Source organism: Marinimicrobium agarilyticum DSM 16975 (assembly GCF_000423345.1).
In the GTDB taxonomy this organism is placed as follows: domain Bacteria; phylum Pseudomonadota; class Gammaproteobacteria; order Pseudomonadales; family Cellvibrionaceae; genus Marinimicrobium; species Marinimicrobium agarilyticum.
Genome location: NZ_AUHU01000005.1, coordinates 345,382 through 458,963 on the forward strand (window position 1 = coordinate 345,382; position 113,582 = coordinate 458,963).

At 59.1% G+C, this 113,582-nt stretch carries 86 protein-coding genes (1 of these 86 running past the window's edge); 62 read left to right on the plus strand and 24 right to left on the minus strand.

The window, feature by feature from the left end; translation table 11 throughout:
- A protein-coding gene (locus G547_RS20455) for a DEAD/DEAH box helicase (RefSeq protein ID WP_036187431.1) crosses the window boundary here: on the minus strand, window positions 1-848 show its 5' portion. Its footprint begins 442 nt before the window's first position; the window shows 848 of its 1,290 coding nt (coding positions 1-848); the start codon lies at window positions 846-848; its stop codon lies off the left edge, out of view.
- Between the two features lie 375 nt (window positions 849-1,223).
- Between G547_RS20455 and G547_RS0106750 the strand changes: the two genes are divergently transcribed.
- Together G547_RS0106750 and G547_RS0106755 are read left to right on the plus strand one after the other, a co-directional pair.
- Window positions 1,224-2,462 carry a sensor histidine kinase gene (locus G547_RS0106750; RefSeq protein ID WP_084645737.1) on the plus strand — a complete coding sequence of 413 codons (1,239 nt, stop codon included), beginning with the start codon at window positions 1,224-1,226 and terminating at the stop codon, window positions 2,460-2,462.
- 25 nt (window positions 2,463-2,487) lie between these two features.
- Window positions 2,488-3,948 (plus strand): sigma-54-dependent transcriptional regulator, encoded by a 1,461-nt coding sequence (locus G547_RS0106755; protein ID WP_084645739.1) that lies wholly within the window; start codon window positions 2,488-2,490, stop codon window positions 3,946-3,948.
- 6 nt (window positions 3,949-3,954) lie between these two features.
- Here G547_RS0106755 and G547_RS22995 read toward each other — a convergent pair whose 3' ends face one another.
- The gene (locus G547_RS22995; RefSeq protein WP_169449429.1) at window positions 3,955-4,956 is read right to left on the minus strand and encodes a PAS domain-containing protein; all 1,002 of its coding nucleotides are present in this window, start codon (window positions 4,954-4,956) and stop codon (window positions 3,955-3,957) included.
- Between the two features lie 199 nt (window positions 4,957-5,155).
- On the opposite strand from G547_RS22995, the gene G547_RS22555 reads away from it, so the two are divergent.
- The 34 genes from G547_RS22555 (at window position 5,156) to G547_RS0106930 (ending at window position 42,111) form a co-directional block, all read left to right on the plus strand.
- The gene (locus G547_RS22555; protein WP_169449430.1) at window positions 5,156-8,590 is read left to right on the plus strand and encodes a PAS domain-containing protein; all 3,435 of its coding nucleotides are present in this window, start codon (window positions 5,156-5,158) and stop codon (window positions 8,588-8,590) included.
- Window positions 8,591-8,599: 9 nt separating this feature from the next.
- A complete protein-coding gene (locus tag G547_RS20465) occupies window positions 8,600-10,234 on the plus strand; it encodes an EAL domain-containing protein (RefSeq protein ID WP_036187435.1) in 1,635 nt (544 codons plus the stop codon).
- Between the two features lie 197 nt (window positions 10,235-10,431).
- A complete protein-coding gene (fliE, locus tag G547_RS0106775; RefSeq protein WP_027329195.1) occupies window positions 10,432-10,800 on the plus strand; it encodes a flagellar hook-basal body complex protein FliE in 369 nt (122 codons plus the stop codon).
- A gap of 69 nt (window positions 10,801-10,869) precedes the next feature.
- Complete coding sequence (gene fliF, locus G547_RS0106780) at window positions 10,870-12,588, plus strand: flagellar basal-body MS-ring/collar protein FliF (protein WP_027329196.1); 1,719 nt, start codon at window positions 10,870-10,872, stop codon at window positions 12,586-12,588.
- A 68-nt stretch (window positions 12,589-12,656) separates the two neighbouring features.
- The gene (fliG, locus tag G547_RS0106785; protein WP_425411490.1) at window positions 12,657-13,643 is read left to right on the plus strand and encodes a flagellar motor switch protein FliG; all 987 of its coding nucleotides are present in this window, start codon (window positions 12,657-12,659) and stop codon (window positions 13,641-13,643) included.
- Between the two features lie 94 nt (window positions 13,644-13,737).
- Entirely contained in the window at window positions 13,738-14,652 is a 915-nt protein-coding gene (locus G547_RS20470) for a flagellar assembly protein FliH (protein ID WP_084645741.1), read from the plus strand.
- Entirely contained in the window at window positions 14,649-16,121 is a 1,473-nt protein-coding gene (fliI, locus tag G547_RS20475; RefSeq protein WP_084645743.1) for a flagellar protein export ATPase FliI, read from the plus strand. The genes G547_RS20470 and fliI overlap by 4 nt, the downstream gene beginning before the upstream one ends.
- A gap of 3 nt (window positions 16,122-16,124) precedes the next feature.
- A complete protein-coding gene (gene fliJ, locus G547_RS0106800) occupies window positions 16,125-16,583 on the plus strand; it encodes a flagellar export protein FliJ (RefSeq protein WP_027329198.1) in 459 nt (152 codons plus the stop codon).
- A 96-nt stretch (window positions 16,584-16,679) separates the two neighbouring features.
- Window positions 16,680-16,985: an STAS domain-containing protein gene (locus tag G547_RS0106805; protein ID WP_027329199.1), complete on the plus strand. Its 306-nt coding sequence runs from the start codon at window positions 16,680-16,682 to the stop codon at window positions 16,983-16,985.
- Between the two features lie 58 nt (window positions 16,986-17,043).
- The gene (locus tag G547_RS0106810) at window positions 17,044-18,756 is read left to right on the plus strand and encodes an ATP-binding SpoIIE family protein phosphatase (RefSeq protein WP_027329200.1); all 1,713 of its coding nucleotides are present in this window, start codon (window positions 17,044-17,046) and stop codon (window positions 18,754-18,756) included.
- 46 nt (window positions 18,757-18,802) lie between these two features.
- Window positions 18,803-19,147 carry an Hpt domain-containing protein gene (locus G547_RS0106815; protein ID WP_027329201.1) on the plus strand — a complete coding sequence of 115 codons (345 nt, stop codon included), beginning with the start codon at window positions 18,803-18,805 and terminating at the stop codon, window positions 19,145-19,147.
- 187 nt (window positions 19,148-19,334) lie between these two features.
- Window positions 19,335-20,762 (plus strand): flagellar hook-length control protein FliK, encoded by a 1,428-nt coding sequence (locus G547_RS22560; protein WP_027329202.1) that lies wholly within the window; start codon window positions 19,335-19,337, stop codon window positions 20,760-20,762.
- A 215-nt stretch (window positions 20,763-20,977) separates the two neighbouring features.
- Window positions 20,978-21,520, plus strand: coding sequence for a flagellar basal body-associated FliL family protein (locus G547_RS0106825; protein WP_027329203.1), 543 nt, complete (start codon window positions 20,978-20,980; stop codon window positions 21,518-21,520).
- An 18-nt stretch (window positions 21,521-21,538) separates the two neighbouring features.
- A complete protein-coding gene (fliM, locus tag G547_RS0106830) occupies window positions 21,539-22,552 on the plus strand; it encodes a flagellar motor switch protein FliM (RefSeq protein WP_027329204.1) in 1,014 nt (337 codons plus the stop codon).
- Window positions 22,536-22,994, plus strand: coding sequence for a flagellar motor switch protein FliN (gene fliN / locus G547_RS0106835; protein ID WP_027329205.1), 459 nt, complete (start codon window positions 22,536-22,538; stop codon window positions 22,992-22,994). The genes fliM and fliN overlap by 17 nt, the downstream gene beginning before the upstream one ends.
- Window positions 22,995-23,028: 34 nt before the next feature.
- A complete protein-coding gene (gene fliO, locus G547_RS20485; RefSeq protein ID WP_051234962.1) occupies window positions 23,029-23,418 on the plus strand; it encodes a flagellar biosynthetic protein FliO in 390 nt (129 codons plus the stop codon).
- Window positions 23,419-23,465: 47 nt separating this feature from the next.
- Window positions 23,466-24,260, plus strand: a complete 795-nt coding sequence (gene fliP, locus G547_RS0106845) for a flagellar type III secretion system pore protein FliP (RefSeq protein WP_245573402.1) — start codon at window positions 23,466-23,468, stop codon at window positions 24,258-24,260.
- A 9-nt stretch (window positions 24,261-24,269) separates the two neighbouring features.
- A complete protein-coding gene (fliQ, locus tag G547_RS0106850) occupies window positions 24,270-24,539 on the plus strand; it encodes a flagellar biosynthesis protein FliQ (protein ID WP_027329207.1) in 270 nt (89 codons plus the stop codon).
- A gap of 222 nt (window positions 24,540-24,761) precedes the next feature.
- The gene (gene fliR, locus G547_RS0106855) at window positions 24,762-25,547 is read left to right on the plus strand and encodes a flagellar biosynthetic protein FliR (RefSeq protein WP_027329208.1); all 786 of its coding nucleotides are present in this window, start codon (window positions 24,762-24,764) and stop codon (window positions 25,545-25,547) included.
- A complete protein-coding gene (flhB, locus tag G547_RS0106860; protein WP_027329209.1) occupies window positions 25,547-26,683 on the plus strand; it encodes a flagellar biosynthesis protein FlhB in 1,137 nt (378 codons plus the stop codon). The genes fliR and flhB overlap by 1 nt, the downstream gene beginning before the upstream one ends.
- A 437-nt stretch (window positions 26,684-27,120) precedes the next feature.
- Window positions 27,121-29,352, plus strand: coding sequence for a flagellar biosynthesis protein FlhA (gene flhA / locus G547_RS0106865; protein WP_027329210.1), 2,232 nt, complete (start codon window positions 27,121-27,123; stop codon window positions 29,350-29,352).
- Window positions 29,353-29,374: 22 nt separating this feature from the next.
- The gene (flhF, locus tag G547_RS20490) at window positions 29,375-30,841 is read left to right on the plus strand and encodes a flagellar biosynthesis GTPase FlhF (protein WP_051234965.1); all 1,467 of its coding nucleotides are present in this window, start codon (window positions 29,375-29,377) and stop codon (window positions 30,839-30,841) included.
- Window positions 30,842-30,908: 67 nt separating this feature from the next.
- Window positions 30,909-31,733 (plus strand): MinD/ParA family protein, encoded by an 825-nt coding sequence (locus G547_RS0106875; RefSeq protein ID WP_027329211.1) that lies wholly within the window; start codon window positions 30,909-30,911, stop codon window positions 31,731-31,733.
- Between the two features lie 63 nt (window positions 31,734-31,796).
- Window positions 31,797-32,519, plus strand: coding sequence for an RNA polymerase sigma factor FliA (locus G547_RS0106880; RefSeq protein ID WP_281167756.1), 723 nt, complete (start codon window positions 31,797-31,799; stop codon window positions 32,517-32,519).
- A 121-nt stretch (window positions 32,520-32,640) separates the two neighbouring features.
- Window positions 32,641-33,024 carry a chemotaxis response regulator CheY gene (gene cheY / locus G547_RS0106885; RefSeq protein ID WP_027329213.1) on the plus strand — a complete coding sequence of 128 codons (384 nt, stop codon included), beginning with the start codon at window positions 32,641-32,643 and terminating at the stop codon, window positions 33,022-33,024.
- Between the two features lie 56 nt (window positions 33,025-33,080).
- Window positions 33,081-33,881: a protein phosphatase CheZ gene (locus tag G547_RS0106890; protein WP_027329214.1), complete on the plus strand. Its 801-nt coding sequence runs from the start codon at window positions 33,081-33,083 to the stop codon at window positions 33,879-33,881.
- A gap of 152 nt (window positions 33,882-34,033) precedes the next feature.
- On the plus strand, window positions 34,034-36,379 hold the full coding sequence (locus G547_RS0106895) for a chemotaxis protein CheA (RefSeq protein WP_027329215.1): 2,346 nt from the start codon (window positions 34,034-34,036) through the stop codon (window positions 36,377-36,379).
- Window positions 36,380-36,452: 73 nt separating this feature from the next.
- Window positions 36,453-37,523 (plus strand): protein-glutamate methylesterase/protein-glutamine glutaminase, encoded by a 1,071-nt coding sequence (locus G547_RS0106900; protein ID WP_027329216.1) that lies wholly within the window; start codon window positions 36,453-36,455, stop codon window positions 37,521-37,523.
- Window position 37,524: 1 nt separating this feature from the next.
- The gene (locus G547_RS0106905; protein ID WP_027329217.1) at window positions 37,525-38,268 is read left to right on the plus strand and encodes a flagellar motor protein; all 744 of its coding nucleotides are present in this window, start codon (window positions 37,525-37,527) and stop codon (window positions 38,266-38,268) included.
- Window positions 38,269-38,283: 15 nt separating this feature from the next.
- Window positions 38,284-39,273, plus strand: a complete 990-nt coding sequence (motD, locus tag G547_RS0106910) for a flagellar motor protein MotD (RefSeq protein ID WP_027329218.1) — start codon at window positions 38,284-38,286, stop codon at window positions 39,271-39,273.
- A 110-nt stretch (window positions 39,274-39,383) separates the two neighbouring features.
- Window positions 39,384-40,178: a ParA family protein gene (locus G547_RS0106915; RefSeq protein WP_027329219.1), complete on the plus strand. Its 795-nt coding sequence runs from the start codon at window positions 39,384-39,386 to the stop codon at window positions 40,176-40,178.
- Window positions 40,175-41,050, plus strand: coding sequence for a chemotaxis protein CheW (locus G547_RS23000; RefSeq protein ID WP_027329220.1), 876 nt, complete (start codon window positions 40,175-40,177; stop codon window positions 41,048-41,050). The genes G547_RS0106915 and G547_RS23000 overlap by 4 nt, the downstream gene beginning before the upstream one ends.
- 113 nt (window positions 41,051-41,163) lie before the next feature.
- Window positions 41,164-41,667, plus strand: coding sequence for a chemotaxis protein CheW (locus tag G547_RS0106925; protein ID WP_027329221.1), 504 nt, complete (start codon window positions 41,164-41,166; stop codon window positions 41,665-41,667).
- A gap of 63 nt (window positions 41,668-41,730) precedes the next feature.
- Window positions 41,731-42,111, plus strand: coding sequence for a DUF2802 domain-containing protein (locus tag G547_RS0106930; RefSeq protein ID WP_027329222.1), 381 nt, complete (start codon window positions 41,731-41,733; stop codon window positions 42,109-42,111).
- A 33-nt stretch (window positions 42,112-42,144) separates the two neighbouring features.
- Here G547_RS0106930 and G547_RS0106935 read toward each other — a convergent pair whose 3' ends face one another.
- From G547_RS0106935 to G547_RS0106950, 4 genes are all read right to left on the minus strand, one after another.
- Window positions 42,145-42,894 carry a YciK family oxidoreductase gene (locus tag G547_RS0106935; protein WP_027329223.1) on the minus strand — a complete coding sequence of 250 codons (750 nt, stop codon included), beginning with the start codon at window positions 42,892-42,894 and terminating at the stop codon, window positions 42,145-42,147.
- 348 nt (window positions 42,895-43,242) lie between these two features.
- Complete coding sequence (locus tag G547_RS0106940) at window positions 43,243-43,941, minus strand: HAD-IA family hydrolase (RefSeq protein WP_027329224.1); 699 nt, start codon at window positions 43,939-43,941, stop codon at window positions 43,243-43,245.
- Between the two features lie 26 nt (window positions 43,942-43,967).
- Window positions 43,968-44,669, minus strand: a complete 702-nt coding sequence (ubiG, locus tag G547_RS0106945) for a bifunctional 2-polyprenyl-6-hydroxyphenol methylase/3-demethylubiquinol 3-O-methyltransferase UbiG (RefSeq protein ID WP_027329225.1) — start codon at window positions 44,667-44,669, stop codon at window positions 43,968-43,970.
- 25 nt (window positions 44,670-44,694) lie between these two features.
- Complete coding sequence (locus G547_RS0106950) at window positions 44,695-46,014, minus strand: TRZ/ATZ family hydrolase (protein WP_027329226.1); 1,320 nt, start codon at window positions 46,012-46,014, stop codon at window positions 44,695-44,697.
- A 304-nt stretch (window positions 46,015-46,318) separates the two neighbouring features.
- Between G547_RS0106950 and gyrA the strand changes: the two genes are divergently transcribed.
- The 15 genes from gyrA to G547_RS0107025 all read left to right on the plus strand — a co-directional run bounded on the left by gyrA (window position 46,319) and on the right by G547_RS0107025 (window position 67,141).
- On the plus strand, window positions 46,319-48,892 hold the full coding sequence (gene gyrA, locus G547_RS0106955) for a DNA gyrase subunit A (protein ID WP_027329227.1): 2,574 nt from the start codon (window positions 46,319-46,321) through the stop codon (window positions 48,890-48,892).
- 5 nt (window positions 48,893-48,897) lie between these two features.
- Complete coding sequence (pheA, locus tag G547_RS0106960) at window positions 48,898-50,013, plus strand: prephenate dehydratase (protein WP_027329228.1); 1,116 nt, start codon at window positions 48,898-48,900, stop codon at window positions 50,011-50,013.
- Window positions 50,014-50,035: 22 nt separating this feature from the next.
- Window positions 50,036-52,285, plus strand: a complete 2,250-nt coding sequence (locus tag G547_RS0106965; RefSeq protein ID WP_027329229.1) for a bifunctional prephenate dehydrogenase/3-phosphoshikimate 1-carboxyvinyltransferase — start codon at window positions 50,036-50,038, stop codon at window positions 52,283-52,285.
- A 108-nt stretch (window positions 52,286-52,393) separates the two neighbouring features.
- Window positions 52,394-53,305, plus strand: a complete 912-nt coding sequence (gene cysD / locus G547_RS0106970; RefSeq protein WP_027329230.1) for a sulfate adenylyltransferase subunit CysD — start codon at window positions 52,394-52,396, stop codon at window positions 53,303-53,305.
- Between the two features lie 2 nt (window positions 53,306-53,307).
- A complete protein-coding gene (gene cysN / locus G547_RS0106975; protein ID WP_027329231.1) occupies window positions 53,308-54,720 on the plus strand; it encodes a sulfate adenylyltransferase subunit CysN in 1,413 nt (470 codons plus the stop codon).
- A gap of 231 nt (window positions 54,721-54,951) precedes the next feature.
- Window positions 54,952-55,218, plus strand: coding sequence for a ComEA family DNA-binding protein (locus tag G547_RS0106980; protein ID WP_027329232.1), 267 nt, complete (start codon window positions 54,952-54,954; stop codon window positions 55,216-55,218).
- 191 nt (window positions 55,219-55,409) lie between these two features.
- Window positions 55,410-56,120: an orotidine-5'-phosphate decarboxylase gene (gene pyrF, locus G547_RS0106985; protein WP_027329233.1), complete on the plus strand. Its 711-nt coding sequence runs from the start codon at window positions 55,410-55,412 to the stop codon at window positions 56,118-56,120.
- 36 nt (window positions 56,121-56,156) lie between these two features.
- A complete protein-coding gene (gene cmk / locus G547_RS0106990) occupies window positions 56,157-56,834 on the plus strand; it encodes a (d)CMP kinase (RefSeq protein WP_027329234.1) in 678 nt (225 codons plus the stop codon).
- Window positions 56,835-56,923: 89 nt separating this feature from the next.
- The gene (locus G547_RS0106995; protein ID WP_027329235.1) at window positions 56,924-58,279 is read left to right on the plus strand and encodes a phosphohexomutase domain-containing protein; all 1,356 of its coding nucleotides are present in this window, start codon (window positions 56,924-56,926) and stop codon (window positions 58,277-58,279) included.
- A 133-nt stretch (window positions 58,280-58,412) separates the two neighbouring features.
- Complete coding sequence (galU, locus tag G547_RS0107000) at window positions 58,413-59,297, plus strand: UTP--glucose-1-phosphate uridylyltransferase GalU (RefSeq protein ID WP_027329236.1); 885 nt, start codon at window positions 58,413-58,415, stop codon at window positions 59,295-59,297.
- A gap of 7 nt (window positions 59,298-59,304) precedes the next feature.
- Window positions 59,305-60,717 (plus strand): mannose-1-phosphate guanylyltransferase/mannose-6-phosphate isomerase, encoded by a 1,413-nt coding sequence (locus G547_RS0107005; protein WP_027329237.1) that lies wholly within the window; start codon window positions 59,305-59,307, stop codon window positions 60,715-60,717.
- 712 nt (window positions 60,718-61,429) lie between these two features.
- On the plus strand, window positions 61,430-63,109 hold the full coding sequence (rpsA, locus tag G547_RS0107010; RefSeq protein WP_027329238.1) for a 30S ribosomal protein S1: 1,680 nt from the start codon (window positions 61,430-61,432) through the stop codon (window positions 63,107-63,109).
- A 259-nt stretch (window positions 63,110-63,368) separates the two neighbouring features.
- Complete coding sequence (locus G547_RS0107015) at window positions 63,369-64,610, plus strand: ATP-grasp domain-containing protein (RefSeq protein ID WP_027329239.1); 1,242 nt, start codon at window positions 63,369-63,371, stop codon at window positions 64,608-64,610.
- A 77-nt stretch (window positions 64,611-64,687) separates the two neighbouring features.
- Window positions 64,688-66,679: a hypothetical protein gene (locus G547_RS0107020; RefSeq protein ID WP_027329240.1), complete on the plus strand. Its 1,992-nt coding sequence runs from the start codon at window positions 64,688-64,690 to the stop codon at window positions 66,677-66,679.
- Between the two features lie 78 nt (window positions 66,680-66,757).
- Window positions 66,758-67,141 carry an ElaB/YgaM/YqjD family protein gene (locus G547_RS0107025; protein ID WP_027329241.1) on the plus strand — a complete coding sequence of 128 codons (384 nt, stop codon included), beginning with the start codon at window positions 66,758-66,760 and terminating at the stop codon, window positions 67,139-67,141.
- 83 nt (window positions 67,142-67,224) lie between these two features.
- Here the strand turns inward: G547_RS0107025 and G547_RS0107030 are convergent, their stop codons facing one another.
- Window positions 67,225-67,701 (minus strand): SRPBCC family protein, encoded by a 477-nt coding sequence (locus G547_RS0107030; protein ID WP_027329242.1) that lies wholly within the window; start codon window positions 67,699-67,701, stop codon window positions 67,225-67,227.
- A 97-nt stretch (window positions 67,702-67,798) separates the two neighbouring features.
- Here G547_RS0107030 and G547_RS0107035 point away from each other — a divergent pair, with 97 nt between their 5' ends.
- Entirely contained in the window at window positions 67,799-68,641 is an 843-nt protein-coding gene (locus G547_RS0107035) for a lipase family protein (protein ID WP_027329243.1), read from the plus strand.
- 438 nt (window positions 68,642-69,079) lie between these two features.
- On the opposite strand, the gene metH is transcribed toward G547_RS0107035, so the two are convergent.
- On the minus strand, window positions 69,080-72,796 hold the full coding sequence (gene metH, locus G547_RS0107040) for a methionine synthase (protein ID WP_051234967.1): 3,717 nt from the start codon (window positions 72,794-72,796) through the stop codon (window positions 69,080-69,082).
- Between the two features lie 637 nt (window positions 72,797-73,433).
- On the opposite strand from metH, the gene nfuA reads away from it, so the two are divergent.
- From nfuA to G547_RS0107060, 4 genes are all read left to right on the plus strand, one after another.
- The gene (gene nfuA, locus G547_RS0107045; RefSeq protein WP_027329245.1) at window positions 73,434-74,021 is read left to right on the plus strand and encodes a Fe-S biogenesis protein NfuA; all 588 of its coding nucleotides are present in this window, start codon (window positions 73,434-73,436) and stop codon (window positions 74,019-74,021) included.
- Between the two features lie 153 nt (window positions 74,022-74,174).
- The gene (locus G547_RS0107050; RefSeq protein WP_027329246.1) at window positions 74,175-75,359 is read left to right on the plus strand and encodes an efflux RND transporter periplasmic adaptor subunit; all 1,185 of its coding nucleotides are present in this window, start codon (window positions 74,175-74,177) and stop codon (window positions 75,357-75,359) included.
- Window positions 75,359-77,311, plus strand: coding sequence for a MacB family efflux pump subunit (locus tag G547_RS0107055; protein WP_027329247.1), 1,953 nt, complete (start codon window positions 75,359-75,361; stop codon window positions 77,309-77,311). The genes G547_RS0107050 and G547_RS0107055 overlap by 1 nt, the downstream gene beginning before the upstream one ends.
- A gap of 5 nt (window positions 77,312-77,316) precedes the next feature.
- Window positions 77,317-78,705, plus strand: a complete 1,389-nt coding sequence (locus G547_RS0107060; RefSeq protein ID WP_084645747.1) for an efflux transporter outer membrane subunit — start codon at window positions 77,317-77,319, stop codon at window positions 78,703-78,705.
- Window positions 78,706-78,881: 176 nt separating this feature from the next.
- Here G547_RS0107060 and nuoN read toward each other — a convergent pair whose 3' ends face one another.
- The 16 genes from nuoN to G547_RS20495 form a co-directional block, all read right to left on the minus strand.
- Entirely contained in the window at window positions 78,882-80,297 is a 1,416-nt protein-coding gene (nuoN, locus tag G547_RS0107065; RefSeq protein WP_027329249.1) for an NADH-quinone oxidoreductase subunit NuoN, read from the minus strand.
- Window positions 80,297-81,826, minus strand: a complete 1,530-nt coding sequence (gene nuoM, locus G547_RS0107070) for an NADH-quinone oxidoreductase subunit M (RefSeq protein WP_027329250.1) — start codon at window positions 81,824-81,826, stop codon at window positions 80,297-80,299. The genes nuoN and nuoM overlap by 1 nt, the downstream gene beginning before the upstream one ends.
- A 74-nt stretch (window positions 81,827-81,900) precedes the next feature.
- Window positions 81,901-83,760 carry an NADH-quinone oxidoreductase subunit L gene (gene nuoL, locus G547_RS0107075; RefSeq protein WP_245573405.1) on the minus strand — a complete coding sequence of 620 codons (1,860 nt, stop codon included), beginning with the start codon at window positions 83,758-83,760 and terminating at the stop codon, window positions 81,901-81,903.
- Between the two features lie 5 nt (window positions 83,761-83,765).
- The gene (gene nuoK / locus G547_RS0107080; RefSeq protein ID WP_027329252.1) at window positions 83,766-84,074 is read right to left on the minus strand and encodes an NADH-quinone oxidoreductase subunit NuoK; all 309 of its coding nucleotides are present in this window, start codon (window positions 84,072-84,074) and stop codon (window positions 83,766-83,768) included.
- The gene (nuoJ, locus tag G547_RS0107085; RefSeq protein ID WP_027329253.1) at window positions 84,071-84,592 is read right to left on the minus strand and encodes an NADH-quinone oxidoreductase subunit J; all 522 of its coding nucleotides are present in this window, start codon (window positions 84,590-84,592) and stop codon (window positions 84,071-84,073) included. The genes nuoK and nuoJ overlap by 4 nt, the downstream gene beginning before the upstream one ends.
- Window positions 84,593-84,613: 21 nt before the next feature.
- Window positions 84,614-85,150 carry an NADH-quinone oxidoreductase subunit NuoI gene (gene nuoI / locus G547_RS0107090; RefSeq protein WP_211224518.1) on the minus strand — a complete coding sequence of 179 codons (537 nt, stop codon included), beginning with the start codon at window positions 85,148-85,150 and terminating at the stop codon, window positions 84,614-84,616.
- 13 nt (window positions 85,151-85,163) lie between these two features.
- Window positions 85,164-86,141: an NADH-quinone oxidoreductase subunit NuoH gene (gene nuoH, locus G547_RS0107095; RefSeq protein WP_027329255.1), complete on the minus strand. Its 978-nt coding sequence runs from the start codon at window positions 86,139-86,141 to the stop codon at window positions 85,164-85,166.
- Window positions 86,138-88,876, minus strand: coding sequence for an NADH-quinone oxidoreductase subunit NuoG (nuoG, locus tag G547_RS0107100; protein WP_027329256.1), 2,739 nt, complete (start codon window positions 88,874-88,876; stop codon window positions 86,138-86,140). The genes nuoH and nuoG overlap by 4 nt, the downstream gene beginning before the upstream one ends.
- Window positions 88,877-88,879: 3 nt before the next feature.
- Complete coding sequence (gene nuoF, locus G547_RS0107105; protein WP_027329257.1) at window positions 88,880-90,229, minus strand: NADH-quinone oxidoreductase subunit NuoF; 1,350 nt, start codon at window positions 90,227-90,229, stop codon at window positions 88,880-88,882.
- Window positions 90,226-90,735 (minus strand): NADH-quinone oxidoreductase subunit NuoE, encoded by a 510-nt coding sequence (gene nuoE / locus G547_RS0107110; protein WP_027329258.1) that lies wholly within the window; start codon window positions 90,733-90,735, stop codon window positions 90,226-90,228. The genes nuoF and nuoE overlap by 4 nt, the downstream gene beginning before the upstream one ends.
- Complete coding sequence (gene nuoC / locus G547_RS0107115) at window positions 90,735-92,507, minus strand: NADH-quinone oxidoreductase subunit C/D (protein ID WP_027329259.1); 1,773 nt, start codon at window positions 92,505-92,507, stop codon at window positions 90,735-90,737. Before nuoC ends, nuoE begins: the two co-directional genes overlap by 1 nt.
- Window positions 92,508-92,542: 35 nt before the next feature.
- Entirely contained in the window at window positions 92,543-93,223 is a 681-nt protein-coding gene (locus tag G547_RS0107120; protein ID WP_027329260.1) for a NuoB/complex I 20 kDa subunit family protein, read from the minus strand.
- Between the two features lie 78 nt (window positions 93,224-93,301).
- Window positions 93,302-93,715 carry an NADH-quinone oxidoreductase subunit A gene (gene ndhC, locus G547_RS0107125; protein WP_051234970.1) on the minus strand — a complete coding sequence of 138 codons (414 nt, stop codon included), beginning with the start codon at window positions 93,713-93,715 and terminating at the stop codon, window positions 93,302-93,304.
- Window positions 93,716-93,939: 224 nt separating this feature from the next.
- Entirely contained in the window at window positions 93,940-95,013 is a 1,074-nt protein-coding gene (locus tag G547_RS0107130; protein ID WP_027329262.1) for a 3-deoxy-7-phosphoheptulonate synthase, read from the minus strand.
- A gap of 103 nt (window positions 95,014-95,116) precedes the next feature.
- Window positions 95,117-98,638: a UvrD-helicase domain-containing protein gene (locus G547_RS0107135; RefSeq protein WP_051234972.1), complete on the minus strand. Its 3,522-nt coding sequence runs from the start codon at window positions 98,636-98,638 to the stop codon at window positions 95,117-95,119.
- Window positions 98,635-101,379 carry a PD-(D/E)XK nuclease family protein gene (locus G547_RS20495; protein ID WP_051234974.1) on the minus strand — a complete coding sequence of 915 codons (2,745 nt, stop codon included), beginning with the start codon at window positions 101,377-101,379 and terminating at the stop codon, window positions 98,635-98,637. Before G547_RS20495 ends, G547_RS0107135 begins: the two co-directional genes overlap by 4 nt.
- 187 nt (window positions 101,380-101,566) lie before the next feature.
- Between G547_RS20495 and G547_RS22570 the strand changes: the two genes are divergently transcribed.
- From G547_RS22570 to G547_RS0107170, 6 genes are all read left to right on the plus strand, one after another.
- Complete coding sequence (locus G547_RS22570; protein ID WP_051234976.1) at window positions 101,567-104,164, plus strand: bifunctional diguanylate cyclase/phosphodiesterase; 2,598 nt, start codon at window positions 101,567-101,569, stop codon at window positions 104,162-104,164.
- 275 nt (window positions 104,165-104,439) lie between these two features.
- Entirely contained in the window at window positions 104,440-106,095 is a 1,656-nt protein-coding gene (locus G547_RS22575) for a hypothetical protein (RefSeq protein ID WP_051234978.1), read from the plus strand.
- Between the two features lie 5 nt (window positions 106,096-106,100).
- Window positions 106,101-106,637, plus strand: a complete 537-nt coding sequence (locus tag G547_RS0107155; protein ID WP_027329264.1) for a hypothetical protein — start codon at window positions 106,101-106,103, stop codon at window positions 106,635-106,637.
- Window positions 106,638-106,665: 28 nt separating this feature from the next.
- A complete protein-coding gene (locus G547_RS0107160) occupies window positions 106,666-106,899 on the plus strand; it encodes a hypothetical protein (protein WP_027329265.1) in 234 nt (77 codons plus the stop codon).
- A 157-nt stretch (window positions 106,900-107,056) separates the two neighbouring features.
- A complete protein-coding gene (locus G547_RS0107165) occupies window positions 107,057-109,039 on the plus strand; it encodes a hypothetical protein (protein ID WP_027329266.1) in 1,983 nt (660 codons plus the stop codon).
- An 86-nt stretch (window positions 109,040-109,125) separates the two neighbouring features.
- Window positions 109,126-113,582 (plus strand): two-partner secretion domain-containing protein (locus G547_RS0107170; protein WP_027329267.1); only part of this gene is annotated, 4,457 nt, incomplete at its 3' end.

A 113,582-nucleotide genomic window follows, 5' to 3' on the forward strand; every position in this document is an offset into this window, starting at 1 on the left:
GCGCCCTGGCTCTTGTTGCCGTGAATGGCGGCTGAGCTAATGCCGTCTTTCTGCAACTGCTCGGTCAAACGGTTGGCGCCGTGTTTGGTGCGGGTGAACACCAGTACCTGACGCCAGTCGCCATCACCGATGAGGTAGGACAACAGCTCCCGTTTGCGATCCCGATCCACCGGGTGAACGCGCTGGGTAATACGCTCGGCGGTGGTATTGCGCGGGGCGACTTCAATCAGCTCCGGGTTGTTCAGAAGCTTGTCCGCCAGTTGTTTGATCTCGTCCGAGAAAGTCGCGGAAAACAGCAGCGTCTGCTTCTGTTTGGGGACAAGCCTGAGGACTTTCTTGATGTCGTGAATAAAGCCCATGTCCAACATGCGATCGGCTTCATCCAGGATCAGTGTCTCGACGCGGTCGAGCTGCAGTGCGTTCTGTTGCACCAGGTCGAGCAGACGCCCCGGCGTAGCCACCAGAATATCGACGCCCTTGCGCAGCGTCATCATCTGGGGATTGATGCTCACACCGCCAAAGACCACAGTCGAGCGTAGGGGAAGGTGCTTGCCATAGGTGCGAACACTTTCGTGCACCTGTGCCGCCAACTCCCGGGTCGGGGTCAGGATCAGGGCCCGCACGGGGCGGAATTTCTGTCCGGCTACCGCTTTGCGGCTCATGGTTTCCAGCAGGGGCAGGGTAAAGCCGGCGGTTTTACCCGTACCGGTCTGAGCCGCTGCCATCAAGTCCTTGCCTTGCATTACGGTAGGGATGGCTTTGGCTTGGATAGGGGTAGGCTCGGAGTAGCCCGCGTCATTAAGCGCGCGCAAAAGTTCGGCTCGAAGGCCGAGTTCAGCAAATGTCATGAAGGTTTCCTGCGGCTCATACCACTCCCCGTCAAAGGGGGTACGGTCTGGGAGAGCCTGCGTAAGAGATCAAAAGAGGCATGCGACGCCGACCGAGGGACGCCGAGGTCGGGAAGTGTAACAGCTCCGGTCGGTGGGCACCACCTTTTACCGTTACGAGCGTCTCGGGAATGACCGGAAAACGCGAGGACAAAATCCGACGGGTTTCCCTTACCGCATCGTCGAAGCGACGGGATATTGACTGTGTTGGTGCTGTTTGAATTCCTAACGCTTTGAAAAATATAGGTTTTTCATGTTGGCACCCTCCTTGCAAAACCCTCGTTATGCTCGGCCATCGCGCCGGAAAACCGAACCCAGACTGGAGGAGTGCTCCCTATGTCAGAGGGCGCATCAACACTCTCACAACAGAATAAACGCGACCTGGCCGACGTCATCAGCCTGCGCCCGGACCTTGATTCCGACTCGGTCGAGGGCCTCAAGCAGGCGTTTGATGTGTTTGGGGACTTGTCCCAACAGTTGGTCAACTCCTACGAGCTGTTGGAAAACCGCGTGGCGGACCTGAACCGCGAACTCTCCACTGTCAGCCAACAGCGGGGAGAGGAACTGGCGGAAAAAGAACAGATCGCCAATCGCCTTGAAAATCTGATCAATTTCCTTCCCGGTGGAGTGGTGGTGATTGACTCTACCGGTCGCGTTTCGGAGTGCAACCCGGTGGCGCTGGATCTGCTGGGAGAGCCGCTGGAGGGAATGCCCTGGCGGGATGTCATCACCCGCTCGTTCAAACCGCGCAGTGACGATGGCCACGAGGTTTCATTGAAGGATGGCCGACGCATTCGCATCGCCACGCGCAACCTGGGCGTGGATGGGCAAATTATTCTATTGACGGACCTGACCGAAACCCGGCGTCTGCAGAGCGAGCTGAGTCGTCACGAGCGCCTGTCGGCACTGGGCAAAATGATGTCAGCGCTGGCTCACCAGATTCGCACGCCCCTGTCGACGGCCATGCTTTACGCCGGACATCTGCGCGACAGTGATCTTGAAGAGGACCGCCGTCGGGAGTTCGCCGGCAAGCTGTCCAACCGGTTGAATCATATCGAGCGCCAGGTGCAGGACATGTTGTTGTTCGTCAAAGGCGACCTGCCATTGAACGATTACATTAGCGCCGGTGAGTTGGAGCAAGGGTTAACAGAAGCGCTTGAAGTACCGCTCAGTACCTCGAGTAGTGACTGTCAAACGCTCAATCATTGCGCCACGATTCGTCTGCGTTGTAACCGCGAAGCGTTGATCGGCGCGCTGTTGAATCTGGCAAACAACAGTATTCAGGCCTCGGGCAAGCAGGCTGAACTGACCGTGGCGTTCAATCACGAAGTGTTGAAAGGGCAGCATTGGTTGGCCATTCAACTGACCGATAAAGGGCCGGGCATCGAAACGGATTTACTGCCCAAAGTGCGCGATCTGTTTGTGACTACCAAAGCCCAGGGAACCGGTTTGGGCCTGGCCGTGGTACAGGCGGTGGTTCGTGCCCACGGCGGTGCGTTCGATCTTCAGTCGCAGCCGGGCAAGGGCACTCAGGCAACGCTTCTGTTGCCCCTGACTCAACCGTTTACCGAATAAATTCTATTTCCGTTGGAGACACCTTATGGCTCAGGCAGCACGGCAAATGGCACCAGTGCCAAACCGACCGCGAATTCTGGTTGTTGAAGACGATGCAGCCCTTCGCGAAGCGCTGTGCGACACGCTGCAATTGGCGGATTACGATGTCTGGGAGGCGGACAGCGGAGAGCAGGCCCTGGCCCGCCTGAGCGATGACAGTGACTGCCATATGATCGTCTCGGATGTGAACATGCCGGGCATCAGTGGCCAGCAGCTATTGCAGACTGTTCGCCAACAGTACCCGCAGATACCCGTGATGTTGATCACCGCCTACGCCAGCATCAGCCAGTCGGTGGATGCCATCAAACAGGGCGCGGTGGACTATCTGGTCAAGCCGTTTGAACCGAAACTGTTGGTAGAAACCCTGGCCCGCCATCTCGATGGCAGCGGCCAGTCGGGTGATGAGCCGGTGGCTTCGGCGGCCTCAAGCCAGCGTCTGCTGCAATTGGCCCAGCGCGTGGCCCAGTCCGAATCCACCGTGTTGATTTTGGGTGAGTCCGGTACCGGTAAAGAAGTGCTGGCGCGCTATATACATGCCCACTCGCCCCGTCGGCGCGAGCCGTTTATTGCCATCAACTGTGCCGCCATTCCAGAGAATATGCTGGAAGCCATGTTGTTCGGCCACGAAAAAGGGGCCTACACCGGCGCTCACAGCAGCGCGCCGGGCAAGTTCGAACAGGCCAACGGGGGCACGCTGTTGTTGGATGAAATTTCCGAAATGGATGTGGGCCTGCAGGCGAAGTTGCTGCGGGTGTTGCAGGAAAGGGAAGTGGAACGGCTCGGGGGGCGGAAAACCATTTCTCTGGATGTTCGCGTGATTGCCACCTCCAACCGGGATATGCGCGAGCAAGTCGCCCGGGGGCGGTTTCGCGAAGACCTCTATTATCGACTGAGCGTGCTGCCTCTGCAGTGGTTGCCACTGCGTGAACGGACCGAAGACATTGTGCCGATGGCAGAGCAGTTGTTGGCCAGGCATGCGCAGAAACAACGTCGGGGCTGGGTCAAGCTGGCGGAGTCGGCGCGCACGGCATTGACGCAATACCGGTGGCCGGGCAACGTTCGGGAGTTGGACAACGTCATGCAGCGCGCATTGATTCTGCAGCCGGGGGAGTTGATCCAAGCCGAAGATCTCGCGCTTGAAGCCGACTTCGCTTACGCCGAAACACCAAAGGAACCGGAAGCGCTGGCGACGGAGCCCTTGAGTGCGGCCTCATCGCTGGACGCCATTGCGCCCGACACAAACTCAACGGCACTGGACTCCAGAAAACCCCCAGCGTTGGGCAACGACCTGAAACAACGTGAGTTTGAAATTATCGTCGATACGCTGAACAGCGAAAGGGGCAGCAAAAAACGCACGGCCGAACGGCTCGGTATCAGCCCGCGGACCCTGCGTTATAAAATGGCCCGCTTGCGTGATGCGGGCTTTCCCGTAGACGGTCTTGCCTGAAAGCCGTCAGGTCTTGACGGTGGCTTCGGGAATTTCCACCGCGCTGCCGTACCACTTGGTAATTTTGCCCGACAGGTCCCGGATCGGTGTGGCTTGCACCTGGTGCCAACGGTATTGACCATCGTAACGCCGAATCCGGAATTGGGTTTGATAGGGAAGGCCACTCTCGACACAGCGTATCCAATGACGGGTGCAGCGCTCCTGATCATCCGGGTGCAGAAGCGTCAGCCATTCGCCCGGGGCGGACAAGGTTTCCCGGGGCTCGCCAGAATAATCGCTCAACGCCTGGTTGAAGTAATCGATGGAACCATCCGGCTGTGCCCGCCAGACCGTGACTGGCAGGGCGTCCAGTTGTTGCTGCAGCGCCTGAGCGTTTTCCACAAACTGTTCCCTGGACAGGGTTGTCCCCGTAATGTCTCTCAGTGTTCCCACTACACCGATTTGCTCACCCCGTTCGTTATACCAGGGACGCCCCGAGGTTTTGACCAGGCGCTGTTGACCACTGGTGGAGGTCATTGGCAATTGCTCCGAATAGGACTTTCCGGTCTGCACACATTGCTCGAACGCCTCACGCAACTGCCAATAGCCCGGCTCGGGGAAAAACTCCATGCCACCTCCGGGCGGCACCGGCTGTCCGGCGGGCTGCCCAACAATACGGCTGACAATGTCCGACCAGTAAAAAACTCGGCTCTGGGTTTCGAAGTGCCAGTAGCCGGTGTCGGTCTGGATGCTCAACATGTCCAGGGTGGTTTGTAGTCGTTTGAGCTGCCTTTGTGCTCGCCTTAGGTCGTCGCGATTTTGATGCAAATGGGCGCGGGACGAAAGCCACTGCAGGCTCAACGTCAAGGCAATGCCGATGGCCATCAGACTGAGCAATCGGTTGAGTACCACGACGGCCAGTGAAAACCCGTCGGGCAGATCCCCCAGAGACATACCGATGCTGCATAGCAACATTGACCAGAGCCCCACTTGCAGTACCGAGTTTCGGTCTCGTGTCAGATCAGCCAATACGATAGCCAGCAAATACAAAATGCCGTGAGCGATTCCAAGTGGCGTCAAAATGTCGGCCAAAAATATCGCGACCAAAAAAATAAAGGAAAGTCGCCGAAAAATTGGCGCCGAACGCCGAGTGTTGTTGTCTCCACTTTGGTTTACACTGATGCCCATAATCAACCGCCTGGAACGAGAGCGCGTGAGTGCTGACCGCATGAAAGCACAGTCAAAAAAAATAGTCGAGCAATTGGTTCGCCGCCAGGCTTATGCCTCCGCTTTGCGTTGGGTCATTCTGTCCCTGGGCATTCTGGTGCTTTCCCTTCACTTTCATGAGCTTTCATCGACCGCCGGGCTGACTGCCTGGCGCACGGAAATATGGTGGCGTTATATAGGCGAAGCGTTGTTGCTTCTATTGATTCTGGCAGCGGTTTTTTTGGGCGCCAGGAACGATCGTGACCGGTCGCGCTTGGAGCGGGCGCTTGAGAACGATTCGGTTCTGTTTCGCCAGTTGGCCGACCATGTGGGCGAGGTGTTTTGGTTAGAGGATGCGCTCTCGGGCGAACTGCTGTACGTCTCTCCTGCCTATGAAAGGGTGTGGGGAATCGCTCGGGGGTCTCTGGACCGCATGCCCCGTCGATGGCTCGACGCCGTCGTCCCCAAGCATCAAGAGCGCGTGAAGCTCGAGTGGTCGAAGCGGGCGGCCGGAGGCTACGATGTGGAGTATGAACTCGAACGGCCCGACGGTTTGCGTCGCTGGGTCCGTGACCGGGCCTTTCCGGTTGAAAATCACGACGGAGAGGTGGTCCGGATTGTCGGGTTTGCCTCTGATATCACCGATCGCCGACAAATGTCGGAGCAACTGATACAAGGGCAGCGGTTGCTGAATCTCGCCACGCAAATGGCGCGGCTCGGCGGCTGGTCGGCGGACATGGTGTCGGACCAGGTGACGCTCAACGAAGAAGCTTGCGCAATATTCGATGTTCCCTTCGGGAAGCCATTGACGCTTGAGCAGGCCTTCAGCTTTTGCACGTCGTCGTTTCAGCCTCAGGTGTCTGAGGCGTTTGAGCGGGCGATTGCGGACCGGGCCCCGGTGGATGTCGAGGCTCAGGTGGTGACCGCGTTTGGTCGGTATGTCTGGGTTCGCGTTCAGGCCCACCCGATCATCGACGACCGGGGCATCCTCCAGCGCCTGGAAGGCGCGGTCCAGGATGTGACTGAGCGTAAGCACGCCGCGTCGTTATTGTCCCAGGGGGTACGTCGTTTTCGGGAGTTTTCCGACGCCATGCCACACCTGGTCTGGACGGCTGACTTAAAGGGGCAGCTGGATTACGGCAACCGGATGTTGGCCGAGTATCTCGGTTGCGAGCGTGAAGATCCGCAGTTGGATGACCTCTGGCGCTCGGCGATTGCGCAGAGCGATCGGAGCCACTACCTATCAAGCTGGGGAATAGCCCTGAAGACAGGTGATCGGTTGGAGGTGGAGCTTCGTTTGCGCCGCTTTGATGGCCAATGGCGCTGGCACTCGTTGCAGGCGATCCCCTTAAAAGACAATAAAAATCGCATCATCAAATGGTACGGCAGCGCGATCGACATCCATGAACGGCGGCGGGCCGAGAAAGAGCAGGCGCGCATCCGTGAGCTGGAAGCTTCCCGCGAACTGGCCGAGCTGGCCAGTGCTACCAAATCCGAGTTTCTGGCCTCCATGAGCCATGAGGTTCGCACCCCGATCAACGGTATTGTCGGGATGGTGGATGTTCTGCACGAAACCAGTCTGCGTGGTGAGCAGGTGGAGATGGTGGATATTATCCGCGAGTCGGCCCAATCGCTTCTGGGGATTGTGAACGACATTCTGGATTTTTCCAAAATCGAGGCCGGTAAGCTTGAGTTGGCCCCGGTCCCCTTCTCACCGGCGGCGGTGGTGCGCAGTGTCTGTCTGTTGCTGGATCGAATGGCGCTGAATCAGGGTGTGGAGTTGACCCTGTATACCGATCCTGCGGTGCCCACCCACGTGATGGGGGATGAGCTGCGCCTTCGCCAAGTGCTGCTGAACCTGGTTAACAATGCCATCAAGTTTTCTTCCCGGCTGGATCGCCCAGGGCGCGTTGCGGTGCGTCTCTATATGACGGGCCGCTCTGAAACCTCGGTCGACTTGTCGTTCCATGTCATTGACAACGGTATTGGCATGACGCCGGAAACTCAATCGCGTTTGTTTAATCCGTTTACCCAGGCAGACCCATCCACTACGCGCCATTATGGTGGGACCGGTTTGGGGTTGAGTATCAGCTCGAGCCTGGTGGAGCTGATGGGGGGCGATATCAAGGTTTCGAGTGAGGCACAGCAGGGCGCGGAGTTTCGGATGACTCTGCGATTGCCGCTGGTACCTGACGGGAGCGCGGACGAGCAACGGCCGGATTTGAGCGGCGTTTCCTGTCTCGTCTGGCCGGATTATCAAGGCGCTGATTGGGCGGCTTATCTTCGGGCCGCCGGCGCCAGGGTGTACGCGCCTCTCGAAGTCCCCGAGGCGGCCGAAAGCGATGATTCTTTGTGGTTGATGGTGCGTGATACCGGGCTGGATAGTCGCTTCTCTATTCAAACCACGGAAAAACTCACGTTGCCCGTCTGGCCCGCCCGATATCATTGGTTATTGGTAGGTCGGGGCCACCGGCGTCGGGTCCGTGAGGATGGCGCCGGTGTCTACGGGATAGACAGCAACAGTCTTTCCTTGCCGGCTTTTTTGCAGGCGGCCGCCACCGCTCTGGAGCGGGAAAGCCTGGAAAGTCATGCACCCCTGGTAGAGGCGAGTCGGCCTGACAGAGTGGTTCTGCAGAGAGAAGAGGCTCTGCTGGCGGGTCGGCTGGTTCTGGTGGCGGAAGATAATGAAACCAATCAGCGGGTTATTGAGCAGCAACTCGGCTTATTGGGCTATGTCGCCGATATGTGCCGAGATGGGAGAGCGGCACTGCGTTTCTGGCAGCAAGAAGCAAGAGGTTATGCCATGGTGCTGACCGATCTGCATATGCCGGATATTGATGGCTATGCCCTGGTTGCCGAAATTCGACGTGCCGAGGCTGAGCGAGGTGTCAGCCAGCCACTCCCGGTTGTGGCCCTCACTGCCAATGCGGTGGCCGGGGAGGCGCAGCGGTGTAAGCAGTTGGGCTTCGATGATTATTTGCTCAAGCCTGTTTCCCTGGACGCGTTGCGGGAAGCGCTCGTCCGTTGGATCGAACCGCGAGGCGGCCCGCCCGAGGCCGTCGATGGAGCGGAATGGGCCCGGGGGGAAACCCCGGTTTCTGAAACGCTGAATCTGAAAGTGTTGCAGGATTTGATCGGTGGCGATGAGGAACTTTTGGCGGAATTCGTCGAAAGCTTCCGCCGGAGCTCGGAGGAGCTGGTGGGACGCTTGCGAGAGGCCGCGCGGGAGAGGCAGTGGCAAGTGGTCGCAGACGCTGCTCATTCACTGAAATCTTCCGCTCGCTCGGTCGGCGCAAACGGACTTGCCGACCGGTCCTTGGCGTTGGAGCGTTGGGGCCGGACAAGGGCCACAGGCAGCTCACTTATTGGAGAGCTATTGAACAATTTTGAAAGCGAGTGGCAGAAAGTGCAGCGCGCCCTGGCTCAAGTACAAGCGCATTTGTCCGATCGGAGGTAAGTCATCGGAATGAGTAAACGTAGTGTCAAAATCATGACTGTGGATGACGACGAATTTACGCGTCGCCTGATCAGTCAGCTATTAACCAATCATGGTTACGTCATGATCAAGGAGGTCGTCGGGGGCGTTGCTGCGCTCGAACTGTTGAAAAAACTGAAAACGAAGCCGGACGTTATCATTCTTGATCTAAAGATGCCGGAGATGGATGGCATTGAACTGGTCCGCCATTTGGCGGAGCTGAAGTTTCCCGGTCAGGTGATACTGCTGAGCGGAGAGGATGAACGTCTGTTGCGTGCTGCGCAAAATCTGGTTCGAGCCCACAATATTCCCGTTCTGGGTTACCTCACCAAGCCGGTTGACGAGCAGAAGCTCGCTCAGTTGATGGAGAAGCTGTTACAACAAAGCCCGGTAGCGTTGGAGCGCGAGGGTGAGCCATTCACCGTCGACGAGTTGGCCCAGGCCATTGCCGAAAATCAGTTGGTCAACGAATACCAGCCGGTAGTGACCCTCAGTGACGGCGAACTGGCAAGCGTTGAAGTGTTGGTGCGCTGGCAGCATCCCACCAAAGGTCGAATTATGCCGGATCAGTTCATCGCGCTGGCGGAGGAAGAGGGGTTGATCGACGCTCTTACTCGTTGGGTGATCAGCGAAGCGTTGGCACAATCAAAACGTTGGCTTGAAGAGGAGGTTCACTGCGCGTTATCGATCAACTTGTCCATGGAGAACCTGGACCAACTGGATTTCACCGACTGGCTGGCCCAGTTGGTGGAGGAGGCGAACCTTCAGCCCTGGGACCTCATTCTGGAGGTGACCGAAAGCCGAGCGATGCGACGTCCGAAGATTGTGCTCGACAACTTGACCCGATTGCGTTTGAAGGGCTTCAAACTCGCCGTGGATGATTTTGGCACCGGCCATGCGTCGCTGGCACAGGTTCGGGATATTCCGTTTGATCAGTTCAAGCTTGATCGAACTTTTGTCCATGGCGCCAGCCACGATCGGGGCATTCGGGTGATGTTTGAGTCCGCCCTGGGTCTGGCCAAAGAACTGGGATTGGAAATTACCGCGGAGGGCGTCGAGGATGAGGAAGATTGGCAGTTTCTCTTGCGGCAGGATTGCCATAAAGCCCAAGGTTATTTTATAGCACGCCCAATGGCCGCGGACAAAGTGAGCGGCTGGTTGACCCAGTGGCGGAACGAAACCCGCAAAAGCCTGTTTCCCGATTTGATCATCAGTGGCCCCGCGGAGGGTGTGGAGACGGAACCGAGCCCAATGTCCCGTGGGGTAGCTTTGGTGGTGGAAGACAACGACTTCCAGCGCAAAGTTCAGGCACGAATCCTGCGGGACGAGGGCTTTGAACCTCACATGGCCGCCAACGGTCGGGAAGCGCTGGCGCTTCTCAGAGAGCTCAGCCCGTCGCTGCTCCTGATCGACATTGAAATGCCGGGAATGAGTGGTCTGGAGCTGTTGCGGCGGCTGCGCGGGAAACCGGCGTTTGTCCGAACTCCGGTGCTGGTCATTTCCGGCGTCAATACCAAGACGGTTGTGCGGGACAGCATGGAGGCCGGCGCCTCGAGCTTTATGGTGAAGCCCTACAGCCGTGAGACGTTGATAGAGCGCATAAGGCGCGCGATGCAGCCGGGTTGAGCGCCTCTGGCCCGCGCCTGCTCTTTTGTTCAGGGCATCATTCACACGTTCAGTGGATGACGCCCGCCTGCCCGGGACCGGCCCCGCAGCGGTAAGACTTTGCCGCTTTCTCCGTATGTTGGCCCATTTTGTGCAGAGAATGTTCCGGATGCCGGAAAAACGGCAATTCGCCAAATTCTTGTCGCAGGGGACACCGCATGACCGATCGCGTTGACATCAACCGCCTACTGGTGGAAATGCGCTCACTCAAGGCCCAGACGCAGGCTTTCCAGAAACCTCAAGGCATTGCGCCGTCCGACGTCAATCGCAGCGATGCGCTGCGACCGGAGGCGAATCGCGATGTGCCCGAGTTCGGTGAAGTCATGGCGCAGGCGCTCAACAAGGTCAATGACACCCAGAAAGCTTCCGGTGCGCTGCAGCAGGCCTATGAGCGGGGTGATCCCGGCGTGGACATCACGGATGTGATGGTGGCCTCGCAAAAGTCGAGCGTCGCCTTTCAGGCGACCCTTCAGGTGCGCAACAAGCTCGTGGAAGCCTACCGAGACATTATGAATATGCCGATCTGATCGGCGCCGATTGAAAACTGATTAACGTACTGACAATAACACCCGAACCACGACACGAGAGTCACCGTCATGGCAGCACCGGATTCCGCCGCAACCGGCGACAACTTTTCCGACAACGAGCGCGGGGGCCGCAAGCGCTCCGGCAGCGACCTGATCGAGGGGTTCAGTAACCTGAACCTGCTGCGCCAGGGGGGGCTGATGGTGGGCCTGGCCGCGAGTGTCGCGATCGGGTTTGCCGTGGTGCTGTGGACTCAGGGCGAAGAGTACCGCCCGCTGTTGCCGGATCTGGATCCGCGCGAATCCCCTGATGTGGTCACCATTCTCGAACAGAACCAGATTCCGTTTCGTATCGATCCGAGTACCGGCGGGCTGTTGGTGGCCAGCGACAATATGCAGATGGCCCGAATCAAGTTGGCCCAAGCCGGCATTCCCCGCGACAACACCACCGGTTTTGAAATCATGGACCAGGAGCAGCCGCTCGGGACCAGCCAGTTTGTGGAGAGCACGCGGTACCATCGGGCCATTGAGGGCGAGCTCGCCCGCACCATTTCCAGCATGAACAGCGTGCGCAGTGCCCGTGTGCACTTGGCCATCCCCAAGCGCTCGGTGTTCGTGCGGGATGTGCGCGAGCCGCGCGCCTCGGTGTTCGTGGATGTTCAGCCGGGGCGCACAATGGATGCCGCTCAGGTCAAGGCCATTACCAATCTGGTCTCGTCCAGTATTGCCGAACTCAGTGAGGACAAGGTCACGATCGTCAACCAGCGCGGCGAGCTGCTCTCGGCGAAAGAGGAAAATACTGAATTATTGCTGGCCGACCGGCAACGGGATTACACCCGCCGGGTGGAAGAGGGGATTGAGCAGCGGGTCAACCGCATCCTTGAACCGGTTATTGGCAACGGCAACTTTCAGGCGGAAGTCAGCGCCGATGTGGATTTCACGGCGACTGAACAGGCGGCGGAAACCTTCAACCCGGATGTGCCTGCCATTCGCAGCGAACAGATCATGAACGAGTCGCGCACCGGCACCGACACTGGCGGTATTCCCGGCGCCTTGACCAATCAGCCGCCGGGCGTGAACGCCGAAGCGCCGGAGCAGATTGATCCTGAAACCGGAGAGCCCGTGGGGGAGAGCGAACCGGTAGAAACCGTCGAGCGTGCCACCCGCAATTATGAATTGGATCGGACCGTCAGCTATACCCGTTTTCAGCAGGGGCGGGTTGAGCGGCTCTCGGTGGCGGTAGTGGTGGATGACAAACTCCAGGCCGACGGCGCCGGCAATGAGACCCGAGTGCCCTGGACTGACGCGGAGCTCCAGCGTTTGGAAGTCCTGGTCCGGGATGCGGTGGGTTACTCTGCGGCCCGGGGCGATAGCGTCAATGTATTGAACTCTCCCTTCCGGGGCCGGGAATCGCAGGATTTCACCATTCCGGAAGTGCCCTGGTGGCAGCAGGACTGGTTGCTGTCCTATATTAAACAGGGGGCCGGTGTCCTGGTCATACTGCTGCTGATTTTCGGTCTGCTGCGCCCGGTGCTCAAAAGCCTGGCCCGCACGGGTGGCAAGGCCTCCGATGAAGAGGAAGCGCGGGAGCTGGCAGCGCTGGAAGAGTCCGGTCTCGGTGGGTATGATGGTCTTTCCGACGAGGCGGTGACGCTCACCGGTGGTGCCCTGGGGCTTCCCGGGCCGGAGGAGGGCTACGAGCAACAACTCAATGCGGTGAAAGGACTGGTCGCGGATGACCCGGGCCGTGTGGCCCAGGTGGTCAAAAGCTGGATTAATCGAGACGACTGAGGCAGACATTCGTGGCAGAAAAAGCCCCCGCAGCGGAGAACAAAACACCCGCCAAGCCCACCTCCAGACTGAACCATGTGGATCAGGCCGCCGTGCTGTTGATGTCGCTCGGTGAGGCAGACGCGGCGCAGGTATTGCGCCATATGGGCCCGAAAGAAGTCCAGCGCATCGGCGCCGCCATGGCGCAGATGAAAAACGTCCAGCAGAGCGATGTACAGGCGGTACTCTCCAGTTTTCTGGATGAGGTGCGGACCCTCACCGGGCTCGGCACCGACTCCGATGCCTACATTCGCAACATGCTGGTCACCGCCCTGGGCGAAGACAAGGCCAGTGGCCTGATTGATCGTATCCTGCTGGGCGGCAATACCACCGGCCTGGACACCCTCAAGTGGATGGAGCCCCGCTCCGTGGCGGATGTGATCCGCAACGAGCATCCCCAGATACAGGCTATCGTTGTGTCCTACCTGGACCCGGACCAGGCGGCCGAGGTGCTCAGCTATCTCAGCGAGAAAATGCGCATCGACATCATGATGCGCGTCGCGTCGCTCGACACCGTTCAGCCCAGCGCCCTGCAGGAGTTGAACGACATTCTGGAGAAGCAGTTCACCGGCAACGCCTCTTCCCAGACCAAAGCTGTGGGCGGTTACAAAACCGCAGCGGAAATCATGAACCACCTGGAAGGCACCGTCGAAGCGGACCTGATGGACGCAATCAAGGAGCTGGACGAGGATATGGGCAACCAGATTCAGGATCTGATGTTCGTATTCGACAACCTCAAGGATGTGGACGATCGCGGTATCCAGATGCTGCTGCGCGAGGTCTCCTCCGATGTGCTGATTGTCGCCCTCAAGGGTGCCGACAATGAATTGCAGGAAAAGATTTTCAGCAATATGTCCAAGCGTGCGGCGGAACTCTTGCGGGACGACCTCGAAGTCAAAGGTCCGGTGCGCCTGTCCGAGGTGGAAACCGCGCAGAAGGAAATTCTTACCATTGCCCGGCGCATGGCGGATGCCGGGGAAATCGTGTTGGGAAGCAGCGGCGAGAAAATGCTGTAAGCCCGTGCCGAAGAGTCGGCGGCCTTGACCCATTGAAAGTCCAGGTCGCCGTTGTTTCACTGCGAACGCCTCTCCTAATGGAACCATTGGTCTCATGACAACCAAGAAACTCGTCAACCGCATTCCCGCCGAGGAACTGGGGGATTACCAGTCCTGGGTGCTGCCGCCGATTCACGGTGAGCGCGAGCGCGTGTTGCCGAGCGCAGAGCGGGAGGCGCGCCAGCGCGAAGAAGAAGCCGCCAGGCGCGAAGGCGAAAAAATAGAAGACGTCGACTACGAAGGGGGCAACAGCGGCCTGAGCGCGGAAGAGATGCAGCGCATTGTCGACGAGGCGGAGAAAGAGGGCCGGGAACAGGGGTACAAGGCCGGTTACGACCAGGGGCTGGCGGAAGGTTACGACGTTGGCGAAAAGAAGGGACTGGAAGAAATGCAGCAAAAGTTGGTGGCGGAACGCCAGCGCTTCCAGCACATGATCCAGGCGCTGCGCGAACCGCTGGCCGAGCAGGAAGACGCCCTGGAGCAGTGGCTGCTCGATACCGTGTGCGTGCTCACCCGCAGCCTGGTCCAGCGGGAGCTGCTGACCGATTCAAGCCATATCCTCGAGCAGGTGAAAGCCGCGGTCGCGGCGCTGCCGGCGGGCGCGGAACACCTGCGCCTCTATCTGAACCCCGATGACCTGGCGCTGGTGGAAGCCTACGCCGAGGAGCATCGACTGGACTGGCAGTTTCACGCCGACGATCAACTGCTGCCGGGGGGTTGTCGGGTGGAAACCCGGGAGAGTCAGGTGGATTTCTCGGTAGAGCACCGACTGGCCCAACAGTTGGAAGCGTTTATCAACCGTCAGCTGGGGTCGGATGCCTCGGCTGAGGAATCGGACAGTGACTCGTTTGAAACGACGACCGGCGCCGATGAGCGCGTACCGGAGCGCCATGACCACAACGCCGAGGGGAGTGATGCCGGGAGTATTGATGCCGGGAGGATAGATAAGAGTGATGAGAGATCGCAATGAGTCGCTCTGAATCTGGCAATCCGCCGCGCCGCCCCGCGTTGTTGGAGCGGCTGCGCGCCTATGGCCCCACCGAGGGAACCTCGGCGCCGCGCCCGGAAGCCGAAGGGCGCCTGACCCGCTCGGTGGGCATGACCCTTGAGGCCGTAGGGCTGAACGTCTCGGTCGGTCGGCAATGTCAGGTCATCAACCGCGATGGCCGCTGCATTGAGGCGGAAGTGGTGGGTTTTGACGATGAAATCGTCTATCTCATGCCAATCAAGCGGGTGGAGGGCCTGGAGCCCGGTGCCCGGGTTATCCCTGTCTCCAGCCATCAGGGCATGCGTATTGGCCCCCGCCTGCTCGGGCGGGTGGTCAATGGCCTGGGCCAGCCGCTGGATGATGGCGGACCCTTGCGCGGTGAGGACTTTCTGGATTTTGCACCCCATGACATCAATCCGCTCAAGCGTCATCCCATCAGTGAACCGCTGGATGTCGGTATTCGCGCTATCAATGGATTGATCACTGTGGGCCGAGGGCAGCGTTTGGGGCTCTTTGCCGGCAGCGGCGTGGGCAAAAGTGTGCTGATGGGGATGATGACCAAATACACCACCGCGGATATCGTCGTGGTCGGTCTGGTGGGCGAACGTGGCCGCGAGGTCAAGGAATTTATCGACCACATCCTCGGCCCCGAGGGCATGGCCCGCTCGGTGGTAGTGGCTTCACCGGCTGACGATGCCCCCCTGATGCGGCTTCGCGCGGCCCAGCTCTGTAGTCGCATCGCCGAATACTACCGGGACCAGGGGCGCAACGTGCTCCTGTTAATGGACTCCTTGACCCGGTTCGCCCAGGCCCAACGGGAAATTTCCCTGGCGATCGGAGAGCCGCCGGCCACCAAAGGGTATCCCCCCTCGGTGTTTGCCAAAATTCCCCAACTGGTGGAGCGCGCGGGCAACGCCGCCAAGGGCGAGGGCTCGATTACCGCGTTTTATACGGTGCTCTCTGAAGGGGACGACCTGCAGGACCCGATCGCCGATGCGGCCCGGGCCATTCTGGATGGCCATATTGTCTTGTCCCGTCGCTTGGCGGAGGAGGGGGTCTACCCGGCCATCGACGTGGAGGCCTCCATCAGCCGGGCCATGCCGAATATTGTGGACGAGAGCCACCTCAAATCCATGCAGCGTTTCAAACAGCTGTTGTCCCGCTACCAGCAAAATCGGGATCTGATCAATATCGGGGCCTACACGCCAGGGGCGGACCCGGAGACCGACCTGGCGATTGAGCGCTTCCCGCATTTGCGAGCCTTCATTCAACAGGGCCTCAATCAGCCGGTGCAATTCGCCGAGAGCGTGAACTTTCTGCAGAAAACCCTGCAACCGGCGGGCGCGCAGGGCGCCGGTCAGAGTGGACCGGGCCAAAGAGGACCGCAAGCGGCGGGAAACAACCGCCGCGGTCCCCTGGCGGCCCAACACGGTGGGCAGGGAAGGCGCTAATTCATGGCGGAACGTCGTTCCCAACGTATGAAAGTGGTGCTCCAACTCGCGGAGCGTGAAGAACAGGCCGCCGCAGCCCGGCTGGGTGAACAGCAGCAGCTGCTCGAGCGCGAGCAGGCTCAGTTGAGCCAGCTTCAGGACTATCGCCAGCAGTATCTGGACGACTATGCCCGGCCTCGAAGTGGGGTAACGGCCGAGGCGTTGATGAGCTACAGCGGTTTCCTCCAGCGCCTGGGGGAGGCGGTGACCGGCCAGCAGCAAAAGCTGGCCATGGTCAATCAGGCCCGTGAGCAATCCCGGCGGGAGTGGGAGGAGCGCTATCACCGCCGCCGGTCGCTGGAAGATATGATTGCCCGCCTGCAACGCGAGGAAGAGGCCGCCTTTGAACAGCGTCAGCAACGCGAGCAGGATGATCTGGCGGCCCAACGATTGACCCGCCCGGGTCGCTCTCGAAAACCATGACGACAGCCGGGTTTATAGGCTATCCTTAACCCCATGTAGAAGTACCAGAAAAAGTCCAGGCTCAGAACCACTGCGAAAAAAGGACGTAATACTGCTATGGCAATCACCTCCACTTTGTCATCTGATGGGTCGCTTCTGACCATCTACATTCAAGGGCGCTTCGACTTCAGCTCTCATCAGGATTTCCGGGCCTCCTACGAGCGCCTGGACAAAAAGCCTGAGCGCTATTGTGTCGACATGCAGGAGACGTCCTATCTCGACAGTTCCGCGTTGGGCATGTTGCTGCTGCTGAGAGATCATGCTGGCGGTGACAAGGCCACCATCGAAATCCGCAACTGCAGCCCGGATGTGAAGAAAATCCTGACAATCTCCAATTTTGAGCAACTGTTTGATATCCGGTAGCCCATGCCCCACGTTCAGAGTCTCTGAATTCCGAGCAGCGACAGCATAGAGGCTGCGTATGAGCCACGACACACCGTTGACGATTCTGGTGGCCGATGATTCGGAGACGGACCGGCATATCCTTGAGACAATTGTGGCGCGGGATGGGCACCGGGTTCTCAGCGCCCGGGACGGCCGCGAGGCGGTAGAGGTCTTTGAGCAGGAGCGGCCGGATCTGGTGCTGCTTGATGCGCTCATGCCCAATCTGGATGGTTTCGGCGCCGCCCGTCGCATTAAGGCACTCGCGGGCGAGTCCCTGGTGCCGATCATCTTCCTGACCTCCCTGACCGACACTGAATCCCTGGTCCAATGTCTGGATGCCGGGGGTGACGACTTCCTGTCCAAACCCTATAACCGGGTTATCCTCCAGGCCAAGATCAAATCCTTCAACCGCATGCGGGCCATGCACTCCACGATTCTGGATCAACGCGACCAGATCAGCCGTCACCACGAACATCTGCTTCAGGAGCAGACGGTGGCCAAGCAGGTGTTTGACAACATTGCGCACAGCGGCTGTCTGGACTCCAACAACGTCAAGTATTACCTGTCCTCCCTGGCGGTGTTTAACGGCGACATTCTGGTGGCGGGGATGCGCCCCTCCGGCAGCATGATGGTGTTGCTCGGAGACTTTACCGGGCACGGTCTGCCGGCGGCCGTCGGTGCGATTCCTCTGGCCTCCACCTTCTACGGGATGGTGCACAAAGGGTTCGCGATGAGCGACATCCTGAGGGAGATCAATCACAAACTGAAAACCATCCTCCCCGTGGGCATTTTCTGTTGCGCGACCATGGTAGACATCAATTTTCGTCGCCAACAGATCCGGGTCTGGAACGGCGGGCTGCCGCCGGGCTACATCCGTCGCGCCTCGGGCGGGGAGCCCGAGCCGATTACCTCAACGCACCTGCCCCTGGGCGTACTGAGTAAACAGGTGTTCAAAGACGACATGCAGGTATACGACCTTGCCTGGGGGGATCGGCTGTACCTGTGGTCGGACGGCATTCACGAGGCGCGCAACGCCGAGGGAGAAATGTTCGGGGAAGACCGCCTCAGAGCGGTGTTCGAAGAGAGCGAGGAGAACGCGACACTGTTCGACCGGATTCTGGGTCGGGTTCAGGCGTTCGCGGGTGAAGGTCGTAGGGACGATGACCTTTCCCTGGTGGAGCTTCAGATGGACCGGCCGGAGCACATCAACGCTGTGGCGGCGGAGGCGGAGCGACACAATCGCTCCACGCTTTCCGAGTGGACCATGAATTTCGACGTGCTGCCCAGCAGTTTTCGTCACTTCGATCCCATGCCCTTGCTGCTCAATGTTCTGGTCGAGGTCCCCGGCCTGCGCCAGCATAGCGGGGACCTCTACACCCTGCTGTCCGAACTTTATTCCAATGCCCTCGAGCACGGGATCCTGCAATTGGACTCCGACCTGAAATCCAGTGCCGAGGGTTTCACCCGCTATTACGAGCTCAGACAAGAACGTCTGGCACACATCAACGAGGGGTTGATCCGCATTCACCTGAATCACAGCACCACGGACGAGGGCGGCATTCTGCGTCTGCGGGTCGAAGACAGCGGGCCCGGCTTTGCCGAGGGGGCCCGCGTCCCGGCCGTGAGTGAGGATGGCCAGGCCTATTGCGGTCGTGGACTCGCGCTGGTGGAAAAACTGTGCGATGCTGTTCGCTACCTGGGAGATGGCAACGAAGTGGAAGCCGTTTTCTCCTGGCGTAGTGACGCCTGACAATGGCTGGTAAAAGGCGGAACCCGCTTATAAGAGGCGCGCGATTATGAGTCCGGATAACCACTTGAACCGCGAAGTGCTCGGCACCCTCCAGGAAGTGATGGAGGATCAGTTCCCCGTGCTGATCAACACCTTTCTTACCGACTCCGAAGAGCGTGTTCGTCACCTCCAAAAAGCGTTGGCAGCGCGCGATAGCGATACCGTCCGTCGCCAGGCCCACAGTTTCAAAGGCAGTTGCAACAACATAGGGGCAGAGCGACTGGCATCGTTGTGCCAGGGCATGGAAGACGCCGGGCGCGCCGGCGAACTCGATGGCGTAGAGCAGCAACTTGTCGAGATACAGCAGGAATTCTCCAAGCTCAAGATCACGCTGAAAAGCTTTGCCGGTTAACCTCTCCCGGGACTGTCTCACCTGGCACACCCCCTGATTTCCGAATGCGACGTACCGCGGGTGTTTTACCCGCGTTGGCATCCTCCTTGCAAAAGCTCTGTTAAATCCTTGGTTCATGTGGGGTTTCCCACAGTGTTTACCGGTCAGCGGCAACAACTTGCCGCTGACCTTGCCGGAGTGCTTGCCGATGCCCGCTCAATCGTCCATTTCCAACCTGTTGTCGCTGAGCCCGAGTGCTCAGCCCGCCAAGGCTCGCCCCAGCCGGGATGATGACAGCTTCCGCCGGCTGTTGGAGCAGCCCGGGCCATCGGCTCGCGCGGAACGCCCGCCCGAGACCACGCGCGAGCGTGAACCCGCCCGGGTCAAAGATGCCCACGCCGGTGCTTCCGACGACCGACGTTCAGACCGGCGGGAGCTTTCCAGCGAGGGGCGGCGCACGGACTCCTCGCGGCAGGAGGAGGTTACTCCAACGCCGGCTGAACAAAGGGCTTCTCGCAAGGAGCAGACGTCCGCTGCCGATGCCACCAATGAATCAGCCGAAGTGGAGTCAGCGGAGGGGGTGGCGGAGAATGCCTCTATCGAGGAGGCCAAAGCGCTGCTCGAAAACCTGTCGGAGGAAGACTGGGCAAAGCTTTCTGACGATGTCAAAGCGGTGCTGGCGGAGCTCAAGGCACAGGTCGATGCCGGCACTCTGGACCCGGCGCTTGAAGAGACTCTGCAGCAATTGTTGGCGAACCTGGAAAATGGGGCCTCTCTGGATGCCATCGCCCAGCAGCTTGAGGCGATACCGCTCGACGCTCTACCGGGGCTGGCGGCCCGCTTTCCGGAAGCGCAGACCCTTCGCGATGCATTGGGCAAGCGTGGCGCGGCCCATCTGTCACAACTGAGTGCGCTCGCACAGGCCGACCCTAACGGGCAGCGCCAGGGCGGCGTGAACGCTCAGTTCAATCCGGGCGGCGTGAGCGAACCGGAGGGGTTGGACCTGAGCGCATTGCTCGAAGCGGGCAAAACCGGTGCCCGAAGCAGTCGTGAAGAGTTTGGGCTGCTATTGCAGAACCTGGCCCGCGGGCAGGGGGAGCAAGCCAAGCCGGTGGATCTGGGCGCTTCGGGCACCTCGGTCAGTGCCTTGGCCCAGTTGGACAACGGTGCTCGTGCGCAACCGGTAACCCCCGCTGAACGGCAGTTTACCGTACAGTCGGACGTGCGGGTGCCGGTCGGGCAAGGGCAGTGGGGTCAGGCCGTGGGACAAAAAGTTCTGTGGATGGCCTCCCAGAAAATTTCCAGCGCAGAGCTCCGTCTTGATCCCCCCGATCTGGGGCCGATGCAGGTGCGGGTCAGCACTCATCAGGATCAGATCAGTGTGACCTTTACCAGTCCCCAGTCGGCGGTTCGTGAAGCGCTGGACCAGAACGCCAACCGCCTGCGGGAAATGTTTGCCGAGCAGGGGCTGGACCTGGTCGATGTGAATGTATCAGACCAGTCCGGTCGTGAGTCCATGGCCGGTGAGGGCGACGGGCGACGGGGGGGCGGTCGCTCTGGTGGAGGAGACGAAGAGGCCGAGGGCCAACCGGCGCAGTGGATTGTCAGCGAGCGACTGGTGGACCACTACGCCTGAGCGAATCCAAACCCACCACGGGGAGAGCCAGGGCCCGGGCTCTCCCTCCTTCCCTCTCCGAGTGTCAGTTTCACCAAAGCCTACCGGTTCCGCTTTCGCTTCGCCTCTCTTGCTCCGCTTCTCGCCCTGTGCCAAAGTAGCGCCGGAGGGCCTTGCCTGACTTGGCACGGCCCTTGCTCAAACCCTATTAGCCACGAAAGCGACGGAATTTTGGCATGGCCGAAGACGAAGAACGCGAACTGACCGAAGAAGAACAGGCGGAAGCTGACCGCAAAGCAAAACGCAAACAACGAATCATGTTGATCGCTCTGGCACTCGTGCTGGTGCTTTTGTCAGTGGGGGTCACCTTGGGCCTGCTGCATTTTCTGTCTGAGGATGAGGCCGAGTCCACCGAAGGTGAACCGGTGGTTGAAGAAGCGCCGCCCGAACCCGCGAGCCAGGAGGCCATTTACTATCCGCTCAATGAGAAGCTGGTGGTCAACTACAATGTTCGTGGGCGGCAACGGTTTTTGCAGGTTGAAGTCAGCCTCATGTTTCGGGATAACGCCGTTGCGGCCGCTCTCGAGAAGCACATGCCGCGTATTCGCAATGATCTGATCATGCTGATGAGCGGCCAGGAATTTGAAGATTTGCAGACGCCGGAAGGGCGAGAGTTGTTGCGTCAGGACGCGCTCCGCTCCATTCAGGCGATTTTGCAGGAAGAGATTGGTCAGCCGGGCATTGAACAAGTGCTGTTTACCAGTTTCGTGATGCAGTAATACCACAAGGGTCCGCTCGTGCAAGACTTACTCTCACAAGACGAGATCGATGCGCTTCTCCACGGGGTGGACGAAGGTGATATCGATACCGATGATGAACTCGATGTCGATTCGGTCAAATCCTATGATCTGACCACTCAGGATCGCATTGTCCGCGGGCGCATGCCCACGCTGGAAATGATCAACGAGCGCTTCGCCCGTTACACCCGCATCAGCATGTTCAACATGCTGCGCCGCACTGCCGATGTGTCGGTTGGGGGCATTCAGATTCAGAAGTTCGGCGAATACGTGCATACGCTTTACGTGCCGACCAGCCTGAACATGGTCAAATTCCGGCCGCTGCGGGGGAACGCCCTGATCATTCTGGACGCCCGGCTGGTGTTCAAGCTCGTGGACAACTTTTTCGGCGGCGATGGGCGACATGCCAAGATCGAAGGGCGGGAATTTACGCCCACCGAATTGCGGGTGGTACAGATGGTGCTCGACCAGGTTTTTGTGGACCTTGCCGAGGCCTGGAAAGCCGTCATGCCCATCACCTTTGAGTACATGAACTCGGAGGTCAACCCGTCGTTGGCGAACATCGTCAGCCCGAGCGAAGTGGTGGTGGTCAGTACCTTCCATGTGGAACTCGACGGCGGCGGCGGTGATATGCACATCACGGTGCCTTACTCGATGATCGAGCCCATCCGCGAAGTGCTCGACTCGGGCCTGCAGAGCGATAGCGATGAGCGGGACGAGCGCTGGATCAAGGCGCTCCGAGAAGATGTGCTGGCCGCCCAGGTCGACCTGGAGTGCGACATCGTCCGGCGTGAGATTACACTGCGCGACATCATCAATTTAAAAGAAGGGGATGTGATTCCGGTGGATTTGCCGGAATACCACGTCGTGACCGCCAATGGCGTTCCGATGTTCCGCACCCGCCTGGGGCAGATCCGAGGCAATCTGGCCTTGAAAATCAATGGTCTGATTGACCACAGTTCCGCCTATAACATCACGGCAAATGAAGGGGGCTCCCGTGGCAAACGAAAATGATACCCATGACGACGAGAAAGAACAGGACGCCATGGCGGCCGAGTGGGAAGCGGCCATGATGGAGCAGGGCGAGGAACCTGATGACGAACCCGAAGAGAAACCCAAGGCGTCTTCCCAACAAAAACAGGGCGTGGATACGGTCTCATTGGACGAACTCACCGAAGACGAAGAGCCCAATACCAATCCGGACCTGGATGTTATCCTGGATATCCCGGTTTCCATTGCGATGGAAGTGGGGCGCACCTCCATCACCATTCGTAATCTGCTGCAATTGAACCAGGGGTCCGTGATTGAGCTGGACCGCCTGGCGGGTGAGCCGCTTGACGTACTGGTCAACGGCACACTGATTGCCCATGGCGAAGTGGTGGTGGTGAACGAAAAGTTCGGCATTCGGATGACCGACGTCATCAGTCCGTCCGAGCGTATCAAAAAGCTGCGTTGATGGACGCCTTTTCTGAAGAAATGGGAGCGGTGTAATGGGCGAGACGGGCACCACCAATGCGGCCAGCCAGCTACTCAATGTGGCGTTCAGTCTGTTGCTGATTATCGGGCTGATTCTCGCGTTGGCCTGGCTGCTGCGCCGCTTCGGCCAGGGCAACTTCCTGAACCAGCAGTCGATGAAAATCATGGCGAGCATGCCACTCGGCACCCGCGAGCGGTTGCTGGTGGTAGAAGTGGGTGGACAACAGATTTTGCTGGGCGTGACTTCTCATCAGATCAATACCCTGCACGTTTTTGACGAGCCCGTGGTAGATGCCAGCGGCGGTACCTCTACCGATTTTAAAAAACGGCTGATGGCCCTGATGAACAGAGCGCCCGCTTCAGACACACCAGCGCCCGAAACCCAAAAGCAAAAGCCCCAATGATTCCAATACAGCGCACATTAAACCGTGGCTTCGCCCGGCTATTTCTGATGCTTATTCTGGCACTGAGTGCAACGGGCGCCATGGCACAGGAAGGCCCGCAGGCACCGGATGAACCCCAACAGCAAAACCAGGAAGACGTGATCGGTGGCTCCCTGCCTGCCATCCCCGGCCTGCCGGCCCTGACCGTCACCACCCAGCCCGACGGCACCGAGGAATATACGGTGACGCTGCAGATCCTCGCGATCATGACCGCGCTCACCTTCCTGCCGGCCATCCTGCTGATGATGACCTCCTTCACCCGCATCATCATCGTCTTCGCCATCCTGCGCCAGGCGCTCGGGCTGCAACAGTCGCCATCCAACCAGATCCTCATCGGCCTGTCCCTGTTCCTGACGCTGTTCATCATGCAACCGGTCCTCGAACGCGTTAACGCCGAGGCGCTGCAACCGTACATCAACGAAGACATCAACGCCCAGACCGCGCTGTCCCGCACCGCCGAACCGTTTCACTCATTCATGCTGACCCAGACGCGCGAGTCCGACATCGAACTGTTCGTCGGCATCGCCGGCAACCCCGAAATCCAGACCCCGGCAGACACCCCGTTCAGCATCCTGGTCCCGGCCTTCATCACCAGCGAACTGAAAACCGCGTTCCAGATCGGATTCATCATCTTCGTGCCATTCCTGGTCATCGACATCGTCGTCGCCAGCGTGCTCATGGCCATGGGCATGATGATGCTATCACCGCTGATCATCTCCCTGCCGTTCAAAATCATGCTCTTCGTCCTCGTCGACGGCTGGGCCATGCTCATCGGCACACTCGCGGCCAGCTTCGGCGTATAGGAGGCAACAATGACCCCAGAAGTCGTCATGGACATCTTCGCCGACGCCCTCTACCTGACCGTACTCATGCTCATCGTCATCGTCGGCCCCGGCCTCATCGTCGGCCTCGTCGTCAGCATGTTCCAGGCCGCCACCCAGATCAACGAACAAACCCTGAGTTTTCTACCCAGGCTACTCGTGACGCTCATCTCCGTCATGATTGCCGGCCCCTGGCTGCTGACGGAATTTATGGATTTGTTTACCCGTTTATATACCAACGTCCCAAACTTAATTGGTTAGAAAATTCCGTTGAACGCGAAGCAACAAATGAGGATTCGGTATCGGGTGCATGGTTCCCGGACCGTGGAGCGAGGGACTCGCGATTCGAGCCTACAGGGAAGTATTTACGGCGTGTCCGGGAACCATGCACCCGATACCGAAGCCGGGCTTTCTAAGAGGCCCGACTTTCTAGAAACCGAACCCTCTACAACGCAAAATCTCTAAGAGACGAACCGAAAGAAAGTGAACGAACTGGTACTGAGCGAACAACAACTGATGCAATTTATCGGACAGTACATCTGGCCGATGCTCCGCATTGGTGGCCTGTTCCTCGCCATGCCCGTGATCGGCGCCCAAACCATCACCGCCCGAGTCCGCGTCGTACTCACCTTCTTCACCACCATCCTCGTCGCCCCCATGCTGCCGCCACCCCCCGCCATCGACCTCGTCTCAATGGCAGCCATGGTCATCGTCGCCAAAGAACTCCTCATCGGCATCGCCATGGGCTTCATGCTCCAAGTATTTCTGCAAATATTTATCCTCTCCGGCGAACTCATGGCCATGAAAATGGGCCTAGGCTTCGCCGCCATGAACGACCCATCCACCGGCGTCTCCACCAGCGTACTGTCCCAGTTCTACCTGCTACTGGCGACCCTCCTGTTCCTGATCGTCGACGGCCACCTGATACTGATCGGAATGCTGATAGACAGCTTCAACACCCTCCCCATCGGAGGGAACGGACTCGGCCCCGGCGCCTTCGCCAGCATTGCCGGCATGGGCAGCTGGTTATTCAGCTCCGCCCTGGTCATCACACTGCCCGTATTCACCGCCATCATGGTCATCAACATGGCCTTCGGCGCCATGAACCGATCCGCGCCCCAAATGAACGTCTTCACCGTCGGCTTCCCCATGACACTGATCTTCGGGCTGCTGGTCATGTGGCTCGTGCTGCCGGCCTTCCTGCCCGCGTTTGAACTGTTTACTCAGGAAGCCTTTCTCATCGTTCGCCAAGTGATAGGTCTGCCCTGATGGCCGAAGACAACGACAGCAGTCAGGAAAAAACAGAAGAACCCACGGCGCGAAAACAGGAAAAAGCGCGCGAAGAAGGGCAGATCCCACGCTCGCGGGAACTGACCACCACCTTCATCCTGCTCGCCGGGACCGTGGGACTGTTCATATTCGCCCCCTACATGTCGGGCAAACTCGCGGGCATACTCCAATACAACTTCTCACTGGACCGGGAAGTGATCTTTGACACCGACAGCATGGTCGAACACTTTGCCGCCTCCCTTTACCACGGCACCCTGAGCATGATGCCGGTGTTTATTTTGCTCTTTATCGCCTCCATCGCGGGCCCCATCGGCCTGGGCGGCTGGCTCTTCAGCGGCAAATCCATGGCGCCCAAGGCCAGCCGCATGAACCCCGGCGCCGGCCTTAAACGCATGTTCTCCCTCAAGGCCCTGATGGAACTGGCCAAGGCCCTGGGCAAAGTCATACTGATCATGGCCGTAGCCATTGCGCTACTGGCCATTCAGCAACAAGACATGATGCGCCTGTCCGACCAGGAAACGATCACCGCCATCAAAAACGCCATGTGGCTCACCGGCGTCGGCGCGATTGCCCTGGCGGCCGTCACCATCGCCATCGCCGCCATCGACGTTCCGTTCCAAATCTGGGACAACGCCCAGAAACTGAAAATGTCCCGTCAGGAAGTCCAAGACGAGATGAAGGACACGGAGGGCAAGCCCGAGGTGAAAAGCCGCATCCGCCAGTTGCAGCGGGAAATGGCCCAGCGGCGGATGATGTCGGAGGTGCCGAAGGCGGATGTGGTGATCACGAACCCCACCCACTATTCGGTGGCGCTGCGTTATGACCCGGAGGCGATGGCGACGCCGGTGTTGTTGGCAAAGGGGGGTGACCAGACGGCGCTGAAGATCCGGGAGATCGCCCGGGCGCACAATATCGATATCATGGAGTCGCCGGTGCTTACGCGGGCGATTTATTATACGACGGAGTTGGATCAGGAAATTCCGGCGGATTTGTATATGGCGGTGGCGCAGGTGTTGGCGTATGTGTTCCAGTTGCGCAATTATCGCAAAGGCAGGGGGGACCGCCCACAGTACCCAAGAAATATTCCGGTCCCAAGAAACATGCAGTACGACTAACGCTTTGGACTAAACTCCGACGCTAACGGAGTCCAGAGGGAAAGTGACGCTCTTAGGCGGATGCGGTGTATACCGGTTGGAGACTCTCTGAGGCATGGATGCCGATGAGAAGCCCCCATGGATGGGTTCACGGCGGGTCTCCAACCGGTATACACCGTAGCCGCCGAACCTCAAATAGAACTCCTAAACCAGCAGCGAGTCCGGCCCGAAGTGGGGTACACCCTTCCAAAACACGCCGTAAACCCATCCCTGGGGGCTCGAATCGCGGGTCCCCCGCTCCACGGTCTTGGAAGGGTGTACCCCACTCCGGTCCTCAGTGCCATATTTCGGATAGTGTGGTCAGAATAAAATGGGGAGAAAGAGGAGTAGTGAGCCAACTGGTACACTTCTTGCGGTAGGTCGCTTAACTACGACAAACCGTCAAAAAAGCGACCTTCATGGCACTACCCAGCTTCAGTCAACTCAACAACATCGACCGCCGGGCCGCATTCCGCCATATACGTGGACTCGGGCAGGGCAACATCGGTATCCCCGTCCTCCTGCTGATGCTCCTAGGCATGATGATCCTGCCCGTACCGCCGATACTGCTGGACGCTTTCTTCTCATTCAATATTGCCCTATCCATCGTCGTTCTACTGGTGGGCATCTACGCCATGCGGCCGCTCGACTTCGCGGTATTTCCCACCATCCTCCTGATCGCCACGCTTCTTAGGCTCGCGCTGAATGTCGCCTCCACCCGCGTCGTGCTGCTCAACGGCCACGAGGGCGGCGATGCTGCCGGGAAAGTGATCCAGGCGTTTGGTGAAGTGGTGATTGGCGGGAACTACGCCGTAGGCCTCATCGTGTTTCTGATCCTGATGATCATCAACTTTGTGGTGGTGACCAAAGGTGCCGGACGTATTTCCGAGGTGAGTGCCCGGTTTACGCTGGATGCCATGCCGGGCAAACAAATGGCGATTGACGCCGACATGAATGCCGGGCTGATCGACCAGGAAGAAGCCCGTACCCGTCGTCAAGAAGTGGCCAGCGAGGCCGATTTCTACGGGGCGATGGACGGGGCCAGCAAGTTTGTTCGAGGGGATGCGATTGCCGGTATTCTGATTCTGGTTATCAACATTATTGGGGGTCTCGGTATCGGGATGATCCAGCATGACCTGTCGTTCGAGGTGGCGCTGCAGAACTACATTCTTCTGACCATTGGGGATGGGCTGGTTGCGCAGATTCCCTCGCTGTTGCTGTCCACCTCGGCAGCGATTCTGGTCACTCGCGTAAACAGCTCCGAGGACATGCGCGAACAGGTTATGGGGCAGATGTTTGACTCGCCCAAGGCGCTGGCGATCGCCGCCGGCGTGCTGTTGCTGATGGGGTCCATTCCCGGCATGCCGCATGTGGCGTTTCTCGGGCTGGGGTTTCTCTGTGGTGCGCTGGCGTACTATATATATTGGCGCAGCCAACAACCCCAACCCGTGGAGGAGGATCGGGACTTCCCTTCATCGCGCGGGGGCGCCGGGGGAAGCTCTGTTGACAGGGGGCCGGCGGTCACGCCCTCCACGCCCGGGAGCGGCCAGGCGTCGTTGCCGCCATCCAGGGAGTCCGCGGAGCTGGATTGGGATGACGTCCAGCCGGTGGATATCATCGGCCTGGAAGTGGGCTACCGGTTGATTCCTCTGGTGGACCGGGGGCAGGGCGGAGAGTTGTTGGGACGCATTAAAGGCGTTCGCCGCAAGCTGTCCCAGGAAATGGGTTTTCTGATTCCCTCGGTGCACATTCGCGACAATCTGGATCTGCTGCCCAATGGCTACCGCATCAGCCTCATGGGCGTGGCCCTGGCCGAGGCGGAGGTGTATCCGGATCGGGAAATGGCCATCAACCCGGGTCAGGTGTTCGGCGATCTGGATGGGACCAAAACCAAAGATCCGGCGTTCGGGCTGGACGCGGTCTGGATAGATGCCGGGCAAAAAGAGAAGGCCCAGACACTGGGCTATACCGTCGTGGACGCCAGCACGGTTGTGGCGACGCACCTCAACCAGATTCTGCAGAAGCACACCTGGGAGTTGCTCGGCCACGAGGACGTGCAGAAGCTGCTGGATATGCTGTCGAAGAGCTCCCCCAAACTGGTGGAGGAGCTGGTCCCCAATACCGTCAGCCTCAATGTTCTGTTGAAGGTTCTGCAGAACCTGTTGCGCGAGCGGGTGCCGATTCGCGATATGCGTTCAATCGCCGAAGCCTTGGCGGCCAGTGGCGGCAAGAGTCAAGATCCCGCCACTCTGACAGCCGCCGCTCGTGTGGCCCTGTCGCGTCAGATCGTCCAGAACATCGTGGGGCCGGACCCGGAGCTTCCGGTCATCACCCTCGAGCCCGAGTTGGAACAGTTATTGCTGAATACCCTTCAGCAGGCACAAAAATCTGGCGCTGACGATAGCGCCTTTATTGAACCGAGCCTGGCGGAACGGCTGCAGCGGTCTCTGATTGAGGCCGCCCAGAAGCAGGAAGTGGCGGGTAAGCCGCTGGTGCTTCTGGTGGCGGCGCCGCTGCGCAACATGCTGGCCCGGTTCGCTCGCAACAGCGTGCCCGATATGAACGTCCTGGCGTATACCGAAATCCCGGACAACAAACAGATTTCCATTGATGCCACCGTGGGCGCAGGCAAGCCCAACAACCGGCAATAGCGGCTGAATGAGGAGCACGAAGATGCAGGTGAAACGATTTCTCGCGGCGGATATGCGACGCGCCCTGGAAATGGTCCGCCAGGAGCTTGGGCCGGATGCCGTCATTCTGTCCAGCAACCGCACCAAAGACGGTGTCGAGCTGCTGACAACCCGCGCGGCGCCGAATGTGCCCGAGACGCCCCCGGAGACCCGAGCGGGCGATACGGGGGCTGGGCCAAGTGCCGCCCCGGGCGAACCGGCGGCGGAAACCGGGCAGCAGCGTGCTGAGGCCATCGAGCGGGCCCTTCAGCGCCAGGCGGCCCAGAAAAATATCGAACGTGATCTGGAGGCCTCGGCGCGCGAATACCTGCAGCCCAACCAGCGGGTCAACGCCGGCATCCGCATCAAACGCTCCTTGCTGGAGGGCGCTGAAGAGCAGGCCTCGGGCACACGGCCCATGAGTGCGGCGGAGCGTTATCCTCTGCGCGATGATCAATGGCAGGCGCAAGCCTCGGCCAAACCCCGGTCGACACCGATGGCCGAGGCCGCCCCGGCGGCCAATACGGCCGAACAGGACAATCGACTCGACACCCTGCAGAGCGAACTGGCAGAAATGCGTTTTCTACTGGAGGAGCAGCTGTCGAAAATGTTGGGCAGCGACAAAGGGCAACCCTCTCGTACGCCGGCGCAGGCCAGCGTCGGGCGGCGCCTGGAGCGGATGGGTTTACCCGCGGAGGTGGTCGGACCGCTGCTCGAACGCAGCCGCCCGAGCAAAGACCTCGCCCAGGCGTGGAACGGCACTCTGGCCAGCCTGGCTCGCGAACTGCCCGCCGACGCCGGCGACCCGGTGGCAAAGGGGGGCGTGTTTGCCCTGGTGGGCCCGACGGGCGCTGGCAAAACCACGACAATCGGTAAGCTGGCGGCCCGTTACGTGATGCAGCACGGGCCGAGGGAAGTGGCCCTGGTCACCCTGGATACGCACCGCATTGGCGGCCATGACCAGTTGCGCTCGCTCGCCCGTATATTGGGCGTCACGCTTCGCGTCGTAGACGATCAACAATCGCTGGATGCCGTCTTGTACGGTCTGCGACGGCACTCGCTGGTGCTGATCGATACCGCCGGCTTCCGCCAGGGCGACGCGCGCTTGACCGAGCAGATGGCGAGCCTCTCCCGTCAGCCGCAAGTGAAGTCACTGTTGGTGCTGCCCAGTAACAGCCAGCCGGCGTTGCTCAAAGCCTCCATTCACGCTTATGGTGGCGCGGGGCTGGCGGGCTGTGTGCTGAGCAAGCTCGACGAGAGCGCCAGTCTGGGCGAAGCGTTGGGCGTGGTTATGCAGGGCGGGGTGCCAATCGTCTATACTACCCACGGTCAGGATATTCCGAGAGATATCGAAGTGGCGCGAGCTCACCAGTTGGTGACCCGGGCCGCCAGCCTGATTGGTCGGCGGGATGAATCCAGGGCACGTGGTTCCGCTTCCTCCGCCAGCGGAGTCACCGCCCGGGCGGTGTAACCACCGACCTCGAAATAACAACCCCGAAGAGGGGGTCGATAGCGGATTTTTAGGAGTTTATGGGCAAATGAGTCAAATGCGTCCGGTTCAGGTCATCGCCGTTTCCGGCGGTAAAGGTGGCGTGGGCAAAAGCAATATTTCCGTCAACCTGAGTATTGCCCTGGCGGAGCTGCGCCGTCGCGTTGTCCTTCTGGATGCCGACCTGGGGCTGGCGAACGTGGACGTGTTGCTCGGGCTCAAGGCCAAGCACACACTGTCCGATGTCCTCGATGGAGGCATGAGCCTCCGGGAGGTTCTGGTCAATGGCCCCGCCGGACTCAAGATTGTTCCCGCCGCTTCCGGTGTGCAGCGCATGACCATGCTTGGACCGCGGGAACATGCCGGCCTGATCAATGCGTTCAGCGAATTGAGCGACCAGGTCGACATTCTGGTGGTGGATACCGCCGCCGGCATTTCCGATACCGTCATCAGCTTCGTGCGGGCCGCCAACGAGGTGCTGGTGGTGGTCTGCGACGAACCCTCCTCCATCACCGATGCCTACGCTCTGATCAAAGTTCTGAACCGCGATCACGGCCTTCAGCGATTCCGGGTGGTGGCCAACATGACCCGCACGTCGCGCGAGGGCCAGTCGATGTACAACAAGCTGAACAGCGTGTGCGAGCGGTTTCTGGATGTCACTCTGCAGTATGTCGGGTCTATTCCTTTTGATGAGAATGTTCGCCGGGCCGTCCAGAAGCAGAAGTCGCTGCTGGAGTTTGCCCCACACGCCAAGGCCTCCCAGGCCATTCGGGATTTGGCGCGGGAGGTGGACCAGTGGCCGCTTCCCAGTGCACCGACGGGGCGTCTGGAGTTTTTTGTAGAGCGTCTGCTGCAGGTGGCTAACAGCCGTTGAAGATTGACGGTGGACGTGGGTGTGACGAGGTAGCTGACAATGGCCACAGCCAATGGATTAGCCATGTACGATAAAACCCGACAACTTGGCAACCAGATCCGAGTCGAGGATTACGCTGTGCTGGTGAAGCGCATCGCACACCATATGATGTTGCGTATGCCTGCCAGTGTTCAGGTGGATGACCTCATTCAGGCCGGCATGATTGGGCTGCTTGAGGCCTCACAGAAGTATGATTCGTCTCGCGGCGCCAGCTTCGAAACCTATGCCGGAATCCGCATTCGCGGGGCCATCGTTGATGAAATGCGGCGCGGTGACTGGGCTCCGCGCTCGGTGCATCGCAATACCCGCCGTATCAGCGAGGCCATTGGTAGCGTTGAAGCGCGTACCGGCCGGGACGCGCAGGACGCGGAGGTCGCCGAGGAGATGGGCATTGAGCTGAATGAATATTTCGATATGCTGCGCGATGCCAGCGCCAGCCGTCTGTTCAGTTATGAAGAGACTTTCGGGGACGACGAGTCCAGCCTGAGTATGGCGGGGCCGGGCAGTGAGCACGCCAGCCCTCTGGAAGGAATTCAGCGTTCGGACCTAAAGCAATCGCTGGCGCAGGCGATAACCCAACTACCGGAACGTGAAAAGCTCGTGCTGGCCCTTTACTACGACGAAGAGCTGAATCTCAAGGAGATCGGCCAGATACTGGGGGTCAGTGAGTCCCGCGTGAGCCAGATTCACAGTCAGGCCGCCTTGCGCTTGCGCACTCGCTTGGCGGATTGGCAGGGTGGCGATTGACCTGCCGGGCGTTTCTGGGTAATTTGCCTGCCCTCAGAGCGCGCCGGGCTGCTAGAATGAACACCAGACGGGGCAGCTGCCCATCTTGAATTGACTCCCGCCAGAGTAGACGGAGGTTGCATTGGATAAAAACATGAAAATCCTGATTGTCGACGATTTCTCGACAATGCGACGGATTATTAAAAACCTGCTCAGAGACCTGGGGTTCAGCAACACCCATGAGGCTGATGACGGGGTGACGGCACTGCCGATGTTGCGCAGCGGCGATTTCGATTTCCTGGTGACCGACTGGAACATGCCGGGAATGACGGGCATCGACCTCTTGCGTGCGGTGCGGGAAGACGAGAAGTTGAAAACTCTGCCGGTGCTGATGGTGACGGCTGAGGCCAAGCGTGACCAGATCATTGAAGCGGCTCAGGCCGGGGTCAATGGCTACGTGGTCAAGCCGTTCACCGCCGCGGCTCTCAAGGAAAAAATTGAGAAGATTTTTGAGCGCCTAGGGTAATCCCTGCGCCGCCGGTGGCGGACGGCCCCGGCCCATAGCGAGAATAAGGCTTATTCATGGCTTCAACATCCCAGTTGCATGAAAACGAAGCGTTCATCTCCGAACTGAAGGAGTGCGCCAAGTTACTGATTGACCGCCTTCAGGACAGTCAGTACGAAGACGCTTCGCAATTGATTCATGCCATCACCGAAGTGCGGGACCGACATATTTTCCAGTCGGTGGGTCGGCTCACCCGCGGTTTGCACGACGCCATCGTGAATTTCAATGTCGATGGCGACCTGAGCTCCGAGCCACCGAACATCCAAAATTCGGAAATTCGGGACGCCTCCAATCGTCTGAACTACGTGATCGAGCTCACGCAGAAGGCGGCCGAGCGCACCATGGATATGGTGGACGAGTCCGCGCCCATCGCGACCAACCTGGGGCAGGAAGCCGGTTCGCTTCGAGAGGAGTGGGCGCGTCTCAAGCGCCGTGAAATGAGCCCCGACGAGTTCCGCGAGCTCTACCACCGGATGGACAATTTTCTGGGCCAGATGGAAACCGGCACCGAGCAGATTGGCAAGAATATGCAGGAAATCGTGCTGGAGCAGGGCTTTCAGGATCTGACCGGTCAGGTGCTCAAACGGGTGATTGGCCTGATCAACGACGTTGAGCAGGATCTGGTCAGCCTGGTCAAAATCGCGTCTCAGGTGGAAGATATTACAGGTTTGCCGCTGGATGCCGATACCGAAGAGAAGACGGCCAAAAAGAGTCGGACAAGCTCGGGGGAAGGCCCGCAGATGAATGCCACAGAGCGAGCCGATGTGGTATCCAGTCAGGATGAAGTGGATGATCTGCTCTCAAGCCTGGGCTTTTGACGGGCACTTTTGAGCTCGAAGGCGCCGGGTGCGAATCCGGCTCAAAGAACGCCGGAACGCCGCTCAGTCACTGCGTCAATTCGCCAGTGTGCAAGAAAGTGCATCCGCCACGATGACAACAACGATTGATATAGGTCTGATAGGAGCGCTGAATGGGGTTCGGTGACGACGAAGAAATTCTCCAGGACTTCCTGGTCGAAGCGGGAGAGATACTGGAGAAGCTCTCGGAACAGCTGGTTGAACTGGAGCAGCGTCCCGATGACACCGATCTGCTCAACGCCATTTTCCGCGGCTTTCATACAGTCAAAGGCGGGGCCGGCTTTCTGCAACTCGACGCCATGGTGGAGTGCTGCCACGTTACCGAGAACCTCTTTGATGTTCTGCGCAACCGGCAACGTCAGGTTACCTCGGAGTTGATGGATGTGGTGCTCCAGTCTCTGGACACCATCAATCAGCAGTTCTCCGAAATATCCCAGGGCGAGGCCATGTCCCCGGCCGACCCCCAACTGATTGACACGCTGCAGCGACTGGTCGACGGCCAACCCATTGATGGTGGCAGCGCCGATGATGAGACTCGCTCCGACGCTGAGAGCAGCGTCGAAGAAGCGCAACCCACAAATTCCGATGCGCCGGCTCCCACCGGCGATATTACCGACGACGAATTCGAACAACTGCTCGACGCCATTTCCGAAGAGCCTTCAGCGCAAGCCAAAGAGCCTTCAGCGCACACCAAAGAGCCCTCAGCGCCAACTGACCAGCCCTCAGCGCCAACTGCCAAGCCTTCAACGCCCGCTCAGAAGCCTTCAGCCTCTGATGAAAAGCCGTCCAAAAAAGACGACGTGATCGAAGACGACGAGTTCGAAGCGCTGCTGGATGAGCTACACGGCAAAGGCAAAGGCCCCAGCGCCCCTGGGGCCGTTCCCGCACCGGAAAAGAAAGTGGCCGGTGAGAGCAAGAAAGACGATATCAGTGAGGACGAGTTCGAAGCATTGCTGGATGAGCTTCACGGCAAAGGCAAGGGACCCGGTGTCAGTGCGCCGGCCCCTTCGGCGGGAGACAAGAAAAAGGCCAAGGGCGACGAGGATCTGATTTCCGACGATGAGTTCGAGTCCCTGCTGGATGAGCTTCACGGCAAAGGCAAAGGCCCCACGGCGACGGTAAGCGCGTCCTCCGCTCCACCGCCCCAGACAGCACCGGCAAAGCCCGAGGCGGCCAAGCCAGCGGCATCGAACGCTGCCCCCAAACCCGCCCAGGGTGGTTCGGGAGACGGCGGCAAGCCGCCGGTGGCCAAGCCCGGTACCAAGGCGGACAAAGAGGGCGGTCCAGCCCCGGCGGAAACGTCGGTACGGGTAGACACCCAGCGTCTGGATGAAATCATGAACATGGTGGGCGAGCTGGTATTGGTGCGCAACCGGCTGGTGCGTCTCGGAGACGATATCGAAAACGAGGCGCTTGCCAAAGCGGTCTCGAACCTCGATGTGGTGACTGCCGACCTGCAGAGCTCAGTGATGAAGACCCGGATGCAGCCGATCAAAAAAGTGTTTGGTCGCTTCCCCCGGGTGGTTCGGGATTTGGCTCGCAACCTGAAAAAAGAAGTCAGCCTGGAGCTGGTTGGGGAGGAGACCGATCTGGACAAAAACCTGGTCGAAGCCCTGTCTGATCCGCTGGTGCACCTGGTGCGTAACTCCGTGGACCACGGCATCGAACTGCCTGACGAGCGCGAGGCCAGCGGCAAACCCCGCGCCGGCAAAGTCGTCCTGGCGGCCGAACAAGAGGGTGATCATATCCTGTTGTCGATTACCGATGACGGGGCAGGGATGGACCCGGACAAGCTGCGCGATATCGCCGTGGAAAAAGGGGTGATGGATCGGGACGGCGCCAATCGCTTGACCGATACCGAAGCGTTCAACCTGATTTTTGCGCCGGGTTTTTCCACCAAGAAAGAAATTTCAGACGTGTCCGGCCGAGGGGTTGGCATGGACGTGGTCAAGACCAAGATCACCCAGCTCAACGGTACCATCGAAATTCAATCCACCAAGGGGAAAGGGACGCGCCTGAACATCAAAGTGCCCCTGACTCTGGCCATCATGCCTACACTGATGGTCATGCTGCATAAGCAGGCCTTTGCGTTGCCATTGGCCAGCGTCCAGGAAATTTTCCACATGGACATGCGCAAAACTCACACGGTAGACGGTCAGGAATGTGTGACCATTCGTGACCGGGCAATTCCGGTGTTTTATCTTAAAGATTGGTTGATCGCCGGTGGGCGGAAAGAGCGTGAACGCGAAGCCCATGTCGTCATCGTCGCCATTGGTACCCGTCTGGTCGGTTTTGTGGTTGATCAACTGATCGGGCAGGAGGAAGTGGTGATCAAACCGCTCGGAAAAATGTTGCAGGGCACACCCGGCATGGCGGGTGCCACCATCACCGGTGATGGTACCATGGCGCTGATTCTCGACATTCCCGGCTTGCTCAAACGTTACGCCGGTGGTGTGTAACGGCGACACGTCTCCCAGGGCGGCTCCGAACCGGGGTCGCCGATTGTTCATTCAAGGTCAGGAGCTCTGAAGAATGCCATTGAGGGTGTTAGTGGTGGATGACTCGAATTTCTTTCGCCAGCGGCTGAAAGAAATGATCGATCAACACCCCGATCTATCGGTGGTCGGCACCGCCACCAACGGGCGAGAGGCGGTGGAACAGGCTCGCTCGCTGCGCCCGGACCTGGTGACCATGGACTTCGAGATGCCGGAAATGGACGGCATCACCGCCGTCAAGCACATCATGGCCGAGCGGCCTGTGCCGATTCTGATGTTCTCCTCCCTGACCTACGAAGGCGCCCGGATCACCCTGGATGCGCTGGCGGCAGGCGCCATGGACTTTATGCCGAAGGACTTCGGCGAAGTCTCTCGCAGTGCCCAGAAACTGAGAGATAAACTGCACGAGCGGCTCTTGACCCTCGGCAAGCAGGCCAAGGCTTCGGCGTCGGCCACGCGCGAGGCGACCAAACTGCAGCGCCCGGTACCGGCCGAGCGACCCGCGCCGGCCCCACGTGAACCGACGCCGGCGCCCAGAATGGCCCGCGGCAGCGTCAAGCTGCTGGTGATCGGGGCATCCACCGGTGGCCCGGTAGCACTGACCGACGTGTTGGTCAATCTGCCCGCCAACTTCCCGGTGCCCATCGTTCTGGTGCAGCACATGCCGGAAAATTTCACCCGGGCCTTCGCGGAAAGACTGGATCGGCAATGCCAGATTCGCGTCCGGGAGGCGGTTGACGGCGATAGCCTGGAGCCGGGCCTGGCCCTGCTGGCGCCCGGCGGCAAACAGCTGATGCTCGATGGCCGGGGTGGTCTGAAAATTGTTGAAGACCAGCGCATGACCTACAGACCTTCCCTGGATATTACCTTCGGCTCCGCTGCCAAGCACTACGGCAATCGGGTGCTGGGTGTGGTGTTGACCGGGATGGGAGCCGATGGCCGGGAAGGGGCTCGTATGTTGAAGCAGGAGGGGGCCACCATCTGGTCCCAGGACGAGGCCAGTTGCGTCATTTACGGCATGCCCATGGCGGTGGCCAAGGCCGGCTTGTCGGACAAAGTCTTGAGCCTGAAAGAGATCGGGCCGCGCCTGTCCCGAGAGGTCTGCTGAAATGGATATCCTGAGCATCCTCGGTGTCATCATTGGCTTCGCGGCCCTGATTGGTGGCAATTTTATCGAGGGTGGGACACTTTCCTCTCTGCTCAACGGACCGGCGGCATTGATCGTGATTGGCGGTACCGTCGGCGCCGCTATGCTGCAGACACCCAAGGTCCACCTGAAGCGGGCTTTGCAGATTTTTCCCTGGATTTTCTGGCCACCGGTCAACGCCTTTCAGGGGGGCATTGATAAACTGGTCCGCTGGTCGGTGACCGCCCGTAAGCAGGGGTTGCTCGGGCTGGAGCAGATTGCTGACGGTGAGAAGGACCCGTTCGCCCGCAAGGGGCTGCAGTTGATGGTGGACGGCAGCGAGCCTGAGGTGATTCGTCGAGTCATGGAAAACGAACTGATCCTGAGTGAGCAACGGGATCAGGATGCGGTACGCTTCTATGAAAGCATGGGTGGCTACTCCCCGACCATTGGTATTATCGGCGCGGTGATGGGGCTGATCCATGTGATGCGTAACCTGGCGGATCCGGAGCAGCTGGGGCCCGGAATTGCGGTGGCCTTTGTCGCGACCATTTATGGTGTGGCGCTTGCCAACCTGTTTTTGCTGCCCATCGCCAACAAACTCAAAATGTGTATCAATGAACGCTCCCATTATCGGGAACTGATGATCGAGGGCATCATCGCCATTGCCGATGGTGAGAATCCGCGTGCCATTGAGATGAAACTCAACGGCTACCTGCACCGGTAGAAGGTGGTTCCCTGAATGCCACGCCGCCGACCCACAGAACTGCACGTCAATCACGAGCGCTGGCTGGTTTCCTACGCTGACTTCATCACCTTGTTGTTCGCGTTTTTCGTGGTGATGTATTCCATTTCCCAGGTGAACGAAAGCAAGTATCGGGTCCTGTCCGATACTCTGATGGAGGCATTCGAGCCAGCCCGGGCCCTCGATCCGATCCAGGTGGGGCAGCCTTCTCTTTCGCCGTCCACCTCGGCGATCGATATTCGGGGCGACGACCGGGGGGACACCGAACAACCGCGCCTCGGCCAGCCCGGGGGGACCGCCGATGAGGGCGAGTTGGGTGAACTCGGAGAGCTGGCCCGGCGCATCAGCAGCCGCTTTTCCGAATTGATCGGCGATGACCTGTTGGAAGTGTATGCCAATGAGTATTGGCTTCAGGTGGAGCTGCGTGACAGTATCCTCTTCGAGTCCGGCAGCGCCGAGTTGAGCGCGCAGGCTCAGGACATTTTCGCTGAAATGGCGCGCTTGCTGGCCGAATACGATAACCCCGTTCAGGTCGAAGGCCACACGGATAACCAACCGATCCGCAATCAACGCTACCCCAGTAACTGGGAGCTGTCTGCCGCGCGCGCCAGCGCTATCGTCAAGTTACTGGCCGGAGCGGGAGTCGGTCCGCAAAGACTGTCCGCCGTCGGTTATGGTGAACACCAGCCGGTCTCCAACAACGAGACCCCCGAAGGGCGGGCCCAGAACCGGCGGGTGGCCCTGATGATTGCGCGCGAAGCGGTACCGCGGCCCAGCGCCGCCCTGGATGAAACCGACCCGGGTTTTTTACCGCCGCGCGAACCGGAAGCCGGTACACCGACTCAAGAAGGGACGGGTGGTGCCGATAACGGAGCACAGGACGGCGGCGCTCAGGACGAAGCGTCCGCACCCATTGAGCCGGTGCAGCTGGACGGCGGGGGGTTGTTGTTCAGCAGTGACCCTGATCTTCCCCGCGAGTCCCCGTGACGGGGTTGGCACATGCCTTGCAAAACTGAGGCGTATACCGGTCAAACGCGGCCCCGCGTTCAATTAGGGCCAAAAAACTGTCAGTTCATCACGTTTGAGGATCGCGAGCGTTGCGCGTCTGGAGTGTAGCCAATCAAAAAGGTGGGGTTGGAAAAACCACCACCACCGTTGCCCTGGGCGGCCTTGCGGCCGAGAAGGGGCGGCGCGTCCTGTTATTGGACCTGGATCCCCACGGTTCTTTGAGCACCTATTTTCGTCAAGATCCCGACACTGCCAGACAGAGTGTTTTCACACTGTTTGAGGAGCGCAAACAACTCACGCCCGAGCGGGTGCGCGAGCTGATTCTGCCGACGGACTTCAAGAATCTCCACCTGCTGCCATCCGCGACCGCGCTCGCCACTCTGGAACGCCACGCTATCGGCCAGGAGGGCATGGGCCTGGTACTGACCAAGGCGCTGACGCAAGTGTACGATGACTACGATCTGGTGCTGGTTGATACCCCACCGCTGCTCGGCGTGTTGATGATCAATGCTCTGGCGGCGGCCCAGCGATTGGTGTTACCGGTGCAGACCGAGTTTTTGGCGCTGAAGGGGCTGGAGCGCATGGTCAACACTCTGGAGATGATGACCAAATCCCGCAAGCGGCCGCTGGAATATCACGTGGTGCCGGTCATGTTTGATCGCCGGACTCAAGCGTCAGTCAGCAGCCTGCTCAGCATTCGCAACAGCTACCCGACCCAGGTCTGGCCCGGAATGATTCCGGTGGATACCAAATTCCGGGACGCCAGTAAGGCCGGCGTGCCGCCGCATCTGTATGAGGCCGACAGTCGGGGAGTGGAGGCTTACCGGTCCCTTTACAAGTGGCTGATGCGCAAAGAACCGGACGTGACGGGGGCACCACAATGAGTCGTTCCCGCAAAGACCATCCCCAGGCATTGCTTCAAGCCTATATGGATGAACTTCTGACTGGGCCCGAGTCCAGCTCAACAGGCCCCGCGTATGCCGATCCGCAGGATGAGCAGCGCGAACGCCTGCAAAAACTGCTGTACAGTGCCACCCAGAAACAGACCGTGGCACAACGGATCAGTGAGCCCGTTGTGGTCGAGCCCAAGGCGCATCCCGGGGTTGCCACAAAAATTGAAGCCCGCCCGATAGCGCCACCGAAACCGCCAGCCCCCCAAGTCAAAATCGTAGAGCCGTCACCGGCGCCCGAAGTCGCCCAGCCCGTCCAGGTTCCCGAGGTAGAGGATCTTCCTGAGCCGGCCCCCGAGCCGGCGGCGATGGCCTTCCGTATGAAGGATGTCGAGTGGCTGGAAAACGGTCGGCCCGCCTGGGCGCAACAGCGATTTGATGTGTTGTTGTTCAAGGTCTCCGGCCTGACGTTGGCCGTGCCTCTGGTCGCGCTGGGTCAGATCCAGCCCCTGACCGACGAATTGACTCCACTGTTTGGGCAGGCGGATTGGTTTATGGGGCTGTTACCGACCCCGGGCGGTAAAATTCGCACAGTGAATACCGCCAAGTTTGTGATGCCCGAACGCTACGATGAACGGTTTGTGGAAACGGCCCAGTATGTGATTTCCATTGACGGCGTTCCCTGGGGCCTGGCCGTGGACTCGGTGAACCAACCCATTACGCTCGACCCGGAAGATGTGAAGTGGCGTTCCGAGCGCAGCCGACGGCCCTGGTTGGCGGGAACGGTCAAGGAGCATATGTGTGCCTTGCTGGACATTCCCCGCGTAGGTCAGCTGTTGATGGAGGCTGACCGCAAGCGGGCTTAATGTGTAGAATTTGACGACATTGAAGAGGCAAGAAAGGACCGAATCGGCTATAGTGCAGAAAGGATTCCGCGGTGCTCGAACCGACCAAGCAAGATATTTTGAGGACTTGATGTATGGCGACTGAAACCAGCGCAAAAACCAGTAACAAGAAATCCAAAGACGGGGATGATCAGGTCCTGCAATGGGTGACATTCCGCCTGGACGGTGAGACCTACGGCATCAATGTCATGCAGGTGCAGGAAGTGCTGCGCTACTCCGAAATTGCACCGGTGCCCGGGGCGCCTTCCTACGTGCTGGGTATTATCAATCTACGGGGCAACGTGGTGACCGTGATTGACACCCGCCACCGGTTTGGACTGTCGAACGGTGAGGTCACGGACAATACCCGCATCGTCATTATCGAGACTGACAACCACGTTATCGGCATTCTGGTCGATAGTGTGGCGGAAGTGGTGTACCTGAACCAGTCCGAGATTGAGACGGCTCCCAACGTCGGGAACGAGGAGAGCGCCAAGTTCATCCAGGGCGTGTGCCACAAAAACGATGAGCTGCTGATCCTGATCGACCTCAATAAATTGCTCACCAATGAAGAGTGGGCCGAGCTGGACGACATCTGATTTGATGAGCCTTGCCGTGAACCAGATGCTTATCGAACCGGCCGGATCGGAGTTCTGTGCCCGATGAACTGGCTGCTGTGGGGGGTTATCGTCAGCCTGGTGCTCAGTGTCCTGGCCCTGTGGGTCGCGCTGAGCGCCCTGCGCGCGAGTCGGGACCGGGTCGATCAGGTCCGTGCCAGTCATCGCCGTCTGGAAAACGAGTTGGCGGTCGCCAACAGCGCCGCCATCGGCATGGGTAACCGTCTGATCGCCATGGAAAAACGCGTCGCCCAGGGCGGCGGGCCATCGGCCTCAGGCGCCGAGAGCGCGCAAGATCTCCCCTACACTGAAGCCAATCAACTGTTTCGCATGGGCGTTGACGTGGACGAAGTCGCCCGCCGCTGCGGCCTGTCTCGCGCCGAGGCGTCACTCCTGCAGGCCATGCAGGAGCACAACACCCGCTAACCGGCGGCTGGAAACCGCTCGGTATTTTTACCGCTATTGGGTGGTAAAAATTTCCCCGTTCACTCCGACCGAATCCTCACCGATCAGGTAAAGGTACAGCGGCATATGATCTTCTGGCGCTGGCAGCGTGTTGGGGTCTTCCGCGGGATACGCGGCGGCCCGCATGCGGGTGCGAGTGGCGCCGGGGTTGATGCTGTTGGCCCGAATATCCAACGCGCCTCCGAGCTCGTCGGCCAAGGTCTGCATGAGGTTGTCCTGCGCTGCCTTGGAGGCCGCATAGGCACCCCAGAAAGCGCGTCCGCGCTGCGCCACACCGGAGCTGGTAAAGACGATGCTGGCGTTCTCGGCTTTTTCCATCAGGGGCAGCAGGGCCTGGGTCAACAGGAAGGGGGCGTTGACGTTCACTTGCATGACTCGTTGCCAGGTGTCGGGGGCGTAGTTGGCCAGCGGGGTGCGTTCGCCCAGTTCGCTGGCGTTGTGCAGCAGTCCGTCGACTTTGCCGAATTCTTTATGAAGGGCGTCGCTGAGGTCGATGTAGTCTTTTTCGGTGGCGCCTTCGAGGTTGATGGGGTAGATGGCGGGTTGAGGCCCTCCGGCGTCTTCGATTTCGTCGTAGACGCGTTCGAGTTTGGCCATGGTGCGCCCGAGCAGTACGACGGTGGCCCGGTATTCAGCAAATGTTTTTGCGGCCACCCGGCCAATCCCATCGCCCGCTCCGGTCACGACGATAATTTTGTCTTTCAATAAGCTCGGCGCGGGTTGGTAGTTTTCCGGTACCTTCATGAGTTAACTCTTTTCCTGTTTGGTTTTAGGCTTTTGTGGTTGAGTATTGTCCGGTGCGGAGAGGGGTACACCATTCATAGACCCGCCGTGAACCCATCCATGGGGGCTTCTCATCGGCATCCATGCCTCAGAGAGTCTATGAATGGTGTACCCCTCTCCGCACCTCAGTGCCACAATAAAGTATTTGTGGACCATGACGCTTTTTTATGGGAGCAATTGGCACTGAGGTTCAGGGTGGTGTGTACCCGTTGGAGACTCTCTGAGGCATGGATGCCGATGAGAAGCCTACAGGGATGTATTCACGGCGGGTCTCCAACGGGTACACACCACCCTGAACCGGACTCCGACTTACCTCCCCAGTAAACTTTGAGCTTCCACTAAGTCCTTCAAAATCCCGAGAATCTCCGATCCGTGATCCACCCGATAATCAGCGCCCCAAGCATCCACATCATCGTCATCTTCGATATAACCATACGCCGCCGCAATCGTCACCGCACCAGCCTGCTTGCCGCACTCAATATCCCTCAGGTGATCACCAATATAAACAATATGCTCCGGCTCACAACCCAAATTCTTCGCCGCCAACAGCAGCGACTCCGGGTGCGGCTTACGCTCGGCGACATGGTCCGGACAAATAATACACTCGCACGCCGGTTTCAAGTCCAACTGCTCCATCAACGGCAAGGTATAGGCCGCCGGCTTGTTGGTCGCAATGCCCCAGGGAATGCTCCACTCACTCAACTGATCCAGCACCTCCTGCAGCCCCGGGAACAATGCCGTGTGTACCGCCAGGTGTTCGCTGTAGATTTCCAGCAGCCGCACGCGCAAGGGCTCGAAGTCGGTGTGCTCCGGGTCGATGTCAAAGGCCAGACACACCAGAGCGCGAGCGCCGTTGGAAACGCTGCGTCGGATGGTTTCGGCCGGCAGGGGCGGGCGGTCGTATTCCGCCAGGAGTCGGTTGACGACCACCACGAAGTCCGGGGCGGTGTCCAGCAGGGTGCCGTCCAGGTCAAAGAGAACGGCACGGATATCTTTTGATTGGGCCATTGAAATACTTCTGTTTGAAGACTGAGTTAACCGACGTGTCGGGCGTGCAGCAGGTAATTCACGCTGACATCGTGCCGGTCCAGTTTGTACCGTTTGGTCAACGGGTTGTAGGTCATGCCGGTCAACGTTTTCAGTTCCAGGTTGGCCGCGCGCATCCAGCGCGACAGTTCCGACGGTCGGATGAATTTGCGGTAGTCGTGGGTTCCGCGAGGCAGCAGTTTCAATACGTACTCCGCTCCGACGATGGCGAACACGTAGGACTTGGGGTTGCGGTTGATGGTCGAGAAATACACGTGGCCGCCGGGCTTGACCAGTCGGGCGCAGGCCTGAATGACCGAAGCAGGGTCGGGCACGTGTTCCAGCATTTCCAGGCAGGTCACCACGTCGAACTGACCGGCACTTTCCTCCGCCATGTCCTCGGCGGTGATCTGGCGATAGTCGATGTCCAGCCCGGATTCCAGGGCGTGCAGGCGGGCCACGCCGAGGGGGGCTTCGCCCATGTCGATGCCGGTCACCCCAGCGCCGCGTTGGGCCAGTGCTTCGGTCAGAATACCGCCGCCGCAGCCGACGTCGAGCACCTTTTTTCCCGCCACGGGGGAGTGCTCGTCAATGAAATTGGCGCGCAACGGGTTGATGTCGTGCAGGGGTTTGAATTCACTGTCCCGGTCCCACCAGCGGCTGGCCAGGGCTTCAAATTTGGCGACTTCCGCCGTGTCGACATTGCTCATTTCATTGCTCCCGACGGTAAAGAGATTATCCGATCTGTTTGCCCCACCAACGTGCTTTGCCGATCAGCTCCCGCTCGTTGAGGGTCTGCAGCTGTCGACTCATCATCAGGGCGCGGCCCGTCACCCAGACGTGGCTGACTTTGTGGCCGGAATTGGTATACACCAATTGCGACACCGGGTGGTATACGGGTTGAGAGGGCAGATCGCTCAACTCGATGGCGGTGATGTCGGCCGATTTGCCGACTTCCAGACTGCCAATTTCGTCTTCCAGGCCCAGGGCGCGGGCACCATTCAGCGTCGCCATTCGCAATGCCGTGTGGGCGTCCAGCGCATCGGCGCGGCCCGATACCGCCTTGGCGAGCAGCGCGGCGGTTTTCATTTCGCTCAGCAGGTCCAGGTCATTGTTGCTGGCGGCGCCATCGGTGCCCAGGGCGACGTTGACCCCGGCATCCAGCAGTTTCTGAACCGGGCAAAAGCCGCTCGCCAGCTTGAGGTTGGACTCGGGGCAATGGATCACCTGGGCGCCGCTTTCGCTCAGCAGAGCGATGTCAGAATCTTCGACCTGGGTCATGTGAACGCACTGGGTCAGAGGAGAAAGCAGCCCCAGGTCGGCCAACCGTTGGATCGGGCGTTTGCCGTGCGTTTGAAGCGATTCCTCCACTTCCTGCGCGGTTTCGTGCAGGTGGATCTGTACCGTGGCATCCAGCTCCTGAGCCAGTGTGGCGACCCGTTTGAGGGGTTCATCGGACAGAGTGTAAGGCGAGTGGGGCCCGAAACCGATCCGGATCAACTGGCTGGCACGGAAATCGTCGTGAAGCGCCAGGCCCTTGCGAAAGTAGTCCTCCGGCCCCTGGCCCCAGGCACTGGGCGCATCGAAAATCGGAAAATTCACTTGGGCCCGTATATGGGCCTGCTGAGCCGCTTGGGCCACCTGCTCCGGGAAAAAGTACATATCACTGAAGCAGGTGGTCCCGGAGCGGATCATTTCCGCCATGGCCAGCTCGGCCCCGTCGCGCACCATGTCCTCGCTGAGCCATTGGCCCTCGGCTGGCCAGATATGCTCTTCGAGCCAGGTTTTCAGGGGCAGGTCGTCGGCGTAGCCGCGCAGCAGGCTCATAGCGGCGTGGCCGTGGGCATTGACCAGACCGGGGATCACCAGGTGATTGCCCAGGTAGACTTCCTGCTCGGCGGTGTAGCGCTTGGCGGCCTCTTCCTGGGGGACCAGCGCCTGAATCAGGCCCTTGTGGATCACCAGCGCACAGTGTTCAAAGACCCGGCGCTCGGGCACGACCGGCGCGATCCAGCGGGCGTTGATAATCAGGTTGACGGTTTCGGGGGCTGGCATAAATGGATCCTGTGTACATCATTCGTCCGAGACCGGCCAGTATACCCCCAAGCTCGGCGGCATGCAGAACCTCCAGGGGCGCTCTGGCTTCGGTCCGGCGGCAAGGGCGCAGCTTGCCTGAAAAACGCCCTGAAATCACCCCCTTAGCCCGTTTTTATGGTAGTATTCCGCCCTTTGTGCGGTTGGCCTCAGGGGCCTCTGGCGGGCGCTGTAGGCGCCCGTCAGAGCTCTGGCCGCCGGAACAGGCCACGCCGTCGTGGTGGCCGCTCTTCCGACGTTTGATAATAAGGAACTCAGCGAGTCCATGGGCGAATTAGCGAAAGAAGTTTCACCCGTCAACATTGAAGACGAACTCAAAAAGTCCTATCTCGATTACGCCATGAGCGTCATTGTGGGCCGGGCGCTGCCCGATGTCCGCGATGGGCTGAAGCCGGTGCACCGGCGCGTGCTCTTCGCGATGAGCGAGCTCAAAAACGACTGGAACAAGCCTTATCTCAAGTCTGCTCGTGTGGTCGGGGATGTGATCGGTAAGTACCACCCACACGGTGACTCGGCGGTGTATGACACCGTGGTCCGGATGGCCCAACCGTTCTCGCTGCGCTACACGCTGGTGGACGGGCAGGGCAACTTCGGCTCGATCGACGGCGACAGCGCCGCCGCCATGCGTTACACCGAAGTGCGCATGGCCAAGATCGCCCACGACCTGTTGGCCGACCTGGACAAGGAAACGGTCGACTTTGTCGACAACTACGACGGCAGCGAGCGCATCCCGGATGTGCTGCCGACCCGCATTCCCAATTTGCTGATTAACGGTTCGTCCGGCATCGCCGTGGGCATGGCCACCAATATTCCGCCGCACAACCTCAAAGAAGTGGTGCGCGGTTGCCTGGCGCTGATCGACAATGAAGAGATCACCATTGACGAGCTGATGGAGTACATTCCGGGGCCGGACTTCCCCACTGCCGCCATGATCAACGGCCGTGCAGGCATCGTTCAGGCCTACCGGACCGGCCGGGGACGCATTTACGTGCGCGCCCAGGCGGAGATCGAGGAAGACGCCAAAACCGGTCGCGAGACCATCATCATCTCCGAGATCCCCTACCAGTTGAACAAGGCGCGGCTGATCGAAAAGATCGCCGAGCTGGTGAAAGACAAAAAAATCGATGGCATCAGCGAGCTGCGCGACGAGTCGGATAAAGACGGCTTACGTGTGGTTATCGAGGTCAAGCGCAACGAGTCGGCGGAAGTACTGCTGAACAATCTCTACGCCCAGACCCAATTGCAGACCGTGTTCGGTATCAATATGGTCGCCCTGGTAGACGGCCAGCCGAAGCTGCTCAACTTGAAGGAGCTGCTGGAAGCCTTTGTCCGTCACCGTCGGGAAGTGGTTACCCGCCGGACCGTGTACTTGCTGCGCAAGGCGCGCGAACGGGGCCATATTCTGGAAGGCCTGGCGATGGCCATCGCCAATATTGACCCGGTAATCGAACTGATCAAGGCCTCTCCCTCACCGGCGGAAGCCAAAGAAGGGTTGATGACTCGCGGCTGGGAAACCAGCGAAATGAGCGCGTTCCTGGAGCGGGCCGGCGATGATGCCTGTAAGCCAGAAGATCTGGGCGAGCAGTTCGGTGTTCACGACGGTCGCTACTATCTGTCCCCGGCCCAGGCTCAGGCGATTCTGGATTTGCGCCTGCACCGCCTGACTGGCATGGAGCACGACAAGCTGCTGGCCGAGTACGAGGAAAAACTGGAGCAGATTGCCGGCTTCCTGGATATTCTCAATCGACCCGAGCGTCTGTTGGAAGTGATTCGCGAAGAGCTTGAGCAGGTCATGACCGATTACGGTGATGACCGTCGTACCGAAATCACTGCCTCGACGCTGGATCTGACCACCGAAGACCTGATTGCCGAAGAAAACCGGGTGGTGACCATCTCCCACAACGGTTATGCCAAGAGCCAGCCGCTGGATGACTATCAGGCTCAGCGTCGCGGGGGCATGGGTAAATCGGCCACCTCGGTGAAAGATGAAGACTTTATCGAACACCTGCTGGTGGCCAGCACCCACGATACCATTCTGTGCTTCACCAACGCTGGCAAGGTGTATTGGCTCAAGGTGTACATGATTCCGGTGGCCGGCCGTCAGTCACGGGGTCGTCCGGTGGTCAACCTGCTGCCGCTGGAAGACGGCGAGCGCATTACCTCGATTCTGCCGGTGAAAAATTACGATGCGGATCACTTCATCTTTATGGCGACCCGTCGCGGCACCGTGAAGAAAACGTCGCTTGACCAGTTTTCCCGTCAGCGCAGCGTGGGGCTGAAAGCCATCGAGCTGGATGAGGGCGATGCCTTGTCCTTCACCGCTGTCACCGACGGTGAGTGCGACGTGATGCTGCTCTCCAGCAGCGGCAAAGCCGTGCGTTTCAAAGAGACCAACGTCCGGGCCATGGGCCGGGTTTCCCGCGGTGTGCGCGGCATCCGGATGGATGACGAGCACGAAGTCGTGGGCATGGTCATCCCGCAGGAAGGCGGTCAGGTTCTGACAGTCAGCGAACAGGGCTATGGCAAACGCACGCCGGTTGAAGAGTTCCCGACCAAAGGTCGCGGCGCTCAGGGCGTGATCGGTATGCAGACCACCGAGCGCAATGGCGCGCTGGTCGGTGCAGTGCAGGTGCTTGATGGCGAAGAAATCATGCTGATTTCCGACCAGGGTACGCTAGTACGCACCCGCGTGGACGAAGTATCGGTGTTGAGCCGGAACACTCAGGGCGTTCGCTTGATCCGTCTCAAAGACGGCGAGCACCTCAGCGGGGTGCAGCGCATCGAAGAGGATGAAGAAAGTGGTGAGTCTCTGGTGGACGAAGAGGGCGGAGACGAATAACGGGTATGAGTGAATCGGACAAACTCAAAGCGTTGCGTGATCGTATCGATCATATTGACGACCAGATCGGTAAGCTGATTTCCGAACGGGCCGCCTGTGCTCAGGAAGTGGCGGAAGTGAAGAAAGCGGGCAAGGGTAAGGCGGTCGTCTCGGCCGCTGACTCGAGTCAAAGCTTCTATCGCCCGGAGCGAGAGGCGCAGGTTCTGCGCAAGGCCATGGAGCGGAATCAGGGCCCGTTGAGCAATGAAGAAATGGCTCGCCTGTTCCGGGAGATCATGTCCGCCTGTCTCGCGCTGGAACAGCCGATCAAAGTCGCGTTTCTGGGCCCCGAGGGTACCTTTACCCAACAGGCGGCGCTCAAGCATTTCGGTCATTCGGCCGTGTCTCTGCCATTTCCCGCTATCGATGAAGTGTTTCGCGAAGTGGAAGCCGGCGCGGTGAATTATGGTGTGGTGCCGGTGGAAAACTCCACCGAGGGTGTGGTCAATCACACGCTGGACAATTTCATGACATCCAACCTGAAAATTTGTGGGGAGGTGGAACTACGCATTCACCAGAACCTGCTGATTTCGGATGTCACCAATGTCGGCAGCATTACCCGAATCTATTCCCATGCCCAATCCCTGGCGCAGTGCCGCAAGTGGCTCGACGCTCACTATCCGAAAGCGGAGCGGGTCGCGGTCAGCAGTAATGCCGAAGCGGCGCGGCGCTTGAAAGGTGAGTGGAACGCGGCGGCCATTGCCGGCGGCATGGCGGCCGAGCTTTATGGCTTGAGCCTATTGGCGGAAAAAATTGAAGACGAACCGGATAACTCCACGCGTTTTCTCATCATCGGGACCGAGTCGGTCCCCCCCAGCGGCGACGATAAAACCTCGCTGGTGGTGGCCATGCGCAATGAGCCCGGTGCTCTGCACAATCTGCTGGAGCCGTTCCACCGGCACAACCTGGATCTGACCCGCGTCGAATCCCGTCCGTCCCGGACGGGCGCCTGGACCTATGTGTTCTTTATCGACTTCAGTGGTCACGCGGATGACCCGCAAGTCAGTAAAGTCCTCAAAGAAGTCTCGGGCCGTGCGGCGGACCTCAAGCTCCTGGGTTCCTACCCCAAAGCGGTGCTCTGATTGCCATGATGGGGATCTCGCCATGACGGAGGACGCTCACCCGGACAGCCCCCGACCGCTGATCGGAAAACTGGTCGTTATCGGCCTGGGCCTGATCGGCGGCAGCCTCGCGGCCGGCCTGCGCCGGCGCGGTGCGTGCGCGGAGACCATTGGCATTGTTCGCCGGGCGGAAGCCGGACGCAAAGCGATGGAGTTGGGCGTGGTGGATCGGGTGGCCGCCTCCCTCGATGCCGTGGCGTCCGAGCTGGGGCAGGGAGATGTCATTTTCGTAGCGGTGCCGACGCTGGCGGTTGAGAGCGTGCTGTCGGACATTCGTCGACAGGTGTCGGACCAGGTGACGGTCACCGATGGCGCGAGTGTCAAAGGCAGTATCCGAGCGGCGGTAGAGAACGTGTACGGTGAGGTGCCGCCCCAGCTGGTGTTGGGGCATCCGATCGCCGGCTCCGAGCGCAGTGGCGTTACCGCCTCCAACCCGGACCTCTACGAACAACACCGCGTTATTCTCACGCCTTTGCCGGAAACCGGCGCCGAGCACCTGGAGCGGGTCCGGCGGATGTGGCAGGCCGTGGGGGCCGAAGTACTGGATATGTCGGTGGAAGAGCACGATCAGGTGCTCGGTGCCACCAGTCACCTACCGCACGCCATTGCCTATTCGCTCGTGGATACCCTGGCGGAGGACATTGGCAACCCCAATATTTTCCGTTACGCCGCCGGTGGTTTTCGGGATTTTACCCGCATCGCTTCCAGTGACCCGGTGATGTGGCACGACATCATGAAAGCCAACCGGACGGCGGTGCTGGACTCCCTGGACCTGTTTATCGACAACCTGACGCGCTTGCGCTCGGCGATTGATCGGGAGGACGGCGAGTATCTACTGGGCGTCTTTACCCGTGCCAAAACCGCACGCGACCATTTCACTAACATTCTGGCCAAGAGGGCGTTTGTTCCCGCCATGACCACAGGAAAAATAGACTACTTACTGCAACCCGGTGGCTCGGTCACCGGCACCATCCGGGTTCCCGGCGATAAATCCGTTTCCCACCGCTCCATCATGCTCGGCTCCCTGGCCGAAGGCCTGACGGAAGTGGAAGGATTTCTGGAAGGCGAAGATGCTCTGGCGACACTGCAGGCCTTTCGGGATATGGGTGTGGTTATCGAAGGCCCGAGCGAAGGGCGGGTTAAAATTCACGGTGTTGGCCTGCACGGTTTGAAAGCGCCCAAAAAGCCGCTCTATATCGGCAACTCCGGGACCACCATCCGCTTGATGTCCGGCATCCTCGCCGGTCAGGCCTTTGACAGTGAAATCAGTGGGGATGTCTCCCTGGCCAAACGGCCCATGGATCGTGTCGCCAACCCCCTGCGGGAGATGGGCGCCGTCGTGGAAACCGCCGAGGGCGGGCGCCCGCCTCTCAAGATCAAGGGCGGGCAGCCGCTCAAGGGCATTGACTATCAACTGCCCATGGCCAGCGCCCAGGTGAAGTCCTGTGTACTTCTGGCGGGCCTCTATGCCGAGGGGACCACCCGGGTGACCGAACCCGCACCGACGCGGGATCATACCGAACGGATGCTGACCGGCTTCGGCTACTCGGTAAAAAAAGACGGCGCCGTCTCGGAGCTGACGGGTGGCGGTCAGTTGAAGGGCACCAAAATTGAAGTGCCCGCGGACATTTCTTCCGCCACCTTTTTCATGGTCGCAGCGAGCATCGCCCCCGGGTCCGATCTGACGTTGACCCATGTGGGCATCAACCCCACTCGAGTCGGTGTGATCAATATTCTCAAGGCCATGGGTGCCGACCTGACGCTGAGCAATGAGCGCACGGTCGGTGGCGAGCCGGTGGCGGACATTCGCGTTCGCTACGCTCAGCTCAAGGGCATTCACATTCCTGAGGATCAGGTGCCCCTGGCCATTGACGAGTTCCCGGCCCTGTTTGTCGCTGCAGCCTGTGCCGACGGCGAAACGGTGCTGACCGGTGCGGAAGAGCTGCGTGTAAAGGAAAGCGATCGAATTCAGGCCATGGCGGACGGTCTGACCACATTCGGCATCGACGCCAAACCGACGCCCGACGGCATTGTGATCCAGGGCGGCACCATGGGTGGCGGGGAAGTGGAAACCCACCACGATCATCGTATTGCCATGTCGTTTGCCATCGCCGCACTGCGGGCCAGCAAACCGATTCGGGTGCTGGATGCCACCAATGTGGCCACTTCTTTCCCGACCTTTGTCGAGCTGGCGAAACAGACCGGAATATCCTTAGAAGTAATCGATCGTTAGAGAACCGGGGCGCATTACTCTATAATGCGCCTGTTTTTTCGAAATCCCAATCACCCAAGGGCGGGTGAACGCAGTGCCGACTCCCGTCCCCAAACAGTGTTGAGTGGAATGTCAGACCAATACAATCTCACCCATTTGAAACAGCTCGAAGCGGAGAGCATCCACATCATTCGTGAAGTGGCCGCCGAGTTCGACAACCCCGTGATGCTTTACTCCGTCGGTAAAGACTCTGCGGTCATGATGCACCTGGCGCAGAAAGCCTTCCACCCCGGCAAGCCGCCTTTCCCGCTGCTGCACGTCGACACCACCTGGAAATTCCGGGAAATGATCGAGTTCCGTGACAACCGGATCAAGGAGTTGGGCTGGGACCTCATCGTCCACATCAATGAGGAAGGCGTGAAGATGGGCGTGGGCCCCTTTACCCACGGCAGCGCCAAGCACACCGATATCATGAAAACCCAGTCGCTCAAACAGGCGCTGAACAAGTACAAGTTCGACGCCGCGTTTGGCGGTGCCCGTCGGGACGAAGAGAAGTCCCGCGCGAAAGAGCGGGTATATTCCTTCCGGGACAAGCACCACCGCTGGGACCCGAAGAACCAACGCCCCGAACTGTGGAACATCTACAACGGGCGCGTCGACAAAGGCGAGAGTATTCGGGTTTTCCCGCTGTCCAACTGGACCGAACTCGACATCTGGCAATACATTCATCTGGAGCAGATCCCGATTGTGCCCCTCTACTACGCCGCCAAGCGTCCGGTAGTGGAGCGCGACGGAACCTTGATCATGGTGGACGACGAACGCATGCCGCTCGAACCCGGCGAAAAGCCGGAAGAGAAAATGGTGCGCTTCCGAACCCTGGGTTGCTACCCGCTGACCGGCGCGGTCGAGTCCGAAGCCACCACCTTGCCGGAAATCATTCAGGAAATGCTGCTGACCAAAACCTCCGAGCGTCAGGGCCGCGTTATTGACCATGACAGCTCCGGCTCCATGGAGAAGAAAAAGCAGGAGGGGTACTTTTAATCATGAGCCATCAAAGCGAATTGATCGAAACCGATATCGATGCTTATCTCGACCAGCATGAGAACAAAGAGCTGCTGCGCTTTCTTACCTGCGGCAGCGTCGACGACGGCAAAAGCACACTGATTGGCCGCCTGCTGCACGACTCCAAAATGATCTATGAAGATCAGCTGGAGTCGATCAGTTCCGATAGTTCCAAATACGGCACTACGGGTGAGAAGGTCGACCTGGCATTGCTCGTGGACGGTCTTCAGGCCGAGCGAGAGCAGGGCATTACCATCGATGTGGCCTATCGTTATTTCTCCACCTCCAAGCGCAAGTTCATTATCGCCGACACGCCCGGGCACGAGCAGTACACCCGCAATATGGCCACTGGCGCCTCCACCTGTGATCTGGCAATCATCCTGATTGATGCTCGCCACGGGGTGATGACGCAAACCCGACGGCACAGCTATATCGCTTCGTTGCTGGGCATCAAGCACATTGTGGTTGCCATCAACAAGATGGACCTGGAAGGTTTCAGCGAGGAAGTCTACAACCACATCAAGGCCGATTACCTGAATTTTGCCCAGAAGCTGGGCATGAAAGACGTTCAGTTCGTGCCGATGTCCGCGCTGGATGGGGACAATGTGGTCAATCGCAGTGAACGCTGTGACTGGTACACCGGCCAGACCCTGATGGAAATTCTGGAAAATGCGCCGGTGATGGCCGAGCGCAACTTTGACGATTTCCGCTTCCCCGTGCAGTACGTCAACCGGCCTCACCTGAACTTCCGCGGCTTTTGCGGCACCATCGCCTCCGGCGTGGTGAAAGTGGGCGATGCCATCAAGGTGATGCCGTCCGGTAAAACCAGCAAAGTGAAGTCTATTGTCACTTTTGATGGTGATTTGCAGGAAGCCTTCGTGGGTCAGGCCGTGACACTCACTCTGGAAGATGAGATCGATGTCAGCCGTGGCGACATGATTGTGCTCGCGTCGGACAAGGTCGAGCAGACCAATCATCTGAAAGCCCATCTGGTCTGGATGAATGAAGACGTTGGCCAACCCGGCAAAGAGTATCTTTTCAAGTTCGCCAGCAAAGTGGTGTCGGGCCACGTTGACCAAGTGGATTATCTTGTCGATGTGAACACCCAGGAACAGAAGCCCGGGGATAAACTTCAACTGAACGATATCGCCGTGGCGGATTTGACCTTCAGTCAGCCGGTGGTGGTGGACGCTTATCCTAACCATCGGTTTACCGGCTCATTCATTGTCATTGATCGTCTGACCAACATCACCGTTGGCGCCGGTATGGTGATCGAAGGCCTGCGCCGGACCAAAACCTCCCACACGCAGTTCAGTGAGTTTGAGTTGGAGTTCAATGCGTTGGTGCGTAAGCACTTCCCGCACTGGGACGCCAAAGATATCTCCAAACTGTAGCGCACGTCGGTTTGGCCGGTCTGCCCTCAACGCTGGGCAAACCGGCCTGCCACCCCCCCAGTCGCCTGACTTTGTGACACACTTCAAATCCTGAAATTTTGTCGGTGATTTCCTACAAACCGTCTGTGTGATTTCTCCTACGCGCCAAGCGTTTCCCCCTCTAATCTACACCCAACGTCATCGAACGACGTTTAACCATCCATTCGAAAATGTTTGAAAAAGGAGTTCATTATGAAATTGATTTCATCCTTCCTGTGTTCTCTCGCACTGTTGTTCAGCGTAGCGGCCTGGGCCGAGCCCGCCGCTCCGATCAATATCAACACCGCCGACGTCGAGTCTCTGGCGCAGTTGGATGGTGTGGGCGAGAAAAAAGCGCAAGCCATTTTGGCGTGGCGTGATGCCAACGGCGAGTTTGTAAGCGTGGACCAGTTGGCTGAAGTTCGCGGCATTGGCGAGGCGACCATTGAAGCCAACCGCGAAAAAATCACGTTGGAGTAATCGCTTCATCAGGTCCTGACAGGAGTGCCCCCTTTCTCCTGACACCGGGCACTCCTTCCTGATGGCCAAAGGCTCCTGAATGCGGAGCTTCTGGTAACTGAAGATTAGACGCTGCAATTTAATGCCAAATTTGATTTAATGGCAGCCCGGGTCCCGTAGATCCGGGCTTTTTTTCGTTCAGGGGGACCATTATGCCCAAGCCCGAGGCTCCACGGATCGTTGTGGCCATGGACTACGATAACCTCGACGACTGCCTGACCATGGCACGTCGCCTGTCTCCAGAGTATTGCCGCCTGAAAGTCGGCAAGGAGCTGTTCACCCGCAGTGGTCCGAAAGTGGTTGAACGACTGCAGGATCTGGGGTTCGACCTTTTCCTCGACCTCAAATTTCACGATATTCCCAACACCGTGGCGGGAGCGGTCAGGGCCGCCGCCGATCTCGGTATCTGGATGGTCAATGTCCACGCCAGTGGCGGAGAACGGATGATGTCGGCGGCCCGCGAGGCCGTAGACAAGGTCTCAGGCCGGCGGCCATTGCTGATCGGCGTCACTGTTCTGACGAGTATGTCCGCGGAAGACCTGGCCAGTATCGGCATTGCCCGCTCCCCCATGGAACAGGTCATGCATTTGGCGCAGTTGAGCCATAATAGTGGCCTGGACGGTGTGGTATGCTCGGCTCAGGAGGCCGCCGCCCTGAAAAGTCGCCATGGAGACGACTTTTGCCTGGTCACGCCCGGCATTCGCCCGGCAGACAGCGCGGCCGACGACCAGCGTCGTACCCTGACACCGGAAGAGGCGATAAAGGCCGGGAGCCATTATCTGGTGATTGGACGGCCGATCTCCCGAGCCGAAGACCCGATTGCGCGCTGCCGAGAGATTGCGTCGTCTATTGAAAGCCTGTGACCCATTGTTTGAGCAAGCCGTAGGAACGAGATTCGAGTGACTCCCACACCACGTTTTATACCCGTAATCGCCATTGATGGCCCCAGTGGCGCCGGAAAGGGCACCTTGAGCCGTCTGGTCGCTCACCGATTGGGCTACCACTTGCTCGACAGTGGTGCCCTGTATCGCCTTACGGCCCTGGCGGCGATGGACGAAGGCGTCGACATTGATGACCCCGAGACCGTGGCGAACGTCGCCCGCCACCTGGACGTTACCTTCGACGCCGAAGGCGCTGAAACCCGCATCTTGCTGAACGGCCGCGATGTCTCCCGTGACATACGCACCGAAACGGTGAGCATGAATGCTTCCAAAGTGGCCGCCTATCCTCCAGTGCGCGAGGCGCTTTTGCAGCGCCAGCGTGACTTTCGCCGGGAACCCGGGCTGGTGGCCGACGGTCGGGATATGGGGACCACCGTGTTTCCGGATGCCCAAGTGAAGATCTTCCTGACGGCCAGCCCGGAAGCCAGGGCAGAGCGGCGCTACTTGCAGCTGCTCGAAAAAGGCGAGAAAGTGGATGTGGACGCCCTGGCGGACGATATACGCCGGCGCGACCAGCAGGATAGTGAGCGCACTATCTCTCCGTTGAAACCCGCGGAAGACGCTCGCTACCTCGACAGCACGGACCTCAGTATTGACGAGGTGCTCGAACAGATACTGACGGCCGTCAAGCCCTGAGCCGCGGTGAATGCCTCCCGGGCGGTCGAAAGACAACAATGTCAACACTCACGATTTTCAACACTGACACGAGACTGGATGGAACGAAGATGAGCCTAACTTGTTTCAAAGCCTACGATATTCGCGGCAAACTGGGTGAAGAGCTGAACGAAGACATTGTCTATCGTATCGGCCGCGCCTTTGCCGAATTCCTCAAGCCCAAGACCGTTGTGGTCGGTGGTGATGTTCGCGAAACCAGCGAGACCCTGAAGCTTGCGGTCGCTCGCGGCCTTCAGGATGCCGGCGCCGATGTCATCGATATTGGCTTATGCGGCACGGAGGAAATCTACTTCGCCACCAGCCATCTGAAAGCTGACGGCGGTATCGTCGTCACCGCCAGCCACAACCCCATCGACTACAACGGCTTGAAAATGGTGCGCGAGGGCTCCCGGCCCATCAGCGGCGACACCGGCCTGAACGACATCCAGGCCATGGCGGAAGCCAACGAGTTTCCCGCCGTGGACGACGCCAAGCGGGGCGAATACCGCAAGGGCTCGGTCCTTGAGGACTACATCCAGCACCTGTTGAGCTACGTCGACACCAGCAAGCTCAAGCCACTGAAACTGGTGGTCAACGCAGGCAACGGCGCGGCGGGCCATGTCATTGATGCGATCGAACCGCACCTGCCGATGATCGAATTCATCAAGGTCCACCACGAACCGGACCCGACTTTCCCCAATGGCATCCCCAACCCGCTGCTGCGCGAAAACCGCGCTTCCACCAGCGAAGCGGTGATCAAACACGGTGCCGACATGGGCATTGCCTGGGACGGCGACTTCGACCGCTGCTTCCTGTTTGACGAAAAGGGCGAGTTTACCGAAGGCTACTACATCGTCGGCCTGTTGGCTGAGGCCTTCCTGCTGAAAGTCCCCGGCAGCAAAATCATTCACGACCCCCGGCTGACCTGGAATACCATCGATATCTGCGAGAAGCATGGCGGTACGGCAATCCAGTCCAAAACCGGCCACTCCTTCATCAAGGAACGCATGCGCCAGGAAGACGCCATCTACGGTGGCGAGATGAGCGCCCATCACTACTTCCGCGACTTCGCCTACTGCGACAGCGGCATGATCCCCTGGCTGCTGGTGGCCGAACTCATTGGTCGCAAGGGCGAAACCCTTTCCGAGCTGCTGCAGGAATGCATCGACCGCTTCCCGTCGCCGGGTGAAATCAACAGCAAGGTCGACGATGCCGCCGCTGCCATTGATCGCGTGTTTGAGCATTACAAAGACCAGGCCAAGGCCATCGACCGCGCCGACGGCATCACCATGGAATTCGACGATTGGCGCTTCAACCTGCGCATGTCCAACACCGAACCGGTCGTCCGCCTGAATGCCGAAAGCCGCGGCGATAAGAAACTCGTCCAGGAAAAAACGGACGAAGTCTTAGCGCTGTTAAATCAGTAGCGGGATGCACCTCGGAGGGCAGGGGGTCGGGTGCACCCGATGCCCTGACCGGACTTTCTGGAGCCCCTAACGTTAAGTGAGCCGACCAAACACAATTCTTGGGAACGAGACCCCAAATCAAAAGGAGTACGTTATGCAGATCAAAAAAGCCGTCATCCCCGTCGCCGGACTGGGCACCCGAATGCTCCCGGCCACCAAAGCCATCCCCAAAGAAATGCTGCCCGTGGTTGACCGGCCCCTGATCCAATACGTGATCGAAGAAGCGGCTGCGGCTGGTATCAAAGAAATTGTTCTCGTTACCCACGCCAGTAAAAACTCTATCGAAAACCATTTCGACACCAGTTTCGAACTTGAGGCCCAGCTCGAAGCACGCCTCAAGCGCTCCCTGCTTGAAGAAGTCCGCTCCATTACACCGCCGGGGCTTACCGTCATCTCCGTGCGCCAGGCCGAAGCCAAGGGGCTGGGCCATGCCATCCTGTGCGCCCGCCCCGTAGTGGGGGAGGAGCCCTTCGCCGTCCTGCTGCCGGACGTGCTGATCGACAAATACCACTGCAACCTTCGCACGGACAACCTGGCCGGCATGACCAAGCGCTTTAATGAAACCGGCCACAGCCAGATCCTGGTGGAAGAAGTGCCCTGGGACGTCGTTCACAAATACGGTGTGGTTGACTGCGGTGGCGCCGAACTGAAGCAGGGCGAATACGCGGCGCTCAAGGGCATGGTGGAGAAACCGGAAAAAGATGCCGCACCTTCCAATATGGCCATCGTCGGCCGTTACGTCCTGTCCCAGTCTACGTGGGACCTGCTGGCCAAAACCCAGCCCGGTGCCGGCGGCGAGATTCAATTGACCGACTCTCTGGATGCCCTGGTAACCGACGAAACCGTCGAAGCCTTCCGGTTGACGGGGCAGAGTCACGATTGCGGTTCCAAGCTCGGCTATATGAAAGCCAACATCGAGTACGGTACGCGCCACCACGAAATTGGTGGGCAGTTTGATGAATACCTGAAGAGCCGGTAGGGCCGCGATGATCATTCCCGTTATTCTCGCCGGGGGCTCCGGCTCCCGGTTGTGGCCCCTGTCCCGGAAGCACTACCCCAAGCAACTGCTAAAGCTCTTTGGGGAAACCACCATGCTGCAGCAGACTTTGCTGCGCCTGGAGGGCGTGCCCGAGCTGGGCGACCCGATTGTGGTGTGCAACGAAGAGCACCGCTTCATGGTCGCGGAGCAGCTCAATGAAATCGGCCGATCGGAAGCCTCCATTCTGCTGGAGCCCGTCGCCCGCAACACAGCACCAGCGCTGGCTTTGGCGGCGGTCAAGGCACGCACTCTGGTCGATAATCCCACGTTGCTGGTGCTCGCGGCTGATCACATGATCCGCGACATCGAGACGTTTCATGCGGCCATCGACGCGGCGATCAATGCCGCCGAGGCGGACAAGCTGGTGACGTTCGGCGTCCAGCCCACCCGCCCGGAAACCGGCTACGGCTACATCAAAACCGACCGAAGCGGTAGCGGGCAGAGCAGCTATCCGGTCCAGCAGTTCGCTGAAAAGCCGGACCTGCCCACCGCCGAACGTTATTTGGCCGAAGGCAACTACTACTGGAACAGTGGCATGTTCGTGTTCCGGGTGAAGCCGTTTCTCGAGGAACTGGAGCGCTGCTCCCCCGCGGTGCTCCACGCCGCTCAGGCTGCCTACGACAACGCCACCACAGACCTGGACTTTGTCCGTATCGACCGCGACGCCTTCGCGCAAGCTCCGGATATTTCCATTGACTACGCGGTGATGGAAAAGAGCCGCAACGTGGTCTGCGTACCGCTGGACGCCGGCTGGAGCGACGTCGGTTGCTGGCAGTCCTATTGGGAGTTGTCCGATAAGGACGAGAACGGCAACAGCTTCGTGGGCGACGCCATTGATGTGGGCTCCAAAAACACTCTGGTGTTCTCCCAGGACAAGTTGGTGGCGACCATTGGCGTGGACAATCTGATGGTGATCAACACCCCGGACGCGGTTCTGGTGGCGAACAAGAACGACGCCCAGCAGGTCAAGAAGGTGATCGCGGAGATCGAGCGGCGCAACCGCACTGAGCATCTGCAGCACCGGGAGGTTTATCGCCCCTGGGGTTGCTACGATTCGGTGGATGAGGGTACCCGCTACCAAGTCAAACGCATCCGGGTGAAGCCGGGCGCGAGCCTGTCGTTGCAGATGCATTACCACCGTGCCGAGCACTGGGTGGTGGTAAAGGGCACTGCCAAGGTGGAGCTGGACGACAATACCGTTCTGCTGTCCGAGAATGAGTCCACTTACATTCCCATCGGCACCCGTCACCGCCTCAGCAACCCGGGCAAGATTCCCCTGGAAATCATCGAGGTCCAGTCTGGTCCTTACCTGGGCGAGGACGATATCCAGCGTTTCGACGATGAATATGGTCGGGCTTAGGTTTTTGGAGTTGATGTGATGGTCCGGCCAGAGGTGGGGTAAGGCTTTCCAAGACACGCCGTTAATACGGTTCTACGCGCTCCACGGTCTCGAAAGACCTTACCCCACCTAGAGCCTCGGTGCGATATTCTGGGCTCGGGGGCTTATGACTCGTAGGGTAGGTAAGGCGTTAGCCGCCACCTACCACCTTAAGGCTATCCGCTTTCCGACACTCTCTTCCGCAGGTGGCGGCTAACGCCTTACCTACGCTACGCAAAGATTTGAACGTTGGCACTGAGGGCTGAGCAGGGCATACCCCTCCAAGACCGTGGAGCGGGGGACCCGCGATTCGAGCCCCCAGGGGCCGCTCTTTGGCATCCATGCCATCGCGGCATTAGTGAATCCCTTCACGTCATGGGTTTACGGCGTGTCTTGGAGGGGTATGTCCTGCTCAGCCCGGGCTCTCTATGCCCATATAAACCAAAATAGCGCCCAATCAAAGCCAGTTCTTGCCATATCCCCCACAATCTGCTAGCCTGCCGCGCTTGCTGGAGAGTGTATCCAACTCGTTGTTTACGATCCCTGGCATAGCAGGCCTGGCTGGCGCCAGCTTCGAAAGCCAGATCCCTGCTCAAACTTAACCGGCCCGTACAACTGGCAGTACGGTAAACCCGTGTAAAGAGCGACCACATCCCACCGCTCCACCGGGTATTGATAGGGTATATGAATGACCATGAGCGAAAGTTTTGCTGAACTGTTCGAAGAGAGCTTAAAAACCGTTGACATGCAGCCCGGCACCATCGTGACCGGCGTTGTCATCGACATGGACAAAGACTGGGTTACGGTACACGCCGGCCTCAAGTCTGAAGGCGTCATCCCCGCCAACCAGTTCCTCAATGAAGACGGTGAACTGGACCTGCAAATCGGCGACGAAGTGCAAGTGGCCCTGGAAACCGTAGAAGACGGTTTCGGCGAGACCCGTCTGTCCCGTGAAAAAGCCAAGCGCGCTGAAGCCTGGAAAGTGCTGGAAGCCGCTCACTCTGCCGACGAAGTGGTTAAAGGTGTTATCAACGGTAAGGTTAAAGGTGGCTTCACCGTGGATGTGTCCAGCATCCGTGCCTTCCTGCCGGGCTCTCTGGTAGACGTTCGCCCCGTGCGCGATACCACCCACCTCGAAGGGAAAGAGCTGGAATTCAAGGTAATCAAGCTTGACCAGCGTCGTAACAACGTCGTGGTGTCTCGCCGTGCCGTTCTGGAGCAAGCCAACTCCGAAGAGCGTGAAGAACTGCTGGCTACCCTGCAAGAGGGTATGACCATTAAAGGTATCGTCAAGAACCTGACCGATTACGGCGCCTTCGTCGATCTGGGCGGTGTTGACGGCCTGCTGCACATCACCGATATGGCCTGGAAGCGCATCAAGCATCCGAGCGAAATCGTGAATGTCGGCGACGATATTGAAGTAAAAGTCCTGAAGTTCGACCGCGAGCGCAACCGCGTTTCTCTTGGTCTGAAGCAGCTGGGTGAAGACCCCTGGGTCAACATCACCGCTCGCTACCCGGAAGGCGTCAAGGTCAAGGCCGTTGTCACCAACCTGACCGACTATGGCTGCTTTGCCGAACTGGAAGAGGGTGTGGAAGGTCTGGTTCACGTCTCCGAAATGGACTGGACCAACAAGAACATCCACCCGTCCAAGGTTGTGAACGTGGGCGATGAAGTCGAAGTCATGATCCTGGATATCGACGAAGAACGTCGTCGTATCTCCCTGGGTATGAAGCAATGCCAGGAAAACCCCTGGGACGTATTTGCTCGCACCTACGCCAAGGGCGACAAGATCACCGGTAAAATCAAATCCATTACCGATTTCGGTATCTTCATCGGTCTGGATGGCGGTATCGACGGTCTGGTGCACCTGTCCGACATCTCCTGGCACGAAACCGGGGAAGAAGCGGTACGCAAGTACAAGAAGGGCGACGAGCTGGAAACTGTGGTTCTGGCCATCGACCCCGAGCGCGAGCGTATCTCACTGGGCATCAAGCAGCTGGAAACCGACCCCTTCTCTGAATACCTGGCCGAGAACGACAAAGGTTCCGTGGTCAAGGGTATCGTGAAGGAAGTCGAAGCCAAGGCGGCCATCGTGACTCTGGCGGAAGACGTGGAAGCGACTTTGAAGGCCTCTGAACTGAGCCGTGAAAAAGTTGAAGACGCGCGCAACGTACTGAAAGAAGGCGAAGAAGTCGAAGCCAAAATCATCAGTGTTGACCGCAAAAACCGCACCATCAACTTGTCCGTGAAGTCGAAAGACGTTGCGGAAGAGAAGACTGCGGTGAAAGAGCACAGCGCCAAAGCTTCTGAGCAGAGCTCGCCCACCACGCTGGGTGACCTGATCAAGGCGCAGATGAAGAACCAAGACTAATACGTTAGTCAGGTTGTTCTGAAAAAGGTCGGCATTTGCCGGCCTTTTTTTTGCCTGAAATTTATTCTGTTGCCTGAATCAACACCTTTGATCTCCGGTGTGGGCACATATAACTATAAAGTATAGCGAATGTCCAAAATAGTCCGGTTTTTGTTGGTAGTACACGCCTTCGTCCTCTAAGGTATAAGTAAGTGCCGCTAATGGCTGTTTTTTTCAGCGATAGCAGGCAACCCACTCAGCTGTAACTAAGAGGTCAACTATGGCGAATCGAGGAGAGCAGAATGTAAACCCCGAGAAGGGTTATATTGCATTGTTGGGATGGTCGTTGGGAGCCATTGAAGCGGCCGATAAGTTTGATCGGCGCTATGTGGTGGTCGCCCCGGACTGGGCGGAAGACTACTGCAAAGAACACGACATTCCCTATATCTCCTGGAACTTTGAACGGCTGAACGACCGCTCCATGGAAATCGCGCAAACGCTGAAGGATATGGGCGTGGATGTGGCGATTCCGCTTTTTGAGGAAACGGTAGAATGGGCCGGCGCCATCAATTCTGTGTTGTTGGATAACCCCCGTCTTTTTGGTCAGGCCATGCTCTTGCGCGACAAAGCGTTGATGAAGCGGCGCGCCCAGCTTGGTGGCATCCGGGTGGGTATTTTCGAAGAGGCCCATGATAAAGAGGATGTGGTGCGTTTTCTCAAGCGGGTCAATCAGACTCTACTCAAGCTGGACGGGGACCCCAACGACCCGATTCACCTGAAAGCCTTTGATAAAGCAGGGTGTCTGGGTCACCGGGTAATTCGCACGCCAGACGAAGTGGATGTGATCCCCGATGAAGAATTCCCCGTGCTGATGGAATCGCATCTGGACGGCTGGGAGTTCGCAGTGGAAGCCTGGATTCACAATGGTAAAATCCGGTTTCTGAATCTTTCCGAATACGTCACTCTGGGCTATTCGGTATTCGTTCCCGCTACACCCGAGCTGGAAAAATACCGGGAGCAGATTACCAAACAGATAGAAAAGCTGATTAAAACCTTCGATATCGAATTTGGCTTCGTTCACCCGGAATACTTTGTTACCAGTGATGGTGAAATGTACTTTGGGGAAGTGGCATACCGCCCACCCGGCTTCAAGGTGTTTGAGTTGCTCGAACGTGCCTACGGGTTTAACGCGTACCAGGGCATGATCCTCTCGTTTGATCCAAAAACGACGGAAGAGGAAATCACCAACTTCTTCCCTAAAGAGGTGGTCGACGCCAAAGGCCACGCGGGCTGTTTCGGGGTCTATCCGCGTCGGCGGGTGGTCAGCAAGCTGGAAATTCCGGAAGAGACGGAAGAGCATCCTTACTTCGATTTCCATGAACTGACGCCGCCGCTGGAAGAAACCGTGACCAAGCGGACCGCCTTTGGGACGCATTGGGGGCTGATTTACTTTTTCGGTGACGACCCCTACACAATGCGGGACCTGCTCAAACATCAGGAAGACCTGGATTTCTATGTATAATCGATAGTCTTGGGCAGTCAAACTGCCGCGACATAGTAGACTGTCGTTTATTTCAAAATGAAAGGGTAATAACCTGAGTGGATTCCGATAAACTGAAGCGGCTGTCCCAGCTGTTGGATGACGCCATCCAACAGCTGGCCGACAGCCGAGAGTTTGCCAAAATCACCAAGCTCCAGCGGCTGCTGGACATCGCCCGACGCGTTCTGCTCCAGGAGGGCGGCTGTGCCCTGCTGGAAGCCCGCGCCCAGCGGATGGAGGAGGCCGGCGTGTTCGATGGGTCCGACTGGGCCCAGCCCCAGACGCTGGTGCCGTCTCTCACCACGTATTCCCTGAAAAGTCCGGACGCGCCCACGGTGGTCATAGAGGCCATCAGTGAGCTGAGGTTGCTGGCTATCGCGCTCGGGGAATACATTCATCCTCATATGTCGGCCGAGCAGGCCCATCACTACTTGACCCAGGTCTTGGCCATCAACCTGGAGCTGCTCTTTGGCGCGCCCAGTGAGGCCGAGCGCGAGCAGCAGGGGCGTTTGGCCCTGGCGACCCGGTCGTTCTATCGGCATTTGGCCGAGCGGATCGGTTACGAGCACATCATCGATCAGTTGATCGAAGAAATCTGGCGGATTTTGCAGCAGCGGCCCATACAGGTCGATAGCGTCAAGCAGATGGTGACGCAGATCGCCGTCTGCCAGACCAACCCGGAGATTGATCTAGGGGTCAGCGGCCAGGGGGCCGATCGACTGATCAGCAGCCTCTATGGTCCGACCCAGGCCTGCCGGGAGGATCCGGGGATAGCCGTCTACCGCGAGCGCCTTGAAGCAATGGACGGTGGCGCACTTCAATATGAAGCCACCGGTTTTGCCCGGGCGATGCACGATACCGGCCTGGTATCGCCGTATCACCCGATACTGCTTCGCCACCTGCTTGAACAGGGTGATTACCTGCTTTCCGAAGCCTTGGGGTTGTCCAGCACCGGGCGGGATTGTCTGCTGTGCTATGGAGACCTGGTCCGGGCCACTATTGATCAAGCCATTTTCCCGGAGACGGCTCAGGGCATTTACGGGCTCGCCCTGATGCTTGAGCGCGGTATTCTCTACCAGCCAGCCTTGGCCCCGGCATTGTGGCGACAGCTGGCTCTGCCGGTTTCACCTTACTGTCAGGAGCGGTTGACCCTGATTTTCGGCTCCCAGCCAGCGCCGTCAGCCTGGTTGATGCAGGGCGTGTTATGCATGTTGGGCCAACCCCTCGGCGTGGGGCAGGGCAACAACCCAACCTGCCAGTCCGCTCGAGCGCTCTCCATGTGGGCCTATAGCGACCCCGATTACTTGCTCCAGATGGTGGTCTGGGCCGCCCGGGATGATGAAATCATCATTCACTTTGAAGGGCAGCCGATTTCTTCCCGAGAGAGTGAAGGCGGCGTCGCTTCCGACATTCCTATGGACCTGGACCCCGTGTCACTGCTCGTTGTGCCACACCTGGACCGGATTTATGCGGAAATGGGTCGGCGGTGTATCGATCGTGAGGGTGACCCGCACCGCTGGGTGAACCCCGAGTTTCATGGCTGGTGGTCCGGCCGGGGCTTCCGGATCAATGTGGATGTCGCCACGGGTCAGCTTTGGGAGCTGGATGATTTCCTACGTCATTTTTACGCCAGCTACCACCCCTATTACAACGGCAACCAGCCGCTCATTCATCCTCAACCGGCCGGAATCGCTGTGACAGACAGCGCCGCCCGTTTCGTGGGGTGGCATGCCATTACCATTCTGCGAGTAACGTTGGACCCGAAAGAGGTGATGCGGGTGTACTTCTTCAACCCCAACAACGACAGTGGGCAGGATTGGGGCGACGATGTTCTGGTCAGTACGGCCGGAAAAGGCGAGCGCTTTGGAGAGGCGTCGCTTCCCTTCGAGCAGTTTGCCTCGCGTCTTTACATCTTCCACTTCGACCCTCTGGAACCGGGTGAGCTGGCGCGTGTCTCAGAGGATGAGCTGCAGCGGGTCAAAGACCGCATTGTCAAAAGCTGGGGCGCCGATCGATTGCCTGCGGATGAGCTTCAGGCAAGCCATTTCTAGTGACTGAACGTCGATCACTTATCAAGTGATCGACGCTGCGGTTGCTAGTATTAAAGAACCTGTTTGAAGGAGACGAATATGAGCGTGAAAGATTTGGTCAAGACCGGCAACAAAGGTTCGAATACGTCTTCCGATCTCGCCGCCCTGAGGGCGTCGGCCACGGATAGCGCAGAGAAGATGTCTGAGGAGTTCCGCGAGCTGATCGCGGACCTGGAAGGGCTGATCAAAAAGTCGAAAACCGCCACTGGAAAAGAGCTGGAAGAGGTGAGAGAGGCGCTGGATCACCGGGTCTCGGAAGCAAAAACCTTGATGGAAGATCAAAGCCACGCTGTAGCCCAGAGGGCCAAACAAGCCTACGATGCTACCAGCGGCTATGTCCGCGAGCACCCGGTGGCGTCCTCCACCGGAGCGCTGGTGGCATTGAGCGCAATCTGCGGCTACCTCTGGTGGCGTCAGCGTTAAATTCGTATCCGAGGACGAACAGACGACTGGGACGACTACAACTGTTCGACCAAAGGGAGCGACTCCCTTTAGTCGAACAGTTGTTATCGAACAACGTCCAGCAATTGATCCAAAGCGATTCCCCAACCCTCATGAAAGCCCATCTGCTCATGTTTTTTCAGCGTCTCTTCATTGCCGTGCCGCGCGAGGGCGCGGTAAAGGGTGCCATCCGCTTCGGGGGTAAAGGTGACTACGGCGGTGAAGAAAGGCTCTTTGGCGGGTCGGTAACCCGGTAGAAGGGCGTCGGTGAAAACCAGCTTACGCTGGGGAACGATTTCCAGAAAGCAGCCTTCGTTGGGAAACTCCTCCCCTTTGGGCGAGCGCATCACGGTGAAGAATCGCCCGCCGGGGACCAGGTCGAGGGCGCACTGGCTGACGGTCCAGGGGCGGGGGCAGAACCACTGTTTCAGCAGCTCCGGCGTGGTCCAGGCCTTCCAGAGCTGTTCGGGGGTAGCGTCCACTTTCCGTTCCAGTACCAGGTCCAGGGCGGGGTCGGCTTCGAAGTATGAGTGTTGAGGCATGGTTTGGCTCCTTTTTTGGTTTTCAGGCCCGTCAGAAGTCGTCGGGATTCAGTGCATAGTCGCTTGAGCATAGACGAAATCGACAGGAGCAAGCCCTATGGCGCGACCCCCGTCAAGGCCACAGGGGAGGGGGACGATCTGTCGCGGCCACGATAACCACCCACATATTTCCGGCCCCATTCACTGCATCGGCCACAGCCTGGGCGGCGCCGTTGCCTCCCTGGTGGCTGACTGGATCAAAAGCCACCGCGCCAACCCCGTCAGACTCTATACGTTCGGTGCACCGCGCGTCGGCATGGAGAGTTTTGCCCGACGTCTTACCAACCAACTGAATACCGGTAATATTTACCGAGTACACCATAAAACCGACCCGGCTTCGATGATTCCCATCTACCCCTTCATCCATGCACCCATGCCCGGGGAAGGCTACCGTATCCCTTACGGGCACGGTGTCCTTTCATTTGCCGCGCACCGCATTGGTAATTATGTGGAGAGCACCCGCCATTGCAGCTGGTTGGCATTGAAAGCCCGGCCCAACCCGGAATTGGGTGAGCAGGCGCTTGAGCGGTGGTTGAACTCGGATATGCCGGACAACCCGGCGGACCCTTCCGTCTGGGAGCGTGTCAATGCGGCGATGGGGTGGGTGTTGGGCAAGATCAGTGCTGTTTTTCTGGCCCCGGTTCAGATGGCGGTCATGGGTGGTCTGACATTGGCGGATCGAATCGCCTTGGCCTTGCGTCAGGGGGTTGAGGCTTCAAAGGAGGTGGGTTTTTGGGTGGCTCGTTTGATGCGGCGAATCATGCAGTTGTTGGGCATCGGGGCGATCGTTAAAACCACGGCCGAGCTCACCCGTGAGTTGATGCGCTGGGTGCTGGCGAGGTTGATTGATCGCATGACCCAGATGGCGCAGCGGGCCCTTCGTCATTTGAATGGTCGTTAGTTTTTAGCTCGAACGACTCCGTGATGGCGTTATGTCCGGCCAGGAGTGGGATAGAGGGTATCCAGACACGCCGTAAACCCATCCCTGGGGGCTCGAATCGCGGGTCCCCCGCTCCACGGTCTGGATACCCTCTATCCCACTCCTGGCCTCAGTGCCACGCAACAATAATCTATTAGAGCGGCGGGTGGCGCGCTTCGCGCTTACCGCGCCCTACGAGTCAGAGACGTCCATCAAGAAAAAGGTGGCTGAATGTGTGAGGATAATTGTGGCACTTAGGTCCTGCGGGGCTTGTACTGTTTGTAGACTCTCTGAGGCATGGATGCCGATGAGAAGCCTCCATGGATGGATTCACGGCGGGTCTACAAACAGTACAAGCCCCGCAGGACCGGACGTGAAGAGGCACCACAACAAAACCTAGCAGGTCATGATGCTCCGACGTTAATCAGCCCCAGGTTCATACCCCAGGATAGGACTCAACCAACGCTCCATCTCCACCAGGCTCATATCCTTGCGCTTGGCCAGGCTCTCCACCTGATCCTTCTGAATTTTACCCACATTGAAATACTTCGACTTCGGATGAGAAAAATACCAACCGGAGACCGCCGCCGTGGGATACATCGCAAAACTGTCCGTCAACTCCAGGCCAGTGTTGTTCTCCGCATCCAGCACCCGGAACAGCGTCGCCTTCTCTGTATGATCCGGGCAGGCCGGGTAACCGGGGGCAGGGCGGATGCCCGTATACTTCTCCCGAATTAACTCCTCGTTCGACAGCTGCTCATCCGGCTCGTAGCCCCAAAACTCTTTGCGAACCCGGCGATGCATATGCTCCGCGAAGGCCTCTGCCAAACGGTCCGCCAATGCCTTGACCATAATGCTGTTGTAATCGTCCCCGGCCTTCTCGTACTCCTTTGCCAGCTCCTCGGCACCGATGCCCGCCGTGACCGCAAAGCCACCGACATAATCCTGCTTGCCACTGTCTTTGGGTGCCACAAAATCCGCCAGCGAATAGTTGGCGGGATCATTGCCCGGCTTCTGGTTTTGTTGGCGAATATGGTGCAGCGTGTCGATCACATTGCCTTGTTCGTCATACAGCTCGATATCGTCGTGCTGAACCGTGTTGGCCGGCCAGAAGCCGATCACGCCTCGCGCCTTCAGGCGCCTTTCGTCGATCAACTTGCGGAGCATTTTCTGGGCGTCGTCAAACAGATTGCGGGCCGCCTCTCCCACAACATCGTCATCGAGTATCTTGGGATACTTGCCCACAAGATCCCAGGACATAAAGAAGGGCGTCCAGTCGAACGTATCCAGCAGCTTCTCCAGCGGGTAATCATCAAACACCTTCAAACCGGTAAAAGCGGGAACCGGCGGGGTGTATTCATCCCACCCCATTTGGGGCGCGTTCTCAATCGCTTTGGGATAGGTGCGCAGGGTGCCACGCGGTTTGCGGTTGGCGTTACGTACGCGCACTTTTTCGTACTCGGTCTGCAGGTCAGAGACAAACTTGTCCCGGCTGGTCTCGGACAGCAGGTGACCGGCCACGCCAACGGCACGGGAGGCATCTGCCACGTACACGACCTGGTTCAAATTGAAGGCCGGATCGATTTTGACCGCTGTGTGTGCTTTTGAAGTGGTGGCGCCACCGATCATCAATGGCTTATCAATGCCCTGGCGCTGCATTTCCCGGGCGACGTTGACCATCTCATCGAGCGACGGGGTGATCAGGCCAGACAGGCCGATAATATCGCAGTTCTCTTCTTGGGCCACTTTCAGGATTTTCTCCGTGGGCACCATCACTCCCAGGTCGACGACCTCGTAGTTATTACACTGTAAGACCACGCCCACGATATTTTTTCCGATATCGTGAACGTCGCCTTTCACCGTGGCCATCAGAATTTTGCCGTTGGGTTTGCTGGCTTCGGTTTTCTCTTCCTCAATGTACGGCTGCAAGTAGGCCACCGACTGCTTCATGACGCGTGCGGATTTGACCACCTGAGGCAGGAACATTTTGCCGGCGCCGAACAGGTCGCCCACCACATTCATACCGTCCATCAAAGGACCTTCGATCACTTCCAGCGGCTTCGCGGCTCGCTGCCGGGCTTCTTCCGTGTCGTCGATAATGTAGGCGGTAATGCCTTTGACCAGCGAGTGCTCGATGCGTTTTTCCACCGGCCAGCTGCGCCACTCAAGGTCTTCTTTTTTCTCGCCGGTACTGCCGTCGCCTTTGTATTTCTCGGCAATATCCAGCAGCGCCTCGGTGCCGTTGTCGGTGCGGTTGAGCACCACATCTTCCACTTTCTCTTTCAGCTCCGCGGGCAGGTCGTCGTACACCGCCAACTGGCTGGCGTTGACAATACCCATGTTCAGGCCGGCGCGGATGGCGTGGTAAAGAAAGACCGAGTGGATGGCTTCGCGTACCGGGTTGTTGCCCCGGAAGGAGAAAGAGACGTTCGACACACCGCCGCTCACCCCCGCGTGGGGCAGGTTGTCCCGAATCCACCGAGTGGCTTCGATAAAGTCTACGGCGTAGTTGTTGTGCTCATCGATCCCGGTCGCGATCGCGAAGATATTGGGGTCGAAAATAATGTCTTGCGGTGGGAAGCCCACCTTGTCCACCAGGAGGCGATAGGACCGCTCACAGATTTCTTTTTTGCGCGCGGCGGTGTCGGCCTGACCGTCTTCGTCAAATGCCATCACCACCACAGCGGCGCCGTACCGGCGGCACAGACGGGCGCGCTCGATAAACTCTTCCTCGCCTTCCTTCATGCTGATGGAGTTGACGATGGGTTTGCCCTGAATGCATTTCAGGCCCGCTTCGATGACGGTCCACTTCGAGGAGTCCACCATCACGGGGACCCGAGCAATGTCCGGCTCGCCTGCGATCAGGTTGAGAAAACGAACCATCGCCTTCTCGGAGTCGAGCATGGCTTCGTCCATATTGACGTCCACCACCTGGGCGCCGCCTTCCACCTGCTCCAGCGCCACTTCCAGTGCGGTGGTGTAATCCTCCTCCATGATCAGCCGCTTGAACCGGGCAGAGCCGGTCACGTTGCAGCGCTCGCCCACGTTGACGAACAGCGACTCCTTGGTGATGTTGAACGGCTCCAGGCCGGACAGGCGACAGGCCGGTTCAATCTCGGGCTTCGCGCGGGGAGCGTGCTTGGCGACAGCTTCGGCGATGGCCTGAATGTGTTCGGGCGTGGTCCCGCAGCAGCCGCCAATGATGTTCACCAGCCCGCTGGCCGCAAACTCCTCGACCACCGCCACCATTTCTTCGGGCGACTGGTCGTATTCCCCAAACTCGTTGGGCAGACCGGCGTTGGGGTGAGCGGAAACCCAACAATCGGCCACCCGGGACAGTTCCTGCACATAGGGGCGCAGCTCCTCCGCACCCAGGGCGCAGTTCAGCCCCATGGAAAAGGGTTGGGCGTGCGACAGGGAGTTGTAAAAGGCTTCGGTCGTCTGGCCGGACAGGGTGCGACCGGAGGCATCGGTAATGGTGCCGGAGATCATCAGCGGCAGCTCGACACCATTCTTCTCGAAGTATTCCTGCACCGCGAACACGGCGGCTTTGGCGTTCAGGGTATCGAACACCGTCTCCACCAGGATAAGGTCGGAGCCCCCGCGCACCAGTCCGTCCAGCGCCTCCAGGTAGTTGTCCACCAGCTCGTCAAAGGTAATATTGCGCGCGCCCGGGTCGTTCACATCCGGTGAGATGGAGCAGGTACGACTGGTCGGCCCGAGCACCCCGGCCACAAAGCGGGGCTTGTCCGGGTTGTCGGCGGTGTAGTCGTCGGCAATTTCCCGCGCCAGGCGGGCGGCGGCCTGGTTGAGCTCCGGCACCAGCTCTTCCATCTCGTAGTCGGCCATGGAGACGCGAGTGGAGTTGAAGGTGTTGGTTTCGATGATGTCGGCGCCGGCGTCCAGGTAGCCTTTGTAGATGTCTTTGAGCATGACCGGCTGGGTGATGGCGAGCAGGTCGTTGTTGCCGGCGACGTCCCGGTGGTAGTCCGCAAAGCGCTTGCCCCGGTATTCGGCCTCACTGAGTTTGAGGTTCTGGATCATGGTGCCCATGCCGCCGTCCAGTATGAGGATGCGCTCGCGCACCAGGCGGTGGAGGGAGTCCAGGCGGGTTTGGCGGTCTTGTTCCAGGGTCATGGAGTACCTATTCAGTGGGCGTTGACGTCGTTCGAAAGGGCGTGGATTTTAGCAGAAATGGCGCGCCGCCGCAGGTTCTAGGTGGGCTGAAGGGGTTTCCTAGGTCTGTTGGTTGTCGTGAAGTCCGGGCCGCTGCGGTGTATACCCTTCCAAGACACGCCGTAAACCCATCCCTGGGGGCTCGAATCGCGGGTCCCCCGCTCCACGGTCTTGGAAGGGTATACACCGCATCGGCCCTAAGTGCCAAAACTCGCCTTGGGTGACCAACAGCAGCGTAGGGTAGGTAAGTGAAACGCCACCTACCTCTTTACATTCCCTGACAAACGGTAGGTGGCGCTTCGCTTTCCTACCCTACACATCTACTCCTTGGGCATAGCCGTAAAGACTCGGGATATTGATGGCACTGAGGTCAGGGGTGGGGTATGGCGTTTCAAGACCGTGGAGCGGGGGACCCGCGATTCGAGCCCCCATGGATGGGTTTACGGCGTGTCTTGAAAGGCCATACCTCACCCCTGACCGGAACATGATGCACCTCCAACCCCGGACCCTTTGTCTAACACGCCGATATCCCGTAAAATACCCGAGTAAATCAATCAGGTATACAGCTACCTAACGTACCGGAGTGCCAACCGCCATTATGGTTAACGTACAGATTACCGAATCCGCTCAGCAGTACCTCAAAGAACTGCTGGACAAGCAGAAAGACAGCGAAGGCGTGGGTATCCGCATGTTCGTCGCCAGCCCGGGTACCCCCCAGGCCGAGACCTGCATCGCCTACTGCCGCCCCGGCGAGGAAAAGGAAGACGACGAAGTGGTCGAGCTGACCGGCTTTAAGGCCTATTTTGAAGGCCGCAGCCTGCCGTACCTGGAAGACGCCAAGGTCGACTACTCCTCCGACCGCATGGGCGGGCAGCTCACCATCCGGGCGCCTAACGCCAAAATGCCCAAAATCAACGACGACAGCCCCCTCGAAGACAAAGTGAACTACATCCTCTACAACGAGGTGAATCCGGGACTGGCATCCCACGGCGGCAATGTGAGTCTGGTCGAGCTGACAGACGACAACCTGGCCATTCTGCGCTTTGGCGGCGGCTGCCAGGGTTGCGGCGCTGTGGAAGTGACGTTGAAGAACGGCGTGGAAACCGCGCTGATGGACAAGCTGCCCGAATTGAAAGGCATTCGGGACGTCACAGACCACACTGACCGCACCAACGCCTATATTTAATCTGTTCGACACCGCCCGCCCTGCACATTTCTCCATATTTGAGGGGCGGGTGTAAATTGGTGTAAAACCAGCTGCCAACCCGTTACAAATACCTCACAATAGCCTCATCCAAGCTCAAAATAAGTCAAATTCAACCAAGAGTGATAATGACGGATGGTGGCTCACCGACAGGTACTGCGAAAAGCGGCGTTTCTCGTCGTGGCGATTCTGGCCCTTCTGGCACTGATTCAGTTCTGGCCCAGCGACTCCGATAGCGGCATCCTCGCGACTACCGAGGTGCGCCGGGGCTATATCGAATCCGTGGTGACCGCCACGGGTGTACTGCAGCCGCGCACCTATGTGGACGTCGGGGCCCAGGTCTCCGGTCAGTTGGAAGCCATACACGTGCAGATCGGGGACGAGGTGGAGCAGGGGGAACTCCTGGCGGAGATCGACCCCACGGTCTATCGCGCCCGGGTCGATGGCACGCGTGCCCAGTTGCGCAACCAGCAGGCGCAGTTGAAAGACCGGAAAGCACAATTGACCCTGGCGCAAATCCAGCTCAAACGACAACAGAACCTGTTTGCCGAGGATGCGACCACCCGCGAAGCCCTCCAAAGTGCCGAGGCGTCTCTGCGCTCGGCCGAGGCGCAGATCGAAGCATTGAGTGCCCAGATTGATCAGACCCAGTCCACGTTGCGTGCCGAAGAAGCCAACCTGGAGTACGCCAAAATCTACGCACCCATGAACGGCACCGTGGTCACCATCGACGCCCGGCAGGGTCAGACCCTGAATGCCTCCCAGCAGACCCCCTTATTGATGCGCATTGCCGACCTGGAGACCATGACCGTGCAGGCGCAGGTCTCCGAGGCGGACATCGGAAAACTTGAACCGGGCATGCCGGTGTATTTCACCACGCTCGGCAATCAGGGGCGTCGTTGGGAAGGGACTCTGACTCGTCTTGAGCCAACGCCGCTGGTCGAGAATAACGTGGTGTTGTATTACGCCCTGTTCGATGTTCCCAACAGCGGCCGGCGGCTTCTGCCCCAGATGACCGCCCAGGTATTTTTTGTGTCTGGCCGCGCCGACGACGCCCTGATCGTCCCGGTGTCTGTGCTGAGTTACGACAAGGGCGCCCGTGCTTCAAACGACGACTCGGAGGCCGGACGTCCGGCTCGAGTTTCGGTGGTTCCTGCCGGGACTGAGCCGGACGTTCGTCAGGTGCGCGTCGGAGTGACCGATCGGGTTCATGCAGAAATACTTTCGGGGCTGGAAGAGGGCGAGACCGTGCTGATGAGCGGCCCCGAAAGCCGAAGTCGTCGCGAACAGGGTGATCGGATTCCCCGGATGTTTCGCTGATGTCTGTCACACCGTTACTGGAACTGCGCGGCGTCACCAAGAGTTATCACAACGGTGAACTGGAAACTCGCGTTTTGCACGGTATCGACTTGACCGTCTACCCAGGCGAGTTTGTTGCCATCATGGGCGCGTCCGGCTCCGGTAAATCCACTCTGATGAACATCATCGGTTGTCTGGATAAACCCACCGAAGGTTTATACCGTTTTAATGGTCGCGATGTCGCCAACCTGGATCGAGACCAGCTGGCGCAACTGCGACGGGAAGCCTTCGGCTTTGTGTTCCAGAGCTACAACCTCCTGCCCGGTGTGAGCGCGCTGGATAACGTCGAGATGCCGGCCATTTATTCCGCGCTGACACCCGCGCAACGCAAAGCGCGGGCGAGTGAGTTGTTATCGACACTGGGCCTGGCGGATCGCCTCGACCACAGACCGAGCCAGCTCTCCGGCGGACAGCAACAGCGGGTCTCGGTCGCCCGGGCGTTGATGAACGGAGGGCAGATCATTCTCGCCGATGAGCCCACCGGCGCGCTCGACAGTCAGAGCGGGCGTGATGTGATGGACCTGTTGCGATCCCTGTCTGCCCAGGGGCATACCATTGTCCTGATCACCCACGACGCCGAAGTGGCCAAGCACGCTCACCGTCGCATCGATATCAGTGATGGTCGTATCGTGGCCGATCCGGGACCGCAAACTCCATCGACCACGCAGACCGACCCCTCCGATCAGCCCACTGCCGACTGGCACCGTGACCCGCCCTTTACCAATGAGTTGGTGGAAGGCAGCAAAACCGCGTTTCGCTCTCTGAGCAGCAATTTATTCCGAACCGCGCTCACATTGCTCGGCATCGTCATCGGGGTCGCCTCGGTGATCACCATGCTGGCAATCGGCGACGGTGCGCGTCAGGAAGTGGTGGACCGCATCAGTTCCATGGGCAGCAATCTGTTGCTGGTCCGCCCCGGCGGGCCGGACCAGAGGGGCGGACGCTGGACGGTCACCACTTTGGTGCCCGAAGACATGGACGCGATCAATGTGATCGTGCCCAACGTGATCGCCGCGATTCCGGAACTGACCGGTGGGCAAACATTGCGCTACGGCAACGCCGACCATCGAGCGGAGATCAACTCCACCTCCTTTCAGTTTCCCCAGGCCCGTCAGTGGTCAGTGGCGAGCGGGAACTTTTTCACCCGGGAACAGCAGGACGACTACGCCTCAGTAGCCGTCCTGGGTCAGACCGTGGCGGACTCGTTGTTTGATGATAAAGACCCGTTGGGCGAGTACATCATGATTCATAAGGTCCTGTTCCAGGTGATCGGGGTCATGTCCGAGCGGGGCGCCTCGCCCATGGGGCAGGACCAGGACGACGTGGTGCTGGTGCCTTATACCACGGGCAGTCTGCGTATTTTCGGTCAGCAGCATTTGCGCAACATTACCGTTGCCGTTGACGATACCAGCCAGATGAATGCCACCCAGGACGCGGTGCATCAACTGCTGTTGCAACGCCATGGCACGGAAGATTTCCAGATTCGCAACATGGCTTCCCTGATCGACACCATTTCCGAAACCCAGGATACCCTGACCTGGCTGCTCGGTTCCATCGCCGCCATTTCCTTGTTGGTGGGCGGCATCGGCGTGATGAACATCATGCTCGTCAGCGTCACCGAACGGACCCGGGAAATCGGCGTGCGCATGGCCACCGGGGCACGCACGCGACACATCCTCCAGCAGTTCCTGATTGAAGCGTTGGTGGTTTCTGCCTTGGGCGGATTGATTGGCGTTGTCATGGGACTTGGCGTTGCGGCTATCGTCGGTTACTTCGGCACGCCGATTCATTACTCGGTTTTACCGGTGGTGTTGGCCTTCAGTTGTGCCTTTGCCACCGGGTTGATCTTTGGTTATTTGCCAGCGCGCAAAGCGTCCCGGTTGAACCCGGTGAACGCACTGGCGACGGAGTAAACGTTATGAAAAGTCCCCGAATGGTCAGCGCCGGAATGTTCAACCGCTGTGCGCTGGGCATGCTGCTGCTCGCGGCGGGATGCGCGCGAGTGGAACCGATTGACCGACCCGAATTGGATTCGGCGTTGACCTGGAACAGCGTTGTGGCAGATGAGCCGCACTCGATGGACGTCGATAAATGGTGGCAGCGCTTCGAGTCTCCCGAACTCAATGGGCTGTTGACGCTTGCCCTGGCACAGAGCCCCGATCTTGAGGAGGCGGAACAGCGGCTGCGCCAGGCCCAGTGGCAACTGCGCAGCGCCGGTGCAACGGTGTTTCCTTCGCTGACATTGGGCGCCAGTACCCGCAGCGGGCGCAGTGAGAATGAGAACGGTAATTGGCAGGAATCCGAATCCACCTCGGCCAATGTTGGGCTCAGTTACGAGTTGGATCTGTGGGGTCGCGTCGCGGCTGAGCGGACGGCGGCGCGGGCCAGTTTTGCGGCCAGTGAGTTTGATTATCGGGCGGCGCGCTTGAGCCTCACCGGCGCGGTGGCCAACGCCTGGTTTGAATACCAGGCCCTCTTGGCTCGAGTGGAAATTGCACGGGAAAATATCGCGCTGAGCGAAGAGGTCATGCGGGTGGTGAACGTCCGCTATCAAAATGGCGCCGCCAGCGCCGCCGATGTGGCCCGCCAGCGCACCAGTCTGTTGTCTCAAAAAGCGCAGCTGCCACCACTGCAGTTTCAGGCGGAGCAAACTCGCCGGGCCGTGGCGGTGTTATTGGGGGAGTGGCCTCAGCGTTTGTCGCTTTCCGAAACCGCCTTTCAGGCCATTGCCATTCCCGAGCTCGCCCCGGGCACACCGGCGCAGGCACTGTACCAACGGCCCGACATTGGCGCGGCGGAGGCTCGCCTGCAAGCGGCCGATGCGAATGTGGCGGCGGCGCGGCGTGCATTCTTGCCGGAGTTCAGTTTGAGCGCCGGTATCAGCCTCGCCACCGATGGCCTGTTTTCCCTGAGTAACGCAGAGGAAGGGCGCAATGTTGCACTGTCGCTGAGTCAGTTGTTGTTTGACGGCGGTCGCACCCGGGCGCAAACGAACGTGACCGAAGCACGTCGACTCGAATTGCTCGCGCAATACCGACAGACATTGCTCACCGCCCTGCAGGAAACCGATGATGCCCTGGGCCAAGTCGCGCTGCAGCGCCAACAGGCCGTGAGCGATCGGGCGATTCTGGAACAGGCCGAGCGCACCCTGAGATTGACCGAGGTGCGCTATCGGGAAGGCAGTGACGATCTGCTGACCTTGATCGACGCCCAACGCAGCCTGTTTCAGGCGCGGGATCAATTGATCCAACGCCGACTGAACCGCTTAAGCGCCGCCGTGACACTCTATCAGTCGATTGGTGGCTAAGCGTGGTGCCTGCTAAACCGCCGAGGCAGACGATACCTTTCCGGGACACGCCGTTAAACCATCCATGTAGTCTCGACTGTCGCTATCCCTGCGACAGACGGTCCCGGAAAGGTATCGTCTGTCTCGGCTCCCGCCTGCCATGCCCAAACAAGTCCCGAAAACCGGAATGTCTCGCGCTAATAATTCAAGCCGGCCAGCCAGTCCACTGCCGGTGCCGGCCAGACGCCGAGCACAATCACCAATAGCGCCAGCACCAGTACGATGGTGTCGTTCAGCCAATGCCCTCCGCGGCCGGCGCGACTGGCGTCGGCCGCCTCGCGCAGAAAGAGCGCCACCATCACCCGCAGGTAGTAATAAAGACCGATGGCACTGCCGGCAATGACGGCCGCCACCAGCCACCAGCGTTGGGCGTCGACGGCGAGTGCCAGAATGTAGAATTTGCCGATAAAACCGGCGGTAAAGGGAATGCCCGCCAGCGACAACATGGCCACGGTGAGTGCTGCGGCCAACCAGGGCCGGCGCCAGAAAAGGCCGCGATAGTGTTCGAGGTTGGACGCTTCCTCCGTGCGGCAGGGGCTGGAGAGCAGGGTCACCACACCGAAAGCGGTGAGCGTCGCCACCAGATAGGTGATGAGGTAAACGCCTGCGGTTTCCACCGCAAAGCGACTGCCGATCACCAGTGCGACCAGAAGATAGCCGAAATGGGCGATCGAGGAATAGCCCAACAGACGTTTCAAATCCGACTGCCGCAGGGCCAGCAGATTACCCACAATCATCGTCAGTATCGCCAACCCGGCGAGCAGGGCCGAGAGCGCCTCGTCCCGAAACGTCGGAACTTCCAAGACCAGCCGCAACAACACCACGAATACCGCCAGCTTGCTGATGCTCGCCAGCAACATGGTCGCCGGCACCGGCCCGCCCTGGTACACATCCGGAGTCCAGAGGTGAAAGGGTACGATTGAGAGTTTGAAACCCAACCCCACCAGCATCAGCCCCGTTCCGGCGAGCGCCCAGGGTCCCATCTCCGATGCCAGGCCTGTAAAATCCAGCGCCCCGGTCTGGGCGTACAGCAGGGCCATACCGAACAGTAAAAAGGCACTGCCGGCCGCGGAAAGAATCAGGTACTTGAGGCCGGCCTCAAGCGAATGAGAGGACTGGAAACGATAGGCGAGCATGCCGTAGAGCGGCATCGACAGCAGCTCAAGCCCGAAGAACAGACTCGCCAGATGCTGACTCGCCACCAGAATCAGCGCCCCGGCGGCGGCGCACAACAACAGCAGATAAAACTCTTCCCTCGGTCCGGTATAACCGCGCAGGTAAGTGTGGCTGAGCAGTGCCACCACCAGCGACGAGCCGAGAACCATCAGTGCGGCAAAGTGGCTGAGTCCGTCAAACACCAGTAGCGGCGTTTCCGCGCTGTCGGGTGTTTGCAACGCTAATTGCAACACCAGTGCACCGAGCAAACCGACAATAGTCACCAGGGCCGACACCGTGTGCATCCGCTGCCAGGCGATACCCAGCAATACGGTCACCGCGGCGGCACAGACCAGAGCAAACGGCCCGAGAGACAGTAGAGGTAAGGGTGCCGGCATCATTTCCCTCCCAGGTTAAACGTGGAACTGACAGCCGGCACCTCGAACAGGCGCTGCACGTTGCTCATCACCGCGCCGGTGGTATCCAGCAGGGGTTGCGGATACAGGCCGAACAATAGCACCAGGGCGAAGGTGCCCAGCATCATCGAGTACTCACGCACGTCCAGGCCCGGCAGTGGAGAGGATTTTTGCGCGGGACCGAAATACACTTTCTGCATCAATGTCAGCGCGTAGACGGCGGACAGGATCAGGCCGCCACTGGCGAGCACCACGATCCAGGGCGCGGCCGGAAAGGTGCCGAACAGCACCATGAACTCCCCCACAAAGTTGGCGGTGCCGGGCATGCCCACGGCGGCGACCGCAAAGCCCAGGGAAAAGCCCGGCAGGCTGCCAAGCCGGCCCCAAAGGCCGCCCATACGGGTCATATCGCGGGTGTGTAAACGCTCGTACAGCTGACCGCTGAGAACAAACAACCCCGCTGCGGAAAGACCGTGAGCCACCATCAAAACCAGTGCGCCTTGTAGGGCCAGGGTTGAACCGGAGTAGATGCCGATCAACACAAAACCCATGTGGGAAATACTGGTGTAGGCAATCAAACGTTTGATGTCTTTCTGGCCGCAGGCGAGCAGCGCGCCGTAGAAAATACCGAACACGCCCAGGCCCATCGCCACCGGTGCGAACTGCGCTGACGCCTCGGGAAACAGGGGCAGGGCGAAGCGCAGTAGGCCATAGGCCCCCGTCTTCAACAGAATCCCGGCCAGGTCGACACTACCGGCGGTGGGCGCCTGAGCGTGGGCATCCGGCAGCCAGCCGTGGAGGGGAACCACCGGCAGCTTGACCGCGAAGGCGATAAAAAAGCCCAGCATCAACAACAGCGCCAGCTCGTTCGACAACGTCGTTGCCAGCAGGGCCTCATAGCTGAAAGTCAGTTCACCGGTTTCGGCCTGATGCGCGAACACCAGGGCCAGGATCGCCGCCAGCATCAGCAGACCACTGGCCTGGGTGTAGATGAAAAACTTCACGGCCGCGTAGGTGCTGGTTTTGCCACCGGGCTCGCTGTGACCCCAGAGCGCGATCAGGAAATACATCGGCACCAGCATCATTTCCCAAAACACGAAGAACAGGAACAGGTCCACGGCGAGAAATACGCCCACCACGCCCCCGAGTACAAACAGCAGGTTCAAATGGAAAAATCCGATACCTTCCTGCACTTCTTTCCAGGAGCAGAGCACGGCGAGAATGCCGAGAAAACCGGTGAGCGCAATCAGCACCAACGACAGGCCGTCCAGCGCCAGATGTAACTCAATGCCGAATCGGGGAATCCACGGCAGGCGCAGCTCCCGTAGCCAGGCGGCCGCCCCCGGATCCGCAAGCCGGAAATCGGCGCCGGCCCAAAGCGCGAGCGCAGTGACCAACACCGCCACCATGGTCGCGAGCGCAATCCAGCGCGGCGCTTCGCCCCAGCGGTCACCCTGCCAACAGAGCAGGCCGCCGAGAAACGGAATCAGAATCAGGCCGGCGAGAATCATGAGCGCTTGACCTCCCGTCTGTTCGCGTTGTTGTGCGTAGCAATGTGTCTATTCATGAACCCTCAGTCCTGAAATCAAGCGCGGGCCAGTATGACCACCATCAGGGTCGCGCCCACCACCGTAGCGATGGCGTAGTGCCGCAATTGTCCGTTCTGGCTGCGACTCAAACCGGCGTGCAGTACCAACGCCAGTTGCCCCGCCAAACCACAGAAGGCGTCGAGCCAGTCGCGCCTCAGGCTCTGTACCAACCCCAGAAAAGGCCGAACCAGTACGCGATCGTAGAGTCCGTCGAAGCCGAAGGCCCGGTGCCACCAGCGCCAAAAAAATGCGCCTGCGCCCTCGGCCGCCAGCCGCGCCAGCTTGGGCCCCTGGGTCAAAAACAGCCAGGCACCCAGTAAAATTCCGATGATCGCGGTCGCCGAAGCGATCAGTTGCACAGCGGTGTGACCGGCGTGCGCATCGGCTCCGGGAGCCGCCGGGAATACGGCACTCAGGTCCGGCCGAAGCCAGGCACCGAGTAACGTCGACAGCACCGCCAATACCAGCAGTGGCACACTGTGTTGTGGCCCTCGACCTGGCTGGGCGTTTTCCGCTGCCTTGCTCTTCGGCTCGCCATGGAAGATGCCAACGATCAGGCGAAGTGTGTAAAGGCCCGTGAGCAGACTGCCCAGCAAACCCGCGATCAGCAGGCCTTGCTGCTCGGCGGCGAGGGCCTGCCAGAGAATCTCATCCTTGGAATAGAAACCGGCCGTTACCAGGGGCAGGGCGGCGAGCGCCGCACCGCCCACCACAAACGAAAGGTAGGCCAACGGCAGCCGGCGACGCAGCCCCCCCAGGCGACGAATATCCTGCTCGTGGCGGCAGCAGACAATCACCGCCCCGGCGGCGAGAAACAGCAGAGCTTTGAAAAACGCGTGAGTGACCAGATGAAAAACCCCTGCGCTATAGGCGCCGACGCCCAACGCCAGAAACATATAGCCGATCTGGCTCATGGTGGAATAGGCCAGCACCCGTTTGATGTCGGTTTGCGCCAGCGCGGCAAAGCCGGCCATCAGCAACGTGACGGCGCCGATCATGCCCACCAGATAAAGTACCGCCGGTGCCAGTTCAAAAATGCCGTGCATTCGCGCGATCAAATAGACCCCGGCGGTGACCATAGTGGCCGCGTGAATCAGTGCCGAGACTGGCGTGGGGCCCGCCATGGCATCGGCGAGCCAGGTGTGTAGAGGCAGTTGCGCGGACTTGCCCAGCGCCCCACCCAGAATCAACAGCGCCGCCAACTGGGCGAGTGGTTCCCCGGCGCTCCAGGCTTGGGTCGCGCGCGTCACCAGCTCGGCGATATCCAGCGTGCCAAACTGCGTGAACAGCAGGAACAGGCCCACGGCGAGAAATACATCGCCAATGCGGGTGACGATAAACGCTTTCATTGCTGCGGCGCCATTGGCGGCGTTTTGATAGTAGTAGCCAATCAGCAGATAACTGCACAGGCCCACGCCTTCCCAGCCCAGAAACAGCAGCAAGAGGTTGTCGCCCAGCACCAGTAGTATCATGCTGAACACGAACAGATTCATGTAAGCATAGAAGCGGGTGATTCCTTCCTCGCCGCGCATGTACCAGCCGGCAAACCAATGAATCAGAAATCCCACGCCGGTGATCACCGAGAGCATGGTCAGAGAGAGGGCATCAAGCCGAAGCCCGATGCTGGGGGCGAACTCGCCCACGGCGATCCAGGTATAGAGCGTCAGCGTTTGTGGCCCGGCGTTACCGAGGGCAAAATCGGCGCCGACCAGAGCGGTCACCAGGGCCGCTAAACCGACACTGCCGGTGCCGATCCAGACCGCGCCGCGCTCGCCCAGACGCCCGGCACTGAATGCCAGCAACAGGGTGCCGGCGAGCGGTAGCAGAAACGTCAGTGGTAGCAACGACACAGTCATCTCCATCATCCACGCAGTTGGCTAACGGCATCCACATCCAGAGATCGGAAATGGCGATATATCTGCAATACCAGCGCGAGTCCGACACTGGCTTCGGCGGCCGCCAGGGTGATCACCATCAGGTACATCACCTGGCCGTGGGGTTCGGCCCAGGCGGTACTGGCGACGATGAAGGCCAAACCAGCGGCGTTGAGCATGATCTCCAGGCTCATCAACACAAACATCAGATTGCGCCGGACCATGAGTCCGGCAAGGCCGATGGCGAAAAGGGCGGAGGCCACCATCAGGCCATGTTCCATGGGAATGCCACTCACGATTCACCTCCCGAGGCCCGGTCCGGTTCGGCGTCACGCCCCAGATGTGAGGCGGTGACCAACGCCGCCAGCAACAGCATCGCCGCCAGTTCCACCACCAGAAGCCAGGGGCCGAACAACAATCCGCCCACCGCTTGGGCGTCAATACTTGTCCCACCAATGACTCGGGCAACGTCCCCACGCAGCAGTGTCCCAAGTAGCGCCAGCAATAGCAGGCCCGCCAGTATTGAAGGGCCGACCCAGGTGCGGGGCTTGAGCCAGGCACGCTCTTGGGCGCTGGCATCGCTTCCGAGGTTGAGCATCATCACCACAAACACAAACAACACCATGATCGCACCGGCGTAGACAATCACCTGTAGCGCGCCGGCGAACGGGGCGCCCAAAGCAAAGAAGGTGAGTGCCACCGAAATCAGCGAGACAATCAGATATAAAAGCGCGTGTACCGGGTTGGTGCCGGTCACCACGCCCAGGCTCGCCAAGAGGGCAACCAGAGCGCTTGCGTAGAATGCCAGTTCCATAGTGCGTCATTCACCTCAGGTTTACGGCAACAGCGTTTTCACACTTTCGGGTTCGTCTTCATTTTTCGCCTTGCCTTTGTCTTTACCGCCGATGGCCATGCCGGCCACCTTGTAGAAATGGTAGTCGTGATCCTTGCCCGGTCCGTTGATCAGCAGGTCCTCTTTTTCGTACACCAGTTCCTGACGCTTATACTCGCTCATCTCAAAGTCCGGTGTGAGCTGGATCGCGGAGGTGGGGCAGGCCTCTTCGCACATGCCGCAGTATATGCAGCGGGAAAAATTGATCTGGAAAAATTCCGGGTACCAGCGACCATCTTCCTGCTCGCCTTTCTGCAGCGCGATACAGTCCACCGGGCAGGCCACCGCGCACAGGTTGCAGGCCACGCAGCGCTCTTCACCGTCGGGGTCGCGGGTCAAGACAATGCGGCCGCGATAGCGCGGCGGGAGATCGACTTTTTCATCCGGGTACTGCAGGGTTTCGCGTTTGCGGAACATGTGCCGAAAGACCATCCATAGGGTGCGCAGTACCGAATAGCTGTAGAACAAATAGCGTTTCATCATCCTTACCTTGTTAACTCGCCCGGGCCAGAATCACGGCACCGGTCACCAGCAGGTTGAGTAATGTAATGGGCAAACAGACTTTCCAGCCGAACTGCATCACCCGATCGTAGCGCGGGCGGGGCAGGGCGGCGCGCAGCAAGACGAACAGCATCAGAAAGAAAGCGGTCTTGAGCGCGAACCAGAGGAACGGCGGCAGCAGCGGCCCCTGCCAGCCGCCGAAAAACAAGGTCGTGATCAGCGCCGAGATCAGCACCATGCCGACGTACTCGCCGATAAAAAACATGCCGAATTTCATGCTTGAGTATTCGATGTGGTAACCGTCGGCCAGCTCCTGTTCGGCTTCCGGCTGGTCAAACGGGTGCCGGTGGGTGACGGCGATGCCGGCAATCATGAAGGTCACAAAGCCAAAGAACTGTGGCACCACGAACCAGAGTCCTTCCTGGGCCTGGACGATATCGCGCAGATTGAATGAGCCGGTCAGGGCCACTACGCCCATCAGTGACAGGCCCATAAAGACTTCGTAGCTGAGGGTCTGCGCCGACACCCGCAGCGCGCCGATCAGGGCATACTTGCTGGCGCTGGCCCAACCACCGAAGAGCACCGCGTAAACGTTGATGCCGGCCATGGCGAGAAAAAACAGGATGCCAATGTTCAAATCGGCCACACCCCAGCCGGGGGTGATGGGAATGATCATGAACGACAGCAACAATGTCGCCATGGCGATACCGGGGGCGAGCACGAACAGGCGTTTGTCGGCGAAAGGTGGTACCCAGTCTTCCTTGAAAAAAATCTTGATCATATCCGCGACCAGTTGCAGCGAGCCGAACGGCCCAACCCGGTTGGGGCCGTAGCGGTCCTGCCACGCGCCGAGCAGCCGACGTTCGACGACCGTCATCACCGCACCCAGCAACACCACCGCGAGCAGAATTACCAGCGCCTGTAGCACGGAGAACACGATTGCCGCCAGCTCCGGTGTCCACCAACTCATGACGAGACCTCCTCATCCAGTTGGATGCGGCTCAGGCTGACCCGGGCGCCGTTGATCAGTGCCGGGTCGACTCCGGCGGGCACCGAGACCATGCCTTCGGGCAGGTGGTCGTCGATAGTCGCCGGCAGGGTCAGTGCCTGGAACTGGCCGGTAAGCGACAACCAGTGACCGTTGCCAAGGCCAAGTCGTTCGGCGTCGGCTCTGGCAACGGCGATGTGCGCCGGTGCGCTGCGCTCGATAATGGGTGCGGCGCGGGAGGAGGTTTCCTCTCCGCCGAACAGACGCGGCAGTACCGTTAGCTGCCAGTCATCGCCCCGCACGAAAGCGTCGGGGATCGCCGCGCTGTAATTCGAGGTTTCGTTTGCCAATTCAAACAGTCGCACTCCCGGATCGCCCGCGCGCAGGTGGCCACCGATCTCATCCATAAATTTGTTCCAGGCCTCGGGGGAATTGAAGCCGGGTGCCCAGGCGAAAGGTACCACCGGCCGGGGGCGGTCGAAGCCGCTATAACCTTCCATCGAAAAGGCCAGCGCACTGTCGGGGTCTCGGGTCGGTGCCGGTTCGCTGACATCGAGGTGGGCACGCATGGCGGTGCGGCCACTGTAGCGGTGGGGGGAGCGCGCGAGTTTCTGGCCGCTGATCCGAAAGTCGGCATCGGGGGCGGCATCGACAATCCCCTCGAGGGTCGCGTTGCGTTCAGCGCAGTCCCGCACCACGGCGTCCAGGGTGATGTCGGACACCGGCTCGCTGTCGCGCTCGGCGGCCAGCGCATGCAGCCAGCGCCAGCTTTCGTGCAGTCGCGTTTCCGGGCGCATATGACGCGGTTCGTAGACCTGGAAAAAGCGTTGGCCCCGACCTTCCATGCTCACCAGGGTACCGTCGGCCTCGGCAAAGCTGGCGCTGCTCAGCGCCAGATCGGCGCGCTCCAGAGTGGCGGTGCGCTGGTGATCAAGCACGATCAGTTTGGGGGCTTTGGCAAAAACAGCGTCCAGGGTCTCGGTGGCCAGGCGCTGGTATAAGTCATTCTCCACTATCACCAGGGTGTCGGCTTCACCAGCAATGACTCGATCCAGGGCCCATTCCAAGGGTTGGCCGCCGAGCATTTCCACTCCGGTGCTGTTGGCTTCGCGCCGAATCAGACTGAGGCCGGCGTCTTGTTTACCGCACTTGGCGAGCGCGCGGGCGATGTTGCCGCACGCTTCGATGATCGCCACCGACCCCAGAGAACCGCCGCTGACCAGTAAGGGTCTGTCAGCGGCCAGCAGTTTTTCCGCAATCAGTTTGGCGGATTCACGGGTACTGACATCCAGCTCGGTCACGGCGGGCGCGTTCGGATCAATTTCATGCGCAACCGCGAATCCCAGCCGGGCGATGTCCGCCGGCGCCAGATTCCAGTGCTGTTCGGCAATACCATCGAGACCGGTGGCCTGAGGGTAGGCAGTAAACAATGGATAGCGCTTATCCTGAGCCAACGTTTTAATGGCCTCGGCGTTCCACAGCGGAATGCCGCGCTCCTCGGCCAGCTCTTCGCGCCGACCCAGCACCGCTTGGCGGATTGACAAGCCCAGCCGCGCGGCGCTCTGGATTGGATCTTCCCCCAGCACCAGAACCGCATCGTGCCGCTCAATATCGCGCAGGCTCGGCGTCGGCAGCCCGCCGCTTTCATTCAACGAGCGCATTCTCTCGACACAGGCCTGTTCGTTGCCCACCAGCCCGGTACTGAAATTGTCGTCGCCCACCAGTTGTTTGAGCTGATGGTTACTTTCCAGACTCGCACGCGGCGAGCCGATGCCGACGATGCCATTGGCATGGCGCAACAGCTCGCCGGCCCGATCGAGCGCTTCATCGACGTCGAGTTCGCGCCGTGTACCGCCGCCATCCGAGCCTTCCGGGCGCAGTGGTCGATCGTCGCGATTGACGTAGCCGTAGCCAAAACGGCCCCGGTCACACAGAAAGTAGCGATTGACCTCGCCGTGGTACCGGTTTTCGATTCGGCGAACGTCGCCGTAACGCTCACCCGCGCTGATATTGCAGCCCACCGAACACTGGTGACAGACGCTGGGCCCGAACTGCATGTCCCATTTGCGCGTATAGCGTTCGCTGTGAGTGCGGTCGGTGAAGACACCGGTGGGGCAGACTTCGGTCAGGTTGCCGGAGAATTCACTCTCCAGAGTGCCGTCCTGATAGCGACCGAAGTAGATATTGTCGTTGGCCCCGAATGCGCCCAGGTCATCGCCGCCCGCGTAGTCGCGATAGAAACGCACGCAGCGGTAACAGGTGATGCACCGATTCATTTCATGCCCAATGAAGGGACCGAGATCCTGGTTGCGATGGGTGCGTTTGTTGAAGCGGTAGCGCCGACGATCGTGGCCGGTCATCACCGTCATATCCTGCAGATGGCAGTGCCCGCCTTCTTCGCACACCGGGCAGTCGTGCGGGTGGCTGATCATCATCCACTCGATCACGCTCTGACGAAACTCCTCGGCCTCGTCATCGGCGATGGAAATCCGGGTGCCGTCTTTTGCCGGGCTCATGCAGGACATGACCAGCATGCCTTTGTCGTCGTCTTCGTCCTTGTACTGTTTGACCGCGCACTGGCGGCAGGCGCCGACGCTACCCATGGCCGGGTGCCAGCAGAAATAGGGAATTTCCAGGCCCATTTCCAGGCAGGCCTGCAGCAGATTGTGGCTGCCGTTGACTTGGTACTGTTCGCCGTCGACGTAAATGGTCGCCATCGCTTACGCTTCCTCCACGGCTGTATGCGGCCGGGCCACGCCGGCTTCGAATTCATCGCGAAAATATTTCAGCGCGCTGGTCAGCGGCATGGAGGCCCCGGGTGCATGGGCACAAAACGTCTGCCCCGGTCCCAGCCCTTTGCCCAGTTGCTGCAGCAACTCGATGTCTTCGGGTTCCCCTTCGCCGCGTTCGAGTGCCTGCAACACTTTCACGGTCCAGGGCAGGCCTTCGCGACAGGGCGTGCACCAACCGCAGGATTCGCGGGCGAAAAACTGCTCGAGGTTACGCAGCAATGCGACGATGCTCTGTTGTCTGGAAATCACCGTCAGCAGACCGGTGCCGAGGCGGCTGCCGGCCTTGCCAATACTGTCGAAATCCAGGGGCAGCTCGAGATGTTCCGGCAACAGCAAACCGGTGGAGCCCCCGCCGGGCAACCAGGCCTTGAGTTCGTGGCCGCTCTGCATACCGCCGGCCAACGCCATCAGTTCCTCACCGGTGGTGCCGATGGGCAGCTCCCACAAACCGGTACGCTCGACTTGACCGGAGACACCGTACAATTTTGTGCCGCCGTCATCGCTGCGTCCGCCCGACAACTGCTGATACCAGTCCGCGCCGTGTTGCAAAACGCCCGGCACGTTGCACAGGGTTTCCACGTTGTTGACCACGGTGGGTTTGCCCCAGGCACCGGACTGACCGGGAAAGGGCGGCTTGTCGCGCGGGTTGGCGCGATGACCTTCGAGGGAGTTCAGCAGCGCGGTTTCTTCGCCGCAGATGTAGCGACCGGCACCGGTGTGCAGGGCGATATCGAAATCAAAACCGCTGCCCGCAATGTTTTTCCCCAACCAACCGGCCTCGCGCGCTTCGTTCAGAGCGCGGGTGATCGAGACGGCGGCGGCCCGGTATTCGTCACGCAGGAAAATGTAGCCGAAGCGCGAGTTGTTGGCGTAGGCGCCGATGATCATACCTTCGATCAACAGGTGCGGCTGTTGCTCGAGGAGCATCCGATCCTTGAAGGTGCCGGGCTCCATTTCATCGGCGTTACACACCAGGTAACCGCGCGGAATGTCTTCGCCCTGCAGCGTCAGGCTCCATTTCACGCCCGCGGGAAAACCGGCGCCACCGCGACCGCGCACATTGGCCTCTTTGACGATATCGATCACTTCGCTCGCCGAGTGTTCGGTAAGCGCGCGTTGTGTGCCGACGTATCCATTTTTTCGCTGGTATTCGGCCAGGTCGATAGACTCATTGTCCTCGCGCAGACGCCATGTCAACGGATGACTGTCTTCGTGCCGTTCACTGGCCGGCTGGCGCAGCTGGCTGCGGTAGCGCAGGCGATCAATAGTGGCATTCACGAATAGGTCTCCAGTAATTCGTCGATATCCTCTGGCCTCACAGGACCGAAGGTATCGTCGTCGATCATCAGCGCCGGCCCCCGGTCACAGGCGCCGAGGCAGCACACCGGCAGCAGGGTAAAACGACCGTCTTCGGTGGTTTGCCCATAGCCGATGCCGAGCTTTTCTTCGAACGCCGCCCGCAGCGTGTCGTAATCGTTCAGAAAACAGGAACTGCTGTCACACAACAGAATCACATGCCGGCCCACCGGCTGGCGAAAAATCAGACTGTAAAAAGTCGCCACGCCCTCGACGTTGGCCGGCGGCAAGCCCAACGCTTCGGCCACCGCGGGGATGGCGTCGTCGGGTACCCAGCCGTAGCGGCGTTGGACAATCTTCAGCGCTTCGATGCAGGCTGCCTGGGGCTGCTCGAAATGCTCACACTCTTGCTGCATCGCCTCGCGGTCGGCGCGCTCAAGCTCGAAGCGGTCGCTGGCGATAGTGTTTACTGTCTGCTCAGTACTCATCAGCGGTCCGCATCTCCCATCACGAAGTCGATACTGCCCAGATGCGCGATCAGATCGGGCACGAAGCCCCCGCGCATCACCGCCGGTATCTGTTGCAGGTGGGCAAAGCTCGGCGTGCGGATTCGGGTCCGGTAGCTGGCGGTATTGCCGTCACTGGTCAGGTAGTAGCTGTTGATCCCTTTGGTGGCCTCGACCATCTGTAGCGATTCGTTCGGCTGCAGCCGCGGGCCCCAAGACACCTGCACGAAATGGGTAATCAGGGTTTCGATGTGCTCAAGCATCCGCTCGCGCGGCGGCGGTGTGGTCAGGGGGTGGTCAGCCTTGTAGTCGCCCTCGGGCATATGATTCACGCACTGCTGAATGATGCGCAGGCTCTGGCGCATTTCCTCAATCCGCAGCTGACCGCGATCGAAAACATCGCCGTTGCCGCCCAGTGGAATCTCGAAATCGAAATTGTCATAGCCGGAGTAGGGCCGTTTTTTGCGCAAATCGAAATCGCAGCCGGTGGCGCGCAGGTTGGGCCCGGTGACGCCCCATTCGATCGCCTCGGCGGTTGTGTAGGCCGCGATGTTTTTGGTGCGCTCGCGCACGATGGCGTTTTGCATCATCGCCTTGTCGTACTCCTTCAGGCGCTTGGGCATCCAGTTCAGGAACTCCTGCATCAGGGGTGCCCAACCGCGCGGCAGATCCTGCGCCAGGCCGCCGATGCGGAACCAGGCGGGATGCATGCGAAAGCCGGTAATTGCCTCGATCACTTTGTAGGCTCTCTGGCGATCACTGAAGGTATAGAACACCGGCGACATGGCGCCCAGGTCCTGCAGGTAGGTACCGAGAAACAACAGATGACTGGTGATTCGGAACAGCTCGCAGAGCATCACGCGAACCGTTTTGACCCGCTCCGGCACCTCGATGCCGGCGAGCTTTTCCGCCGCCAGAATGTAGGGCAGGTTGTTCATGACCCCACCGACATAATCGATCCGGTCGGTGTAGGGAATAAAACTGTGCCAGGACTGACGCTCGGCCATTTTCTCCGCGCCGCGATGGTGATAGCCGATATCCGGCACGCAATCGAGAATCTCCTCGCCGTCGAGCTGAAGTACGACGCGAAACGGGCCGTGGGCGGAGGGGTGATTGGGGCCGAGGTTGAGGAACATGAATTCGGCGCCGTCGCGTTCGCGCTCCATACCCCAGGCTTGCGGGTCGAACTGCAAACTCTCCTGCGCCTGGCGCTGACCTTCGACGGTCAGCGTGTAGGGATCGAACTCGGTGGCGCGGGCGTTGTAGTCCTTGCGCAGGGGGTGGCCGTCCCAGTTGGGCGGCATCAGGAGGCGGGTCAGGTGCGGGTGACCGGTAAACTCGATGCCGAACAGGTCCCAGACTTCGCGCTCGTACCAATTGCCGTTTTTGAAAATGTCCACACAACTGGGTAGTTTCAGGTCCTGCTCATCAAGTGCGACTTTCAGCAGGACATCCGCGTTTCGCTCAATCGATACCAGGTGATAGAAAACCGTAAAGTCGGAAGCGGGCAGCCCCCGACGGTGGCTGCGCAAACGCTCATCCACGGCGGAAAGGTCGAACAACATTGAAAAGGGGCGCTCAACCCTGCGCAACAGTTTCAAGACATTGAGCAGCTCATTGCGCGCAATCCACAGCACCGGCATGCCGGTCAGGGTTTGTTGTTCTGTCACCACCGCAGCGTCGCCGAGTTCGCGCCCGATCAGGTCGAGCAGATCGGCGGTAGCGGTATCGTTGGCGGTGGTGACTGTGTTCATCGAAGCCCCTCTTGTGTGTGTACCCCTAAGGTCTGTTAAAGGCTGTCTGGCGTATGCAGTTCGGTGGCCTGGATTCGGTTGTCCCGTTTTTTCTCCCGTTGTGAGGGCATATCGGCGCGGTAAACCCCCTGGTCGCCCACGACCCAGGACAGCGGCCGACGCTCTTCCTGAATGGAGTCCTGCAGCAACTGCAGGCCTTCCAGAAATGCTTCCGGGCGCGGGGGGCAACCTGGCACGTAAACATCCACGGGCAGGAATTTGTCCACGCCCTGAACCACCGAGTAGATGTCATACATGCCACCGGAATTGGCGCAGGATCCCATTGAGATCACCCATTTGGGTTCGAGCATCTGATCGTAGAGTTGCTGGATCACTGGCGCCATTTTGATAAAGCAGGTGCCGGCAATCACCATGAAGTCCGCCTGCCGGGGCGAGGCCCGGATCACTTCGGCGCCAAAACGGGCCACGTCGTGGGGTGCGGTAAAGGCGGTCGTCATTTCCACATAGCAACAGGAGAGGCCGAAGTTATAGGGCCAGAGGGAGTTTTTGCGACCCCAGTTCACCGACGAATTCAGCATGTCTTCCAGCTTACCGGTAAATACCGTGCGTTCGAGCTGTTGTTGCATGGGGTCGTCGACGCGAGTGCGTTCGCCCAGCGGATAGGCATCGCCATCTTGCGCCTGCGGTCCGTCTGCTCGCGTTAGCGTGTAAGCCATAGCAATCTCCCGGCGGCGTTCGTTGGACAATCGTCACCGACGCGAGCACTTCCCGCAGCCGGTGGACGGCGTAAGCAATCAGGTGCGCGTGGAATCAACCGGACTGCGCGGCTGGGGCGCCCAGTCCAGCGCGCCGGTGCGGCTGTCATAGAGCAGCCCGGCAAGCAATATGAGTATGAAGAGGGTGGCGGCCCAGAAACCGATCCACCCGGATTCAGGCAGAGATACTGCCCAGGCAAATAGGTAGACGGCCTCAATGTCGAAGATCACAAACAACATCGCGACCAGATAAAACTTGACCGAGAATTTCTGCCGGGGCGCGCCCGTACCCAAGATGCCGGACTCGAACGGCAGCGCTTTCTCTCGCCCACGGGAGCGTCCGCCCAGCAGCCAGGAGGCCACAATCATGAAGGTGCACAAACCGAACACGGCCAGTACAAAGAGTCCGATAGCCCATTGCTCGGCGGCCGTTGATGTCAGAGTCTGCTCCAAGATTGTCGTCCCCGGTAATCGTTGGTCGCTACTGCCGAAGTCAGCCCTGGCATGTCCGGCTGCTCGGGCAACTGCTCAATTTAGCCTAGAGAAGGTTAGGGGATATGTCAAAAGTAGAGGGGCGCCAACAACGAGAGAGGGGAAAGAGGAAGTGAGCAATTTGCGCGATCTGCAAAAAGAAAAGGGGCGTCGTTGCCGACGCCCCTTGGGGTACTGCTGGGGCGCTATACGCGCTTTTTCAGATGGTCCTTGATCTTCTCGCGCATGTCTTTGACCGCGCGCACCGTGGTGTCCCAGTCGATACAGGCGTCGGTGATGGAAACGCCGTATTGCAGGTCTTTCAAATCGTCCGGAATCTTCTGATTACCGGCACCAATGTGACTTTCCACCATCAGACCCACGATGGACTGGTTGCCCTCCATAATCTGGTTGGCGACATTGTCCATTACCAGGGGCTGAAGCTCGTGGTTCTTGTTGGAGTTGGCGTGGCTGCAATCCACCATGATATTGGCCGGAGTCACGCCAGCTTTTTCCAACTCCTGCTCACACATGGCGACGCTGACCGAATCGTAATTCGGCTTGCCGTTGCCACCGCGCAACACGACATGGCCGTACTGATTGCCACGGGTATGGATGATCGAAACGCGGCCTTCGGTGTTGATGCCCAGAAAACGGTGCGGACTGGATACCGACTGAAGCGCGTTGATCGCCACCGTCAGGCTGCCATCGGTCCCGTTCTTGAAACCCACGGCGCCGGAGAGGCCGCTGGCCATTTCCCGGTGGGTCTGGGATTCGGTCGTGCGCGCGCCCACGGCGGACCAACTGATCAGGTCCTGCAGGTACTGCGGGGAAATCGGATCGAGCGCCTCGGTGGCGGCGGGCAGGCCCTCTTCGGCGATGTCCAGCAGCAGGCGACGGCCGATATGAAGCCCTTCCTCAATCTTGAACGAGTCGTTCAGGTAGGGGTCGTTGATCAGGCCCTTCCAGCCGGTGGTGGTCCGGGGCTTTTCAAAATAGACGCGCATCACCACATAGATGGTATCGCTGACTTCGTCCGCCAGCTTTTTCAGCCGCTGAGCATAGTCTTTGGCGGCTTCCACATCGTGAATGGAGCAGGGGCCGATCACCACAAAAATCCGATGATCCTTACGATCAAGGATATTGCGAATCGTTTCCCGGCCCTGGGTGACAACCTCCCGGGCTTTGTCGCTCATCGGCAGCTCGCGCTTGAGGTCGGCCGGTGAGATCAACAGCTCCTGGGAGACTACGTTGAGGTCGTCTACTTGAGTGTCTGTCATTGAGTTTTCGTCCATAGGAAGCGATTGTCGATTAACAGCACCATTCTACTGAAAATGGGGCACTTTTTGGGAGAATTTTCCCGATAGTGTTGATAGCTTCCCGTTATGTTTCCACCAGCAGCAACCGTCTTCCGGTCTGCAGCAGCGGGAAGTAGAGCGCCGTTTTGATCGGGCGTTGTTCCCCCAGGTCTCTCAATGCCTTCGCGTAGCGCGCCAATTGCCCCCGGTAGAGGTCGGCCTCGCCGGTGAGAAAAGCGTCCGGCGACTGTCCCGCCTCGGGTTGGCTGCTCTTGTAATCAATGATCCAGCGCACCTCGTCCTCCACAAACGCGCGGTCGATCACCGATTCCTGCACGGCGTTGCCCATCTGGTGGTGAATGGCCCATTCGCATCGACTGTCCTCGTGCCGGGGGTCAATCACCCATCGGCCGTCCGGGTCGCCAAACGTTTGTTGCAGGCCCTGGTGAATATGGTTCAGGGCATCTGAAATCGCCTCGGGCTCCCAGCCCATCTGTCGCAGCTGCAGGCGCCAGAAGGGCCGTTGCTGTTCCGCCCAGGACTCGGACCACTCGGTCAGCCCCTGCTCGGTCAGGCGTTGCAGTTGGTTGTGCAACACCGTGCCGGTGTGACGTGCCAGACGCGCCCTGGGGGTTTCGCGCTCGGGCAGGTTCTCTTCGTCGTCGAACTCTTTGCCTCGATAGGCCGCCAGGACCTGGATATCGTCCAGTGCGGGCGCCTGCCAATCCGTGGGCAGGCGCAACAGATGTTGCAGGCCGGGCCGAGCATCGGCGGGCGCCTCATCGGTTGAAACCGGGGTCGGGACCGACGCGGGGGCCGGGCTCATCTGGCCCTGGACGGGCTCCCAGATGGTTCGCAGTAGCGAGCCCTGACGCGGTGAGCGCGGTTTGCCCGAGCGCGGGTCGAGGGTAATGCAGGCCAGCAGGTGCAGGCGCTTGATGGCGCGGGTGCAGCCCACATAGAGCAGGCGGGTGGCCTCGTAGGCATCCCTGAGTTTGGCCTCGGCGCGCATGAACTGATAAAGCGGGTCAGCATCGGCTCCGGCGGGGGCGAGCGGGCCGAGCAGCAACTGTCGCTCCCCCTCGCGACTGATCCGCTGCTGCCAGAGCAACAGTTCTTTGTCGTCATTGCTGCTGGCCCGGTCCAGGCCGGGGATGATCACGGTGTCGAACTCCAGGCCCTTGGATTTGTGCAGCGTCATCACCTGCAGGCGGGGGTCCGCGTCCGCTCTCGGGGCGGCGAACAGACTCGCTACGCCACGCTCGAAGGTCTCCCAGTCTTTCAAACCGCCGCCGGACTGGTGTCGCTCCAGCAGATTGAAGTAGCTGGGAATATCCTGGGCATCGCCCGGGTCGGCCAGCAGCGCGGGGCCTCCCAGCGCCAGCCAGATGCCCTCCAGCCATTGTCGCAACGGCTTTCGCTGGCGCTCGCGCCAGGCGGGTTCGAGTACTGACATCAGCCGCTGCAGAGACTGTCGGCCGACTTCACTGAGCCCTTCAATGCGGTCTCGCTGGCGCAACTGTTGCCAGATCACGGGCCAACCGTGGCGGGGGCGGGGGTTGTCCTCCGACGGGTCGGCATTGATCAGGGTGTGCAGGTCGTGCAGGTCCAGGCCACACCAGGGCGCGCGAAGAATCGACAGCCAGGCAATCCGGTCGTCCAGGTTCAGCAGGGCCCGGGTCAGAGACATCAGATCGACAATGGCCATGCGGCTGGCCAGCCGGTCAATCTCTGTGGCCTGCCAGTGCAAACCGCGGCGGGCGAGGGCGGGCAGAATCCACTGCAGGTGCGGGCGGCTACGTACCAGAATGGCCACCGTTCCCCCGGGGTCCGTCTCCAGGCTTTGCTGGGCCAGTTCAGCGACGGAGTCCGCCTCCTGCATTTGCGCCAGGGTTTTATCGGGGTTGGCTTCCGGGTTGAGCGCATCGCTGTCGGCCTCCTCGTTGTCGCTCTGGTGGAGGCAACCGTAGAACTGGACGGCCTCGCCTTCGAGCGGAGCGTTGAACGCGATCGAGGGCGAGTAGCGCACCGCGCCGCGCCCGATGTCATCCCGGGCCGGAAAGGCCTGTTGGAAAATTTCATTGACCCAGCGCACCACCTCGGTCTGGGAGCGGAAGTTCACCGTCAGGTCGAGTGCGCTCATGGGGACCTGGCCGATGCCATGCTCGCGGGCATCGAGGAACAGCCCCACGTTGGCGTCCCGGAAGCCGTAACAGGATTGCATGCCATCGCCCACAATAAACAGGGTGCGGCCGTCGTCCGGCTGCCAACCGGCGGTGAGTTTTTCCAGCAGTTGCAATTGGGGGGCGGCGGTATCCTGGAACTCGTCCACCAGAATATGCCGGATGCGATAGTCGAGCTTCAGGGCAATGTCGGTGGGGTTCTGTTCATCGCCCAGGGCAAAGCTCGCCGCCTGGGCGATGGCGCCGTAGTCAGTGGCCCCCAGACGCTTGAACACCAGCGTCAGCTCGGCGCTCAGCAGTGGCAGCAAGCGGGTCAGGCTGTCCAGCAGGCGCCACTGCGGGCCCGTGTAGGTTGCCGGTGGCAGTTGTCTCACGGCGTGCAGTTGCTCGGCCAAATCCGGGGTTTCTTCCTCCAGCAGGGCCACCAGCTCCTGGTAGCGGGCCTTCAGGCTGGCGCCGGCCTTACCGGCCGGGAAGCCTTCTTTTTTGGTGAGCCGTTTTCGCCATTCTCCCTTGGCGGTCAGCATCAGCTCCGCCAGCGCGGCCCATTGGCCCATCGATTCGGGCGAATTTTCTGGAAGTTCGGCGAGGCCCCCAAGCGCAAGGATCGGGCTTTCCGGGTTGTCTTCCGCGACATTGGCGGCGGCCTGATCGGCCAGGGCGCAAAGCTCGCTGGCGTGATAGCCAATGCCTTCGGCCACACGCTCCAGCTGTTCGGTAATGACGCTGTGCAGCACCGCCTCCAGGTAGTCCCGGGCATGGGCCTGCTGGGCTTCGAGCATGACGCCGAGCCACTGGTCCCGCTTTGCCAGCAGGCGCATCAGTAGCGATTCCACCGCCGTCAGGTTGCTGTCCAGGTGCCGCAGGAGACGCTTGAGATCCTCCCGCAGGTCCGCGTCGGTTTCGAGTCGTCCCAGGAACTGCCGGACGGCTTCCCGGTAGGCCAGCTCCGGCGCGTCCAGCGTATCCGGTTGCGCCCCTAATTGACTGTCCAGAGGGAGCTGACGGGTAATCGAGCGACAGAGACTGTCGATGGTCTGGATGCGCAAGCGCTGGGGGCTCAGAAGCAGCTGCCACTGTTGGGCCCGGTCCCGTTCGAGCACCGCCTGGGCGAGGCGCCAGGTTCGGCGGGCGTGGGGGTTCTCCGGTTCGGGCTCCTCCCGGGCCTGGCGCAGGGCGGCCATGATCCGGTCCTGCATTTCGCCAGCGGCCTTGCGGGTAAAGGTAATCGCCAGCACTTCCTCGGGGTGGTCGCAGCCGGCGAGCAGGGTGAGCACCCGCTGGGTCAACAGACCGGTCTTGCCCGAGCCGGCGGGCGCCGCCACGGCGAAGGAGCGGGTCGGGTCCAGAGCCTCCTGGCGGGCCTCAAGATCGGGCGGGGCGTCGGGGCTGAAAGCGTTGTGGGGCAGTTGATCCAGGGTCATGCTTTACCCCCCTCAAGATCGGCGGGGTTAGCGAGCAGGCGGCTGATAGTGTCTTTCTCCAGAATCCGGTTCAGGGGAATCAGGTCGGCGCTGTAGCGCTGGGCCTTGGCGTCCTTGAAGTCGACCCGGGCGTCGCCTTGAATAAAGGCGTGAGCGAGCTCGGAAAGCACCGTTTGCCATTCGCCCTGCTGGGCGTCCCAATCATCGACTGGCTGCAGTCCCGACAAGGGCGTACTCAGGGCCCCCAGCCCGATCCACTGCAGCGCTTTCGGATTGAGCTGGGCAAAGGCGACGCCGTGGACCGACTCTGGATCGGTGACCGTATAGAGCGGCAGTTGGGGCTCCTCGGGGCGTTCCCCCAACCACTGTCGAGCGTTGAGGTCGGCCCCGGTTTTATAGTCGATCAACAACCGCTCGCCGTTTTCCAGCTCGTCGATCCGGTCGATAAACAGCGTCAGGGTCAGGCCCTGAAACGTGATCTGGCGACGCTCCTCCGTGGCCAGGACGCGGAAGGGCGGGCGATCTTTTTCCAGCGTCAGCCAGCGGTGAACCATGTCGCTCAATCGTTCCTGCTCCAGGGCGCAGTACTCCGGTCCCAGCTCCTTCGGTCGGCGCTGGCGAATCGGCGCCAGGGTGCGCTCGCACAGTTCGTTGATCATGGCTGATAGCGCGGTTTCCTCCATGGCGTGCAGCGCATGAGAGTCTCCCAGGGTTTTCCAGAGGCTCGCGAGCACCCCGTGCAGCAGGGTGCCGCGCTCGGCGGGGGACAACCCCATAACCGGGCGATCCGGGGCCCGGGCGCCCAGGCGCAGTTGGGCGAAGGCGTTAAAGGGGCAGGCGGCCTGGGCCTTGAACAGCGAGCTGCCGCCGGGGGCCTTGTCGTCCGTGGCGAACGCCGGGCCATTGGCGCAAGGCACCAGTGTCAGGGCGCGCTCCTGCGTCAGGGCCTGCTCAAAACGGGTTCGGGCACCGTGTTGCGCTGAGAGTACGGCCTCAAGCGGCGTCTCGGGGAGGTCCCGGATCAACGGGCTGGGGGAAAGGTGTCCCTGCTCGTCGCTGTCCGGCGCGCTGAAAATGACCTCTTCGGCGCACTGTTGGTAGTGTCGGGTCAGGCTACTGGCATATTGCAGTTCCCGTTCGGCGCTGGCGTGGGGCATCTGCCGATCCCGTTGCAACTCCAGTGGCAGCAGTGGATTGGGGGCCGGCACCGGAGGCCACTGGCGTTGGTGCAGCCCGACGACCCAGCAGTGGCTGAAGCGCAGCCCCGCGCCCTCGAGTGCCCCCAGGATCTGTACCGGTGAATCCGGTGTTTGTGCCTGGAAAGGCGTCTGTTGGGCGAGCTGGGCCAACTGTCCGAGGGCCTGGCTGAGGGTCATGTCGGTACCCGTGGCTTCCAGAGCGGAAAACGCCTCGAGCAGTTCATGCCACAGGCCCATCTGCTGGTACTCCTGACTGTCCAGGCGACGGGTGCCGGGCCAGCCGAGGGTGTCCAGCTGCGTCTGGAAGGCTTGCGCCCACTGCCGCGCACTGGTCACCGCGGGTAGCCGTCGGCGCTGTTCGTCCAGTAGCTGCAGGCGTTTGATCGGTGCTTGGCCGTCCGGCTCCTGGGCGTTGGCATTCTCTGGCGCCATCCGCTCGGCCAGCGCCTGGCCGTGATAGCGCAAATCGCTGCCGCTGATCTCAAATTTTCCCAGCTCGCGCAGGCGGGCCACCAGTTGGGTGCGCCATACCAGCTCGGTGTCGAGGTCGCCCCAAAAGGGGTTCTGCAGCAAGGTGCAGAGGTCGTTCAGGGGCCATTGTTCGCGCAACAGACTCAGCAGTGACAGGGCACTCTGAATCAGGGCGGTGGAGCCCAGCGGAACCCCGGCGGAGAAGTTGAAGGGCAGGGTATAGCGCGGCCGGTCCGGCAGGATCGCCGTGGGCTCGAACACGTCCGCGAACACCCGTTCCACTTGATCGCGTCGCTGACCGAGGTCCGGAACAATAATGCCGATCACCGCTTCGGGGTCCGCCTGCAACTGCTCAAGGCTCCAAAGGGCCGCCGTTCTCAGTTCGGTTTCGGTGTCGGGCAGGGAAACCCGTCGGCAACGAGCTTCCTGGGCGCCTCCGGGGACGAGTTGTCGGGCTTCGGCGCTGGCGGCATCGATAATACGCTGGTGCAGCGGCGGCAGGGCATCAAACCCCAGAAGCCAGAGCCGGGGCAGGCGAGCCAAGGCCCCGTTCTCGAAAGCCCGGGCGATGATGGTGTGCGCCGCTTCCGGGGCCATGAGTTGTCGGTTGGCGAGGCGTTGTTCAAACGGCTCCAGCCAACCCAGGAAACTCCGAGTATTGCTGTTGAGGTAAGGGTCCTCCCGCAGGGACGATGGCTCCACCTGCCAGAGTGTCAGACTGCGCAGGGCCCCGTCCGCCTGCTGGGCCAACGGGTCGAGTTGCAGTAACGCCTGAGTATCCTCGGCCTGGCCGATGATCTGCTCCCAGATCCATTGGCGCTGGTGGCGGTTGGCCAGGGCACGGTCACAACCGGGGTGGCCCCGTTCCACCAGTGCCTGCCACTGGAGGTCGAGCCAACGGTTCAATGGCCATACGCGGGGTGCGCTCCAGGCACGCCGTCCGCGACTTTTCTGATACTGACTCCAGGCCTTGAGCAGATGCCGCCGCAATCGGTCATTGGCGGTAAGAATGGGCTCGTCGGCTTCCAGTGCGGGGATCAGGGGTTCCAGGTCAAACAGAGAGGTCGCCATGGTGCTCCGTCGGGTGGCTTATCGGGAATGATGAAAGAGCAAGAATAGCATGAGCGGAGGGCGGCTTCAGGCACTTCAAAATAAAGATTGATGTGCCAATTTGTATGCTAGGCTTACCAGAGCAGTGAAAAAAATCAAAGAGCGCCCGCTCAGCTTGGGGAGGGAACGGCCCGCTTGAGGTACTTCAATGCCGTGGATTAAATCAATCAACACGAAGCTGTTGATGATCGTGGTCCTGTTTGCGGCCATCAGCGGCTTGTTGATCGGCACGTGGCAGGGCGCCAAGGAATCTCAGCGACTCCAGCAGCGTTATGACGACCGTCTGCAGGCACTGGGAGAGCGCTATCGCGACCGGCTGGCCAGCGAGATGTCGGCCCGTCAGGATTTGCTGAGCGCGGCCCGCGACGCTCTTGCAGATTCAATAATCCGAAACGCCGATCGGGACCTGCCCGTGGACTTCGGCGTCCGGCGGGACCCGGATGGGGCGGTTCGCGAATACCTGGGTGGGTCCGGCGTTTTTATTCACCAGGATACAACCATTGGTCCCGAAATCCGCCACTTGGTCTACCACACCAACAGCACTTGGCTGAATATCGAGCCACTGCTCAAGTCCCAGTTCAGCGCTTTCTATTTTATTACCAAAGATCGGGTCAGCCGAATCTGGCCGGCGAGCCTGGTGTCGGGCCATAAACCCGACCACGATGTCACCGAAGAAATCTTCTACACCCTGGCCGAACCCGCCAACAACCCCGAGCGAAAGCCGCGCTGGACACCGGTTTATTTTGATTACTACTCTCAGACCTGGACTACCTCGTTATTGGTACCCATGTATATTGACGATGACTTTGTCGGCGTTGTCGGGGCGGACCTGCGGATGGCCTTTCTGTTCAAACAGCTCAAGCAGATGGAAGGGGATTTCAAATCTCTCGAGGGGTTCATCTTCAGCAGAGAGGGCGAACTGATTGTCCATGGTTCTCAGTCTGGTGAGGTCTCGGTCGATAACGGATTGGAGCACTATAAGATGTTCAATCCAAGGGACAATGTCGGTTCCGGAATGCGACAGTTTATCGACTCGGTCCTGTCCGAATCTATTGCTCCCGGCAAGGTGCAGCGTCGGACACTGCGGGAGCAGCGCCAGCACGTTACCTACCAGCCATTGCCTGAGCTGGGGTGGTATGTGGGTCTGCACTACCCGCAGCGGCTGGTGGACGAAGAATACGCCGACATTATGGGAGTCATCTACCAGAACATTATCGGTATGCTGCTGTTTTTGGCGGTGGGGCTTTACTACGGTCTTAAGTGGGTGGTTACCCACCGGATACAGACACTGGCCTCGGTGACCGAGCGTATTGGAGCGGATCAGTGGTCTCTGCGCGTACCGGAGAGCGGCAGGGATGAAATCAGCCAACTGGCCCGCGGCATCAATCGGATGTTGGAAAAAATCAACGAGTTGTTCCGGGGATTGAATCACAGCATCCAGGATATGGAACGCCTCGCGTATTATGACCAACTCACGGGGCTGGAGAATCGATTGCTTTTCAAAGAGCAATTGCGTACCGCCTTGTACTCCACTTTGCGGGACCAGCAGCACCTGGCCTTGTTGTACCTGGATCTCGACCACTTCAAAGACATCAACGACAGCCTGGGCCATGAAGCGGGCGACCAACTGCTGGTGGAGGTGGCGAATCGCCTGCGAGGCTGCCTGCGGGATGAAGACTCGGTCGCCCGCCTCGGGGGCGATGAATTTGCGGTGTTGCTGCGTCATGTGGGTGAGGCACGATACGCATCGGTTGTGGCGGAAAAAATTATCGAAACGCTGCGCCGGCCGATCGTGCTGAACGCTCAGGAAGTCATTGTCGGGACCAGCATCGGTATTACCCTGGCCCCCGACGACAGCTCCGAAATCGATATCCTGATGCGCAATGCGGACCTGGCCATGTATCAGGCCAAATACCAGGGCCGCAATATTTACCGGTTCTACACGCCGGGGCTTAACACCCAGGTCGAGCAACGTCTGCGTCTGGAGCGGGAGCTACGGGGGGCGATTACCGCTCAGGAGTTTGAACTCTTTTATCAGCCCCAGCTCGATATGGTCACAAGGAAGATGGTCGGAATTGAAGCGCTGCTTCGGTGGCGGCATCCGAAGCGCGGACTGGTCTCGCCGGATGAATTCATTCCCGCCGCCGAGGAGTCGGGGCTGATTGTTCCCATTGGCAAGTGGGTCCTGCAGGCGGCCTGCCAGCAGGCAAAGAGTCTGCAGAAGTCCGGCTTCAGGGACATCAAAGTCTCCATCAATGTTTCCACACGCCAGCTCAATGACCTGAAGTTTGTCGACGACCTGAAAAGTGTGATCGCCGAGATCGGCGTCGAACCGGAGCAACTGGTGCTGGAGGTGACTGAAAGCACTTTGATGGCCGACGCCGAGGTAGCGTTGAAGCATCTCCATGCAGTGCGGGAGATTGGTGTTGGCCTGGCCATCGATGACTTCGGTACCGGTTATTCATCGCTGAGTTACCTGAAACGACTGCCGGTCAATTGGCTGAAAATAGATCGAAGTTTCGTGCAGCAATTGCCCGACAACGAAGAAGACCAGGCCATTACCACGTTGATTGTGGCGATGGCCAACAGCCTGAATTATAAAGTGGTAGTGGAAGGCGTAGAGACTGAACCGCAGTTTGGTTTCCTGCAGCAGTGTGGTTGCCACTACGGGCAAGGTTTTTACTTCAGCAGGCCCCTCCCGGTAGAGCAGCTTATGCTGCTGTTATTTGAAATGCGTGGTCATTAACAACAATACTCGACTTCGGTTCTTATGACTAAGAGCGAATTCTGGTAAAGGATTGGCAACACTTTCCAAACAGATCACACTTTCTGTCGCGAGAGTGTGGCAGAATCTTACGCGCTTTTTAATGCTACCGAACCGACAAGGAACACAAGGACTGCCCGTCATGCCCCTATCTATGTCTCTCCAACGCATCTTGGCCTCCCTGGTCGTTGTCCGGCTGACGGTTGGGAAAGTGTGCCCTCGGCTACCCATAGCCACCGGAGCGTAAGGAGGGTGGTATGACCCAAATAGGAGAAGGCGTCGCCATCGGCGCCGGCAAGGACCCAAAAGGCTTCGAGCTCGACGATAACCACTGGCTTGAGCTTGACTACCTCTACCAAAACGGTACTCCGCTCTACGGCACCTATCGGGCCACCGACAACGAGGGCATGGAGTGGAATGGCCGCGTGAACGATCAGGGCCAGGTCTGCCTGGCCGGCTTACCCGACGGCAAGGTTCAGGTGGACCTGCTGCCCGAAACCAGTGATGAGAAGGCACTTAAAGCCACTCGCCGGGCCATCCAGAAAGTCCTAGACCAGATCATCGCCGACCAGAAAGCCGAGGCCGAAGAGTACGAGCGGGACCTGGAAAACCTGGGCGGCCCCCGTCGGGTCTACCAACATATCCATAAAGTCGGCGACTCCGTCTGGAATGCCGCGCTCGGTGTGGTTGAGCTGGCCGAAACCGCCACCCACAAGCTCATCGAAATCTCCAATTTTCTACACCCGGTCAACTTACTCGGTGACCAACTCAAAGCCGCCTATAAAAGCTATCAGGACGGAGAACTCACACGGGAGCAGTGGTACGACAGCATCAACCAGAACCTCAAGGAGGAACACCAGAAAGACCTCGCCCGCATTTTCGGCATAGAGCCCGATGACCTGAGCAAAGAGCGCCTTCAGGAGCTGATGGCCCTTATCGCGGAAGCCTACGACGTTGCAGCGTTCATCGCCGACGACGCAGAGACCCAAACCATGCTCAAACAGTTCGCGAAAGACCTGGCCGCGACACAACACAGCATGGAATGGGCCGGGTTCGCGGGGGCTGCCGTATTTGAGCTGGTTCTGGCCGCGCTGCTGGCCGTCTTCACGACCGGAATTGGCACCGCCGCCCAGGCCGGTATCAAACTGCGTCACGCGGCCGAAATGCGCAAACTGACGCCGTTGTTTAGAAAGCTCGCTGAACAGCTACGGAGTAAGAAACTCAACAAGCAGGTAGATGTGCCGGTGGACACACCCACCACCACTAAAACCGATCAACCTGAGATTATTGATCTCAAACCAGCACAGCCCGGTTTCTACTCGCCACACCCGGATGTAGACCATCCCAAAACCGGTGACCGTATACATAGGAGAGAGCACACCGACGGCCATGCAAGGGATCCATATACTCTTCAAGATGATGGGAAGCCTATGGGTGCAGAAATGGGGCAGATGCCAAAAAACCTCTACGGAATGGAGGAATTGCCTGTTGATCATGATGCTCACGTTGAGCAAGGTTGGCCAACGCTAAACTATAACAACCACGAAACGTTTAACACATTCACCGTCGCAAAACCCGTAGAACTTTCCAAGGGTACCAAAATATATCGAATAGTAGACGAGACGGCTAGTGACGCTGGCGGGTTTTGGGCTTACGACTTGCCCGCCAGCAAGACCGAATGGCGCAAAGAGTTTGCGGTAAAAGACAGCTGGAACGATAATGGTTACTACGTGGAACACGTGGTTGGAGAAGAAGGGTTGAAGGTCTGGGAAGGGCCAGCTGCGGGACAGCGCTACAAAAAAGGCCCGGAAGGGAATAGCTTCTATTTGAGTGGAGGAGGAACCCAGCTGTTTGTTACACCGAATTCGATAGAGACCTCATCACCTAAACTTACTGAATGGCCGGAGTTGTAAGGGTTATGGAAAAGGAAATAAAAAGGAGGCTGTTAAAGCGTAAATTCTCCAGCGTTGAGTACATGGAAGAGATGCGGGATTGGCATCAGAAGGCGATTGATGGCCTGCTGGAAGGGTTACGTAATTTTTACAGGTTCCCTCCCCAAAATGAAGACTGGCATAATTGGCACCCATCGGATTGGCCTGAGACCTGGGAAAAGAAAGTACTGACCAACCTGAGGGACATACAGAACAGCATAGATGACGGTATTGTTCGGGCCAAGAATGGTGATTCTAGTTATATTGACAGTGTGGCAGCGGAAATACACAGCATCTTTCGAAACATGGATGTGGTTAGTTGGAAATGGTGGGAATACATAAACTCGGAATACCGCAAACGTTTTGACGACAGTCTGGTGATGGCAAGTAAGACTGCCTCTAATATTATGAGAGAGCTATCTGACGCATGGAAAACTGAAGAGTCCATACTCAAGGAAGCCATCACGGGTCCTGTTGATGAGAGAGATCTAAAGCGCTATTTGAGGCCTGGAGAAAAGGCTTAACATTATTTCGGAGATTTTCTTTCAAAGAATGCCCTTAAAGACAGGAGACTATCTAAGGCGTGGTGACGTTTACATCGATTACCCTTATGAAGAAGTAATGTTTCGGACGGTTCGTGTAACTGGCGCTGTTTATAGAAGGTTCTATGGTGAGAAGGAAGGTCACGAAGAGATTCCTGAAAATAATAGACTGTTCAACGATACAATTCTTATTGGATACGAGATAACTGCAGAGGAATATGAAATAGATAATAAAGAATGGTGAAAAATACGCCAACGGTCAGCTATGATGTTATTGTGGCCTAAAAACTGAAGGATAATGCGCCAACTTCCAAACAGATCACACTTTCTGGAGCGAGAGTGTGGCACAATTCGGCGCTAACCGAATTTACCACTGACATGGAACACAAGGAGTGCACGTCATGCCCCTGCCTATGCTGCGCCAACTTACCCTGGCCTCACTGATCACCCTCGGACTGACCGCCTGTGGTGGGAGTGATAGCGGTCCCAATCCACCTCCCGCCAGCTCCAGTGCGGGGCAGTCCTCCAGCGCCGCCGCGTCCAGCTCAAGCGCCCCGGCGGATGTGGAGCCCGCCGAGTTCTCCTTTGAGCCACAGATCGACGTTGAACGTGGTGCCACCGTTACCAGCAACGCCATCAAGGTCGAAGATATCGACGCCCCGGCGTCAATCAGTGTCTCTGGCGGTCGCTACTCGATCAATGGTGACAGCGGCTATACTGAATCGGCAGGGGAAGTGGAAGAAGGCGACAGCGTCACCGTCCAACTGACCGCGCCAGAGGACTTCTCCACCGAAGCCTCCGCCAAGCTCACCATCGGTGGCGTGAGCGGTACCTTTACCGTGACCACGGAAGAGCGCGACACCACCCCGGATACCTTCAGCTTCGCGCCCTTGGACGATCAGGAACCGGAAGCCGAGGTCACCAGCGGTAGCGTCACCATTACCGGTATCAACGACGCGGCGCCAATCGCCGTCGAGAACGGCCTCTATGCCATCGACGGTGGCGACTTTACCGCCGAGGCCGGCAAGATTCAGGAAAACCAGAGTGTCGCCTTGCAAACCACCGTCCCGGCCGGTGCCGGCGCCACCCAAGAAGTGACTCTCGCCGTGGGCGGTGTGGCCGGTGTATGGGCTGTCAGTACCCCGGACGACACCGAACCGCCCGAAACGGCGTTTGTGTTCCCCACACCCATGACCGCGACCGAAGCCCCCACCGTTATTGTGCGTGGCACCGCCACTGATGAACTCAGCGCCGTTACCCGAGTGACCTTGCAGGTCACGAATGACAGCGGCACCAATGACCTAGACCTGGAAAGCGAAGACGAGTTCGCCACTTGGCAAAAAACGGTAACCCTTGTTGATGGAGAAAACACCATCACGCTGATTGCTGAGGATGAGGCAGGCAATGTACTTACTGAAGGCGAGAGTGTGACGGTAGTGAAGCAGTCACTGGAAGAACCGTTTCCTGACGCCAAGTTGCCTATTGAAGAGCCGCAAAAGCTGGTGTACGACGAGGTTCGGGAAAGGGTGCTGTTTGGCTCGATATCTGACATCGTCATTTACTCGGTCGATGTCAACACCGGTAAGCGCTCAGCTTTTTTCACCAAAGAGATGGCGCCCGAATTGAACCTCGGTTCAGCGAGAGGACTCGAGCTCATCCCTGCGGATAATAAGCTTTTAGCGTTGTTTAACAACGTAAGAAGCGAAGGGCCGGGAGTGCTAAGCATTGGCTTAGACCGCGAAGTAAAGTACGAGGTGTTATTGACCCGCGATAGCCATGCGGAAGGTAAACCCAATATAACGCGGCCTACCAGCCTCCGTCTGGACCCGACAAATAGTGAACGAGTTTTCATTTTAGATAATGGTGTGAAGTCAATGGTTTCGCTTAATCTAACTACTGGTGCAAGGACTCTTATATCGAATAACGATCCAGAGTACTCCGGGCCGTTTATGGCAGTTCCTCGTGATCTTTTGCTAGATTTGGACAACAACCGTGCCTTGGTGGCAGATGGGCTTTATTCTGAGGTTGGGGAATCATTATATTGGGTAGATCTGGATACCGGCAATCGGACGCTGTTGACTCAAGGTGTGCCAGAGGGCTCTACTGCGACCAGGGTTCGTTCTATCGCCACTGATGATATTGGGCAGCGGGTTTTTGGGGTGGAATGGGTCAGTCACGCGCTATGGTCGGTGGATACAGCCGGGGGGGGGTACACAATGATTTCTGGTCCGGGGTTGCCCCACGGCTTTAATGAATTGAACGCGCTTGATGGAGTAGCCCTGTCTGCCAACAATGAATATCTTATTGGTGTGGATAGCATTCTGAATGGTGTGTTTGTTATCGATCTAAAAACCGGTGAACGCGTTATTCTTAGTAAAAACTAAATGCCGGGGCTCGCGAAGGAGCCCTGCTCTAACTTCTTGCTCATCAAGACCGTAACAACCTATCGTTTTCTCAGGAGCCGGCAACGATGCCTAACAACTTGACCAGGGACCGTCTTCCTCTCGCTCGTCACTTTCGTCCTCGTTTGCTCTCCGCCGCCATTGTGGCGGCCGGTCAGGCACTGTACTCATTACCGGCCATGGCGGGCCCTGAAGGCGGTCAAGTCAGGGGTGGTGATGGCACCATTGAATACAACGGCAAAGTCACCACCATTGAGCAGTTAAGTGATCGACTGGCGGTGGACTGGGACAGCTTCGATGTCAGTGCCGATGAGGTTGTCAATTTCCAGCAACCGGGTGCGCAGTCCATTGCTCTGAATCGAATAATGGGCCACAACGGTTCCGAGATTCTTGGGCAGATCAATGCCAATGGCCGAGTGGTCCTGGTTAACCCACGTGGCATCGTGTTTGGCGAGGGCGCTCAGGTGAATGTGGGCGGTATGCTGGCCAGTGGGCTGGATATCGGTGTCGATGACTTTATGGCCGGTGACTTGGCCTTCTCGGCACTGGAAGGTGCCGAGGGCCGAGTCGTAAACCAGGGCCTCCTTCAGGCAGCCACCGGTGGTTCCATCACCCTGTTGGGAAAACAGGTCAGCAACGAAGGGTTAATCTCAGCCCATCTGGGTTCGATCAATCTGGCTGCGGGTAAAGAAGCGGTGGTGACTTTTGACCCGGACGGCCTGATGGGCGTGCGCGTCACCCGAGCTATGGTCCAGGACGAGCTGGGTGCCGAGGCGGCCCTGAGCAACAGCGGCACCCTGGAAGCTCAGGGGGGTCAAATTCTGCTCACCGCCAGTACCAGCCAGGAGATTTTCTCCCAAGCCGTCAACCGGGGCAATCACGAGCAGGCAAATAGCGTTGTTGTCCACGAGGATGGCAGTTTTACCTTGGGCGCCGGTGCGGATGTCGTCAATACCGGCCACCTTGACGTCTCCAGTGGGGCCCAGTCCGCAGGCGAAATCGCCGTGCTGGGTGAGAATATTACCCACAGCGGTGAAGCTAACGCCAGCGGCACCGGTCAAGCGGCTTCCGGCCATATCGAATTCCACGCCCAGGATACGGCGCTCCTGACCGGTAACGCCGTGCTCAGCGCTAACAGCCAATCTGGAAAAGGCGGCACCGTTAAAGTGCTGGGTTACAAGGTGGGCCTGATGGATGATTCCCTGCTGGATGCGTCCGGTAAGACTGGGGGTGGCGAGATTTTGCTGGGCGGGGATTACAAGGGCGGCAATGTCGCCATTCGCAACGCCTGGCGCACCTACGTTGGTCCCAGTGCTAGCTTGAAAGCGAACGCCCTGGAGACCGGCGACGGTGGCCGCATTATCGTTTGGGCCGATGATATTACTCGTTACTACGGCAGTTTGGAGGGCAAAGGAACAGGCGCTCTGGGTAAGGGCGGCTTTGCTGAGGTGTCGGGTAAAAGGCTGTTGGATTTTGACGGTAGGGCAAACCTCTCGGGTCTAGCGGGGGTGGGGACGCTGCTGCTGGATCCGCAAGATATTACTATTTTTCAAGGTAATCTTGGAGATGGAAACGATAGCGACGTAGATGGGATTGCCCAAGAAAACACAAACGAAACCAAAGTCCCCTTTGGTGAGAAGATTGGGACAAATAACGACAACAGCGCCAGGTTTACTTCGCTAAAAATTGTTACCTTACTTAAAGATTCTGACGTCGTCTTAGAGGCTACGCGCGATATCTTTGTAGAGTCCTCTATCGATGTGGCTGAGGGAGGTATCCCGAGTAACACGAATAATCTTACGCTAAAGGCTGGTGATGATATCCAGGTGGACAGCGAAAAAGTGATAAGCATGGGGGCGGGCGATATACGCTTTTATGCCGGTGTGGCTGGCTGTGGCGGAAGTTGCAGCTATGAAGACGGAGTAGATGATCCTAATAATAATTTGGTCGGCCGCAATATTGATATTCAGGGTGAACTCAACACGACCGGTAACATCGTCCTGAACGCTGCTGATAACGTCACCATAAATAAGGCGGTAGGTGGCTCAGGTTCTCCCTCCGCCGTCTCCATCCGTGCCGGTAACAATATCGATTTAGAAAATGGCGCCGCTATTACCACCGCAACCGGATCGTCCGGCGACGCCATCAGCTTATTCGCCAGCGACGCGTTGTTAACCAACGAAACCGGTTCAGATAACCATGTTCAATTGCAAGGGAGCGACTACAGCGAGGGAAACCTGATCACCCGAGGCGCACTCAATAGCAACGGCGGCAATATTTTCCTAAACGCGAGGGGCGCCATTGAGCTGCGGGCCAATGCGACGACCCTAGGCGGCGATTTCACCGTGGGCTCTGTTGTAAACGTCGATGGTACCGAGGTTGTACAAGGACCAACCCGCTTTTCTAGTAACTTCGATGTGGATGGCAACCCGGTTCTAATAGATGCAGGGACTTCCTCGAACGAACAGACGGGCGTAAATTCTGGCAATATTCTTATTTATACCTCTTTAGACGACGTCGGCGAAGGGGGGAGTGTTGATCTTGGCAGTTTCAGCATACAAATGGCTTATCTGGCGCTGGACGAAGTATCGACCGACGGAAGCTTGACTGGTGGGGACAGTGTCGGCTCCGTCACAGTGTCGGCCGCCGGTAACATTACGCTGAATGAAGAGTGGAACTTCAACGACAGTAACCCCAGAGGCTACAACGGAGAGGGCGGCGAAGCGTTGGGAACGGCTTCGCTCTCGTTGACCGCTGGCGGGGACATTTCCCTCAACGGAGGGATTTATGACGCCTACGCTGACGGGCGAGATTCGCTTAATATAACACTGACAGCAGGTGATGAAGGCACCATTACATTAGCCGATAACGTCTTTACGGCTGGGGGTAACTTTACGGCCTCAGCTTCTACTCTTACGCTGGGCGGCCGGGTTGATACTCGGAACGCGAATCAGAACGGTAACAACAACGGAGAGGCATACGGCGGTGGTGAGAACAATGACTGGGATGAAACCAGCGGGCAGGGTTGGACCACCGGCGGTAACATTACCCTAAACGTCGATAACGATCTTGAGGTTAAAGACCTCGTCACCATCCGTGATTGTCTGGAGTCGTTGTCCGGTATCTGCGAAGGGGATCTCACCATTTCTTCACGCTCCTCTGGGAGCAGTATTTCCATTACTCAATATGAAAGTAGCGGAAGTGAGGAAGATCGCTTCCTAGATATCAGTGGGGCCACCCATCTCGATTTGGGCTCGGGTGATGCAATACTGACCGCCGGCAATAACTTGCTAGGCGGTGACGTGACGATTACGTCCGCCAACGATGTGACGATCCGTCAGAATGGCGATATCTCGATAAACGTCGATTCGCTCACTGGCGCCCTCTCTGTCGATACCTCCGGTAAGCAAGGTGCCGCAGGTGGGAATATCACTGTCGCCACTGTTGAGCAACCAAGTTCAGACCACTTGACGTTGGGTCGAATAAACAGCAATGGTGGAGATGCGTTGAGCTCGGGACAAATTACCGAGCAAGCCGGTCAGTCCGGCGGGAAAATTACGGTGACGGCCGCCTCTATTACGCTGAATGGCGATGTCACCAGTAAGGGGACTGCCGAGGGAGGAACCGGCGCCGGCCATGGGGCCTCTGGCGCTATTACGTTTCAGGGCGATCTGGAGCTGACGCAAAGCTCGACCAGTATTGATGCGTCTAGCGAATCTGAACCAGAGGAGAATTCAGCGAACGTCACTTTTCAGAAAGACGTTTTTGGTGATGGCGTTACAACGAAGCCTGCGCTAGTTGTTAAAGGCGCTACGGTAACGTTTGGTGGCGAAATTGGCACCAATGTCCAGACTGAGGGCGACGATGTAGAATCCTCAGTTGGAACTGTCAGCGTTACTAGCTATGGGGACGTAATATTTAAAGGCAGCGCGCTCCCCAGTTTGGCGGCTGAAACCGCTACTGTCCATGTTGAGGGTTTGGCCAGTGCTGAACAGTCGCTTACAGCTTCCAATAGGTCGAACACTTGGAAACTCTACCAAAACGCGAGCGGTGAGGGTGACAGTAATACCCTGAACGACGTGATTACGTTCACCGGGTTTGACACGCTGAGCGGTGGCGACCAAGCGGATCACTTTGAAATTTTGACATCAGGCGCAGCTTACTCGCTCAATGGTGGGACTGGCGCGAATAAATTGACTGGTTTCTCCGACGCGGACAACCTTAATGAGTGGTCGGTGAGTGCCACAGGCGGATCGCTGCTCAACAGTGGGAAAACCGTCAGCTTTTCCAATATTCAAACGCTGATGGGCGGAGCCGGTGAAGGTGGAGACAGCCTAACAGGCCCGGATGATAACAACCGCTGGACGCTTGCCAGTGCCGGTAGCGGGGCTGTTCAGCAGGACGTCGAGGGCGAGACTGAGCCCGCCTATACCTATGACTTTGCCAATATGGAAACGCTGACCGGCAATGCAGGCAGCGACCACTTTGTGGTGACGGAGTCCGGGGTAAATTTCACCGTTGCGGG

Coding starts and splice junctions, on each gene's coding strand:
- cysN (WP_027329231.1), top strand. CDS start 53,308: ATGAGCCATCAAAGCGAATTGATCGAAACCGATATCGATGCTTATCTC.
- flhF (WP_051234965.1), top strand. CDS start 29,375: ATGCAGGTGAAACGATTTCTCGCGGCGGATATGCGACGCGCCCTGGAA.
- G547_RS0107050 (WP_027329246.1), top strand. CDS start 74,175: ATGGTGGCTCACCGACAGGTACTGCGAAAAGCGGCGTTTCTCGTCGTG.
- G547_RS0107155 (WP_027329264.1), top strand. CDS start 106,101: ATGGAAAAGGAAATAAAAAGGAGGCTGTTAAAGCGTAAATTCTCCAGC.
- nuoH (WP_027329255.1), bottom strand. CDS start 86,141: ATGAGTTGGTGGACACCGGAGCTGGCGGCAATCGTGTTCTCCGTGCTA.
- G547_RS22560 (WP_027329202.1), top strand. CDS start 19,335: ATGCCCGCTCAATCGTCCATTTCCAACCTGTTGTCGCTGAGCCCGAGT.
- fliQ (WP_027329207.1), top strand. CDS start 24,270: ATGACCCCAGAAGTCGTCATGGACATCTTCGCCGACGCCCTCTACCTG.
- nuoE (WP_027329258.1), bottom strand. CDS start 90,735: ATGAGTACTGAGCAGACAGTAAACACTATCGCCAGCGACCGCTTCGAG.
- G547_RS23000 (WP_027329220.1), top strand. CDS start 40,175: ATGAGTCGTTCCCGCAAAGACCATCCCCAGGCATTGCTTCAAGCCTAT.
- fliE (WP_027329195.1), top strand. CDS start 10,432: ATGACCGATCGCGTTGACATCAACCGCCTACTGGTGGAAATGCGCTCA.
- G547_RS0107025 (WP_027329241.1), top strand. CDS start 66,758: ATGAGCGTGAAAGATTTGGTCAAGACCGGCAACAAAGGTTCGAATACG.
- G547_RS0107035 (WP_027329243.1), top strand. CDS start 67,799: ATGGCGCGACCCCCGTCAAGGCCACAGGGGAGGGGGACGATCTGTCGC.
- G547_RS0106755 (WP_084645739.1), top strand. CDS start 2,488: ATGGCTCAGGCAGCACGGCAAATGGCACCAGTGCCAAACCGACCGCGA.
- G547_RS0107060 (WP_084645747.1), top strand. CDS start 77,317: ATGAAAAGTCCCCGAATGGTCAGCGCCGGAATGTTCAACCGCTGTGCG.
- motD (WP_027329218.1), top strand. CDS start 38,284: ATGCCACGCCGCCGACCCACAGAACTGCACGTCAATCACGAGCGCTGG.
- fliP (WP_245573402.1), top strand. CDS start 23,466: ATGCTTATTCTGGCACTGAGTGCAACGGGCGCCATGGCACAGGAAGGC.
- G547_RS0107005 (WP_027329237.1), top strand. CDS start 59,305: ATGATCATTCCCGTTATTCTCGCCGGGGGCTCCGGCTCCCGGTTGTGG.
- G547_RS0106905 (WP_027329217.1), top strand. CDS start 37,525: ATGGATATCCTGAGCATCCTCGGTGTCATCATTGGCTTCGCGGCCCTG.
- G547_RS0106965 (WP_027329229.1), top strand. CDS start 50,036: ATGACGGAGGACGCTCACCCGGACAGCCCCCGACCGCTGATCGGAAAA.
- G547_RS22555 (WP_169449430.1), top strand. CDS start 5,156: ATGAAAGCACAGTCAAAAAAAATAGTCGAGCAATTGGTTCGCCGCCAG.
- G547_RS0107135 (WP_051234972.1), bottom strand. CDS start 98,638: ATGACCCTGGATCAACTGCCCCACAACGCTTTCAGCCCCGACGCCCCG.
- gyrA (WP_027329227.1), top strand. CDS start 46,319: ATGGGCGAATTAGCGAAAGAAGTTTCACCCGTCAACATTGAAGACGAA.
- G547_RS0107130 (WP_027329262.1), bottom strand. CDS start 95,013: ATGACAGACACTCAAGTAGACGACCTCAACGTAGTCTCCCAGGAGCTG.
- G547_RS0106900 (WP_027329216.1), top strand. CDS start 36,453: ATGCCATTGAGGGTGTTAGTGGTGGATGACTCGAATTTCTTTCGCCAG.
- fliF (WP_027329196.1), top strand. CDS start 10,870: ATGGCAGCACCGGATTCCGCCGCAACCGGCGACAACTTTTCCGACAAC.
- G547_RS0106895 (WP_027329215.1), top strand. CDS start 34,034: ATGGGGTTCGGTGACGACGAAGAAATTCTCCAGGACTTCCTGGTCGAA.
- flhA (WP_027329210.1), top strand. CDS start 27,121: ATGGCACTACCCAGCTTCAGTCAACTCAACAACATCGACCGCCGGGCC.
- G547_RS0106980 (WP_027329232.1), top strand. CDS start 54,952: ATGAAATTGATTTCATCCTTCCTGTGTTCTCTCGCACTGTTGTTCAGC.
- G547_RS0106810 (WP_027329200.1), top strand. CDS start 17,044: ATGAGCCACGACACACCGTTGACGATTCTGGTGGCCGATGATTCGGAG.
- G547_RS0106805 (WP_027329199.1), top strand. CDS start 16,680: ATGGCAATCACCTCCACTTTGTCATCTGATGGGTCGCTTCTGACCATC.
- G547_RS20470 (WP_084645741.1), top strand. CDS start 13,738: ATGACAACCAAGAAACTCGTCAACCGCATTCCCGCCGAGGAACTGGGG.
- fliI (WP_084645743.1), top strand. CDS start 14,649: ATGAGTCGCTCTGAATCTGGCAATCCGCCGCGCCGCCCCGCGTTGTTG.
- G547_RS0106750 (WP_084645737.1), top strand. CDS start 1,224: ATGTCAGAGGGCGCATCAACACTCTCACAACAGAATAAACGCGACCTG.
- pheA (WP_027329228.1), top strand. CDS start 48,898: ATGAGTGAATCGGACAAACTCAAAGCGTTGCGTGATCGTATCGATCAT.
- G547_RS0106950 (WP_027329226.1), bottom strand. CDS start 46,014: ATGCCAGCCCCCGAAACCGTCAACCTGATTATCAACGCCCGCTGGATC.
- G547_RS22570 (WP_051234976.1), top strand. CDS start 101,567: ATGCCGTGGATTAAATCAATCAACACGAAGCTGTTGATGATCGTGGTC.
- nuoI (WP_211224518.1), bottom strand. CDS start 85,150: ATGAAACGCTATTTGTTCTACAGCTATTCGGTACTGCGCACCCTATGG.
- nuoJ (WP_027329253.1), bottom strand. CDS start 84,592: ATGGAACTGGCATTCTACGCAAGCGCTCTGGTTGCCCTCTTGGCGAGC.
- G547_RS20465 (WP_036187435.1), top strand. CDS start 8,600: ATGAGTAAACGTAGTGTCAAAATCATGACTGTGGATGACGACGAATTT.
- G547_RS0106925 (WP_027329221.1), top strand. CDS start 41,164: ATGGCGACTGAAACCAGCGCAAAAACCAGTAACAAGAAATCCAAAGAC.
- G547_RS0106890 (WP_027329214.1), top strand. CDS start 33,081: ATGGCTTCAACATCCCAGTTGCATGAAAACGAAGCGTTCATCTCCGAA.
- G547_RS0106875 (WP_027329211.1), top strand. CDS start 30,909: ATGAGTCAAATGCGTCCGGTTCAGGTCATCGCCGTTTCCGGCGGTAAA.
- G547_RS0107055 (WP_027329247.1), top strand. CDS start 75,359: ATGTCTGTCACACCGTTACTGGAACTGCGCGGCGTCACCAAGAGTTAT.
- fliO (WP_051234962.1), top strand. CDS start 23,029: ATGGGCGAGACGGGCACCACCAATGCGGCCAGCCAGCTACTCAATGTG.
- G547_RS0106995 (WP_027329235.1), top strand. CDS start 56,924: ATGAGCCTAACTTGTTTCAAAGCCTACGATATTCGCGGCAAACTGGGT.
- ubiG (WP_027329225.1), bottom strand. CDS start 44,669: ATGAGCAATGTCGACACGGCGGAAGTCGCCAAATTTGAAGCCCTGGCC.
- G547_RS0107030 (WP_027329242.1), bottom strand. CDS start 67,701: ATGCCTCAACACTCATACTTCGAAGCCGACCCCGCCCTGGACCTGGTA.
- rpsA (WP_027329238.1), top strand. CDS start 61,430: ATGAGCGAAAGTTTTGCTGAACTGTTCGAAGAGAGCTTAAAAACCGTT.
- nuoC (WP_027329259.1), bottom strand. CDS start 92,507: ATGAACACAGTCACCACCGCCAACGATACCGCTACCGCCGATCTGCTC.
- G547_RS22575 (WP_051234978.1), top strand. CDS start 104,440: ATGACCCAAATAGGAGAAGGCGTCGCCATCGGCGCCGGCAAGGACCCA.
- G547_RS0106880 (WP_281167756.1), top strand. CDS start 31,797: ATGTACGATAAAACCCGACAACTTGGCAACCAGATCCGAGTCGAGGAT.
- nuoN (WP_027329249.1), bottom strand. CDS start 80,297: ATGCCGGCACCCTTACCTCTACTGTCTCTCGGGCCGTTTGCTCTGGTC.
- G547_RS0106940 (WP_027329224.1), bottom strand. CDS start 43,941: ATGGCCCAATCAAAAGATATCCGTGCCGTTCTCTTTGACCTGGACGGC.
- G547_RS0106825 (WP_027329203.1), top strand. CDS start 20,978: ATGGCCGAAGACGAAGAACGCGAACTGACCGAAGAAGAACAGGCGGAA.
- nuoG (WP_027329256.1), bottom strand. CDS start 88,876: ATGGCGACCATTTACGTCGACGGCGAACAGTACCAAGTCAACGGCAGC.
- metH (WP_051234967.1), bottom strand. CDS start 72,796: ATGACCCTGGAACAAGACCGCCAAACCCGCCTGGACTCCCTCCACCGC.
- nuoL (WP_245573405.1), bottom strand. CDS start 83,760: ATGACTGTGTCGTTGCTACCACTGACGTTTCTGCTACCGCTCGCCGGC.
- G547_RS0107120 (WP_027329260.1), bottom strand. CDS start 93,223: ATGGCTTACACGCTAACGCGAGCAGACGGACCGCAGGCGCAAGATGGC.
- nuoM (WP_027329250.1), bottom strand. CDS start 81,826: ATGATTCTCGCCGGCCTGATTCTGATTCCGTTTCTCGGCGGCCTGCTC.
- G547_RS0106935 (WP_027329223.1), bottom strand. CDS start 42,894: ATGAAGGTACCGGAAAACTACCAACCCGCGCCGAGCTTATTGAAAGAC.
- G547_RS0107015 (WP_027329239.1), top strand. CDS start 63,369: ATGGCGAATCGAGGAGAGCAGAATGTAAACCCCGAGAAGGGTTATATT.
- cysD (WP_027329230.1), top strand. CDS start 52,394: ATGTCAGACCAATACAATCTCACCCATTTGAAACAGCTCGAAGCGGAG.
- pyrF (WP_027329233.1), top strand. CDS start 55,410: ATGCCCAAGCCCGAGGCTCCACGGATCGTTGTGGCCATGGACTACGAT.
- G547_RS0106930 (WP_027329222.1), top strand. CDS start 41,731: ATGAACTGGCTGCTGTGGGGGGTTATCGTCAGCCTGGTGCTCAGTGTC.
- G547_RS0107165 (WP_027329266.1), top strand. CDS start 107,057: ATGCCCCTGCCTATGCTGCGCCAACTTACCCTGGCCTCACTGATCACC.
- G547_RS0106815 (WP_027329201.1), top strand. CDS start 18,803: ATGAGTCCGGATAACCACTTGAACCGCGAAGTGCTCGGCACCCTCCAG.
- G547_RS20495 (WP_051234974.1), bottom strand. CDS start 101,379: ATGGCGACCTCTCTGTTTGACCTGGAACCCCTGATCCCCGCACTGGAA.
- galU (WP_027329236.1), top strand. CDS start 58,413: ATGCAGATCAAAAAAGCCGTCATCCCCGTCGCCGGACTGGGCACCCGA.
- flhB (WP_027329209.1), top strand. CDS start 25,547: ATGGCCGAAGACAACGACAGCAGTCAGGAAAAAACAGAAGAACCCACG.
- fliJ (WP_027329198.1), top strand. CDS start 16,125: ATGGCGGAACGTCGTTCCCAACGTATGAAAGTGGTGCTCCAACTCGCG.
- G547_RS0107160 (WP_027329265.1), top strand. CDS start 106,666: ATGCCCTTAAAGACAGGAGACTATCTAAGGCGTGGTGACGTTTACATC.
- nfuA (WP_027329245.1), top strand. CDS start 73,434: ATGGTTAACGTACAGATTACCGAATCCGCTCAGCAGTACCTCAAAGAA.